The organism is Kutzneria sp. 744 (assembly GCF_000568255.1).
GTDB lineage: Bacteria > Actinomycetota > Actinomycetes > Mycobacteriales > Pseudonocardiaceae > Kutzneria.
Genome location: NZ_KK037166.1, coordinates 4248374 through 4362110, shown reverse-complemented (window position 1 = coordinate 4362110; position 113737 = coordinate 4248374). Strand labels below are relative to the sequence as shown.

The window sequence follows — 113737 nt, the reverse complement described above, 5'->3', positions numbered from 1 at the left end:
TTCGGGTGAGAAAACCGTTGTGCCGTGCACCGACCGCGATGGTATACAGCGGTCGTGGAAACCCTGCTTGCCTTCCCTGACCTGCTGCGACTGATCGACGAACGGTCGGCCGCGTTCCGGGCCGCCATCGCCGCCGCGCCCGATCTCGGCGTCACGGTGCCGACCTGTCCCGAGTGGACGCTGCTCGATCTGGTGCACCACATGGGCCAGGGACGGCGTTTCTGGGCCGGGAACGTCGCCGCCGGGCCGTCGGACGTCCGGCCGGCGCGGCCCGAAGTGGAGGTCCCGCACGAGCGTGAGGCCATGCTGGCCTGGTTGGCCGATGCGGCGGAGCAGCTGCTGGCCGCCCTGCGGGAGGCCGGTCCGGACGCCGGGTGTTGGTCGTGGTGGGGCACTTCGCAGTCGCCGCTCACCGCCGGCGCCGTCGCCCGGCACCAGGTCCAGGAGATCTCGGTGCACACCTACGACGCCCAGCTCACCATCGGCGCCGCCCAGCCCTTGCCGGACGAGGTCGCCCTCGACGGCGTGGATGAGTTCCTGGTCACCTGTGTGTCGACCGCCGACGCTTGGCCCCACGACGCCGCCGACATCGACTACCACGTCACCGATGGCCCTTCATGGCGCGTCAAGCTCTCCTCCGCCGGCGCTCGCGTCACCACAGCGGACAAGCCGGCCGACGCCGCCGCAACAGCCACCGCCAGCGACCTGGTCCTGGCCTTCTACGGCCGTCTTTCCATGGACGCCCTGAAGCTCGACGGCGACCCCACCATCTTCGACCAGCTCATCGCCTGGGAGCCGTAACTAGCACGGCGAGTAGTGCTGGGTCTCGCTGGCGGCCAGAAACGGCTTGATGGAGCCGATCCAGCGGGCGAAGGCGGGGCTGCCGCGGAAGCCGTCGACGTGGGCCTCCAGGGATGCCCAGGCGATGGCGACGACGAAGCGGTCGGGCTGTTCGACGCCCCGCAGGACCTGGGCCGACAGGCAACCGGGGTTCTCGCGGACGTGAGTGATGCCGGCGGTGATGGCCTGCGCCAGGTCCTCGGCCCGGTCGGCGGTGGCGGTGAGCACGGCGATCTCGGTGATCACTGGTCGACCTCCACGGGCAGGTCGGTGCGGGCGCTCCACTCGTTCCACGAGCCGTCGTAGTTGGCGACGCGAGGGTAGCCGGCGACGGCCAGTCCGAAGTGGACGGACGCGGCGGCGACGCCCCCGTTGCAGTAGGCCACGATCGGGCGGTCCGGGGCGAGCCCGGCGTCGGCGAAGATGCCGGCCAGCTCAGTGGTCGGGAGCCAGGTGCCGGTGGAGAGGTCGACGAGGTCCTCACGGGGAATGTTGATCGCGCCCGGGATGTGCCCGGCCCGGTTGCCCGGGCGCACGACCGAGCCGCTGTACTGGCCGGGATCGCGGGCGTCCACGATGGTTGCCCGGCCGTCGGCCATGGCCGAGACGACGTCGGGCGCGGTGGCCCGCAGCGACGGCTGTGCCCGGGCGGTGAAGGTTGCCGGCGCGAGGGAGGGGATCTCGCCGCTCACGGGCCGATTCTCGCGTTGCCACTTGGCAAAGCCGCCGTTGAGCACGGCAACGCGGGTGTGGCCGTAGTAGCGCAGCGCCCACCACAGGCGGGTGGCGAAGGTCGACGCGGGATGCGTGTCGTAGGCGATCACCAGGTGCTCGTCGCCGATGCCCGCCCGCTCCATCGTCGCCGTGAACTGCTCGGCGGTCGCGACCTGTACGGCGATCTCGTCGTCCGGGTCGACGATGTCCTTCGTCCAGTCGAGGTAGACGGCGCCGGGGATGTGCGCCGCCGCGTACTCGTCGTACGCGCCCTCGTAGCCGAGCCCGGCCGCCGCCGGCGCGCCCGGCGTCGGCACCGGCGGCACCGAGCCGCGAATGTCGACCACGCGCACTTCACCGTCGTCGAGGTGGTCGTGGAGCCAGTCCGTCTCCACGAGAAAGTCGCCGCGATCGGCCATGGTGGTGCCTCCCTGTCGCTCTAATAGACCGTACGGTACATTCGAACGGGAGGTGCGGCATGGCGGTCACGTCAAAGGGGCAGCGAACCAGGGACGGACTGGTCGCGGCGGCGGCGAAGCTGATGCACGAGCGAGGCATGGCCGCGACCGCGCTGGGCGACGTCCTCAGGGCCAGCGGCGCCGGGAAATCCCAGCTGTACCAGCACTTCGACAGCAAGGACGCCCTGTGCGCCGCCGTGCTGGAACACCAGCTGGCCGTAGTGCTCAGAGCCCAGCCGTCCTTGGCCGACGACTCATGCGCCGACCTCGGCCAGTGGCGGGCCGATCTCCTGACCGCCAACGAACGTGCCGGCTTCGGCGGCTGCCCGCTCGGCTCCTTCGCCGGCCAGGTCAGCGAGATCGAACCCCTGCGCCTGCTGTACGCCGACCTCTTCGCCCGCTGGCAGACCGCCATCGCCGGCCTCGTCGCCCGCGCTCAGCAGGCCGGCCAAGTCCCGGCCGACCGCGACCCCGAGGAGACGGCGTTGATCCTGCTCGGCGCGATGCAGGGCGGCACCGCCCTGTCCCACATCCACCGCGACCCACGCCCGCTGATCAGCGCCCTGGACGCCGCTTTCCGCGCTATCGGGGTCGGCTGACGGCCAAGGCCCCGGCGGTGTCCAACCGCCAGCCGCTGTCGTACGCCGCGGCGAAACCCGCGCCGAGGGCTTCCTGGGCCTGGCGGGTCAGGGCGTTGACCTGGGGATCGGTGGGGTCGTGGGCACCGCGCAGGCGGGCAGCGGCACCGAGGATGCTGGCGACGTCGGCGAACCGCCCGGACGACGCCGCGAGGCCGGCGACGGTGACGGCGACCGTGGCGACGACAGGCATGTCCATGGCGCCGACAGCGGCGGTGTATGCCTTAAGCACGGCCTCAGAAGCGCCGGGGAGGTCGCCGAGCGCGAGGCAGAGCTGGGCCCGGACGGTGCTGACCAACGCCTGCCCGTGGTCGCGGTCGAATGCGTGCTGAGCGGACAGACGGGCCTCGGCCGAGGCGACCAGCTCAGCCGCCCGAGCCAACTCCCCGAGCCGCACCCGGAAACCGGCCTCCCGGGTGTCGAGCAGGATCGCGGTGAAGGCCGAGCCGGCCGCGTGGTCCCGGGTGGCGGCGATCAGCTCAGTCGCCCGTGCCGCATGCCCGAGCCGGAGATGCAGGTCGATCAGGCGGAAGTCGATGAAGATCTCGTCGCTGAGGCTGAGTGACCCGAATTCACGGGCGAGGCGCTTGGCCTCGGTCAGATCGGCCAGCGCCCCGTCGAGATCGCCGTCGTACTGGCGCAGCAAGGCCCGCATCGGCAGGGCACTGGCCAATCCCCAACGGTCGCCGGCCTCAGTGAAGAGGTTCAGGGCGGCGGCCACGTCCTCGCGCACCCGGTCGAGCCGGCCCTCGTTCTCCTCGGCCCGGGCCCGGAACAAGCGGGCCAGCCCGGCGAGCCACCTGTCCGGGCCGTCGATCACGCCCTGGATGACAGTCCGCGACGCCTCGGTGTCCTCCAGAAAAGCCAACCGCAGCACGGTCAGCGCGCCGCCGAAGCCCGGCAGCCCGGGATGGCCCAGCAGCCGGTCGGTGAGGGCCCGCAGGTTCTCGCGCCGGTCGTTGACCAGGTCGTTGGCCAGCGCGCTCGGGGTGGCGGTTGCGTGGAGCAGCATCCCCTCGGCGACGTCGCTCGGACGCTCGGTCGGCACCGCGACCGCCTGCCCCAGCCAGTACGCGGCGTCGCTGTCGCGGCCGAACATCTGCCAGTACCAGGCCAGGTTCACTGCGAGCCCGACCGCGCCGTCGGCGTCGCCGGTGTCGCAGAGGTGACGCAGGGCGGCGAGCACGTTGTCGTACTCGGCGCCCAGCACTCGAAGGGCTTCGAGCTGATCGGGTCCGCGCAGCAGCGGATCGTTGCGGGCGACCAGCTCGGCGAAGTACCGGGCGGCCCGGTCCCGCACCACGGGGCTCAGGTTCTCCTGCCCGTACTCCCGGATCGTCTCCAGCATCCGATACCGGCCCGTGTCGGGGTTGAGCTGGAGCAACGACCGGTCGACCAGGCCCGCGAGCTGCTCGCGGACGTCATCCGCACCGCAGACGGCGGCGGCCGAGGCCGGCGTGATTCCGCCCGGCAGCACCGAAATGTGCTCAGCGACCTTGAGCGCATCCGCGTCCAGCAGATCCCAACTCCACGCGATGACCGCACGCAGCGTGCGATGCCGTGGGAAGGCAGTCCGGCTGCCGGTGGTGAGCAAACGGAATCGGTCCGACAGCCCGGCGGCGAGGTCGGCCAGCGTGAGCGTGCGCAGGCGGGCGGCGGCCAGTTCCAACGCCAGCGGCAGGCCGTCGAGGTCGGCGACGATGCGCAGCACCTCGGCCAGGTTGTGCTCGTCGACGACGAACCCGGGCCGCACACCCGCCGCCCGCTCCGTGAACAGCCGTACCGACGCGGTCCGCCGGGCCTGCTCGACATCGGCGGCCGGCGCGGGCAAGGGGAGCGGCCCGAGCGGAACCAGCGCCTCGCCGTCGATGGACAGCGGTTCCCGGCTGGTGGCCAGCACCCGCAGCCCGGCGCAGCGAGCCAGCAACGCCGAGAGCAGATGGGCCACGGCGTCGATCAGATGCTCGCAATTGTCCACCAGCAGCAGGCTTTCCCGCCCACTCAACTGCTCGACCAGCACGTCCAGCTCGCTACGCGGCGTGCCTTCGAACAACGCCGTGCCGCGCAGCCCGATCGCCGCCAACAGCGCCGCACCGACCTTGGCCGGCTCGGTCACTGAGGAGAGGTCGATCATCCAAGCGCCCTCGCGCCGGCGAGCGGCCTCCACGGCCAGGCGGGTCTTCCCGGCGCCGCCCGGCCCAAGCACGGTGACCAGGCGTCCGGCGGCGAGCAGCGCGTCGATCCGGGCCAGGTCGTCCTCGCGGCCGATGAAGCTGGTCAGGGGCGCGGGCAGGTTGCTCGGAGCGGTCGGCACGATCGGCTCGGCCCGCAGCAGCCGCAGGTGCCGCTCGCGCAGGGCGGCCCCGGGGTCGGTGCCGAGCTCGTCGGCCAGGGCTTCGCGGATTCGCTCGTACGAAGCGAGGGCCTCGGCCTGCCGTCCCTGGGCGGCGAGGGCGTCGATGAGCAACGCGGCTGCGCGCTCGTGCAGGGGGTGGTCGGCCAGCAACGCGGTCAGCCGGGTGGCGGCCGCGTCGGCCCGACCCAGCGCCAACTCGGCGCTGGCGAGGTCGACGACGGCCTCGATCGACACCTGGGCCAGCCGGGTCGCGACTGCCGGCGCGACCGCGGCGACCGTCGCGGGCTCGACGCCGGGGCTGTCGCCCCAGAGCTTTGCGGCCTCGCCCAGCACAGCAGCGGCGTCGTGGGCCCCGGCGCGCAGGCGCTCACGGCCGTCAGCCGCGAGCTGCTCGAACCTCAGCGCGTCCACGTCCTCCACGGCCAGCCGATAACCGCCCGCGACCTGCGTGACGTCATCGGCGGAGCCGAGGGCCCGGCGCAGCCGGGAGACCAGGGCCTGGAGGGCGTGGGGCGGGTCGGCCGGCGGATCCTCGGCCCAGATCGCGTCGATCAGGACACTTGGCTCGACGGCACGCCCGCCGGCCAGCGCCAGCCGCACGACCAGACCCTGCAACCGAGCGCCGGGAACGGGCAGGTCGACGCCGCCGCGCGACGCCCGAAAGGCGCCGAGCAGCGTGACCCGAAGCCCGTTCATGCCCCGATCTTCGCGCACGCCGCACATCGGGGCTCGGCCGGTGTGAGCGCCGTGCCCGCGCCGTGTGAGCGGACACCGCCAGTGTTGCCCCTGCCCGGACGGACCGGGCGCCGAAGGGAGCAAATGCATGAAGGCGGTCGAGTTCAGCCGGTTCGGGGGTCCCGAGGTCCTCCAGATCGTGGACCTGCCCGATCCGCACCCGGGTCCCGGCCAGGTCCGGATCCGCGTGCGGGCGGCCGGCGTCAACGCGAGCGACTGGAAGAAGCGCCAGGGCCTGATGGACCAGGAGCTGCCGCAGACCCTGGGCCACGAGGCGGCCGGCATCGTCGACGAGCTCGGCGAGGGCGTCTCGGCCGTCGCGGTCGGGGACGCCGTGTTCGGGTTCTCGGTTATGAGCGGTGCCCAGGCCGAGCTGACGGTGCTGTCCCACTACGCCCCCATGCCGCCGACCCTCGGCTTCGCCGAAGCCGCCGCCCTGCCGGCCGCCATCGAGACGGCGGCGCGGGCCCTCGACCAGCTGGGCGTCGAGAACGGCGTCACGGTGCTGGTCAACGGCGCCTCCGGCAGCGTCGGCAGCGCCGCCGTGCAGCTCGCCGTCGTTCGAGGCGCACGCGTGATCGGCACCGGCAGCCCGGCCAGCCATGACTTCCTGCGCTCGCTCGGGGCCGAACCCATTGCCTACGGCGACGGCATGGCGGAGCGGGTCCGGGCGCTCGGCGGCGTCGACCTCGCGCTCGATGTGGCCGGCAGCGGCGTGCTGCCGGAGCTCATCGACCTCACCGGCGGCGCGGAGCACGTGATCACCATCGCCGACTTCTCCGGCGCGGAACGGCATGGCGTGCGGTTCAGCCGAGGCGATTGCGGCCGTGCGCTGCACGTGCTCGACCAGATCGGCGAACTGATCGAGTCCGGCCGGTTCACCCTGCCCGTCGGACGGACGTTTCCGCTGACCGAGGTGGCCCAGGCGCATCGCGTCGGCGAGGCCGGCCAGGTGCGCGGAAAGCTGGTGCTGCTGCCATGAACCGCTGGCTCGCCCTCGTGGTCCTCAGCCTCGCCCAGCTGATGGACATCCTCGACTCGACCATCGTGAACATCGCTTTGCCCACGGCGCAACGGGATCTGGGCTTTCCGGCCGACTATCGGCAGTGGGTGCTGACCGGCTACGCGCTCGCGTTCGGCAGCCTGCTGCTGCTCGGCGGCCGGCTGTCGGACTTCTTCGGACGCAAGCGGCTGTTCCTCATCGGCGTCGGCGGATTCGCGGTCGCCTCCGCCTTCGGCGGCGCGGCCGGGGACTTCTCGATGCTGTTGGCCGCCCGCATCGGCCAGGGCGTGTTCGCCGCGATGCTCGCGCCGGCGGCGCTGTCGCTGCTGTCGGTCACTTTCGCCGACGACGCCAAGGAACGCGGCCGGGCTTTCGGGATCTTCGGCGCGATCTCCGGCGCCGGCGGGGCCCTCGGTCTGCTGCTGGGTGGCGTCCTCACCCAAGGGCTGTCGTGGCGGTGGTGCCTCTACGTCAATCTGATCATCGCGGCGGTCGCTTTTGTTGGCGGGATGGTGTTTCTACGTGACGGCGACCGGCCGGAGCGGCGGAGGCCCGACCTTGCCGGCACCATCGCCGTGGTGCTCGGCCTGGTCGGCATCGTCTACGGTCTGGGCACCGCCGAGGCGCATGGCTGGCAGGACGTTCGCACGTTCGGCCCGGTGATCGTGGGTGCGCTGCTCCTCGTCGCCTTCGTGCTGATCGAACGTCGGACCGAGTTTCCCCTGCTGCCGCTGCGAGTTGTCCTGGACCGCGTCCGCGGGGCCGCGTACCTGTCACTCGGGATCTCCGGGACCGGGATGTTCGCGGTGTTCCTGTTTCTCACCTACTACCTGGCCAACACGCTGGGATACACGCCGTTGGAAACAGGTTTCGCCTTCCTCCCGATGATCGGCTCGGTGATGTTCGGGGCGGTCTTCTCCGGCGCGGTTCTGTTGCCCCGCACCGGACCCCGGCCGCTGGTCCCGATCGGCTGCGTGCTCGCGGCCATCGGCATGGCCCTGCTGACCGGCATCGGGACCTACTCCACCTACGCCGGATCCGTCCTGCCGGCCCTGCTCGTCACCGGCATCGGCTTCGGGCTGATCTTCGGCCCGGTGCAGAACGCGGCGACCAGCGGAGTCCGCTCGCACGACGCCGGCGTGGCCTCCGCCCTCGTGACCACCGCCCAGCAGATCGGCGGCTCCATCGGCACCGCCGTCTTCAGTTCCCTTGCCACGACGGCAATCGGCCAGTACCTCTCGGCGCACCCGGGCGCCACCGCCGCGGCCACTCTGGCCGGCTACAACCTCGTGTTCTGGATCGCCGCCGCCGTCTTCCTCGGCAGCGCCTTGGTGGCCGGCCTGCTCTTCCGTGGCGGCCCGCTGCCGATCTCGTCCGAAGTCCTTGTCGCCGCCTGAAAGTCAGGAACACTCCCATGACGATCACCCTTCGCGCCGGCTGCACAGTCATGTTCACCGGCGACTCGGTCACCGACTGCTTTCGACTGGAGACCGAGGAGAGCCTCGGCTACGGCTACCCGCTGCGCATCGCCGGCGAATGGGGATTGCGACACCCGGACCGGCCCGTGACGTGGCTGAACAGCGGCTACCGTGGCGACCGCGTGGCCGACCTCGAAAACCGTTGGGCCGCCGACGTTCTCGCCGCCCGGGCGGATGTGGTGTCCATCCTGGTCGGGGTCAACGACATGGGCTGGCACACCCTGGATCCCGACGGGCACAAGATTCCCGTGGAGGATTTCGAGGCCGGCTACGACCGTCTGCTCGCGCCGCTGGCCGAGGCCGGCACGGAGCTCGTCCTCATCGAGCCCTTCCTGCTGCCGATCGGCGGGGTCATGCGCGCCGGCCGTAATTCCGTGCTCATCGGCGAGGCGGAGCGCAAGGAATGGCGAGCCGACCTCGATCCCAAGATCCAGGCCGTACGCCGATTGGCCCGCCGGTACGACGCCCATCTCCTGGCGGCTGACGGAATGTTCGCCGAACTGGCCGCCGGTACCGGTTCCGAACGCTGGGCGGCCGACGGCATCCATCCCACGCCGGCCGGCCACGCCGCACTGGCCGCCGCCTGGCTGCGCCTGGTCGCGTGATCAAGCCTCACATCTGCTTTCCTTGCGGCGCAGCAAGTTCGGCGTCTGTTCCGGCCACTCGGGAGCCGCCCCGGAATCGGGACAAAAGGGATGCGGTCTTGACAAAGTGGGAGCGGCCCGCCTCTCGCCGCCAGCGGCACCCTACGCCGGCCTGGGGCTGGGCGCGGCCGGTTCCCGGCGCGTCGACCCTGTCGTGCGGGCGGTCGGTGGGGGAGACTGCGCCGATGGAGAGAGTCACCGGCATTGGCGGGGTTTTCCTTCGGGCGCGGGACGGCGAGGCCCTGCGGGCCTGGTATGCCGAGCACCTCGGCGTCGACATGGGCGAGTGGGGTGGCAAGCAGTTCGCGTGGACCCCGGGCGGCTCGACGACGTGGGCGATCTTCGACGCCGACGCCGAGCACCTCGGCGAGCCTGCCCAGTCCTCCATGGTCAACTACCGGGTGACCGACCTGGACGCGATGCTGGCCCAGCTGCGCACGGCCGGCGTGACAGTGTCCGACGAGGTCAGCGACACCGACTACGGCCGCTTCGGCTGGGCCCACGACATCGAGGGCAACAAGTTCGAGCTGTGGCAGCCGCCGGCCGGCGAATGATCCCTTCCGCCCCAGTATTTCGACCGTAGTTCAGCAGAAAACCACTCACAGGATTGTGGACATTCGGCCGGTCCCGGGAACCTGGGACTGCCGATTGCCCTCTACCTGGGAGAGGTTTCGTGAGCGAATCGCGTACACGCCGTGGCTTGGTCCTGTTATTCGGACCGATGCTGGCGGCGGCCGCACTGAGTGCGGCGCCGGCCGACGCCGCGACCGCGGACACCGTCCGCGTCAACGAGGTCGTGACCACCGGCTCCGTCAACGACTCGATCGAGCTGTACAACACCGGCTCGGCTGCGGTGGACATCTCGGGCTGGATCCTCAAGGACGACAAGGACAGCTCCAAGTACAAGATCGCCACGGGAACGACCCTGGCCGCCGGCGCGGCGAAGGCGTTCGACGTGCACAGCGCGTTCGGGTTGGGGGACAGCGACAAGGCCCGCCTGTACCGGGCCGACGGCAGCACGCTGGTGGACAGCGTCAGCTGGAGCACGAAGTCCGATCCGTCCTGGTCACGGTGCCCGGACGGCACGGGCGCACTGAAGTCGGCGGCCGTGACCCTTGGCGCGCCGAACAGTTGCGGCACGACCACCGGCCCGGTGGCCTGGCCCGGCAGCGGTTCCGTGTCGACGGCCGACGCGGCCAACGTCTTCGGCGAGGACCTCAGTGGCCTGTACCAGGAGGGCGGCGTGCTGTGGGCCGCACAGAACTCCGGCAAGCTGTGGCGCCTGGTGCGCAACGGGTCGAACTGGACCCCGGACACCGCCAACGGCTGGTCCAAGGGCAAGTCGGTGCACTACACCAACGGCTCCGGCACGCCTGACGACGAAGGCGTGACCCTCACCGGATCCGGTTCCGCCGGCGGCGTTTTCGTCTCCACCGAGCGCGACGGCGACGCCTCCGGCACCAGCCGCACCTCGGTGCTTCGGTACGACGTCAGCGGAACGGGCACCTCCCTGACCGCCACCCGGGAGTGGAACCTCACCAAGGACCTGCCGCCGGTAGACCCCAACCTCGGCTTCGAGGGCATCACCTGGATCTCCGACGACACCCTCACCGCCGCCGGCTTCGCCGACGCCTCCACGGGTTCCGCCTACACCCCGAGCCACTACGGCAGCCACACCGGCGGCGTGTTCTTCGTCAGCGTCGAGGGCACCGGCATGATCTACGGCTATGTCTTGCAGGACAACGGATCCTTCACCCGGATCGCGTCCGTCAACAGCGGCATGAGCGCGGTCATGGAGCTCCAGTGGGAGCCCCAGGCCTCGCGCCTGTGGGTCGTGTGTGACAACACCTGCAACGGCCAGCACCGCACCATGAAGATCAACGCCGCCGGCGCCTTCGCCCCCGCCGCCGTCTACAACCGGCCCAGCGGCATGTCCAACTACAACAACGAGGGCTTCTCCGTCGCCGGCGTCGACGAGTGCGTCAGCGGCAGCAAGCCCGTCTACTGGTCTGACGACGGCAACGACGGCGGCCACGCCCTGCGCCGCGGCACCATCACCTGCTGAACCCCCGCGAGTCCCGCTCTCCGGCACACCGAAATACGGTTTCCGGCAGAGCGGGACTCGCCTCGGTCGGTCAGTACGGCCAGCCCGGGACGTTCAGGCGAATGCTGTACAGGCCGTAGTTTCCGGTGTCGCCGCCGCTCGACGGGCTGCCGGAGGTGATGTACAGGGTGCGGCCGTCGGGACCGCCGAAGGCGGCGTTGGTGGTGTTCTGGCCGGCGCTGATGGTGCCCAGAGCCTTGCCGGCGGGGGAGAAGACGTGGATCTTCCCGTCGCCGAAGGTGGCCTGGTAGACGTTGCCGGCGCAGTCGACCGTGCCGCCGTCGGTGCCGCCCAGCGCCACGAAGTCGCTGCGGGCGCCGGTGCTGCCGTCGGCGTTGACCGGGTACTTGTAGATCTTGCCGGTGGCGTTGCCGCCGACGTACAGGGTGCGGCCGTCGGGCGAGAGCTCGATGCCGTTGGGCTCGCTGATGGAGTCGTCGATCAGCGACACCACGCCGTTGCGCACGCGGAAGACGTCGGTGTGGCCCGACATCTGGTCCGGACGGTCGGCCCGCTGGAAGTCGGGGTCGGTGAAGTACACGGTGCCGTCGGCCCCGACCGTGACGTCGTTGGGCGAGTTGAACTGGTGGCCCTGGTAGCTGGCGGCGAGGGTGCTGCGCTGCTTGGTCGCCAGGTCGTAGACGGACACGCTGCGCTGGTCGTGGGTGGCGGCGATGACGGATTTTCCGTCCCGGCTCAGGGAAAGGCCGTTGCTGCCGGAGTTGGTGACGAAGGTGGCGAAGGTGTTGCTGGTCGGCGTGAAGCGGAGAATGTCCGACGGCTGCACGTTCTGCGCGCCGGATCCGTCGTGCATGTCGGTCAGCAGCAGGGTTTGGCTGGCGGCGTCCCAGACCGGTCCCTCAAGGAAGTTGTAGCCGTCCTTGATCTTCGTGGCGGTCGGGTTCTGCGTCGGCAGCGGGTTGTCGAAGGGGCCGCTCGGGCAGGGGCCACCGGTCGGCGGGGTGCCGGTGGTGGGCAGGGTCCACTGCTGGTTGGCGCCGGCGCCGCAGGTCCAGATCTGCAACAGGGTGCCGTCGGCGCTGCTGACGCCGGTGGCGTCGAGGCACTTGCCCGAGCCGGCGTTGACCAGCTGGCCACCCGACGCCGTCCACCGCTGTGCGCCGGTGCCGTTGCAGTCGTAGATCTGCACCTTGGCCCCGTTGAGGGTGGACGCGCCGGAGACGTCCAGGCACTTGCCCAGGGCCCGGATCGTGCCGTCGTCGCCGGCGGTCCACTGTTGGGCCGTGCCGCCGTTGCACGACCACAGCTGCACCCGGGTGCCGTTGGCGCTGGCGCCGCCGGCGACGTCGACGCATTTGCCGCCGATGCCCGTGATCGTTCCGGTCGCCGCCTGGGCGGACGGGGCGCCGGTCGCGGCGGCGGCGAGCACCGCCGCGACGGCGAGAAGTCTGGTGACGTGGCGAGTCTTCATTGGCCTTCCACGGTTGGCAGGGGTTCGTGGTCCGCCTCGCCGTGGCGGCTCGCCGAGACAGATTCCTGTCTACACGACGAATCGCCTGTTTCAATGTGTTACGTCTCAGCTGGGCCTGACGATCTGCTGCAACGCCCAGTGATTGCCGTCCGGGTCGTCGAACTGGACGAACCGGCCCCAGGCCAGGTCCTCCACCTCGCTGACCTCCGCGCCGCGCGAGACCAGTTCGGCCCGGACCTTGTCGGCGTCGTCGACCACGGCCTGCAGCCCCTTCACCGTGCCGGGCTCGGCGGTGGTCAGGCCCTTGCCGAAGGCGATCGAGCAGGCCGAGCCGGGCGGGGTCAGCTGCACGAAGCGCACCTCGTCGCTGACCGTGTGGTCGTGGTCGAGGGTGAAGCCGATCTTGTCGACGTAGAAGTCCCGCGCCCGGTCCACATCGGACACCGGCAGGATCACGAGCTCGATTCTGATCTCCATGGACACCACCCTAGGCGTCATTGCGGACAGGTTCTGTCCTCAATGGCATTGCTCGTGCAACGCCTTCGTGACCAGCGGGAACAGGCGGGCATGAGCACACTGTCCGGCCCGCCCTGGTAGGCCTTCTCGTTCACCGGAACTCCGCTCGGCCGGGCCCGGCCCCCGGGCCGGCCCGGCTCCATGTCCGACTCCCGGTGACCCGGACGAGCCGGCGCTACGGCGACCGGGACGCCACCGCCGAGGTTGTCGAGCGGCACGGCCCGACCTTCTGACCCGTCCGGGTAGCTCCTTGACCCTCCTGTAACAGGAGGGCCGATGATGCGTTCATGGCGGTCCTCCTGTCCATCGGCGACTTCTCGCGGATGACCTATCTCAGCGTCAAGGCGCTGCGGCACTATCACGACCTCGGCCTGCTGGTGCCGGCCGAGGTCGACCCCGGCACGGGGTACCGGCTGTACGAGCCGGGCCAGGTCGGAACGGCGCAGGCGATCCGGCGGTTCCGGGACCTGGGCATGCCGTTGGACGAGGTCGGGGCGGTGCTGGCCGCCCCGGACGTCACGGCGCGCAACGAGCTGATCGCCGCCCATCTGCGCCGGGTGGAGCGGCAGCTGGAACGGACGCAGGCGGCGGTGAGCTCGCTGCGGCTGCTGCTGGAGCGGCAGCCGCAGCCCATCGAAGTCGAGTGCCGCTCGGTCCCGGCCGTCCCGGTCCTGGCCATCAGGGACCGGATCTCGATGGACGACAGCGAGCAGTGGTGGGCCGAGGCCTTCGACCGCCTGCACGCGGCCGTGGGCGAGCACCGGGCCGGCCCGGACGGCTGCCTCTACCACGAGGAGTTCTTCGCCGAGGACATCGGCGACGTGCTGGCCTACGTCCCGGTCCGGGGCAATCCCGCCGGCCGCGGCGCCGTCGAGGCCGTCCAGCTCCCCGCCGCCGACCTGGCCGTCACCCTGCACCGGGGGCCGTTCGGCGAGCTGGACCAGACCTACAGCGCCCTGGGCACGTACGTGGCCCAGCGCGAGATCGGCGCCGACGGCCCGATCCGGGAGACCTATCTGATCACCACCGGCGACGAGTCGCGGCACCGCACCGAGGTCTGCTGGCCCGTCGCCTCTCTTACCCACTAGGAGCACCACGATGAGCAGCACCGTCTACGCGATCACCTTCGACTGCGGCGACGCCGCCGAGCTGGCCGAGTTCTGGGCCCGGGTCACCGACCGCAAGGTCGACGCCGGCGGATCGGCCACCTTCGCCTCCGTCGGCGTCCAGGACGAGCAGCCCGGCGCGCCTCGGATGATGTTCTTCACGGTTCCGGAGGGAAAGTCGGCGAAGAACCGGCTGCACCTCGACCTGATGACGTCCGACCTGGACGCCGAGGCCGAGCGCCTGGTGTCGTGCGGCGCGACCAGGGGCGCCGAGTTCGAGGAGTTCGGCGCGCACTGGATCACCCTCACCGATCCCGAGGGGAACGAGTTCGACCTCGTCTCGGGCTGACCGGGCGGGCGCCGCCACCATGACGCGCATCACGCAACGCTGTCGTGGCGGCCGGGAACACACCGGGCATGACGACCAACAAGCTGACCATGACCCCTCGCCATGACGGCCGCGCTCGGCGTGTTCGCCGTGGGCGGCGCGATGGCCTTCGCCGCCGTGCCAGGCTCGACCCCCGCGCCGGCCGCCGGCTCCCAGGCGCTGCAGAGCCCCCTCACCGGTGACGCGAAGATCGCTCAGGACTGCCTCGGCACCGCCGGCGACGTGGCCAACAAGGCCTCGTGGCGCCCCGGCGCCCGGATCAACCTCGACGCCAACCACGGCTTCCTCGTGATCCGCGACGACAAGAACGCCGCCGTGTGCGTGATCGAGGACGGCAAGGGCACCGGCCTGATGGGCGGCGTGATCGACAACCACGGCTACGGCAAGCTCACCGCCCAGCGCCCGTTCGACTACCTGACGTCCATGAACTACGCGCACCAGTCCGTCCACTTCGGAATCGCCGCCACCGACGTCACCGGCGTCACCCTGGTGGGCCCGAACAAGTCCGAGGCGGCCGCCGTGGTCAAGGACGGCACCTTCGCCGTGCTGGCCAAGGACGCTGAGAACAGCAATGCGTCCACCACGAACCACATTCGAGTGACCCTCGCCAACGGCGGCGTCGTTTCCGGCCCGTTCCGCGGCTAGGATGAGACCCCGGCCGTCTTCGGGGGCGGCCGGGGGTCTCGTCCCGCGCAGCGATGCGGTTGAGAACTGACGCAACGCTGGCGGGCCGGCCGGGAACATACCCGGTGTGACGACGGCTGGAGAGTACGTGCGACTGGTGGAGACGCCTGACTGGGGCGATCCGCCGCCGTGTGATGACCAGACGCTGTGGGAGCGCGCGGCACGCGGTGACCGTGCGGCGTTCGGCGAGCTGTACCAGCGGCACGCCGAGGCCGTGTGGAACTACGCCTACCGGCTGACCGGCTCCTGGTCGACCGCCGAGGACCTCACGTCGTCGACCTTTCTCGCCGCGTGGCGCAAGCTGGGCGACATGACCCTGGTCAACTCCAGCGCGCGGCCGTGGCTGTACACCGTGGCCAGCAACCTGGCCCGCCACGAGTTCCGCCGCGCCGGCCGGTTCTCGCGGGTGCTGACCCGGGTCCCGCTCAACGACACCGCCCGCGACCACGCCGACGAGGTCGCCGCCCAGATCGACGCCGACCGCCGGCTCCGGGTCGTGCTCGACGCCGTCGACAAGCTGCCCAAGGGCGAGCGCCAGGCCGTCGAGCTCTGCCTGCTCGGCGAGCTGTCCACCGCCGAGACCGCCGAGGTGCTCGGCATCGCCGAAGTCAGTGTGCGGGCTCGGGTCTCCCGGGCCCGCAGCCGCCTGCGTGGCCTGCTGGGCGGCATGGGTCTTGAGGAGGAGGGCCGATGAACGAGACTCCCGAGCTTCCGGAGCGGCGTCAGATGCCCGACGCCTTGCGTGACCGCCTCTGGTCCGAGCAGATCGAGCCCCAGCTCGCCACCCGGAGCCGCTCCCTGCGCGCCCCCTTCGCCGTCGCCGCCTCCGTCGTCGTGCTCGCCGCCGCCGTCGCCGTCGCCTTCACCCAGCTCCGCGGCCACGACGCCGAGGTCGCCTCCGGCCAGTCCCCCCTCGTCCGCGAATGCGTCCGCAGCGGCAAGAACCTGCCCGACCCCACCGCCTGGCGCGCCGGCGCCCGCTTCGACCTCTCCCCCCAGCTCGGCTTCCTCGTCATCCGCAGCAACCGCACCGCCGCCGCCTGCACCATCGAGAACGGCCACGGCACCGGCCTCATCGGCGGCGCCCCCGAGGACACCGACCTCTACTCCCAGCTCACCCCCGACCGCCCCTTCGACTACCTCACCTCCATGAACTACGCCAAGGACCACATCCACTTCGGCATCGCCACCCACGACGTCGCCACCATCGACCTCGTCGGCCCCGACAACTCCGTCTCCCCCGGCGTGGTCGGCGACGGCACCTTCATCGTCCGCGACAACATCGCCGAAGACAGCAACCAGCCCTCCACCAACTACGTTCGGGCCACCCTCAACAACGGCCGCACCATCCAGGCCCCGCTGAGGAACTAACGGCGGTCGGGTTGGGTGGGGTGTCGGTTCTTGAGTTGTGGTGGTGCGTCGGATGTCCGCACCGCGCGGTTGCCGTCTCCGCCTGCACAACAATCATTCTCTCTACGGCATGCGGTGTTGGGGTGGAGGGGCGCTAGGTGGGTGAGCGGGGTGCGTTGCGCGACATCGGTTTGGTGGGTGCGTGCGTTTTGCAGAAGGCTTGGGACGGGTCGGAGGGTGGGGGACAGGTCTCCGTGATGAAAGCGTTGCGCGGGTTTTGGAAAGCGATTTCCAGCGACGGGTCTGAAGGGTGCCACGATCGTATATAGGTTGGTGTGTAACGGAAGTGGATCACAAAGGCGGGTAGTATTGGAGTATGTCGGCGAATCCTGAATTCCCTGCCGACACCGAAGGGTGGAGGCAGGACGAGCGGGCGCTGTGGGAAGCGGGCGAGGAAGCCGAGAGCCCGTGCCGGGCGGTGACGATGGTGGACCGGCGGCCGGTGTTCTCGGACGGGCTGGGAGAAACGGGGCAGAGAGGCAGGGCACTGGCCTGCCCCGATGCTGGCTGGTGTCCGGCCGGCGCGGGCACTGCCAACCTCCACGCAGTGACGCAGAGACGCGGAAGCGGAGAGGCGAGCGGGCTACTCGGCGAGGAGCGAAGCGCCGATGGTGTCCTTGCAGACCTCCACGGAGTAGGCCATGAGGCCGCCGGCCTGGGCGTCGCGAAAGAGGCGCTCGATGGGGGACGAGCGCAGGTAGCCGGCGGAGGCGCCGCCGACGCGGACGGCGAGCTGGGCGGCGTCGACGGCGATCTGGTTGGCGAGCTGCTTGGCGCGCATGGTGGCGGGGATGAACTCGGGGGAGTTCTGGTCGGCCAGCCAACACATGTGGTGGGAGTACATGCCAGCGGCCTCAAGGCGGGAGTGGACGTCGGCGGCGTCGAAGCGGAGCCACTGCATGTCGGCCAGCGGACGGCCGGTGGTGGGGATGACGCGGCGGCGGGCGTGGGAAACCAAGGCGGCGAGGGCGGCGTCGGCGATGCCGAGGGACAGGAAAGCCAAGCCGGCGCCGATGTGGTTGGGGTGAGGACCGGAAGACGGGGGACAACGGCGGTCCGAACGCAACAGGGTGCCGGTGAACTCGATGAGCTGGCTGCGGCTGGCCCGCAAGCCCATGGTGTCCCAGATGGGGATGTACCGCATGGACGACGGATCGGCGGCCAGGCCGAAAAAAGTGGCCCGATCGTCGACCAGGGCGTTGATCAGGAAGTGGTCGGCGATCTCGCAGCCGGAGGCGAAGCGCTTGGCGCCGGTCAGCGCGAAGCCGCCGGGCACGGGCTGGGCGTGCTGCAAAGGCATCAAGAACAGGTTGCCGCCGGTGGGCTCGGACAAGGCGTTGCAGAAGCGGCGGCCGGCGATCAGCTCGGCGGCGTAGAAGCGGGCGACGTCGGGAGCGGAGCGGGTGACGAGGCCGGCGGCGGCGCCGATGTGCATGACCCAGATGCACGCGGTGGACGGGCATGCGGCGCCCAACAACCGGACGATCTGCCCAAAACTGCGGTAGCTCAGGGACGACCCGCCGTACTCGACGGGCAGCAGGGCGGTGTCGAGCCCGCTGCGGTGCAGGGCCTGGAGATTGGCCAGCGGCAGCTCACCGCTCTCGTCATAGGCGCCGGCGGTCTCGGTGAACGAGGCGGCCAGCTCGACGGCGGTGTCGATCCACGCCTGCTCGTGCGCGGGCGGCGCGAAGGGATGCCCGGCGGTGATCACGGCGTCCACTTTCCCGGCAGTCTGTCCACCTTCGTATGCATACCAGCTGAATCCGCAGAAGACGCGGCGAACGGCAACCAAGACGCTGCGACAACAGGGTGACTGCGAGGCAGACGAGCGGCGAAAACTGACAACAGGCACGGTCACACGTGTTGAGCAGCGACCTGACCATGGCCTAGAACGGCCGCCCGTTATCCCTCGCCCTGGTGACCTGCGCGACCGCCGGGCACCTACGACACCCGCGAAACCGTGCTCAAGCGGACGGCACGGGCGTGACCACCAACAGTGCCTGCGCGGCCATGGCGGGCAAGTGGTTCAGCCCCTACGACGACGCGGCCAAGACGGCGCTGACCACCATGCTCAACGGCTGCTGAGAGCCGAAGTCGAGGCCGGCTCCGACACAAACTGTTGACGCCTAGGAGCTTCGCTGCCAGACTGTGGCCATCATGGTTTACTGACTTCGCACCCAGCCCGCGTCCGCGGCCCGCGACCTGAGAGTCGCCGACGGCCCGGCGGGCTTTCCGCATCCCGTTCCTTCCGCGGTAGGTGTCGCATGTCAAATATTCCCTTTCTGCACGCCCATGACCTGGTCAAAACCTATGGCGACCGGCGCGTTCTCGACGGCGTCGGACTGACGGCGTCCCCGGGCCAGCGGCTCGGCCTGGTCGGCGACAACGGCGTGGGCAAGTCCACCCTGCTGCGCCTGCTCGCGGGCGACGAAGAGCCCGACGCCGGCACGGTCAGCCGGCCGCAGGACTGCGGATTCCTGTTGCAGGAACTGCCTTTCGGCCCGGACGACACGGTCCGGCACGTCATCGACGACGCGCTGGCCGACATCAGGGCGGCCCGGCGGCGGCTGGACGAGCTGGGTGCGCGGATGACCCGCGACCCCGAGGACGACGAAGTCCTGGCCGAGTACGGCGATGTGCTGGAGTGGGCGCAGGACCACGACCTGTGGGACGCGGACCGCCGCGCGGAGCTGGTGCTGGCCGGGCTCGGACTGTCCGAAGTGGACCCGAGCCGGCGGCTGGCGCGGTTCTCCGGCGGGCAGCGGTCCCGGCTGGGCCTGGCCGCGCTGCTGATCCGGCAGCCCCGGGCGATGCTGCTGGACGAGCCGACCAACCACCTCGACGACGAGGCGGTGACGTTCCTGGAGCAGCAGCTGACCAAGCTGCCGGGCACGGTGGTGGTGGCCTCGCACGATCGTGTCTTCCTGGACGCGGTGTGCACGGACATCCTCGACCTGGACCCGGCCCGCGGCGGGGCGACCCGCTTCGGCGGCGCCTACACCGACTACCTGGCGGCCAAGCGGGCCGAGCGGGCCCGCTGGGAGCAGCAGTACGACGAGGAGCAGACGGAGCTGGCCGAGCTCAAGGAATCGGTGAACGTCACCGCGCGCCAGGTGAACCACCACCGGGCGATGAAGGACAACAACAAGGCCGCCTACGACCGGCACGGCGGGCGGGTGCAGAAGCAGATCTCCCGCCGGGTCCGCAACGCCCAGCAGCGGCTGGACGAGCTGACCAGGGCGCAGGTCCGCCGGCCGCCACAACCGTTGCGGTTCAAGGCCGACCTGACCGGCAAGACACTGCCGGACCAGCTGGCCGTGTCGCTACGACACGTGCAGCTGCCGGGTCGGCTGCAGCTGGACGAGTTGGACGTCACGACCTCGGCCCGGCTGATGGTGCGGGGCGGCAACGGGGCCGGCAAGTCCACGCTGCTGAAGGTGTTGGCGGGCAAGCTGACTCCGGCCAACGGCGTGGTGCACCGGGCCCGTGGCGTGAGGATCGGCCTGCTGGAGCAGGACGTTGCCTTCGCTGACCAGACGAAGACGCCGCGCCAGATCTACGCGGCGGCCGGCGAGCAAGCGGTCGCGTTGTCCCAGCTGGGTTTGCTGGCCGGGAGGGATCTGGACCGGCCGGTGGGGCAGCTGTCGATCGGGCAGCGGCGGCGGCTGGCGCTGGCGGTGCTGATCGCCCGGCCGCCGGAGGTGCTGCTGCTGGACGAGCCGACCAACCACCTGTCCCTCGGCCTGGCCGAGGAACTGGAGCAGGCGCTGCGGTCGGCGCCAGGAGCGGTGGTCATCGCGTCGCACGACCGGTGGCTGCGCAAGACATGGCAGGGCGCCGAACTGGTGCTCGCCGACGGCAAGGTCGCATAACACCTGAGAGAAGGAGGGCCGTGCGGTGATCACGCGTCGCAGGCCACGTCCGACCGTCCACATCGAACTCAGGAGGCCCCCTTGTCAGCTCAGCTCACCATTCGGAACGTCAGCAAGTCCTTTGCCCACCGGCGAGTGCTCGACACCGTCTCCGCGACGGTCCGCCCGGGCGAACGCGTGGGTGTCGTCGGCGACAACGGATCCGGCAAGTCCACGCTGCTCCGGCTGATCGCCGGCCAGGAGCGGCCGGACGACGGGGAGGTCATCGTCGAGGCGCCGGGCGGGATCGGACACCTCGGGCAGGTGCTCGACCTGTCGCCGACGGCCACCGTCGGCGACGCGATCGACGCCGCCCTGGTCGAGATCCGAGAACTGCAAAGGAAAATCCACGAGGCCGAGCAGACCCTGGATGAGGGTGGCCTCGCGGCGTACGGGGATCTGCTCACGGCGCTGGAGATCCGCGACGGCTACCGGGCCGACGCCAAGGTGGCGGCGGCGATGTCCGCGCTGGGCATCGGCCATCTCGACCGCGACCGTCCACTGGGGACGATATCGGGTGGCCAGCAGGCCCGGCTGGCGCTGGCCGGCGTGCTGTCGTCCGAGCCGGAGCTGCTGCTGCTCGACGAGCCCACCAACCATCTCGACGCGCAGGCGCTGAGCTGGCTGGAGGACCGGCTGCGGGCCCACCGGGGCACGCTGGTCGTGGTCACTCATGACCGGCTGCTGCTGGAACGGGTGGCCACCGCGATCATCGAGGTGGACGGCGACCGCCGTGCGATCACCCGCTACGGCAACGGATACGCCGGCTACCTCGACGAGAAGCGGGCCGCCCGGCAGCGCTGGGAGCAGCAGTACGCCGAGTGGGCCGGGGAGATCGAGCACTGGACGCAGTGGGGCGCGACCACGGCGTATCGCGTCGCACCCGGCCGTGCGATGAAGGACCACAACAAGTGCAAGTACAACGGGGACGGCCAGCGGGTGCAGGCCAGCATCTACACGCGGGTGCGCAGCGCGGCCGAACGCCTCGACCGACTGCGGGCCGAGCCGGTGCCGAAGCCACCGGATCCGTTGCGGCTCAACGCACCGCTGTCCGGCGGCGCGGCCGAGGGCACGGTGATCGAGCTGTCCGACGTCAGCGTCGCCGGCCGGCTGGCGGTCGACCACCTCACGGTGTCGGCCGGTGAGCGGCTGTTCGTCTCCGGGCCGAACGGGGCGGGCAAGTCCACGCTGCTGGCCGTGCTGTCCGGCGAGCTGCGACCGGACGCCGGCACGGTGACCCGCAACGGCCGGATCGGCTACCTGCCACAGGAGAACACGGTCCGGCACCCGGAACGCGGCGTGCTGGCCACGTTCGCCCAGGGCCGGGTCGGCACCGCCGACGAGCACGCGGAGCGGCTGATGTCGCTGGGCCTGTTCGCCGAGTCCGACCTGCGCACGCCGGTGGGCTCGCTGTCCATCGGGCAGCAGCGCCGGCTGGCGCTCGCGCGGTTGTTGGTGCAGGAGGTGGATGTGCTGCTGCTGGACGAGCCGACCAACCACCTGTCGCTGACGCTGGTGGAGGAGATGGAGGCCGCGCTGGCCGACTACTCCGGCGCGGTTGTCGTCGTCTCGCACGACCGGCTGCTGCGCAACCGTTGGCGGGGCGGGGAACTGCCGCTGCGCGAGGGCCGGCCGCTGTGCGTGGCGGCCTGAAAGGCGGCCTGGGGGCGTGTCGAGCGCCCCTGGGCCGCTAGCCGCCAACTCGGGACCGGGGCGCGCTAGCCGCCGGCGTCCGGGCGGTGTGGTTCGAGGTCGTCGTGCTGCTGTGGTGGGCGGTCCTCATCGCCCACGGCCGGGCCAGTACGTCAGCTCGTCCCGGCCGCCTTCGTCACGGTGATCACGCCTTGACCGCGTCGCCGATGGCTTGGTCGAGGATGGACAGACCCAGCGCGATGTCCTCGTCGGAGGCGGTCAGGGCGGGGGCGATGCGGAAGACGCCGCCCATGCCCGGCAGCTGCACGATGTTCATGTGCAGCCCCAGTTCCAGGCAGCGGCGGGTGACACGCTGACCCAGGTCGTCGGAGATCAACTCCAGGCCGGCCAGCAGGCCGCGGCCGCGAACGTCGGTGACGACCTCGTGCGAAGCGGCGATCTCCTTCAGGCCTTGACGGAGGACGGCGCCGAGCTGTCGGGCCCGTTCGTCGAGGCGGTCGCGGACGAGGACGTCCAGGACGGTGTTGCCCACGGCGGCGGGCAGTGGGTCGGAGACGTGGGTGGTGAAGAACAGGTAGCCGCGATCATGGGCCTCCTGCTCGATCTCCGCGGTGGTCACGACCGCGGCCAGGGGCAGGCCGGCGCCGAGCGTCTTGGACAGGGTGAGGATGTCCGGCACGATGCCGTCCCGCTCGAACGCGTACCAGGAACCGGTGCGGCACAAGCCGGTCTGGGCTTCGTCGAGGATGAGCAGCATGCCCCGCTCGCGACACTTCTGGTGCAGGGCGGCGAAATAGCCGAGCGGCGGCTCGATCACGCCGCCGGAGCTGAGGATCGGCTCCACGATGCAGGCCGCGAGGTTGCCGGTCGACTGGGCGTCGATCATCTCGAAGCCGAGGTCCAGCTGCTGATGCCAGTCCGCGCCCGGCACCGGAAGGGCGAAGTTGCCGGGCGCGGCCGGGCCGTAGCCCTTGCGGCCGGCGCTGTAGGTGGCGCCGGCGGCGGCCTGGGTCATGCCGTGCCAGGAGCGGACGAAGGACACGATCTCGTGGCCGCCGGTGACCAGCTTGGCCATCCGGATCGCGGCCTCGTTCGACTCGGCCCCGGTGGTCAGCAGCAGGACCTTCTCCAGCGGGGCCGGCAGGGTCTCGGCGAGGCGGCGGGCCAGGTCCACGACCGGGCGGCTGAGCATGCCGCTGAACAGGTGGTCGAGCGTCGCTGCCTGGCGGTGCACGGTGGCCACGATCTCCGGGTGAGAGTGGCCGAGGATGGCGCTCATCTGCCCGGACGTGAAGTCCAGGATCTTGCGGCCGTCCTCGGTGAACACGTAGCTGCCCTCGGCGCGGGCGATGATCTCGCGGGTGAAGTCGGCCCGACCCGCGTAGCGGACGAGGTGCTTGTCGGCGTCTGTCCAGAAGTCGGCCATGCCCTCGACGGTAGGAGGCGTGCGAGCGACACGTCCAGCTCACAATTCTGGCTTGGTTGTACGGCTGAGCCGCACAATGGGCGGCATGCTGAACCCGTGGCGGCTGCGGCTGCTGAGCCGGCTCGACACCCTGGGCACCATCCGCGCGGTCGCCCTGGACGCCAACCTGTCGGCCTCCAGCGTGTCCCAGCAGCTCGCCGTGCTGGAGACGGAAACCCGCACCCAGCTGCTGGAACGCACCGGCCGGCGGGTTCGCCTCACGCCCGCCGGCCAGCTGCTGGCCCGGCGGGCGCGGGCGATCCTCGACCACATGGACACCGTCGAGGCCGAGCTGCGCGGCCTGCACGACGAGCCGGCCGGCCTGGTCCGGCTCGGGGCCTTCCAGAGCGCCATCCACACCCTCGCCGTGCCCGCCGTGCAGCGATATCCGCAGCTCGACGTCGAGCTGCTGGAGTTGGAGCCGCACGAGTCCATTCCCGCCCTGCGCGGCGGCGACGCCGACGTGATCATCACGACCACCGACTTCGTCGAGCTGCCGCTGGGCCCCGACCTCGACATAGTGCCCTTGGCTGCCGATCCCGTCGTGCTCGTCGCCTCGCCCGACCGCAACGTCCCGCGCGGCCCCGCCGTCCTCTCCGACTACGCCGCCGAGCCGTGGGCGCTCGACATTCCCCAGTCGTACATGGCGAATCTGACCCTCCGGCTGTGCCGCGAGTCGGGCTTCGAGCCTCGGGTGGTGTGCCGGTTCAGCAACTACCTCATGACGCTGCAACACGTCGAGGCCGGGCTGTCCATCGCACTGCTGCCCGGCCTCGCCGTCGATCGCCGCTACCGCGTCGTCACCCGTGAGCTCGCCGTTCCCGTCACCCGCACCATCGCGGCGGTCGTGCGGCGGGGCTCGCCCCGCCGGGCGGCCGTCAACCTCGTGCTCAATGCCTTGCAGGAACAGCCTTTGCCGACGGACTAGGCCGGTGGCGTTGACCGGCTGCCGGTCAGCACTGGATGGCGCGGATCCACGCGTTCTCGGCGTTGGCGCCGGGTTCCGCGTTGTAGTTCCACGAGTGGGCGTACCACTCGGACCCGTTGTGCTGGACCAATGCCCCGCTGTCGTAGGCCGTGTCGCGCTGCCATTCGCCGGCTTGGCAGAGGGCGTTGTGCGTGGTCGCCGGGGGTGGGGGAGCGGCCGGCGGCTTCGCCGTGGTCTTCGGCGGGGCGGCCGGCGCCTTGGTGGTGGTCGTTGTCGTGGTCGTCGTCGGAGGCGCCGACGTCGTGGTCGCAGTGGTGGAGCTCGGTGTCGTCGAGGTCGCGCTGGCCGCCGAGGTGGTGGGGTACGGCACCGGCTCCGCGACCGGATCGGGCGAGCGGGTGACGGCCCAGAGCACCATGCCGAGGCAGAACAGCCCCAGAATCGCGGCAGTGATGATCACGGTGCGTTTCTGGCGGTTGGTCATGGCCGGTACACCTCCGTGAGCCCGGTCGGGGGAACCGAGTGGCGCAAGTGGGTGATCTCCACGGCGGCTCACCTTAGACCATTTCGCACAGTAATCGTGAAAGGGGTTCACTTCCCGTGTGGGCGTCACTGGCGGAGAGTGGGCCTTGACCGGACGGTGCTGGCCGGATTTCCGCAGGCCACCGCCCCCCGGTCCACTGTGGATAGCATGCCGCCTGTGCTTCAGTCGGAGTCCTTGACCCAGGACCGTCAGGACGTGCCCGCCCGTCGCTGGCTGCACGTGGCCATCGGCAGCGGTGTCGTCGCCGTCCTCGTCTACGTGCTCGCCGTGCTCACGCCCGTCGGCCAGGAGCTGGAGAACGCCGCTCTGCGCGGCGCCGACCAGGTCGGCGCCAGCGAGGCCGGCAACGCCAGCCAGGGCTTGGACCAGATCACCGTCTACTCCCTGGCCGCCGCCGTGGTCCTCATCGCCGCCATCGGCCTGCTGCGCCGCCGTTGGGAGCTCGCGCTGGCCGCCGTCGGCGTCATCGTCGCCGGCCAGATCATCACCCAGGGCCTCAAGCGCTACGTCCTGCCCCGGCCGCCCCTGGTCTCCCTCACCGGCCACTACGCCGACAACAGCCTGCCCAGCGGCCACACCACCATCGCCATGACCGTGCTGTTCGCCGCCTTGATCGTCGTGCCCTACCGATGGCGTGGGGTCGCGCTGTTCTTCGTCCTGTCCTGGGCCGTCGGCATCGGCGCCTACACCGTCACCGCCAAGTGGCACCGCCTCTCCGACACCCTCGCCGCCGACGCCATCGCCCTCGCTCTCGGCTGCCTCGCCTCCTGGTGGCTCGCCGGGCGGGGTTTGGTCTCCCGTCACGACGGCAAGCGCCGCATCCCCCGGGTCCTCATCGTCACGTTCACCGCGCTTGTCGGCGTGTTCTTCCTGGCCTTCGGCGTGTTCTTCACCGTCGTGCTGTTGGCCCGTGACGGCCTGGACAGTGCCCTGCGGGACGACACGTGGATCATCTACCTGTCCGCGCAGTCGTTGGCCTCGGCCGGGTCGATCGTCGCCGCGCTGGTGTTTCTGTGGAGCTGGCGGCGGTTGGAGATCGGCTAGGGCCGGTTGGCCGAGAAGTAGCCGGCGATGTCGACGACCACGTCGACCGAGCCGGCCAGGTTGGACACCGAGAACGACCGCTGCCACAGGCTCACGATCGCCATGTTCGGCACCGTCTCGCCGGCGCCCAGGTTCAGCGTCGACGCGTCGGGCCGGGTGGAATCACCCGGCCACGCCGTGAGAAACGTCGAGGTGGTGGCGTCGGTGGCGGTGATGTTCACGGCGACGGCGTCGGCGCTGAGCACGGTCTGCGGGCTGACGTCGACGGCCAGCACGCCGCCCGGGCCGACGGGGTGGCTGTCCCGGGTGTCGACGACCCGCTGCGGCACGCCGGGAAAGAACCAGTCGCCGGCGTCGCTGACGTAGAAGCCGGACACGTCGGCGATGAGGTCGACGGAGCCGAGATGGTTGTACAGGTCGATCTTGCGGCTGGGCGGCACGGCGACGGTGACCAGGTTGGCCCGTGTCCAGCCGGGGGCCAGGTTCAAGGAGCTCGCGGCCGGCTGGGCGACGCCGTCGGGCCACGCGGTGACGAAGGTCGGGGCGGTGGTGTTGGTGGCGGTCAGGTTGAACACGACGGCGGTCGCGGTCGGCGGCAGCACGGAAGACAGGTCCAGCACGGTGGACTCGTGCGGGCCGAGGGGGCCGCGGCCGGTGCGGGTGTCCATCACCCGCTGGGGCGAATGCCCGACATAGCCCGAGCCGTTGCCGGCGTAGTAGCCCTGGAGATCGGCGACCACGCCGAGATCGCCGCGCACGGCGATGTCGAGCTTTCGGTTGTCCGGCAACGAGACCGTGGTCAGGTTGGCCGCGGTCTGCCGCTGCGACACGTTCAGGTTCGAGGTGCTCGGCCGCTGCTGCCCGTCGGGCCACACCGTCACGAAGCTGTCCACGTTCGCCTCGACGCCGGTCAGGTTCAAGACCACGGCGGCCGTCCCGGCCGGCACCGAGCCGGACAGGTCCAACACCAGGTGATCGCCTTCGACGCCGACCCCGGTGCCGTCCCGGGTGTCCAACACCCGCTGCGGTGTCACGGCGGTGAACCTGGTGGCCGGAGTCGCGGCGCCGGCCGGCGCGGCCACCGTCACGATCGCGGTCACGGCCGTCAGAACCGCAAGCAGCACAGCACGTTTCGACATCTGACCCCACCTGATCCGGGGTGACGCCACCACGGCGTCCGCTGCCCCCGAATCCCCTGAAGGTCACCCTAGCGTCCGCGCGGACGCCTCGGCTTCGCCCATCCGAACGTAAGTTCGACGGCCCGCTTCCAGTTGGCGTACTCGGCGTCCCGGTCGTCGGCATTCCACTGTGGAGTCCAGCGCGCCGCGAGATGCCAGTTCCGGCGCAAGCCCTCCAGATCAGGCCAGTAGCCGACGGCCAGACCGGCTGCGTAGGCGGCGCCGAGCGACACGGTCTCGGCCACCATGGGCCGCAGCACGGGAACATCCAGCACGTCGGCGATGGTCTGCATCAACAGGTGATCGGCGGTCATGCCGCCGTCCACCTTCAGCGCCTTGGACGACACGCCCAACTCGGCGGCCATCGCGTCGACGACCTCACGCGTCTGCCACGCCGTGGCTTCCAGCACCGCGCGGGCCAGATGTCCCTTGGAGATGTACGAAGTGAGGCCGACGATGATGCCCCGTGCCTCGCTGTGCCAATGCGGCGCAAAGAGGCCCGAGAACGCCGGCACGATGTAGCAGCCGCCGTTGTCGGTCACGGTCCGGGCCAGCGTCTCGATCTCCGGGGCGCTCTGGATCAACCCGAGCTTGTCCCGGAACCACTGCACGAGCGAACCCGTGACGGCGATCGACCCCTCCAGGGCATAGGTCGCGGGCTCGCCGCCGAGCTGATAGCCGATGGTGGTCAGCAACCCGTGCTCGGACTTCACGAGCGTGTCGCCGGTGTTCATCAACAGGAAGCTGCCGGTGCCGTAGGTGCACTTGGTCTCGCCCTTGGCGAAACACGTCTGCCCGAACAGCGCGGCGTGCTGGTCTCCGAGCGCGGCGGCGATCGTGATACCGGGAACCACGCGGGTGGTCTTGCCATGGATCTCCGTGGACGCGCGGATTTCCGGCAGCATGGACGCGGGAATGTCGAAAAAGGACAGCAGCTCGTCGTCCCACGCCTGCGTGGTGATGTTCATCAGCATGGTGCGGCTGGCATTGGTGACGTCGGTGACGTGCAGGCCGCCGCTCACGCCGCCGGTGAGATTCCAGATCAGCCAGGTGTCGATGGTGCCGAACAGGAGCTCGCCGCGCGCGGCCCGCTCCCGCAGCCCCGGAGTGTTGTCCAGCAGCCATTTCAGTTTGGGGGCGGAGAAGTACGTCGCCAGCGGCAGGCCGCAGCGGTCGCGAATGCCGGCGCTGTCCGGGCGGGCGGTCAGCTCGCCGACCAGCTCCTCGGTCCGGATGTCCTCCCACACGATGGCCCGCCCGACGGGCACGCCGGTGTTTCGGTCCCACACCACGGCGGTCTCGCGCTGGTTGGTGATGCCCAGCGCCACCACCTGGTCCGCGCCGACGCCGCCGTCCCGCAGCGTCTGCGGCAGGATCCGGTCCACGTTGCGCCAGATCTCGACGGCGTCCTGCTCCACCCAGCCCGGCCGCGGATGGTACTGGCGGTGTTCCCGCTGCACGACCGAGACCAGCCGGGCGCTCTGGTCGAACAGGATGCACCGGGTGGAGGTGGTGCCCTGGTCGATCGCCATCACATACCGTTGCGCCATGATCCCCGCTCAGTCGGTCAACGCCCGGGACACGGCCTCGGCCGCGCTGGCCACCTGACTCACCAGGCTCGGCTTGGGCCGGCTGGCCGGATCGCAGATCCGGTCCACCGCACCGGAAACGCCGATCGCGCCGACGACCAGGCCGCCGAACGCGCGGATCGGCGCGGCGATGCTGGCCTCGCCCGGCATGCACTCCTCGGCCTCGCTGGCCCAGCCGCTGGCCCGCACCTGGGTCAACACCCGCTCCAACGCCTGCGGGGAGACGATCGTGCGCCGGGTCAGCGAGGTGAGCTCGCGATCGCGGCTCAGCGACGCGTCGTAGGCGAGTAGCACCTTGCCGAAGGCGGTGGCGTGCAACGGAAGCATCGCGCCCACACCCAACGTCTGCATGGTGTCATCGGGTCGGAAGACGTGGTGCACGACGAGCACCGCCCCGTCGTGGTGCACCCCGATGCGCACTTCCTGGCCGCTGCGCGCGGCCAGCGCGTCGGCCCAGTTCAGCGAGCGTGAGCGCAATTCGTTCGCGTCGAGATAGCTGGTCCCCAGGTGCAGCAGCGCGGCGCCGAGGCGGTAGCGGCCGGATTCCTGGTCCTGTTCGACGAATTCGACCCGTTGCAGGGTGCGCAGGATGCCGTGCGCGGTGCCCTTGGGCAGGCCGAGCGAGGCGGCGATCTCGGCCAGCCCGTACTGGCCGGAGCCGCGCGCCAGCAGCCGCAGCATGGCGGCGGCACGCTCGATGGACTGGATGGGGCCGGGCACGGCGTCAGCTAATCAAACGAGCACGTTGTCGGCAATGTCGAACGCCCGGAGGTGCGACGGGACACGGTCGGGGACGCATCCAGCCGCGAGATCGTCGGATAGTAATCGGACGACCACTCTGTGGTGTGAGCCACCGTTCGACATTGTCGACCGCTGCCCGTTGAGGGCCGGATCACCGCTGCTTACGTTCCCCTCACTCACTGGGGGTGGGTGGCCGTTCAACGATGAATGGAGAAGTGGGTGGCTCTAGGAGCGGTGTTCCTCAGCGAGGTGCTCGGCACCGGTTTGCTGATCTTGCTCGGCGCCGGTGTGGTGGCCAACGTGCTGCTGGTGAAGTCCAAGGGCTTCGACGGCGGCTGGCTGCTGATCAACTTCGGGTGGGGCCTGGCCGTGATGGCCGGCGTGTACGTCGCGTTCAAGTCGGGCGCGCATCTCAACCCGGCCGTCACCATCGGCATCCTGACCAGTGGGGCGAGCACGTACGCCCCCGGTGTCGCGGTGTCGCTGGGCTCGACGCTGGTCTATCTGGCCGGGGAACTGGTCGGGGCCTTCATCGGTGCCTGCCTGTGCTTCCTGGCGTACAAGAAGCACTTCGACGAGGAGCCCGACGAGGGCAAGAAGCTGGCCGTGTTCTCCACCGGCCCGGCGATCCGCAGCTTCGGCTGGAACCTGGTCACCGAGATCCTCGGCACGTTCGTGCTGGTCTTCGTGGTGCTGTCGTTCGGCAAGACGCCCTCGGGCCTCGGCCCGCTGGCCGTGTCCATGCTGGTGGTCGGCATCGGCGCCTCCCTGGGCGGCCCCACCGGCTACGCCATCAACCCCGCCCGTGACCTCGGGCCGCGCATCGCGCATGCCATCCTTCCCTTGCGCTACAAGGGAGAACCCCGGTCCACGGAGCCCAAGAACTCCGACTGGGGTTACGCCTGGGTGCCGGTCGTCGGCCCCCTCGTCGGCGGTGTCATCGCCGGTCTCGTCTCCCACGTCGCGTTCTGATCGGAAGGGCATCCGTTATGGCACAGCACATTCTCGCCATCGACCAGGGCACGACCAGCACGCGCGCGATCGTGTTCGACCACGCCGGCGCCATCGTCTCGGTGGGGCAGAAGGAACACGAGCAGATCCTGCCGCGGGCCGGCTGGGTCGAGCACAACCCGGTCGAGATCACCGCCAACACCCGCTACGTCGTCGGCCAGGCGCTGGCCAAGGCCGACCTGAACATCGGCGACCTGGCCGCCGTCGGCATCACCAACCAACGCGAGACCGCGGTGGTCTGGGACCGGCACACCGGCGAGCCGGTGTACAACGCCATCGTCTGGCAGGACACCCGCACCCAGTCCATTGTGGACTCGCTCGGCGCGTTGGGCGGCGGGGCCGACCGGTACAAGGCCAAGGTCGGCCTGCCGCTGGCCACCTACTTCTCCGGCCCCAAGGTGCGCTGGATCCTCGACAACGTCGAGGGCGCCCGGGCCAAGGCCGAGAACGGCGACCTGCTGTTCGGCAACACCGACACGTGGACGCTGTGGAACCTCACCGGCGGCCCGAACGGCGGCGTGCACGTCACCGACGTGACCAACGCGTCCCGGACCATGCTGATGGACCTGGACACGCTGAACTGGGACGCCGAGATCGCCGCGGAGATGGGCATTCCGCTGTCCATGCTGCCCGAGATCCGTTCCTCCTCCGAGCACTACGGGGTCGGCGTCGGTGTGCTCAACGGCGTGCCGATCACCGGCATCCTGGGCGACCAGCAGGCGGCGACCTTCGGCCAGGCCTGCTTCGACGTCGGCACGGCCAAGAACACCTATGGCACCGGCAACTTCATGCTGCTCAACACCGGCACCGAGAAGGTGGCCAGCCGCAACGGTCTGCTCACCACCGTCTGCTACAAGATCGGCTCGCAGGACGCGGTGTACGCGCTGGAGGGCTCGATCGCCGTCACCGGCTCGCTCGTGCAGTGGCTGCGGGACAATCTCGGCATCATCGGCTCCGCCTCGGAGATCGAGGGCCTGGCCCGCAGCGTCGAGGACAACGGCGGCGCCTATTTTGTGCCGGCCTTCTCGGGCCTTTTCGCCCCGTACTGGCGTTCCGACGCTCGCGGCGCGCTGGTCGGCCTGACCCGCTTCGTCAGCAAGGGACATCTGGCCCGCGCGGTGCTGGAGGCTACTGCTTTCCAGACGCGCGAGGTGCTCGACGCCATGAACGCCGACTCCGGCGTGGCCCTGACCGAGCTGAAGGTCGACGGCGGCATGGTCGTCAACGAACTGCTCATGCAGTTCCAGGCCGACATCCTCGACGTTCCGGTGGTGCGGCCCAAGGTCGCCGAGACGACGGCGCTCGGCGCGGCCTACGCCGCCGGGCTCGCGGTCGGCTACTGGGGCGGCGAGGACGAGCTGCGGGCCAACTGGGCCGAGGACAAGCGGTGGACGCCCGCGCTGGACTCGTCCGAGCGGGAACGCGTTTACCGCAACTGGCGCAAGGCGGTCACGAAGTCGTTCGACTGGGTCGACGACGACGTGCGCTGAATGATCGACTAGAAGGAGTTCCCGATGTCCGCAAGGCTGGACGCCGGCTATCGCGAGGCGGCGCTGCGCACTCTCGCCGAGACCGAGTTCGACGTGCTCGTGATAGGCGGTGGCATCGTCGGTGTCGGCGCCGCCCTGGATGCCGCGTCGCGGGGCCTGTCCGTCGCGCTGGTCGAGGCGCGGGACTGGGCATCGGGAACCTCCAGCCGGTCGAGCAAGCTCGTGCACGGCGGGCTGCGCTACCTGGAGCAGTTCGAGTTCTCGTTGGTGCGCGAGGCTTTGCGGGAGCGGGGTCTGCTGCTCAAGCGCCTCGCCCCGCACCTGGTGAAGCCGGTGCCGTTCCTGTACCCGTTGACGCACAAGGGATGGGAACGGCCCTACGTCGGCGCCGGGCTGATGCTGTACGACACCATCGGCGGCGCGACCTCGGTCCCGATGCACAAACACCTGTCCCGCACCAAGGTCATGGCCATGTCACCGGGCCTGCGGCCGGATGCGCTCACCGGGGCCGTGCGCTACTACGACGCGCAGGTCGACGACGCCCGCTTCACCATGATGGTGGCCCGAACCGCTGCCCAGCACGGCGCGACCGTGCTGAATCGGGCCGAGGTCACGGAGTTGCTGCGCTCCGACGATCGTGTCGTGGGGGCTGTCGTCCGGGACGGCCTGTCCGGCAACGAGATCCGTGTCCGGGCGCGTCGGGTGATCGGCGCGACCGGCGTGTGGACCGAGGCCAACCCCGGCTTCCGGGTCCAGATGTCCAAGGGCGTGCACATCGTCGTGCGCCGGGAGCGGATCGAGCTCGAGACCGGGCTGATCATGCGCACCGAGAAGAGCGTGCTGTTCGTGATCCCGTGGGGCCGGCACTGGATCATCGGCACCACCGACACGCCCTACTCGGACGCGCCCGACCGGCCGACCGTCACGGATGAGGACGTCGAATATCTGTTGCAGCACGTGAACAAGGTGCTGCGCGAGCCGCTGACCGTCGACGACATCGTCGGCACCTACGCCGGGCTTCGCCCGCTGCTGGCCGGAAAGAACAGCGAGACCGCCAAGCTGTCCCGCGAGCACGCCGTCGCCTCGCCCTCGCCCGGGCATTTCGTGGTGGCCGGCGGGAAGTACACGACCTACCGGGTCATGGCGGCCGACGTCGTCAACGCCGCGGTGCACGGCCTCGGCGGCGTTGCGCCTTCGCTCACCGCGCGGCTGCCCATCCACGGCGCGGTCGGATACCGCGAGCTGTGGGCCGACCGGATCGCCTTCGCCTCGCGCAACGGCCTTTCGGTGTCCACTGTGGAGCATCTGCTGAACCGCTACGGCTCGGCCGTCACCGAGGTGGTGGAGCTGATCCGGCAGGATCCCGCCCTCGCGGCCCCGCTGGCCGGCGCCGAGGCGTACATCGCGGCCGAGATCGTGCATGCCGTGACCCACGAGGGCGCGCAGGATCTGGACGACGTCCTCAGCCGGCGGACCCGCATCGCCTTCGAGTACCCGGAACGCGGCCAGGCCTGCCTGGACCAGGTGGCCGACCTCGTCGGCGCGCGGCTCGGCTGGGACACCTCCGCGCGTCGGGAGGCCGTGGCGGACTATCGGGCCGGTGGTGTCATGATCACCGCGTGATCGGTCTTCGCTGCGCGCGCTTATTCGATGGCGACACCATGCACCACGGTCCGCGGACCGTGGTGCTCGACGGTGGCCGCATCGTCGGCTTCGACGATGCGGCCGTTGACGTTGTCGACCTCGGCGACGTGACGCTCATGCCGGGTCTGGTGGACGCCCATACCCATCTCGTCTTCGAGCCCGGCGGCGACACCGTGGGGGACATGACTTCCTTGCCGCGCGAGGACCTGCTGGAGCGGATGCGCCGGCATGCCGTGCAGGCATTGCGGGCCGGCATCACCACCGTGCGTGATCTGGGGGACCGGGACTACCTCGCCGTCGACCTCCGGGAGAGCACTTCCGGGCTGCTGCCCGAGATCCTCGCCGCCGGGCCGCCGATCACCACGCCCGGCGGGCATTGCTGGTTCCTCGGCGGCGAGGTGCCGGCCGACCGCGACGCCCTGATCGACGCCGTCGCCGAGCGGCTGGCCCGTGGCGTCGACGTCGTCAAGGTCATGGCCACCGGCGGCGGCATCACCGCCGGCAGCTCCCCGCACCAGTCCCAGTACGATCTCGACCAGCTCAGCGCCATCGTCGACGCCGCCCACTCCGTCGGTTTGCCCGTGACCGCCCACGCCCACGGCGGCGACGGCATCCGCGACGCCGTTCGCGCCGGTGTGGACGGCATCGAGCACGCCACCTTCCTCACCGCCGACGGCGCCGCCCCCGACTGGGGCACCATCCGCGAGATCATCGCCGCCGGCACCTACGTCGGCGTCACCGCCGGCCGCCTGCTCGGCGACGACACCCCGCCCACCCCGCCCCATGTCATTAAGGCCCGCGCTTTCCTCCCCCAGATGCTCCGCGAGGGCGCCCGTGTCGTCTGCTCCTCCGACGCCGGCATCATCGCGTACAAGCCGCACAACTGCCTTCCCTACGGCCTCCCCGAATTCCAGCGCTTCTCCGCCCTTTCCGCCGAGGCCGTCCTCACCTCCGTCACCCGCCTGGCCGCCGAGTCCTGCGGTCTCGGCGCCCGCAAGGGCCGCATCGCCCCCGGCTACGACGCCGACCTCCTTGTCGTGTTCGGTGATCCCACCTCCGACCTCACGGCCGTCCGCTCCGTCTCCGCCGTCTATCGCGCCGGCACTCCCGTGGACCTGTCTGTCAGGTGAGGAAGACGGTGAGCCGGTCGGCCTCTTCGGCTACGGCGGTGCGTTCGGTGCGGGTGAGGGGGCGGAGCGGGGTGACGGCGACGGCGTCGGCGGAGAGGGTCCAGGTGGCGGAGACGCGGCCGTCGACGAGGACGACGCGGGTGCCGGCGACGGAGACGAGGCGGTGGGCGTCGTCGACGATGCGGGTGCGGTCGTCGTAGCCGAGCAGGGCGTTGTCGAAGGCGGGCAGGAAGCGCACGGGGGCAGGGGTGTCGGGGGAGGGGCGAGGGGCGTCGGGAAGGTCGTGGAGCTCGCGGCCGCGTTCGTCACGGAAGGAGACGAGCTCGGGGCGCAGGGCGGCGACGGCGGCGGGGAGGCCGGCGAGGCCGGACCAGGCGCGGATGTCGGCGGTGGCGGCGGGGCCGAAGGCGGCGAGGTAGCGGCGGACCAAGGCGGGCCCGGCGTCGGCGGGATCGAGAGGGCGGCCGAGCCAGGACGTGACAAGGACGTTGCGTACGCCGCCTGTGCCGCGCCAGAGGCCACGGGGCGGGATCTGCACCACGGGCACGAGGGCGGCGATGAGCAGCTCGCCGAGGACCCGCGGGGGAACGTCGGGCCAACGGTTGGTGGCCTGCACGAGCTCGGCCATGGTTCGGGGTTCACCGTCGGCCATGACGGCGTGGCCGGCGGCGAGGAGCTCGTCGAGGTCGACATCGGCCAGTTCACGGCGGTAGGTGCTGAGAACCCGTTGGCGCAGCATGGAATCGTGCCGGGAACGCCAGGCGAGGACGTCGTCGGCGGTGAGCAGGTGGACCGTGCGGCGCATGAGGTGGGTACGCACAACCCGGCGCTGTACAAGGAGATCCGACAACGTCGAGGGTGAAAAGTCTTGCAGCCGCGACCAGAGCCCGATGAAGGGCTCCTGCGGCTCCTGCGCCTGGAGCCCGCAGAGATGCCCGACCGCGTCGAGAACCGGGAGGTCGACGCGGTCGAGCAGCAGCTGGCGGGCCAGGGTGGCGCGGTTGAGGGCCCGCTGGGACAGGACGGTCATCAGCCGGACTTCTGCCCGTCCAGGCTTTCCCGCAGGATGTCGGCGTGCCCGGCGTGCTGCGCGGTCTCGGCGATGACGTGCATGATCACGCGCCGGACGCTATATGAGCCGCCGGGCTCCAGCCAGGGGACGGGCGGCAGCGCGTGGCTGGTATCCAGGTCGGCGGTGGCCAGGATCTCGGCGGTGCTGGCGGCCACCTTCTCGTAGCGGGTGAGAATGTCGGCCAGGGTTTCGCCGGGCAGCATCAGGAAACCGTTCTGGTGGTCGATCATCCACCGTGGAGGTTGCGCGGCGCCGGTCATGATGTCGGCCCAGGTGACGCCGTCGGGCAGCTCGTGCGGCATGGCCGACGCGCCCTCGACGGTGAAGCGCAGCCACTGGTCCTCCATGGCCAGCACGTGCTTGATCACGCCGCCGACGCACAGCGAGCTGACGGTCGGGCGGGCGGCGGCCTGCTCGTCGGTGAGCCCGTCGGCCGTCCTGACCAGGGCGGATCGGGCGGCGGCGAGGACCGCGAGCAGGTCGGTGGTCTCAGTCATGGGACCACTCTGACAGGGGTAGTGGACAGGTTGTGACCGCTACTCTGGACGGCATGCCGAAAACTTCGGGACGGCTGCTGTCGCTGCTCTCCCTGCTCCAGCTGCGCCGCGACTGGCCCGGGCAGCTGCTGGCCGACCGCCTCGAAGTCAGCCCCCGCACGGTGCGGCGGGACGTGGATCGCCTGCGTGAGCTGGGCTATCCCATCCAGACGATCAAGGGACCGGACGGCGGGTACCGCCTCGGCGCCGGCGCCGAGCTGCCGCCGCTGCTGTTCGACGACGAGCAGGCGGTGGCGCTGGCCGTGGCGTTGCAGACCGCCATCGCCACCAGCGGTGTCGGCGAGGCCGCCGCTCGGGCGCTGAGCACCATCCGGCAGGTCATGCCGTCGCGGCTACGGCACCGCATCGACGCGTTGCAGGTCACGGCTCTGTCCGTGGGCCACCCGCCGGTCGACGTCGCCGTGATCATGGCGGTCAGCGCCGCTGTGCACGCTCGTGCGGTGCTGCGCTTCGACTACAAGGCCGAGTTGCGACGGGTCGAGCCGCACAACCTTGTGACCTGGAGCGGCCGCTGGTATCTCGTGGCCTGGGACCTCGAACGCGACGACTGGCGCACCTTCCGCGTCGACCGGATCGCGCCCCGCACGCCCACCGGCCCGCGTTTCACGCCGCGTGACCTGCCCGGCGGCGACGTGGCGACCTTCGTCGCGGGCCGCTTCAAGGGATCCGAGGGCATCGACGCGTGGCCGTGCCGTGGCGAGGTCATCCTCGCCTGTCCGGCCGGGGCGGTCGGGGACTTCGTCGGCAACGGCGTCGTCGAGGCGCTCGGCCCCGATCGCTGTCGTGTCGTGCTCGGCGCCTGGTCCTGGCCCGGATTGGCCGCCGCCTTCGGCCGATTCGGCGCGGACATCGAGGTCGTCGGCCCGCCCGAGCTCAGGGACGCCTTCGCCGTGTTGGCCCGTCGCTACGCCGCGGCTTCGTCTGCGGCCGAAGCGACATCGGGTTAGCGTGGACGGTGACTTCTTCCACCGGACGCTGGCCGCTGGTGTCGCTTTGCCTGGGGTTCTTCATGATTCCCCTGGACGCGACCGTGGTCGCCACCGCCCTGCCCGCCATCGGGCGTGACCTCGACGCCTCCGCGAGCGGCCTGCAGTGGGTGCTCGACGGGTACACGCTGGTGTTCGCCTGCCTGCTGTTGTCCGCCGGCTCGCTGGGAGATCGCCTCGGCGCGCGTCGGGTTTACCTGTGCGGGCTGGGTTTGTTCGTGCTTGCTTCGGCGATTTGCGGCCTGGCACCGAGCCTGTGGGTGCTCAACGCCGCGCGTCTCGTCCAGGGTCTGGCCGCGGCGCTCGTGCTGCCGACCTCGCTGGCCTTGATCAACGCCTCCTACCAGGACCGCGCCGCTCGGGCCCGAGCCATCGGCGTGTGGGGCGGCATGGGTGGCATCGCCGCCGGGCTCGGGCCGGTGCTCGGCGGCGTGCTGACCGGCTGGATCGGTTGGCCTGTCATCTTCTTCCTCAACGTTCCCGTCGGCGTCGCCGCGATTGTGTTGACGCTGCGCCATGTTGTCGCGCCCCGTCCGCAGGAGCGGGTCGGGCTGGACTTTTCCGGGCAGGTGCTGAGCATTCTCGCCGTCGGCGGCCTGGCCTTCGGGCTCATCGAGGGCGCCCTCTGGGCCTATGCCGTCGCCGTGGTCGGCGGCATCGGTTTTGTCGTCATGGAATCCCGCCGCCTTCATCCCATGCTGCCGCTGTCCTTGTTCCGTAGCAGGGAGTTCACCGGCTCCGTGCTCGTCGGCGCGGCCATCAACACCGGCTTCTACGGCGAGCTCTTCCTGCTTTCCCTGTACTTCCAGCACATTCGGGCCTTCACCCCGCTGCTGGCCGGGCTGGCCCTGCTGCCCCAGCCCGGCATCGCGTCGTTGGCCTCCTCCCTGGCCGGCCGGCACACCGCCCGGTTCGGGCCCCGACCCGTCATGCTCATCGGGCTGCTCACCGGCGCGCTGGGGCTGTTCGCCATGGTCTTCGCCGGCACCGCCACTCCGTACTGGCTGCTGATCCTTCCCTTGCTGGCCATCGGTTTCGGCACCGCCTACACCATGCCGGCGGCCACCGCCGCCACCATTGAGGCCGCCCCGGCCGGCATGGCCGGCACCGCTTCCGGCGCCCTCAACTCCAGCCGCCAGGTCGGCAGCACCCTCGGTGTCGCCATCTTCGGCGCCCTCGTCACCGGCACCGGCGACTTCATGACCGGCTACCACCTCAGTGTCCTGCTCGGTGGCGTGGTCTTCGCCGCCGGCGCCCTCGTCGCGTGGCGAACCGTCCCCCGCGGCTGATCCCGATGGCGTCGGGCATGATCGGGGGCGTGGACGAGCGGGCGGAGATCTCGACGGCGAAGGACGCGGCGAGCGACGAGCTGATCGTGTCCTTCGGCCGGTTGCTGGGCGTGGCGGGACGGCTGGGGCACATCCTCGGGCGGGCCATCGAGGAGGAGTTCGGGATCAGCCACCTCATGTACGAGGTGCTGCTGATCCTGGGCCGCGCCGGCGAGCCGGGGCTGTCGATGGGGGCGATCGGCCGGGAGCAGGTGCTCACGACCGGCGGCGTCACCCGGCTCGTCGACCGGATGGCCGCGGCCGGGCTGGTGGAGCGGGCCGACGATCCGGGCGACCGGCGGGGGCGGCTGGTCCGGCTGACGCCGCTCGGCGAGGACATCGTGGTCCGGGCGTCCCGGGTGCACCTGGCCAACATCGAGCGTTACTTCCTGGCCCCACTGCCGGTCGAGCACCGGGCCCAATTCCTCGCTGACCTGCGCATTCTTAGTCACGCCGCCCGGGACGCCCTGCCCCAGCTGCGGTGACCCAAGTCACTTCCTCAGGGAAATACCTGACGCGTCAGAATCTGTTGAGTCAGGTACTAGGCCACGAGGAGGACACCATGAGCACACTCGACTACAAGATCCTGGATGTCGACTTCCCGGTCGGCAGCCGGAACAAGACCGCCACCCTGGTCACCGGCGAGCACGACGCGCTGCTGGTCGACGCCGGCTTCACGAGGGCCGACGGGCACCGCCTGGTGGCCGAGATCCTCGACTCGGGCAAGCGGCTGACCACGGTGTTCGTCAGCCACGGCGACCCCGACTTCTACTTCGGGGCCGAGGTCGTCGCCGATGCCTTCCCAGAGGCCGAATTCGTGGCGACGCAGCCGGTGACCGAGCACATCAGGCACAGCTACGAGGGCAAGCTCGTGGCCTGGGCCCATGTCGGCGCGAACCTGCCGACCCGGCTGATCGACATCAAGCCGCTGACCGGGGACCTGGAGCTGGAGGGTAAGCGCTTTCAGCTGCGCGGCGGCCCGGCCGAACTGGCCGACCGGCACTACCTGTGGCAGCCGGAGGATGGCGTGATCCTCGGCGGAGTCCTTTTGTTCCAACGGGAACACGTGTGGGTGGCCGACACCCCGAAGCCGTCGCAGCGCGCCGCCTGGATCCAGCTGCTGGACGAGATGGCGTCGCTGGACGCCCAGTTGGTCGTGCCCGGGCACCGTCTGCCGGACGCGCCCGCCGACGTCACGGCGATCTCCGCGACCCGCGAGTACCTCGTCACGTTCGAACGGGAGCTGGCAGCGGCCGCCGACGGCGCTGCCCTGACCGAGGTTCTGACCAGCCGTTACCCCGACCACGGCATGCTGATCGCGGCGCAGCTCGGCCCGAAGGTGGCCAAGGGCGAAATGAGCTGGGGATGAGCGCCGCGGAGGTGGTGCGGCGCCAGTACCTGGCCTCGGCCGCCGGCGACCTGGCGGCGCTGCGGGACACCCTCGCCCCGGACGTGGAGTGGACCGAGATGGCCGGTTTCCCTTTGGCTGGAACGTATCGCACGCCCGAGGGCGTGACCGCCAACGTGATGGAGAAGCTCGCCGTCGACTGGGACGACTGGACCGCGCACGACGACACCTACGTCGTCGACGGCGAGAACGTCGTGGTGCTGGCCCGCTACACGGCCACCAACAAGGCCACCGGCAAGGCGATCCACGTCCGCGTCGCCCACCACTTCGTGGTGCGTGGCGGCAAGATCGTGCGCTTCGAGCAGTTCGTCGACACCGCCAAGGTCCTCGCGGCGATGTCGTGACCAGGCGGCGGGCTTCCGGCCCGCCGCCTTCGCTCGTCACATCGCCGACGCCTGCTGGTACGCCTGCTTCGCCGGGTCGCCCAGCGCCGGGCCCTCCAGGCTCGTGGTGTGCAGGTCTTCGTCCAGGCCGCCCCGGCTCACCACCGAGAAGATCGTGCCCGTCCGGCCGTCGAAGTCCGCCAGCCAGGGGCCGCCGCTGGAGCCGCCGGCCATGTCGCACGGCGAGTTCCAGCCGTCGCCCGCGGTGTTGTTGAACAGCGTCGCCTTCACCGTGCAGCGCATGAGAAACTCCCCTTGCGCCAGCTTCGATCCCGCGTAGCCGAACATGGTCGCCTGGCCCGTCGGCCTCGTCCCGAAGGCGATCTTCTGCGTCCCGGCCACGTCCCCCACGTGTTTGCCGTTCCGGGTTGCCAGCACCACCATCGCCACGTCCCACGGCATCAGGTTGTAGTTCGGCGGCGCCACGAACGCCCTCGCCGCGAACACCCCCTCCGGCTCCTCGCCCCGGTCATAACCCGGCACGAACACGATGTTCTTGGCCTTGATCTCCGTGTCGTCCCTGGTGAACCCCGGATGCACGCAGTGCGCCGCCGTCACCACCGTGTCCCGGTTCCCGCTCGGCACCGCCGTCGCCGTGCACCAGCTGTCGCCGCCCGGCTCCTCCGTGAAGAAGAACCGCCCCACCCCCTTCGGCGCCGGCTTCCCCCACGGCTTCGCCAGCCTCTCCGCCGGCTCCGTCGGCTCGCTCCCCACCGCCCGCATCCGCTCCGGCGTCCAGTAGGCCAGCGCCGCCGCCTGCTCCGCCGCCCCCACCGTGTCCACCCGCGGCCCCGGCCCCGTGTCCGCCACCGCCGCCGGCGTCCCCACCGTCGCCACCGCCACAAAAACGAGCACCGCTCGCGCCATCCTGCCCATGGCTCGTAGGACGCGCCACCCGTCCACAGGTTGCACTCCCGCTTTTCAGCGACAATGCCCACTTTTTGTCAACTTCCCGCCCACTAGCCCCGCAAATGACCACTTTTATGCCTGTTTTCAACGCTCGATCCATGCCTATCATGGTCCGCGTGTCCGGCTACGAGTACGACATATTCATCAGCTACGCACGTGAGGGCAGCGCGCAGAAATGGCTGCTGAACCACTTCCTGTCGAAACTGAAGGAGTGTCTCGCCGACGAGATCGCGCCCAAACCGCGGGTGTATGTCGACCGCGAGATGGAGCGTGGCGTCCACTGGCCGTCCAGCCTGCAACGGGCCCTGCTCCACAGCAAGATCATGCTCCAGGTGCTTGCCCCGCCCTACTTCGAGTCGGACTGGTGCCGCGCCGAGTGGGAGAGCATGCGCGCGCGGCAGGAACGGCTGGGGCTGGCCAGCGTCGACACGCCGCAGGGGCTGATCTACTCCGTGCTGTACGGCGACTCGGACAGCTTTCCGGATGCGGCCCGCGAAGTAGCGTGGGTGGACTTCAAGGAATTCGCCAACCCGGACATGGCGTTTCAGAAGACCAAAAAATTCGGGGCCTTTCACTGGAAGGTTCGTGATTTGGCCCGCGACCTGGTCGTACTGCTTCCGCAGGTGCCGGAATGGCAACCCGACTGGCCGATCGTCAAGATGCCGGAGCCGGTTCTCCGGCGGACGACGCCGATACCGAGGTTCGGGTGATGACCGGCACGGTCGTCACCTTCTACTCCTACAAAGGCGGCGTCGGCCGCAGTTCGACGTTGGCCAACGTCGCGGTGCTGCTGGCCCGTTGGGGCTACCGCGTGCTGGCCGTCGACTGGGACCTTGAGGCTCCCGGCCTGCACTACTACTTCAAGCACGCCATGGCCGAGCCGCCGGCCGGCGGCGTCATCGACCTGGCCCACGACTTCCTCAACAACACACCGCCCCGTCGCTACGAGCTCCAACTCGATGTCGAGGAAGGCACGCTCGCCCTGCTGGCCGCCGGCCGCTTCGACCAGGACTACGCGCAGCGTGTGCAGTCCATCGACTGGGAGGAGCTCTACCGGCTGGGTTTCGCTGCTTACCTGGAAGAGCGCCGCGCGGAGTGGACCGACGCCTACGACTTCGTGCTGATCGACAGCCGCACCGGCATCTCCGACACCGCCGGCATCTGCACCGCCCATCTGCCCGACCGGCTGGTCGTCGTGTTCACGGCCAACGACCAGAACCTCCAGGACGTCGTCGACATCGCGAAACGGGCCGACCGGGCCCGCGACGGCATGCCCTTCGACCGGCCCAAGAACATGGTGCTGCCGGTGTTGTCCCGCCTCGACAGCCGGGTCGAGTACGAGCGTGCCGAGGACTGGCAGCGGCGCTGCGCCGCCGCCGTCGAGCCGCTGTTCAGCGACTGGCTGGCCCAGACGGTGTCGGAAGAGGTGATGATGCGGCACCTGACGCTGCCGTACGTCTCCTACTGGAGTTTCGGTGAGCAGTTGCCGGTGCTGGAGGAGCCGAACCCGTCGGCTGACCAGCTCTCCTATGCGCTGGAGACTGTTGCGGCCGTCATCGCGCAGCATTTCGACCGCACCGACCTGTTGGCCGACAACCGGGACGCCTACGTGGCCGAGGCCCGGGCCAACCACGACGAGTTCGACCTGGATCTCCTGGTCTCCAGCCCCCGCTCCGCCGCCAACGATGCCGCCGAGCTGGTGGACAAGCTGATCCGGCTGGGCCTGCGGGCCGATCAGTCGCTGTCCGGGCTGCCGGAGTTCCTCGACCGGTCGCCGCTGTTCGCCAAGCACCTGTGCCTGGTGGTGGACGGTGAGGTGACTCGGTGGCAGGTCAACGAGGCCGAGCACTTCCTGCGCCAGACCCTTGCCCCGGGGGACGGGCAGCGCCAGCTGTTCCTCGTGCTGACCCGCGGCGGCGACCGTGAAAGCCTGCCGGGCTTCCTGCGCAATCTGCGGCCGCTGAAGTTGGGGCCGGGCGTGGCCCGGGAGCTGTACGAGCTGATCACCGCCTCGCAGGACATCGCCAACCCCGATCGGGAAACCCTGCGGGAGGCCGCCGCGGCGCTGCGGAACCTGCCTACGCAGCTTCCCTACTCCGGACGGCTGGCACTGGTCGGTGAGACCGTCGCCGGCATGACCGGCGCCCTCAACGCCGGCGACCTGGCCCTGCTGCACGACCTTTCCGTGGACCTCGAACTGCTCAGCAAGACCCGTGGGCGGGCCTATTCCGTCGAGCTGCCCGCGGAGCTCTCGGCCGAGGTTCGCGCGCTGCTCGACCGGATCGACCGCCGACTCACCGTCTGAAAGGTGCTGTGATGCCCGAGAAGTACGGAAATCCCGAGCAGGCGACTCTGTTCGCGCTGATGCTGGCCCGTGGCACGGTGCGGAACCCGGATCTGAAGAAGAACTACGGGATCGAGTTGCGCGCGGACGGCCGGGACCGGTTGAACAAGGACGGCCTCATCCGGTCCTGGCAGCTGGGCCGGCCGTACGTGCACCAGATCACCGACGACGGCATTGCCTGGTGCGCCAAGGCATTGGGCAAGGTCGAGGCCCCGGATCGGACAGGTCCGCTGCCCCGCCTGGTGTTCGAGGTCATGCGCAGCCTGCCGCGGTACCTGGCCTGGCGGGACATCGACTTCGCCGACGTGCTCGACCGGGGCAGCCTGGAGGCCCTGATCCGCGGCGTCTACGAGCAACTGTCGGTCAAGCCCGAGGAGTGGATCCGGCTGGCCCGGATCCGGCCGGAGACCGACGGCATCGACCGGCAGACGGTCGACACCGTGCTACTCAGGATGATCAAGGCGGGCGGGGCCAACCTGGCCCCGGACTCCAACCGCAAGGTGCTGACCGACGAGGACCGGGACGCGGCGATCCGGATCGGCACCGAGGACAAGCATCTGCTGCTGATCGAGGGATCATGACCGAGGAGCTACGCAAGGCCTTGGCGGCGCTGCGGTTCAACTCCGCCGAGACGCCGGACGAAGTCTGGAACACTTCACCGTCGCATGTGGACGGACTGCATGTGGTGGCCGAATACCGCATCAGGAACGGCATCGCGGACGCGGCGGCCAGTACCGGCCCCAGCCCGATCGGCCTGGTGCTGCAGGGGCAGAAGGGGATCGGCAAGACGCACCTCCTAGGCTGGGCGCGTCGGGCCGTGCAGCGTGAGGGCGGCTACTTCTTCCTCGTCGAGCTGACCAAGGGCGACGAGTTCTGGGCCGACGTCGCCAGCGCCATGCGCAGCGAGCTGCGACAGGTCAACGAGGACGGCGAGCTGCAGATCATCGCGCTGCTCCGGCGGCTGTGTGTGCGGGCGAACGTGCCGGAGGCGGTGCGGCGGTCGCTGCTCAACCGAACCGCGCTGACCGCCGAGAGCCTGCGCGAACTCGTCCGCTACCTGCTGAAGGTGGATGAGCGGGTCGTCGCCGAAGGTGCGGACACCATTCGCGCGCTGGCGCTGTATGCCTCCGAGCACTTCGAGGTCGGGCGGTCGTTCCTGGAGGGCACGGCCGAGGCGACCCACGCCCGCCGCTGGGGAATCCCGGCCAAACAGCAGGATCCGCGCATCCTCGTGCGGGACATCTCGCGTGTGCTGGCGCTCACCGGTCCCTGCGTGGTCGCCATCGATCAGTTGGACACGCTGGTCAGCAAGGGACAGCATGCGATCGAGGCCGGCGAGCCGAGCCCGGCGTTGAAGCTGGAGGTCGCGTCCATCGCGGACGGCCTGATGCAGCTGCGCCAGACGACCAGGCGGACCCTGTCGATCGTGGCCTGCCTGCCCAACTCCTGGTCGCTGCTGGAGGACAACGCGAGCGACTCGGTCGAGGACCGCTTCACCAGGACGCCGGTGCTGAAGCTGATCGGCGATCCGGAGTTCGGCCGGGCGCTGGTGGCGAAGTGGCTGTCGACGGTCTACGAGCGGGAGGGGTTCACGCCGCCGCACCCGACCTGGCCGGTGTCGCCGGCCGCGTTCGGCGACTCGTGGACCTCCTACACGCCGCGTGAGCTGCTCAAGGTCATCCATGCCCACGCCGAGGCCTGTGTGTTCGGCGAGGTCCGCGAGCTGCGCTCCTTCGACGAGAAGCCGTCCGAGCTGCCCGTCCGGGTCGCCGGGCCGCCTCCCGACTACCTGAGGGAGTACGACGAGAAGTTCGCCAAGCTGCGGGCGGAGGCCACCATCTCGGCCGGCGACCTGAAGCTGACCACCGAGGACGACGTGATGCCGGGCCTGCTCCTGGCCGCGGTGCAGGCGTGGATCACCGAGGTCGGCAACGACGCCATGGAGTGGAAGCCCGATCCCGCGCACGGCGGCGACTCGCTGCACGTGAGCCTGCGCCGCACTGTCGACGAGGAACAGGACATCCAGGAGCTGTGGGGTTTCCGGTTCATCGCGAGCGCACACGGGACCACCGTGCTGCGTCGAATGCGCAACGCCCGCGACGCGGCGCAGATGCGGCCCGGCGTGAACAACCGGCACCTGGTCCTGCTGCAGAACGGGAACCGGGGCTGGGCCGGTGCGAAGACCAGGCACGAGGCCGCCGAGTTGGAGGGGGCAGGCGGCCGGCGGGTCAAGATCACCGATGACGACCTGCGGACCTTCAGCGCCTTGAAGGAGATGCTGGCCGACCAGACGCACCAGCTGATGGCGTGGATGGTGTCGCGCAAGCCGGTGAGCACGACGACGTTTCTGCGGGAGATATTGCCGGAGCAGGGGTCGGGGGCGGCGACGCGGCGGGAGACGCGGCCGCCGCCGGTCGAGACCGCGCTGAAGACGGTGGTGGAGACGGCTGGACCGGAAGCGGAGCCGGCTTGGCCGACCGCGGAGCCGGAACCGGTGGTGGCCGTTGAGCGGACGGAACAGATCCAGAGCGCCGAGGAGATTGTGCTGGACTCGGTGCGGATCGAGCTGGAGTCGTTGCGGAAGCATGTGATGATCTTCGCGGGGTCGGGGAGCGGGAAGACGGTGCTGCTGCGCAGGATCGTGGAGGAGTGTGCGCTGCGGGGCGTGTCGGCGATCGTGCTGGACCCGAACAACGACCTGGCGAGGATGGGGGATGCCTGGCCGGAAAGGCCGGTGGGGTGGGGGGAAGGGGATGGAGAGAGGGCGAAGGAGTACCTGGCGAACACCGAGGTGGTGGTGTGGACGCCGGGAAGGGCGGGTGGAAGGCCGCTGAGTTTTCAGCCGCTGCCGGACTTCGACAGCGTCCGGGAGGACGTGGACGAGTTCCAGGCGGCGGTGGAGGCGGCGGTGGCGAGGCTGGTGCCGCACGCGGGGCTGACGGGAGCGTCGAAGGCGGCGCAGCGGGGCAAAGCGGTGCTGAGGGAGGCGCTGACGTACTACGCGAGGAGGGGGAACCGGGACCTGGAAGGGTTCGTGGAGACGCTGGCGGAGCTGCCGGAAGGGGTGAGCCAGCTCAACACGGGGACGGCGACGGCGGCGGATCTGGCGGAGACGCTGAGGGCGGCGATGGTCAACGACCCGCTGTTGGGCGGGAGCGGCACGCCGACGGATCCGGAGCTGCTGCTGACGCCGTCGGAAGGCAAGCGGGCGCGGGTGTCGGTGATCAGCTTCGTGGGACTGCCGGCGGAGGAGCAGCGACAGGGGTTCGTCAGCCAGTTGCAGCTGGAGGTGTTCGCCTGGGTCAAGCGGAACCCGGCGACGGACCGGCCGCTGGGCGGGCTGATCGTGATGGACGAGGCGCAGACCATTGCGCCGTCCGGGAATCTGACGGCCAGCACGCAGAGCACGATCCTGCTGGCCTCGCAGGCCCGCAAGTACGGGCTGGGGCTGATTCTGGCCACGCAGGCGCCGAAAGGGGTGCACAACCAGGTCGTCGGCAACGCCACGACGCAGTTCTTCGGGCGGCTCAACAGCCCGGCGCAGATCGCGGCGGCGACGGAAATGGCGCGGGCCAAGGGAAGCGGGGTGGCGGACATCTCCCGGCTTGAGCGGGGGCAGTTCTACGCCACGGGGGAGAAGTTCGGGTTCCGCAAGATCAGGACGCCGCTGTGCCTGAGCCACCACCCACCGAGTCCGCTGCGGCTGGAGGAAGTTCTCGACCGGGCGCGCGACTAGCAACGGGCTCCCCACCGGAGGTGGGGAGCCCGTTGGCGTTGCTATCCGAGGGAAGCGGCGAGGACGGTGTTGATGCGCTGCCACAGGGCGGCGAACAGCTCCTCGCGACGGTAACCGCGGCTCGGCGCCCCGGCCCAACACCGAAAGGTCATGCAGCTCAAGGACAGCGGCGCCGGCGGAGAGGTCGTAGACGGGCCGGGCCCAGCCGTTGCTGCACGCGCTGCCGGCGTCGTGGCGGCCGACGACGAAGTTGACGGTCTCGTCGCCGCCGATGCCGCCGCGCTGAATGTCCAAGGCGTACAAGGTGTCCCCGGCCCGCTCGATGCGAACGGAGATCCGGGCGTCGCCGACGTGCGCGGTGCCGGCGAAGCCGCGCCGCGAGAGACCGGGCAGGGCGGCGGCGAACTGCTCGCCCAGGTACCGCATGGCGGCGTCCTGCTCGGCGTAACGGCTGAAGGTCGCCGGAACGGCAGCGGGGGCAACGAATTCCCGGGCCCCGGTGACGATGTCCGCGACGGGGGCGGACAAGGACGAAGCCTCGATGCGGGCGGCCAGCGCCTCGGTGAGGCCCTCGGAGTCGCGCAGGTAAGCGATATGCGGGTGTGACAACTCGGCGGGAACCTCAAGAGAGCCGGCCAACACCGGCAGCACGTGCTCGTCCCCGGCCTTGACGGCGCGAAGCATCGCCGCCGCGAAGTCGTCCACGGACGACACGAACGGCACGAAGAACCGCACCCGGGCGTCCGGCAGGTCACCGCTTTCCTTGTGTGACCACCATTCGTGCGTCTGATCCGGACCGTGCAGCACGGTCAGCCCCCGCTGTCGCCACGCCTCGACTGCCTCCCCGACCGCGTCCCGCTGCTCCTCGGCGAACGACACGGCAACGTCGTAGTCCACTCCAACCTCCTGGTGCTCCGGTTCCGCTGTGTGTGGGCAGGATCCGGACACGATGTCGACGGGAAGTGGACGAGCGGTGGATCCGACCGTTTCCCGTTTCCCATCCCGGTGGGAAACGGTCACCTCATTGTTGTCGCGATCATTCTGACGAATCCTTGACGTGGGCGCCGGAATTCCCGGAAACAACGCCCCGGCAATCACTTTCTCTCGCCAGGAGGATTTGTCATGTCCACTTCTGTGTCCCGTTTGCTCGCCGGCGTCGGTGCGGCCGTGATCGCGTTGTGCATCGTCTTCGGCGCGGCGGCCGGCAGCGCGGCCCACCGCGCCGACGGCAACGACCCGACCCCGCCGCCGCCCACCACGACCAGCGTCAACACCGACGGCGGCAACCCCTGGCACGGCTGATCGCGGACGCCGGCCGCGAAGCGGTCGCGGCCGGCGACACCATTGTGGTGTAATCGGAACACGTCGTCAGGGAAGGTGCCCGTGGACGAGTCGTTCGGTGAACTGCTGCGTGAATGCCGGGACGCCGCCGGTCTTTCGATGGGCGAGCTGTCCCGGCGGGTCAACTACAGCAAGGGCTATCTGAGCAAGATCGAGAACGACCTCAAGCCGCCGAATCCGACCATGGCCAGACTGTGCGACGCGGTGCTGGAGGCGGGCGGCCGGCTCATCGAGGCGGCCCGCTCGCCGCGGACGCTGGACCGCCGGCAGGTGCTGGCGGCCGGCACGATGGTCGGCATGGCGCTGGCCGCCGGGCCGAGACCGGCCTTCCGGCCGATGCTGGACGACGGCGTGCTGGACGGCATGCGGGCGTCGTTCGAGAACCTCCGCGCCCTGGGCATGCGGACCAGCCCGGTGGTGGTGCTGGAATCGCTCAAGGCCCAGGTCAGCACGGCGACGGCGCTGGCCGCCAACAGCCAGGAGCCGACCAGGTCGAGGCTTCTGCTGCTGGCGGCCAGGATCGCCGAGTACACCGGCTGGATGAGCCAGGAGGCCGGCGACGACCCGGGCGCCCTCGCCTGGACCCGGCGGGCCTCGGAGCTGGCCAAAGCCGGTGGGGACAGCGAGATCGAGAGCTACGCGTTCGTGCGGGAGGCCGGGCTCGCCCTCTATCGGCACGACCCGATGAGCACGATCGACCTGGCCCAGCAAGCACAACGAGTCGGCCACCCCGGCGCCAGAATCCGCGGCCTGGCCCTTCGTCGTGAGGCGCAGGGGCATGCGCTCGCCGGCGACCGCTATGCCTGCGACAGCGCCATGGACCGGGCGGTCGAGCTGCTAAGTCAGTCCACATCGGACAATCGTTACCCGGTTCTCGGCTCAACCGCGCCGGATCCGATCGGCCTGGCCCGTGGCTGGACCCTGTGTGACCTCGGTCGCACCGTCGAGGCAGCCGAGGTCCTGGAGGTGGAGCTGGCCCGACTGCCCGAGGAGTCCCGCCGCAACCGGGCCCGGTTCGGGGCGCGCCGCTCGTTGGCCTACGCCCTGGCCGGCGAGATCGACCAGAGCTGCTTGACGCTGGCCGAGACCCTGGACGACGCCGCCCGCGTCGACTCGGCGACCATCCGCATGGACCTCAAGGACCTGGCCCGGACGCTCGGCCGCTGGCGCGGACATCGCACCGTGCGGGAGATCCGCCCGTCGCTGAGCCGCGTGCTGCACCGACACTAGCGGCAGACGCAGGACAACGAATCCCGTTCCACCCGAACGAGTTCGGCCTCCGGCAGCTCCAGCTCGGTGAACAACGCCGAGGCGGCCCGCCAGTACGCCACGGCGTCGGCGTGGCTGCCCAACGCGTGCAGGGTCTGCGCCACGCCACGGTTGGCCTGCGCCTGGTAGGAGCGATTTCCCATGCCGGTAGCCAGATCCAGCGCGGCCAGGAACGCCCGACGCGCCTCGGCCAGTCGGCCGGCGGCCAGGGCGGTCGCGCCACGGTCGTGGTACAGCTGCGTGCGCAGGTCGGCATCGGCGAGGTCGGCAGCCACCACCTTGGCCTGCTCCTGGTAGCGCGTCGCCTCGGCCAACCGGCCCTGCCGGCGGTGGACGTTCCCGATGTTGTTCAAGGCATAGGCGGTGGCTACCTCGTCCTCCACCTCACGCGCGTGCTCGTACGCCTCGGTGTGACTGGCCATGGCCTCGGCCAGCAACCCCAGTTCCTGTTGCACCGCGCCGAGATTGTTCAGGGAATGGGCCAGGCCGTACGCATGGCCGATCTCCCGCAGCATCGTGCAAGCGGCCTGCTGGTGCTCCAGGGCGATCTCCTGCCGGCCGCGGAGATGGTTGAGGTAGCCCAACATGCTCAAGGCGTGGGCCTGGCCGCGAACGTCCTCGCACTGCCGGTACTTCTCCAGCGCCGACTCGAAATACGTGATCGCGAGTTCGTGATCGCCCAGCTCCGTGATGGGAATGGCGATGGCGCACAGGCTGGCCGCCTCACCGCGGACATCCCCGAGCCGCTGCCAGTGCGGCAACGACTGCTCGGCCAGCGCCCGCGCCTCGACAAGCCTGCCGACCCGGTCGTGCGCGGTGGCCAGCCGCAGCAGCACGTTCGCCTGCCCGTAGTCGCCGACTGCGACCTCCCGGGCCAGCTCCATGGTGTCCAGCCAGTCCTCGAACTGGTTGGTGGTGTTGAAGTAGCGCCAGATCAGCACGGCCAGCCGCCACGCGTGCTCGGGTAGTCCATTTGTCGCGGCATAGCGGATCGCAGCGACGAGGTTCCCGCGCTCGGCGGCGATCCACGCCACGGCCTCGTCGGCGTCGGCGAACCTGGGCGCTACGGCCGACAACCTGTCCACGGTCGGCTGCTGGTCGAAGGGGTAGCCGGACTTCATCGCCCTGAGCAACGACACGAGGTAGTAGTCGAGCAGCCGCAGCCAGGCGTCCTTTGTGGATTCTGAGGGTCGGCCGGCCGCGAACTCCTTCACCGGATCCAGCATCTGATACCGGTCCGGCGCGATCTCCTCCAGCAGACACACCTCGTGCAACGCGTCGAGCAGGAGTTGGGCCAGGGCGACGTCGCTGTTCACCAGCGCCGCCGCGCCCGTCACGTGAAGATCCCCGGGCGCGTGGCCGAGCAGGCGGAACGTGTTCTGCTGCTGGGAGTTCAACTGCTGATACGACGCCTCGACTGCGGCGGCGCCGCTGGTGGGCAACTGTCGCAACAGGTTTTCCAGCGGCCAACTGTCGTGCCGGCGGAACAGAGCGGCCGCCACCTTGATCTGCATCGGCAGGTACCCGCACCGCTTGACTACCTCGGCGACCTCGGCCGTCTTTCCGCGAAGGCGGTGCGCCCCGGCCAAGGCGCGGAACATCGTGACGGCGTCCTCCGGCGGCAGCGGTGAAAGCCGGACCGGCTCGCCGGTGTCCGGATCGCCCATGCGCCGGCTGGTGACGATCGCGAAGCAGCCCGGCGCGTCCGGCAGCAGCGACCGCACCTGGTCGGCCGAGAAGGCGTTGTCCAGCACGATCAACGTCGCGGTGCCGTAGAGCTGCGACCGGTACAGCGTGACCTTGCCGCCCTCGGTGGACGGGATCTGCTCGGGCGGAATCCCGAGGTCGGTCAGCAGCCGGGTCAACGCCTCCGAGCTGGTCATCGACGGCACGTTGGTGTGAAACCGTTGAGCTGCAGAAACAACTGTCGATCCGGGTACCGTGTCCGCAGGCTGTACGCCGCCTCGATCGCCAGGCCGGTCTTGCCGGATTCGGGCGCCCCACTGATCCACACGGCCGGGCCCCGCGCCCCGGTGATCGCCGCGAGCTCGGCGGTCCGCCCGGTGAACATCGCCGGTCGCGACGGCAGCGAACCGGCGGGCTCGCCGCGTTCGGCCCGGGCGGCCAGATTCCGCAGTTTGGGGCCGGGTTCCATCCCGGAATCGGCCAATGCCGCTGTGGTGTCCCGAAAAATGCGGATTGCCGCCACCCCGTCGCCGCCGGCCAGCAGCGCCCGCATGAGCAGCTCGGCGTGCTTCTGCCGGGCCGGATCGAGCTTCACCACGGGGCGCAGCCGATCCCGCGCCGAGCGGTGATCGCCGGCCGCCAGCTCCAGTTCGGCCAGGTCGCCGACGGCGTCGAAGTACGCGGCGTCCGGCGACACCACCTCGGCGCCGCCGACCCGGTCGATGTCGATGTCCTCCAGGAACGCACCGTGCCGGAGATCCACCGCCGCCCGCAGCAACTCGATCTGCTCACGAGGATCGTTCGTGCGCAACGACTCCTCGCGCAACCGGTCGAACCGCAGGACGTCGAGCTGGTCCTCGTCGATCCTCAGCACGTATCCCGTCGGCGTGGTGTCGATCGTCACGTCCCCGGCGTCCTGAAAGGCTATCCGCAGCCTCTTGATGTATCCCCGAACAAGGGAGCGACGTTCCGCGATGCCCGGCCACACCGTCTCGGTCAGCCGCTCCGGCGACACCGGTTTGTTGGCGTGCAACAGCAACACCACCAACACGAACCGCTGCTGCTGGTCGCCGAGCGGCACCTGCGCACCGTCGTGCCAGGCCTGCAGTGGGCCCAGCATCCGAAACTCCACGCGGCCTCCCGGCGTCCGAGCCTGATGTGGGGGCACCGGCGGCGCAAGCGCCCGTCCGGGTGCCGGCCCCGTCCCCGTTCCGTCCACGATCTCTCGACGTCCGCTCGGCACGCTGCCGCCGTGGAAGCCGATGTGTTGCCCTGCTATGTGGTGTGCGACTGCTCCTCGTCCATGACCGACTACATCGGAGAGCTGCGCGCCGGGTTACGGGAATTCCGTGGCGCCGTGCACGCCGATCCGGTTGCGGCGGCTCGGATTCACGTCTGTGTGATCGGCATGGCGCAGAGGCCGACCGTGCTGCAACCCTTGCGCCCGGCGGCCGAACTGATCGACATCGCCGAGCAGAGTCCCTGCGCCACAACGTTCTTCGGGCCTGTGTTCGAGTTGCTGGCCGAACGGATCGAGACGGACGTGAACGCTCTCAGGCGGGAACGGCGGGCTGCCCTTCGTCCGATCGTGTTCTTCGTGTCGGACGGCCGACCGGCCGACGACACCTGGCCCGCCGCGTTCGCGAAGTTGACGCGGCCCGAGGTGATCGCTTTCGCGGTGGGGGCGGCGGATCCGGACACGCTCGCCCGGATCGGGACGTCCGGGGTGTTCCTCGGCGGGGTGCGCCTGGGGGCCGCGCTGGCCGCGACGGTGCTGCATCCACGCCGTGTCCACTTCTGGTCCACTCGCCCGCCGGACGCTGTCGCCGAGTTCACGGGGAGGCAGGGCGATGAACGGACATCTGGATCTGGTGCGTGAGTTGAAGTCGTTGCGCAAGGGGCGCGGTGTGCACGCGGGGCGGATCGAACGGCGGGTGGGGCCGGCCGTGCGGGCGGCGTGCGAGATCGACGTCGGGGACGGCCCGGTGGCGGTGCGGCGCAAGCTGACCGCCCGGCTGACCGAGCTGATCCAGCAGCTGCCGGAGGACCTGCGGCCGGCCGCGCTGGTGGCGTTCAACCTCGACACCGAGGCCCGGCAGCCGCTCTACCAGCAGCGGGTGGCGTCGGTGGCGGCGCGAATGGACCGTGACGAACGGACGGTCCGGCGTCGCGTCGACGACGCCGTCAACCAGCTGGCCGAGCTGGCCGCCGTCACCGGCGCCCGCGCCGGCGGCTGGCGGACGGCCGAGCTGACCGTGTCCGTCGCGCTGGACCAGGACCGGCCGGAGGTGCTGGAGCAGCGGCGGATCATCGCCGAGCAGGACGGCCTGCGCGAGCTGGAGCTTGTCGCGCCGATCCCGCTCACCGAGTCCGACGTGCAGGTGCTCTACGGCGGCACGCTCGTGCCGACCGAGGGCGGGTTCACTCTCACCCTGCCGGCGCCGGTGTCCAAGGAGGAGCGACACGACGTGGCGGTGCGGTTCCGGCCGTCGACCCGGCAGGCCATGCGGCACCTGCTGTGCGTGCCGAGGCGGCCGTGCGAGCGGTTCGACCTGCGGGTGCGGTTCCGGCAGGACCGCGAGCCGCCGACGGTGTTCGCCCTGCGCGGGGCGCCGCGGGAGAACCCGCTGCACGACGGGCACGAGCAGCCGGTGGACCTCGCCGGGGAGATCCACGTGCGCTTCCACCAGCTGACTCCCGGACTGGCCTATGGCGCTCGCTGGGAGTGGCCGATGTGACGTTCCGGCGATTGTCGGGGGCGGTGGCTACGGTGGTCGGTGTGCGAGTTGCGACGTGGAACGTGAACTCGGTGAAGCAGCGGCTGCCGAGGTTGCTGCCGTGGCTGGACGAGCGGCGGCCGGACGTGGTGTGTCTCCAGGAGACGAAGCTGACCACGGAGGCGTTCACCGAGCTGCTCGGCGAGGAGCTGGCGCGGCGCGGGTACGAGGCCGCCGTGGCCGGTGAGTCGCGGTGGAACGGGGTCGCGGTGCTGTCCCGGGTCGGCCTCGACGACGTGGTGGTCGGGGTGGCGGGGGCACCCGGGTTCCCGCATCCGGAGGCGCGGGCGGTTGCCGCCACCTGCGGCGGGGTGCGCGTGCATTCGCTGTACGTGCCGAACGGACGTGAACCGGATTCGGACCATTACCGTTACAAGTTGGAGTGGTTGGCGGCGCTTCGGGACGTGGTGGCCGGCGGCCCGGCGGACGCGGTGGTGTGCGGGGACATCAACATCGCGCCGACGGACGCCGACGTCTTCGACCCCGACGCGTTCGTGGGCCAGACGCACGTGACGCCGCCGGAGCGGGCCGCGTTGCAGCAGCTCTTGGACCTGGGGCTGCACGACGTGGTGCGCGAGAAGTGGCCGACCGAACGCGTGTTCAGCTACTGGGACTACCGGGCCGGTATGTTCCACCAGGACCTGGGCATGCGGATCGACCTGGTGCTGGCCTCGGCGCCGGTGGCTGGGCGGGTGCGGGCGGCCTGGGTGGACCGCCACGCCCGCAAGGGCAGCGGGCCCAGCGACCACGCGCCGGTGATCGTGGACCTGGACGAGGCGCCGGACGGCGACATCGGGCCGGTGGTGCCGCCGCCGTCGGCCCGCGGGACGGGCAGGAAAGCGAGGCTGCCACAGGCAAAGAAGTGATCCACATGTCACAACCGGACATCACTGGCCCATCCGGCACCGTATCGTTGACCCGGCTGCCAACTGGGAGAGGTGAACCGGATGAGGCAGCGCCCATACGTGGCGTACCGGCCGTCGAATCAGCCGCTGCCGACCAGGTTCCAGGTCGGCGGCCTGCTGGGGCGCGGCGTCGGCACGGAGGTGTACGAGGCCTACGACGACGACCTGGACCGTGAGGTCGCGGTCAAGCTGTTCCCGGCCGACCTGGACGAGACCGCCTGCCGGCGCATCGCCGACGAGGCCCGGGCGCTGGACCGGCTCAACCACCGCCGGCTGGTCTCGGTGTTCGACGGCGGCATTCACCAGGGCCGGCCGTACCTGGTGATGCAGCTGATCCGTGGCCTCAGCCTCAGCAAGCGTTTGCGCGATGGCGCGATGCTCACCGCCGAGGCCGTGGTGCTGGTCGCGCTGCTGGCCGACGCGCTGGCCCACGTGCATGCCCAGGGCGTGGTCCACCGCGACGTGAAGCCGTCCAACATCCTGCTGGACGAGGAGGGCCTGCCGCACCTGAGCGACTTCGGCATCGCCCTGCTGGCCGGGCAGTCCCGGGTGACCGCCGTCGACGAGGTCATCGGCACGCCCGCCTACCTCGCGCCGGAGCAGATCCTCAGCGGCGCCCTCGGGCCGGCCGTCGACATCTACGCGCTGGGCCTCGTGCTGCTGGAGTGCATCACCGGCCACCGCGAGTACGACGGTCCCAACAAGCTGGAGGCCGCGCTGGCCCGGCTCAGCCGCGACCCGCAGATCCCGGAGGAGCTGCCGGGGCCGCTGGCCGGGCTGCTGCGGGCCATGACCGCCCGCGAGCCGGGTCGTCGCCCGACCGCGCAGCACTGCGTCAACACGCTGTCGGCGCTGGTCGTCGAGGCGGCCGAGCCGGAGACCGAGACGCTGTCTATACCTTGGCGATCAGCTTGATCTCCAGCAGCTGCGGGGGCAGCGCGAGCCGGGTCACGCCGATGATCGTGCTCGCCACCCGCGGCTTGTCCGTGCCGTAGGCCGCCTTGCGCACCGGCCCGGCGGCCGCCATGCCGGCGTCCACGTCCAGCACGTAGATCACCTCTTCGACCACGTCGTCCAGCGACGCCCCGAAGCGGGCCAGCAGGGTCTTGGCGTTGGCGTAGGTCTGGGCCATCTGCTCGGCCATCGGGCGGTAGTCGGTGACGCGGCCCTGCTCGTCCAGCGGCGCCGGGGCCACGAAGTCCGCGCCCTCGTGGGACAGCTGCCCGGAGACGTAGATCGTGTCGCCGCGCCTGATCGCCTGCACGTAGCCGTAGGACTCCTCCCACGGCACCCCGAAGCTCTCCACCTGCGTTGTCGTCATGGGAGGAAACCTAGAATTCGCTCATGGCCCCCGACCAGGCCAGACTGTGCCGTAGATGCCAAGGATCGTGCCAGGAGGTGCGTGGATGGTTCGCCGGATCGCGCTCCTTGTGCCGCCTCGGGTGAGCGCCCTGGACTACAGCATCGGCGTCAACATCCTCGGCGATCAGCCCGGGTACTCGGTGCTGTCGGTCGGCGAGCCCGGCGTCGCCTCGGACGACGGCGTGGTGATCGTGCCGTCCCATCCGCTGTCCGCCGCCGACGACGCCGACATGATCGTCGTTCCCGGCTTCGGCGACCCGCACCTCCCGCCGCCCGATTCCTACCTGGACGTCATCGCCCGTGGCCACGCCCGCGGCGCCACCGTCGTCGGCCTCTGCACCGGGACGTTCGGCCTGGCCTTCGCCGGCATCACCACCGACCGCCGGGTCACCACCCACTGGCGGTGGTCCGACCAGCTGCGGGAGCTGTTCCCCGACACCAAGGTCGTCGACAACGTGCTGTTCGTCCAGGACGGCAACCTGTTGACCTCCGCCGGCGCCGGCGCGGCCATCGACCTGTGCCTGCACCTCATCCGCGAGGACTTCGGCGTCGACGCCTCCCACGCCGCCGGCCGGGAGGCCATCGCTTCCCCCGCCCGCCTCGGCCCCCAGCCCCAGTACGTCGACGTCCTCTCCCCACCCGGCGCCGACCTCGCCCCCACCCGTGAGTGGGCCCTCTCCCACCTGTCCCAGCCCCTCACCGTCGACGCCCTCGCCCGTCACGCCGCCATGTCCCGCCGCACCTTCATCCGCCGCTTCAGCGAGGAATCCGGCCTGCCCCCGATGCGCTGGCTCACCCTCCAGCGCATCCTCGTCGCCCGCCGCCTGCTGGAGACCTCCGACTGGTCCGTCGACCGCATCGCCGGCGCGGCCGGCATGGGCACCGCCGCCAACTTCCGGGCGATCTTCCGGCGGGAGACCGGTTCCCTGCCCAGCGACTACCGCCGCATCCACCGCGGCCTTGATGGCTGATTTCCGCCAGCCATCACCTCGCGCGAAGGCCATGCTGGTGTCATGAAGACCATTGTGGACAGCCCCGTGGGGCAGCTGACGCTGGTGGGTGAGGACGGCAAGCTCACCGGCCTGTACATGGAGAGCCAGCGGCACCGGCCGGCGGAGGAGACCTTCGGCGAGGTGGTCGAGGGGGCCTTCGGCGACGTGGTGGAGCAGCTGGAGGCGTACTTCAAGGGTGAGCTGGACGTGTTCGACCTGGAGCTTTCGCTGCGGGGGACGGAGTTCCAGCGGACGGTGTGGGCGGCGCTGAGGGAGATCCCCTACGGCGAAACGGTGTCCTACGGGGAGCTGGCGGAGCAGATCGGCAAGCCGAGCGCGTCGAGGGCGGTGGGGCTGGCCAACGGGAAGAACCCGATCGGCATCATCGTGCCCTGCCACCGGGTGGTCGGCGCGGGCGGCGGCCTGACGGGCTACGGCGGTGGCCTGGACCGCAAGCAGTACCTGCTGGCGTTCGAGGCTCAGGGGGCGACGATGCCGCTGCTGTAGGCGTAGCGGATGGCCTCGGGGCGCGTGCGGACACCGATCTTGGCGAAGAGGTTGTTGATGTGGGTCTTGACGGTGGTCTCGCCGATGAACAGGGCGGCGGCGATGTCGGCGTTGGCGAGGCCGCGGGCGACAAGGGTGAGGACCTCGGCCTCCCGGGCGGTGAGGCCGGCGGGCGGCGGGGCGGGCGTGGCGAGGGCGGCGACGAGGCGGCGGGAGACGGCGGCGTCGAAAGTGGACTGACCGGCGGCGACGGCTCGCAGGGCGGCGGTGATCTCGGCGCGGCCGGCGTCCTTGGTGAGGTAGCCGCGGGCGCCGGCCTGCAACGCGGTGGTGATGGACTCGTCGTCGGAGTAGGTGGTGAGCACGACAACGGCCACGTCCGGGTGAGCGGAAGCGATGCGGCGGGTGGCCTCGACGCCGTCCATGACGGGCATGCGAAGGTCCATGAGCACGACATCGACGGCCACGGAAGCCAACAGCTCCAAGGCTTCCGAGCCGGTGCCGGCGGAGCCGACGACCTCGATGTCGTCGGCGAGGTCGAGCAGGGCGACAAGGCCCTCGCGCATCACCAACTGGTCGTCGACGACGGCAACCCTGATCATTCCGGCACCTCGGCGGTCACGAGCCAGCCCTCTCCCGATCGTCCAGCGGTCAGCGTGCCACCGACGAGGGCGATCCGCTCCCGCATCCCGGTGAGCCCATGCCCGGGAACACCGGTATCGCCGACGAAAGCGTTGTACACCCTCAAACGGACGCCTGAACCGTAGTCGAGCGACACGGAGACGGCCGAGCCGGGGGCGTGCTTGGCGGCGTTGGTCAGCGCTTCCCGAGCGATCCTCAGCAACGCCACGGTGGCGCCGGCCGGCACTGGCCGAACCGTGCCGGTGACGACGAAGTCCACCTCCAGGCCACGATCCCGCCGACCGTCCTCGATGAGGCGGGACAATGCCTCGTCCAACGCCACGACGTCGGCCCGGAGGGCGGCAACGGCTCGGCGGGCCTCGTCCAGGCCCTCATGAGCCAACAAACGAGCCCGCTGCACCCGGAGCAATCCGCCGGGCAGGTCGCCGCGCTCGGACAGCAACGCCTCGGCGACTTCCAGCTGCACACCCAGGGCGCCAAGGGAATGGGCCAACACGTCGTGCATCTCCCGGGCGATCCGGGCCCGCTCGTCCAACGCGGCGTAGGAAGCGAGCAGGCGGGCCTGCATCTGGTGCTGCCGGGAACTCAACCCGATCAACGCCATGATCAGCAGCACGGCCAGGTCGCCGAACAAGGAAGTAGCGCCCTGGGCCCAGGTCAAGGTCCCGCCGCCGGCGATCACGAACGTCAGACCGAGGACAGCGGCCAGCACCCGGGACGACAGCCGGGGCAGCGAGCACGTGACCGCCAGCCCGACGCAGGTGAGCAGCACGGGAGTGCCGTCGGGCGCGGGCCCGATCGCCGTCACCGACACCAGCAGGCAGGCCAGCAGCAGGGCGGTCGCCGTCTGGGGCGAACGGCGGTCGAGCAGCACAAAACCGAGCCAGCAGGCCAGGCCGACGCCGTAGAGCAGCCACAGCCAGACCGGCGTCGGCCGCTGCACGGTGGCCAGCGTGATCACGAACACGGCGGTCCCGACCAGGCCGACCACCAGCCACGGGGGACCGATCCGATCGAGCAGTCGCACGAGCATCAGGCTGCCACGTCAGCGGCCCGTCCGCCGCCAGATCAGCGCCAGCACGAAAACCAGCACGACCAACGCGACCACCCCGGCCCCGATCATCAGGAACCGGACCATGAGGAACTCCAGCACGGCGCCCATCAGCGGCGCTCCTTGACCACACGCTCGACGACCATGTTCGCGAGCCCGCCTCGGCGACGGGCCGACTCGCGGATCATCGGCTCGACCATGTCCCGCGCGCGGTCGAGCTTGCCCAGCCGGCGCAGGATCATGGCCACGGCGAACAGCGCGAGCACGGCCAACGCGATGACGCCGCCGATAACGGCGAAGCGAATCGCCAGGTACTCCAGGTAGATCTCCATGGCCCGGACGCTACGGAGAGACCCGGGTGGACCAGCACCTCCCGGCGGTGGAGATCGGGGTGGACCGCGCCTCCACTCCTCAGGGCTTCAGCAACACCCGGATCGGGTGGCCGTCGTGCTCGCGCAGCCGGCGGATGCCCTCCTCGAAGTCCTCCAGCGGCAGCACGGCGCTGACCGACGCGGACAGGTCGAGGCGGCCCCGGGAGACCAGTTCCACCAGGTCGGACAGGTGCTTCATCTTGTAGCCGAGGTGCCCGATGACGGCGTGCCGGCGGCCGAGGAACGAGCCTTCGCGGCCGAGTTCGATGTTCTCGGCGCTGATGCCGACCAGCACGACCTTGCCCCGCTGGCCGAGCACTCCGTTGGCCTGCGCCACCGTGGACGTGCGGCCGACGCAGTCGAACGCCACCCGCAGCCCGCGGCCGCCGGTGATCTCCTTGAGCCGGTCCGGGGTGTCCGCGGCCAGCGGGTCCAGCACGAAGTCCGCGCCGAGCGCGAGCGCCCGGTCACGCACGCCGGCCACCGGGTCGAGGCCGATGATCGGCGACGCGCCGGCGAGCCGGGCCAGCTGCACCAGGTGCGAGCCGATGCCGCCCAGCCCCCACACGCCCACCGACTGCGCCATGCGAAGATCGGCCGTCTCCAGCGCCCCGTACGGCGTGGCGACGGCGTCGGCCAGCACGGCCGCCTGCTCCATGGGCACGTTGTCCGGCACGGAGATCAGCGACACGCCCGGCGTGACCACGTACTCCGCCCACGCGCCGTCGTACGCGAAGGCCATGACCTCCAGCGCCTCGCAGTCGTCGATCGTGCCGCCGAACACGCACGACCGGCAGCGCCCGCAGGCCCGGCCGGCGGCGATCGCCACGCGGTCCCCGACCTGCCAGTGCCGCACGTCGCTGCCTACCGCCGCGACCGTGCCCGACGCCTCATGGCCCGGCGTGATCGCCGGCAGCTGGGCCGGGATGTGGCCGTCGATCTGGCTCAGGTCGGAGTGGCAGATGCCGCACGCCGCGACCCGCACCACCACCTCGCGCGGCCCCGGGCGCGGCACCGGCACTGTCTCCAGGCTCAGCTTCCCCGACTCGGCGTGGAATCGGACGGCGCGCATCGTCTCGGGCAGGCTCAACGGCGGAATCCCTTCCAGTGCAACGTTTGTGCGTCCGACGCTACGACAGGCATGCCCCTATGCCAACGCCTTCACGGCTTGATGACCTCGTTCCAGTGAATTTCGTGCTCGTACAGCCAGGCCCGCACCTCCGGCCGGGCGTTGTCCCTGGCCTCCTCGGGGGTGCGGACCTGCCGCGCCGTGAGTTCGGCCAGCCGCTGGGCCCTTGGCGCGCGAATGCGCTGGTACGTGGCGAAAGCCTGCTCCAGATCGGGGATGTCCCGCACGCACATCGCGAGGATCACGCTGTCCTCCAACGCGATCGACGCGCCCTGGGCGGCGGAGGTGGCGCTCAGGTGGGCGGCGTCGCCGACCAGCGCCATCCGCGCGTTGTGCCAGTGCGGCAGCTGTTCGGGCAGGTGGTGAATGGCGGTGGCCAGCACCTCCTCGTGCTCGGCGCCGACGATCCGGCGCGGCACCTCGCCCGGGGCATCGGCGAACTGCGCGGCCAGCGCCTTGAGCCACGGCCCGTCGCCCTCGCCGGGCACGCCGGAGGCCCAGAAGGTCTCGTTGTCCGGCGACGTCGTGTAGACCACGCCGCCGGCCACCAGCCGGCAGGTGTCCGGCACGGTGGGGATCGAGGTGTCACGGCTGTAGCCGTACACCAGCGTGAGCCCGGTGAACTGCGGCTGCGGCGCCTCCGGGTCGATCAGGTTGCGAGTCGTCGACCAGACGCCGTCCGCGCCGACCAGGAAGTCGCCCTCGGCGGTGCTGCCGTCGGCAAACGTTGCCACCACACGGTCAGAGCCCACGGCGCTCACCAAGCGCTTGCCGTGCTGGATCTTCCCGCCCCGCCGGAGCAATTCCCCTTGCAGGGCAAGGTAGAGATCGGCCCGCCGGATCGTGCGCGGGCCGTCGGGATCGGGATGGCCGGCGCCGAGGGGCCCGCTGGCGAAGATCGTGTCGGCCGGGTCGAGGTATTCGACGTTGGTGGTGCGGAACGACCGCTCGATCACCGGCCGGTCCGCGTCGATCGCCCGCAGCGCGTCCATTCCGTTGTGCATCACCATGAGCCACGCGCCGACATCGTCGCCGCCGCTCGGATAGGCCTCGTACACGGTCGAGGTCACGCCGGCCTTGCCCAGCGCCAGTGCGGTCGCGGCGCCGGCGATGCCGCCGCCGATGATCAGTGCGTGGGTCATGGATTTCCGTCCGTGGTGGCCAGCGGCGGCGGGATGAAGGTGAGGTCGAAGCTGGACTCCGGCGGGGAGGGCGGGAGGAAGATGCTGCTGGGCAGCCGGAAGTAGGTGGTCGGCCGGGTGTAGGCGGGCCGGATGGTGGTGCTGCGGCTGGGCCGGTCGTCGTTGGACACGTCGGCGATCACGAACACCGCGACGACGGCGACGAGGGCGGCGCCGTAGAGGGCGAAGATGCCCATGCGGCGGGAGTTGGCGCGGCGAGTGGGCGCCGTGTCGACGGTGACGGTGGTGGATTGCACGACTTCGGTGGCGAAGCGCCGCTTCGGATCGACGCGCAAGGACGCGAGGTGCAGGCGGAGGCGGTCGACGCCGGAGGGGTGGTCGACGGCCTCGAAAACCAAACCGTTCAGTTCAGCGAAGGGCAGCACGTGCACGCCGTCGGCCCGCAGCTCGCTGACGACGAGCTTGCTGGGGCCGGTCCACGACAGCCGCCAATGGGCGCTGCCGGCCTCGACCAGGTAGTGCCCGACCAGCGCGTGCAGGGCCTCGCACAGCCGGGCGGTGGCACGGTGCGGGTCGCCGGTGTCGAAACGGGCGGCCAGCAGCGCGGCCTCGCCATCGGAAAGCACGTCGAACACGGTGGCAAGGGTGGCATTGGGACCGTCGAGCAGCATCCAGGCGGAGGCGAGAGGCGCGGCCTGCCGGGCGGCCTTGGCCATCCACTGCGCCGAGGGCAGGGCCTCCACGTCGTGATCGGGCAGCAGGTGCCGCAGGAGCTCCCGCTTGGGATAACGCCAGGTCGTGGGCTCGCACAGCCGGGAAGGGACCTCGGCGTCCATCGCCGCCAGCCGGGCCAGCCGGTCGGCGGTGCTGGGATGGCTGGCGAACGGGCTGCGCTGCTCCGGTTCGGGGTCCGTGACCTCGAACGGGCGATCCACGAGCATGGCCGAGAACATGGCCAGCGGATCCTCGGGCGCGTAACCGGCGGCCGCGGTCCGGTTCAGGTACTGGCTTAGGAACAGCTGCCAGCGTGCGTCGATCGAGGCCAGCGACCGCAGCGCCTGCGCGATGGCCTCGGGCCCGGCGATGCAGGCGGCGACGGCGTCGGCCTCGAACTCCTGCCGACGCCGCACCGCGAAGGAGATCCGCGCGTAGACGTGGGTGTAGCCGGTGAAGATCCGGGCGAACAGCCCGGCCGGCCCGAAGCGGAGCTGGCTGGCCTCGATGAGGTTGTCCTGGAGCCGGTCCAGCGCCGCGTAGCCGCGGTGCACGACCACGCCGACCCGAGTGCGCCCGCCGATGTAGTGCCCGAACTCGTGGCCGAGCAGCGCCCGGAGCTCGTTGGCCGGCAACGCGGCCAGCAGCGGCAGCCCCAGGGTGAGGCGACGGCGGCCGGGCAGCAGGCCCAGCAGCCGCGCGTCCTCCGTGACCGAGGCGTTGACCTCGCCGTTGAGCCGTAGCTCGTCCGGCGGGCGGATGCCGACCTCGGCCGCCACCTGCCTGACGAACGCCCACAGCTCCGGCGCGTCCTCCTCGTCCACCAGCACGGAATCGGCGTCCGAGCCGGCCCTGCCGGCCGAGACGAGGCCGCTGGCCACGGCCACCAGCGCGGCCAGCGAGGCGAAGGGCAGCACCACGATCTGCGGGGTGACGTTGTCGACCTCGCCCTGCACGAAGTCCTGCGTCGACCAGACGGCCAGGACCACCAGCGCGACGGCGACCGCGATGCTGAGCAGGGCCAACACGTACACGCCGAACAGCAGAGCGATCGCCAGGGCCGCGCGCACCGTGGTCATCCGCCCTCCCCACGAGCGATCACCAGCCAGCCCCCGTCGTCCCGGCGCCCACCATCATCCCCCAGCGTGCCACCCCGCACACCAGTCGCGCACCGGCCAAAAGAGCCGGGCGCGAGATGTTTGCCGACGGATTCAACTGTACTCAGTGGTACAGTCGCGGGATGAGCGAGGCGGGACGGGCAGCGCCCTCGGGCGCGCGGGCGGACGGCAAGCGCAAGGCCATCGTGGAGGCGGCCCTGCTGGCCTTCTTGGCTGACGGCTTCGACGTGAGCATGGACCGGATCGCGGCGGCGGCCGGCGTCTCCAAGGTCACCGTGTACAACCACTTCGACAGCAAGGAGAACCTGTTCCGGGCGGTGGTGTCCGGGCAGCTGCACAACGCGCTGTCGGTGGTGGAGCAGCTGGTGGAGTCCCGCCTCGGCGACTCCGAGGACGTGCGCACCGAGCTGGTCAAGGCCTGTCGGGCCTGGGTGACGGCGCTGACCCTGCCGGACATGATGGCGCTGCGCAACCTGGTCGTCGGCGAGTCCAAGCGGTTCCCGGAGCTGGGGGAGACCTGGCTGGAGCACGGCCCGAACCGCCTGCACGAGGTGTTCGTGACCGCGCTGACCAGGCTCAACCAGCGCGGCGTGCTGGACATCCCCGACGTCGAGCTGGCGGTCCTCCAGCTCTCGGGCCTCGTGCTTTCCCCGAACCTGGTGTACGGCGCCTACGGCCGCACGCCGGGCAAGAAGCTGGCGGACCGCCTGATCGTCGCCGGCGTGGACATGTTCCTCGGCTACTACGGGACCGACTGAAGCCGGCCCGGGCGGTGATCGGCGTTGACGGGCTTGTGTCCTAGAAACCGAAGATCGCCTGGGCGTTGGTGTCCAGGATCGCCGTCGCCTGCTCGGCCGTCACGGTCTTGGTGACGTAGTCGATGGCCTCCTGGTACTCCTCCTTGGCCTGGTAAGGAAAGTCCGTGCCGAGCACGAGGCGGTCGGCGCCGAAGGTGTCGACGGCGGCCCGCAGCGCCGGGGCGTGGTCGTGCCCGACGGTGTCGAACCACATCCGGCCGGCGGCCACGCTCGGCAGCTCCGGCGTGCCGGGGGCCTCCCAGGGCACCTGGTGGTCGGTGCGGTTGAGCAGCATCGGCAGCGCGCCGCCCAGGTGCGAGACGATGATCTTCAGGTCGGGGTGGCGGCTGGGGATGCCGGCCAGGATCAGGTGCATGATCGCGACGGTGTCCTCGATGGGCGCCCCGATCGACCAGGTCAGGTTGTGGCCGGCGATGAGCTCGGCCCCGGCGCCCTCGCCGGCCGGGTGCACGTACAGCACGCTGCCGCGGCGGTCGAGCTCCTCGTACAGCGGGTCGAACAGGGGATCGCCGAGGCCGCGGCCGAGCACGGACGTAGTGACGGCGGCGCCGACCATGCCGAGGTCGTCCAGGGCGCGGGTGAGCTCCTTGAGCGAGGCGTCGACGTGCGGCAGGGGCAGGGCGGCAAAGGCGCGGAACCGCTCGGGGTGCTTGGCCACGATGCCGGCGTACTCGTCGTTGACCAGCCGTGCGGCGCGGACGGCGGCGGCCTCGTCGGCCAGGTGCGGCGAGACGGGCGTGACCGACAGCACCTGCCGGTCGACGCCGGCCGCGTCGAGCTGGGCGAACCGGTCGGCCAGTTCCTGGTCCGCCGATCCGGCGCCGAGGCCCCGCTGTGCCTGCGTGGGCACGCCCAGTTCGGTCATCAGGTCCAGGTAGCTCTCGCTCCACAGGTGGGCGTGCACGTCGATACGCATCTCGGGGCCTCCACTCAAATGAACTGATACGTACAGTTCACTTACCTTCGTCACGGTACGCTCCCCGATGGTGCTGTCAAGTGGGGGGAGCAGACGTGACCAACGCTCGCGTGCAGACGGTCGTGGACACGGTGTTCGGGCACGAGCTGTCCGATCCGTACCGGTGGATGGAAGAGGGTCCTGAGCTCCGGGAATGGCTCCTGGCCCAAGGCGCGAAGACCAAGGAGCACCTCACCGGGCTGCCGCTGCGGGCGGAACTGCTGGCGCGGCTGGACGAAGTCACCCGGGACACCGTCGAGGTCACCGCCTTCGCCATGGCCGGCGACCGCGTGTTCTTCCTGCGCCAGACCGGCGCGGTGCCGGTGCTGGTGGTCCGCGAGGGCGGCGAGGAGCGGGTGCTGCTCGATCCGGCCACGATCGCGGGCGACGAGCACAGCACCCTCGAATTCTTCGACCCGAGTCCGGACGGCCGCCTGGTCGCCTGCGGCCTGGCCCAGGGCGGCTCCGAGCAGTGCCAGGTGCACGTGCTGGACGTGGCCACCGGCGACCTCACCCCGACCGAGATCACGCATTCGCTCCAGGGCCACCCGACCTGGCTGCCCGACGGCTCGGGTTTCTTCTGCCACCGCCGCCCGGCGCCCGATCCGGCCGTGCCGGCCGACCGGCGGCGCGACAACAGCGCGACCTGGTTCCAGTCGATCGGCGGCGGCGAACCGACGATCACGTTGCGGCGCGGTCACAATCCGACGCTACCGTTGTCGCCGATCGACCGCGCCTTCGTGCTGGCGCCCTCGGACACCGAGCTGGCGTTCGCGCTGATCTCGCACGCCGCCTCCGGTGGCTCGCTGTCCGAGGAACTGTCCGAGTTCTCCTTGTACGCCACCGATCGCGCCGGCCTGGCCGACCCGACCGCCTGCGTGTGGCGCAAGATCATCGATCCGGCCGACGAGGTCACTGGCTACGCGATCCACGGCGACACGATCTACGTCGTCACGCACAAGAACGCCCCGCGGTCCGAGGTGCAGGCGTGGTCGCTGACCGACGGCACGCGCCGGACCGTGGTGCCCGGCGGCGACCGGGCTGTGATGGGCGTCAAGGTCGTCGGCGATCACCTGCTGATCCGCGACATCGACGCCGGAACCGCCCGCATGCGGCGAATTCCGTTGGCCGGCGGGGACATCGAGGAGATCCCGCTGCCGACCGGCGGCACCATCGCGCAGTGGACGGCCCACCCCGACGGCAAGTCGGCGCTGATCGTGTTCAGCTCGTGGACGCAGCCGCCGACCGCCTACCGGTACGACGGCGAGTTGCGCGACACCGGCTGGATCCCGCGCTCTCCGGTGGATTTCTCCGACATCGAGGTCACCCAGCTGCGCGCCCCGGCCCGTGACGGCGTGCTGGTGCCGCTGACTGTGTTGCACCGCAAGGGACTTGCGCTCGACGGCACCAATCCGACTATGATGACCGGCTACGGCTCGTACGGGTTCGTGCTGCGCCGGGCGTTCAACCCGCGGCTGCTGCCATGGCTGGAGCGCGGCGGCGTGTACGCGTTGGCCGGCCTGCGCGGCGGTGGCGACCACGGCCACGAGTGGCACGCGGCGGGACGCCTGCTGAACAAGGAAAACACCATCACCGACTTCATCGACTGCGCCGAATACCTGGTCGACACCGGCTACACCAGCCCGCAGCGGCTGGCCGGCGAGGGCGCCAGCGCCGGCGGCATCCCCACCGGCGGCGCGCTCGTACGCCGGCCGGACCTGTTCGCGGCCATGGTGTCGCAGGTCCCGGTGTTCAACATGACCCGGATGGAGTTCAGCGAGAACGGCCCGATCAACGCGCCGGAGTTCGGCACCCAGACCACCGAGGAGGGCCTGCGGGCGCTGCTCATCGTGGACAGCTACCTGCGTGTCGTCGACGGCGTCGAGTACCCGGCCGTGCTGATCACCGCCGGCCTGAACGACCCGCGCGTAGCGGCGTGGCAGCCGGCCAAGATGGCCGCCCGCCTCCAGGCCGCGACCGCGTCCGACCGGCCGGTGCTGATCCGCGTGGAGCAGCACGGCGGCCACGGCCTCGGGTCGACCCGCGACCAGCGCAACGCCGTGATGGCCGACATCTTCGCCTTCCTGGCGGCCGAACTCGAGCCGTGACCGCTCAGTGCGCCGCGAGCCAGGCGTTCTGGGCGGCGAGCTCGCGGGTGGCCACGGTGATGGGGAACGCCGTGAAGCCGTGCACGGCCTCGGCGACAACCTCCACCTCGCAGGGGTTTCCGGCGGCCTGCCAGCGTGCGGACATGAACAGGGTGTCGTCGAGCAGCGGATCGTTGCCGCCCACGACAAAACGAGCCGCGGGCAGGTCGTGGAGGTCGGCGTACAGCGGGGAGATGTCCGGCGCGTGCAGCTCGGCCTCGGACAGCCCCGGGAACGACTGCGCCCGGAACCAGCGCTCGGAAAGCGTTCCGGTGACCAGGTTCTGCTCGCCGTAGGCCCGGGCACTCGGCGTCAAAGCCATGTCGTAGACGCCGTACGACAGGTGGGCGGCGCTGAATGCCCGGTGCTGGCCGGATTCCCTCAGCCCCAGCAACACCTGCACCGCCAACTCGGCGCCGGCGGACTCGCCGCCGAGCAGCAGCCTGGAGGTGCCGAACTCGGTGGCAGAGGTGGAAACCAGCCATCGCGCGGCGTCGACGCAGTCGTGCACGGCGGCGGGGTGAGGGTGTTCGGGGGCCAGGCGGTAGTCGACGGACACGACCGCCAGCCCGGTCTCCTCGGCCAGGGCCCACAGCCGGACGTCCTGGTTGCGCGCGGAGCCGAGGACCCGGCCGCCCGGGTGCATGTGCAGGTAGACGCCGCGGACCTCGGCCGGCGTGAACACCCGCACGGCCACGTCGCCGTCGCGGCCGGGCACCACCCGGTCCACGCCTTCGTCCAGGACCTTCGGCGGCGGGAAGACGCCGAAACCGGCCCGGACCTGGGCGATGTCGTCCACTTCGTACACCGGCGGCACCGTGGCCAGGGTCGCGGCCAGCCGCCGGTTGAAGGCGACGGTCTCCTCGGCCACATCCTGGCCCGTGGTCACGATCGACATCCGCCCAGTATCGCGCGGGTCCCGCTCAGCATCACACCGAACCGTCGACTCAACTCGTGGGCGCGATCGGCGGTTTCTGCCTACCGTGTGGACAGCAGCACGAACCGACAGGAGAACCATGTCCGCCACCTCGCCGCGGGTCGACTTCTACTTCGATCCCGCCTGCCCGTTCGCGTGGATCACGTCCCGCTGGATCCTGGAGGTCGAGCAGCACCGCGACATCGACCTGCACTTCCGGGTGATGAGCCTGTCGGTGCTCAACGAGCACCGCGAGATCGAGCCGTGGTACCGCGAGTTCTGCGACCGGGCCTGGGGTCCCGTGCGGGTCTGCATCGCCGCCGCCCAGCAGCATGGCGACGACGTGCTGCGTGACCTGTACACCTCGCTCGGCACGCGGATCCACAATGGCGGCAACAAGGACTACGACGCCGTCATCGCCGAGGCCCTGGCCGAGGTCGGCCTGCCCGCCGAGCTCGCCGCCGCCGCGCACAGCACCGACTTCGACGAGGAGCTGCGCAAGAGCCACCACCGCGGCATGGACCCCGTCGGCGACGAGGTCGGCACCCCGACCATCCACATCGACGAGGTCGCCTACTTCGGCCCCGTCCTGGCCTCCATCCCCCGCGGCGAGCGCGCCGCCGAGCTCTTCGACGCGGCTCGCGTCCTGGCCGGCTTCCCGCACTTCTTCGAGCTCAAGCGCAGCCGCAACGCCGACCTCGACTTCAGCTGACCCGTGCAGGCCCGAACGGCCGCCCGCGGTGGGCGGCCGTTCTTGCTTCCCGGTAATGATCCCTTTGTCCGTTTCCCCAGCTAGTGGCCACAAATTCGATCGCCGGCCCGAGTAACGCGGCCGCCCGCGTCCTCGATACGGGCGACAAGGTGGGCTACCAGCTCAAGGGGAGAAAACGACATATGCGCACGCGCGCTGTCGCAGCGATGGTGGCTGCGGTTCTGGGCACGTCAACACTGGTCGCGACGGGCGTCGCGGCCGCGGACACCGGGCCCGATCTGTGGGTGATACCGCTGCAGAACTGCTCGGACCAGGGGCCGGGCACGGTCGCGGCGCCGTTCTGCACGGTGCAGCGGGCGGCCGAGGTGGCAGAGGCCGGCGACACGGTGCACGTGACGGCGGGCGACTGGGGCGAACTGGATGTCACGCACTCGGGTCGGCCGGGCGCGCCGATCACGTTCCTGGCCGACCAGAACAACGGCTTCCTCGGGCCCTTCCAGCTGGGAGTCGACCGGAACAACGGCGTGCAGCAGCACGCCGTCGCCATGCACGGCGTGCACGACATCGTGGTGCGCGGCAACTTCCAGGCCACGGGCCTGTCGTCGGCGGTGCTGATCGACAACTCCACCGACGTCACCGTGGACGGTATGACGGTCTACGGCAACGGCAGCCCGCCGCCGGCCAGCGACGGCATCGACATCACCGGCGCGAGCGCCCGGATCACCCTGAGCCGCAACGACATCGAGCACCGTGGCGCGGCCGGCATCGCCGTCGGGGCCGGTGTCACCGGCGCCGTCGTCACCACCAACGTGCTCGCCAACAACGCCGGCCCCGGCATCCAGGTCACCGACTCGGCGGCCGCGGTCATCACCTCGAACACCGTGCTGACCAACTGCCCGGTCGGCATCTCGCTGACCGGCGCCTCGGCCGGCGCGTCCATCCAGAACAACGTGCTGAGCGGCAACGGCGTGAACCGGTCGGCCTGCAAGACGGGCAGCTTCGCCGAGCTCTCGGTGGCCGCGACGGCCACGGCCGGCACGACCGCCGCGTACAACCTGTTCGGACCGGCCGCGAAGACCCCGTACCGCTGGGCCGACACGACCTACGCCGACCCGGCCGCCTTCGCCGCCGGCACCGGGCAGGGCGCGCACGACCTGGTCGGCGACCCGATGACCACACACCCCAAGGCCTGGACCGTGCAGAACGGCTCGCCGGTGATCGACTCGGCCAACGACACCGCCCCCGGCGAGCTGGCCAGCGACCTCACGCACTCGCCGCGGGTGGACGACCCGCTGGTCGCCGGCATCGGCACGCACGACCGAGGGGCCGTCGAGCTGCCGGACCCGTTCGCCATCACCCAGTTGACGGTGACCCCGGACCAGGGCCCGCACCCGCTGCCGGTGACCGCGTCGGTCCAGGTCAGCAACCCCTGGTCCACGCCGCTGTCCTACACCTACGACTTCCAGGACGGCAGCCCGGTCGTCACCACCGACACATCCGTCACCCACGTCTACCAGCAGCGCAGCGGCGCCTACCCGTACCTCGTCTCCGTGACGGCGACCGCGCCCTCCGGCGTCGCCGTCCACGACACGGGTCAGGCCCTGGTGACCGACCCGGCGCCGGAGGTCGCCCGGCTGAGCGCCTTCCAGGACGAACCGCTGAGGGTCATCACCGACGCGTCGGCCTCGACGGACGCGTGAAAGATCACCGACTACATCGTCGACTACGGCGACGGCACCGCGCCGGTCGATTCCAGCAGCGCCAACAGCAGCCACTCCTACCTGAACCCCGGCGTCTACACGGTCGCGCTGACCATCAAGGACTCGACCGGCGCCACCGCACACACCACCCAGCGGGTGACCATCGGCGGCCTGTACAACCCGGTCGCCCCGACCCGGCTGCTCGACACCCGCGACGGTGGCACGCTCGTCAACGGCGGCCAGCTGAACCTGAAGATCGCCGGCACGCACGGTGTCGCGGCCACCGGCGTCACGGCGGCCGTGCTCAACGTGACCGCCACCAACCCGACCGCCGACAGCTTCCTCACCGTCTTCCCGCACGGACAGCCGGAGCCCAGCACCTCCAATCTCAACTTCGACGCCGGCCGGACGGTGCCGAACCTGGTGACCGTGCCGGTCGGCGCCGACGGCTCCATCGACATCGCCAACCGCTTCGGCTCCGTCGACGTGATCGTGGACCTCGAGGGCTACTACAGCGATCGGTTCCCGGGCGGTAACCAGTACGCCTACATCCCCGGCACGCCGACCCGGGCACTCGACACCCGCACCGACGGCGGCTCTATCGGCCCTGACGGCACGCGCGTGCTCAGCCTGTTCGGCAAGCTACCGGCCTCTGCGAGCACCATCGGAGCGGTGGTGCTCAACGTGACGGTGACCAACCCGACCGCCGGCAGCGTGCTCACCGCGTACCCGGACGGCACGCCGCTGCCCGGCGCCTCCAACCTCAACTTCACCGCCGGGCAGACCACCTCCAACCTGGTGGTGGTCGGCGTGAGCGCGGACGGCAAGGTCGACCTGCACAACCTCGCCGGCAACGCCGACGTCGTCGTCGACTACGTCGGCGCGTACGCCCTGACCAACCCGCCGACCGTGATCGGGATGCCGTTCGTGCCGCTGGCCCCGGCCCGGCTGCTCGACACCCGCGACGTCGGCGGCCCGGTCGGCCCCGGCCAGACCCGGTCGCTGCACGTCGCCGGGGTCGGCGGCGTGCCGGCCGACGCGACCGCCGTGGTCCTGAACGTCACCGTGGCCGACGGCACCTCGGACAGCTTCCTCACGGTGTTCCCCGGCGGCACGGCCCAGCCCGGAGTGTCCAACCTGAACTTCGGCGCCGGCAAGATCATCCAGAACCAGGTGGTCGTGCCGGTCGGGGCGAACGGCGACATCGACTTCTCCAACCTGGCCGGCAACGTCGACGTGATCGCCGACGTCTTCGGCTACTTCTCGCACTGACCTCCACTCCCGCCGGTGACGCCGTCGTCCGACGCCGCCTCTGGACAGCCCCCGATCGAGCCGTCGTTCCCACCCACTGGACCAGGCTCGGTTCGGGGGCTGCTCAGGCAGCCTGACCTGCCGGAATGCGTGCGCGGCCGGGCACGAAGCCCCGCCCACTCGGTAAACTCCACTGCCGTGAGCGAGCCCACCCGGCAGCGGACGCTGTGGCAGCGCGGCATCGCCGCCCCCATCCGCGCGTTCCTGCGCACGGAGTCGGCCAGCGCGGGCGTGCTGGTGGCCGCGATCGTCGTGGCGCTGCTGTGGTCCAACGTGGACACCAGCTCGTACGAGTCGTTCTGGCACATCACGTTGTCGGTGCGGCTGGGCGGTATGGAGGTCGTCGAGGACCTGCGGGAGTGGGTGAACAGCGGCCTGATGACGCTGTTCTTCCTCGTCGTCGGCCTCGAAGCCCGCCGCGAGTTCGACCTGGGCGACTTCCGTGACCGGCGCCGGTTCCTGCTGCCGTTCAGCGCGGGCCTGGTCGGCCTGGCGCTGCCGGCGCTGATCTACACAGTGGTCAACCTCGGCGGGCCGGGCGCGCACGGCTGGGGCGTCGCGATGTCCACCGACACCGCCCTAGCCCTCGGCCTGCTCACCCTGCTCGGCCGCGGCGTGCCGGACCGCGTGCGGGTCTTCCTCCTCACCGTTTTTGTCGTGGACGACCTCGTCTCGTTGCTGGTGATCGCCATCGCCTACAGCGAGCAGATCAGCGTCCTGCCGCTGATCATCGCCGTGCTGGTGTTCGTCGTCCTGGTCGTCCTCCGCGTGATCGGTGTGCGCAGCGGCGTCGTGCACGCCCTGCTCGGTGTCATCTCCTGGCTCGCGCTGCTGGAAAGCGGCGTCGACCCCGTGGTTGTCGGCCTCGGCGTCGGCCTCGCGACGTCGGCCTACACGCCGGCCCGCGACGACCTCGAACGGGCCACCGGCCTGTTCCGGCTGTTCCGCGAGCAGCCCACTGCCGAGCTGGCGCGGGAGGCCACCACCGGCCTGAACCGGAGCCTGTCGCCCAACTCCCGGCTGCAGAACATGTTCCACCCGTGGACGAGCTACGTCATCGTGCCGCTGTTCGGCCTGGCCAACGCCGGTGTCGCCATCGACGGCGGCTTCCTGGCCCGCGCCTACACCTCGCCGGTGACGCTCGGCATCATCCTCGGCTACGTCGTCGGCAAGCCCGTGGCCGTCGTCGGCACCACCTGGCTGATCACCCGCTCCAGCCGCGGCCGCATCCGGCCGCCGGTCGGCTGGCTGGCGGTCGCCGGCAGCGGTACCATCGCCGGCATCGGCTTCACCGTCTCCCTGCTCATCGCCACGCTGGCCCTGCGGGGCCAGGAGCTCGACCAGGCCAAGGTCGGCGTGCTCTCCGCGGTCCTCCTCTCATCCGGTGTCACCTGGGCCGTCTACCACACGACCCGCTACCTCTCGCCCAAGAAGAAGGCGCTGGCCCTGCTCGGCACCTCCGAGCAGCTCATCGACCTCGTCGACGAGGTCGACCCGACCCGCGACCACATCCGTGGGCCCGCGGACGCCTCGGTCACCGTCGTCGAGTACGGCGACTTCGAGTGCCCCTACTGCGGTCTGGCCGAACCCGTCGTGCGCGACCTCCTCACCGACACCGATCTTCGTTACGTGTGGCGGCATCTGCCGCTCACCGACGTCCACCCCCGCGCCGAACTCGCCGCCGAGGCTTCGGAGGCCGCCGCCGCCCAGGGCGCCTTCTGGCCCATGCACGACCTGCTCATGCAGCGTCAGGACAACCTCCGTGTCACGGATCTCCTTTCCTACGCCGAGGAACTCGGCCTCGACCGCGAGCGCTTCCACGACGACCTCAAGCGCCACCAGCACGAGGCCCGCATCGCCCAGGACGTCCAGTCCGCCGACCTCAGCGGCGTCTCCGGCACCCCCACCTTCTTCATCAACGGCCAGCGCCACTACGGCGCGTTCGACCTCGAAACCCTCTCCGCCGCGGTCAAGACCGCCCGAGCGAGGGCCGTGATCGAGCGCCACCAGGCGCGTAGCGCGTAGCCGTCACGCGTCGATCAGCTCAGCCGGCCGAACACCAAACTGACCCACAGCCATGCGTCGTACACGAACATAAGCGCGAAGATCCCGATGGCCAGGGGGATCCGCCGCCGGGCGAAACCCGCGATCATCAGGCCGAGCCCGATCGGGATGAACGGAATCGTCAGCACCAGGACCGTGCACACCAGGACTTCCAGCGCTCCCAACACCACGCAGGCGATGACGAACAGCCGCCGTTGCCGGAGGAACATCGGCAACACCAGCACGACCGCGATGCCGGCGGGGACGAAGTACGTGTCCACCGGATCGGCCGTGTACGGCGCGAACCCCATGGCCTGGGCTCGGACGTATGCGAGCACATCTCCGGCGGCCAGCGAGAGCACCGCCGGCGCGATGTTGATCAGTGGCAGCAGGCTTTGCCGCCAGGACACCCTGTCGTCCGTCGAAACCCCGTAGTCCGTCGAAACCCTGTCGTCCGCAGAAACGCTGTCGTCCATCGAACCCCCCGGTTTGAGCGACTGCTCAAACCGTAGCGTGAATTGAGCGATCGCTCAAGCCCGTGGAAATCAGATTGCCTCCGTTGTCTAGCCTCGATGAATGGGGCGGACCGTGGTGACGACGTCGATCCCGTACGTGAACGGGACACCGCACATCGGGCACGCGCTGGAGCTGGTGCAGGCGGATGTGCTTGCCCGGCACCGGAGACAGCGCGGCGACGAGGTGTGGGCACAGACCGGGACGGACGACAACGCGCTGAAGAACGTGCGCAGCGCGGAAGCCGAGGGCATCCCGGTCGCGGACTACGTGGCCCGCATGGCGGATCGTTTTGTCGCACTGGGGGAGGGGTTGGACCTCTCCTTCGACGACTTCGTGCGCACCAGCACCGATTCACGCCACCGGCCTGTCGTCGAGCGGCTGTGGCGAGCCTGCGAGCGCAGCGGCGACCTGTACCGCAAGTCGTACACGGGCCTGTACTGCGTCGGCTGCGAGGCGTTCGTCGAGGGCGACTGCCCGGAGCACGAGGAGAAACCGGAGCTGGTGTCCGAGGACAACTGGTTCTTCCGGCTCAGCCGCTACCAGGACCGGCTGGTCGAGCTGATCGGGACCGATGTCATCGAGATCGTGCCCGCGACACGGAAGCGAGAGGTGCTCGCCTTCATCGCCGGCGGACTCGGCGACTTCAGTGTCAGCAGGAGTGTTTCTCGGGCTCGTGGCTGGGGAATCCCCGTGCCCGGCGATCCGGGCCAGGTGGTCTACGTCTGGTTCGACGCCCTCGTCAACTATCTCACCGGAGCCGGTGATCGTTGGCGCGACAGCGAACGCGTCCATGTGATCGGCAAGGGCATCATTCGCTTCCACGCCGTCTACTGGCCAGCCATGCTCCTCTCCGCCGGTCTGGAACTGCCGTCCCGGGTGCTGGTGCACGAGTACCTTACCGCGAATGGACGCAAGATCGGGAAGTCGCTGGGCAATGCGGCCGATCCTCTAGGCGTGGCAACACAATTCGGCTCCGACGCGCTGCGTTGGTGGCTGCTGTCGGACGTCGCCCGAACCGGCGACACCGACTACTCGGACGGCCGGTTGGAGACCCGGCTGAACGAGGACCTGGCCAACAATCTCGGCAACCTGGTCAACCGTACGGTGGCCATGGTGAGGAGGTGTCGAGATGGTGTCGTTCCTGTTGTGCAACAAGGGAATCCGACAGCGGAGAACCTGCGGGCGGCGCGGCGGGAGGCGGCCGGGGCGATCGACACCGCGCTGCGGGCCTTCGACTTCCGGCGGGCGGTCGAGGCCGTGCTGCGCATCGGCGACGAGGCCAATCGTTTCGTTCAGGTCACAAAACCCTGGCAGCTCAACCGAAATTCGGCGGAGCTGGACGCGGTGCTGGCCGAGCTGGTCGCGGCGTGCCGGGACATCGCGGAGCACCTGACACCGTTCCTGCCGGCTGCTGCCCGCCGCATCGCCGAGCAGTGCGGCGGCGCGGTTGTGCCCACGCCCAGCCCGGTGTTCCCGAGAAGTGTCAGACCCCGGCCCTAGCATCCTCGGCATGGACATCGACTACGCCACACCGGGTGTGTTCACCACCGTGGCCCCGAAGCAGGTCCCGCTGACCAAGGGCCTGCCCGAGGATCCGATCGGCATCTGCGCCGCGGTGCAGCAGCTGTTCATCCAGCCGACGGACGCGCCGGCCGCGGGCGTGCCCGAGGGACGGTTGGCCGAGCGGAACATCCGCCCGGCCAACGCCCTCATCGACGCGCTGACGGCGATCGACCCGGCGCCGCTGGACGTGCCGAGGTCGCCGGACAAACGCGTGGTCGGCACCTGTCGGCACTGGTCGACCCTGGCCACGGCGCTGTTACGGCAACGGGGGATCGCCGCGCGGGCCCGCTGCGGCTTCGGCACGTACTTCGAGGAGGGCAAGAACCTCGACCACTGGGTCATCGAGTACCGCCGGGACGGCCGGTGGGCGCGGGTGGACGTCGAGCACCTGCACCGGCCGTACGTGCCGAGGTCCGAGGACATGCCGGCCGGCGCCTTCCTGACCGGCGGCGAGGCCTGGCAGTGGTACCGCACCGGCGAGGTCGACGGCAAGCTGTTCGGTGTCGCGGGCGTCGATTTCGCCTGGGGCGTCGGGGAGATCCGCGGCAACCTGATCCGCGACCTGGCCGCCATGGTGAAGATCGAGACCCTGCCCTGGGACGAGTGGGGGCGCATGGAAGCCTCCTACCAGGGCCGCACCGGCGAGGAGTTCGACCAGCTCATGGATCGGATCGCCGACGCGTGCGGGGCCGACGACCCCGCCGCCATCGGGGCGGTCTACGCCGCCGAGGACCTGGCCGTTCCCGAGGAGGTGACGCGATAACTCTTGGTGGACAAGTAAATCCGCGGGAGGCCCGGCGGGACCGGCCACCCCCGGCCGGCCCCGCCCGCTGTCGTCAGCGGCGCACCCGGTAGGTGAGGTGGGTGACGCCCTTGCCCTCGACCACGGTCGGGCCGTCCAGCTGCACCGGGCTTTTCGCCAGCTCGCCGAAGAACGGGATGCCCTTGCCCAGCAGCACGGGCACGAGGTCGACCTGTACGGCGTCGAGCAGCCCGGCGTCCAGGCACTGCCGCACGACGGTGGGGCTGGCGACGGCCACGTTCTTGTCGCCGGCGGCGGCCTTGGCCTTGGCGACGGCGCTCTCGATGCCGTCGGTGACGAAGGTGAACGGGGCCTCGGGGTGGGCCCAGTCGGTGGGCTCGCGGTGGGTCACGACGAACACCGGCACGCCCATCGGGTGCAGGCCGTTCCAGCCGTTGGTGAGGTCGAACAGCCGGCGGCCGCCGATCAGCGCGCCGATGGTGGCCAGGCCGTGCCGCAGCACGCCGGCACTGGCCTCGGAGGTGCGGAAGGTGGCCCACTCGACGGCGGTCGGCACGGTCACGTCGCCGCTGCCGTACCAGCCGAAGACCTGCTCGATGCCGTCGTTGGTGTCGGCGATGAAACCGTCGAGCGACATGGACATGTTGGCGATGACCTCGGACATCTCGTGCTCCCTGAGTCGGTGTGTCGTTGCTGGTCAAAGCCTCGCCGGTGGAGGTGGCCGAGAGATCTGCCAGGTGGCCGACATGGCCGTTCGGGGTGGCCGATATCGCCGCGCCTGGCAGGATGACCAGCCATGTCCGCGACCCACCTGGCCGCCGGTCTCGACCCGCTGGGCGTGGCCGGGCCGAACGACTCGGCGCAGGCGTCACGAGGACGCCTGGAGCTGCTGCTGGGTGCCACCAAGTCCGCTTTCGTGTCACCCGAGGACGCGGTGGAAGCCGCCGAAGCGCTGCGCCGGGCGTTCGCCGACGACCCGCAGGCCGGTCGGCTACGCATAGCCCTGCACACCGGCGACGACAGCTCGGCCACGGCCCGCCGCGCCCGGCACCTGTGCGAGATCGCCAACGGCGGCCAGACCCTGCTGTCCGCGGCCACCGCGGCCGGGCTACCAAGGCGCACTTACGACCTCGGGCTGCACCGACTGCGGGATCTCATGTCACCGATTCGCCTGTACGCGATCGGCGACGACCGGCCGCCGCGGTCGCTGGACCAGGTGCCGAACAACCTGCCGGTGCAGTTCACGACCTTCGTCGGCCGGCAGGCGGAGCTGTCCGCGCTGCGCACCCTGCTGCTCGGCGAACGCCTGGTCACGCTGGCCGGGCCGGGCGGCAGCGGCAAGACCCGGCTGGCCGCGCAGCTGGCGGCCAACCACTCCGAGTTCTGGCCGCAGGGCGCCTGGTGGGTGGACCTGTCCGAGATCACCGACCCGACGCTGGTGGCCGATACGGTGGCGGACGCGGTCGGCGCGCTGGTCGGCTCCGGCCGGCTGGCGCCGCAGCTGCGCACCAGCCGTCTGCTGCTCGCCCTGGACAACTGCGAGCAGGTGCTGGACGGCGTCGCCGACCTGGCGGCCGAGCTGCTGCGCACCTGCCCCGAGGTGACGGTGCTGGCGACCAGCCGTGAGCCGCTCGGCATCCCCGGCGAGGTCGTCTGGCGGGTGCCGCCGATCTCCACCGACGAGGCCCAGGACCTGTTCGTCGAGCGAGCGCGGCTGCTGGTGCCGGGGTTCGAGCTGGACGAGTCTAGCCGCGCCGCCGTCACGTCGATGTGCGAGCGCCTCGACGGCATGCCGCTGGCCCTGGAGCTGGCCGCGGCCTGGCTGCGCACGCTCACCCCGCAGCAGGTCCTTGCCGGCCTCGACGACCGGTTTTCCCTGCTCACACGGGGTCCTCGCGGCGTCGCGAACCGTCAGCAAACGCTTGCGGCGTCCGTGCGATGGAGCCATGACCTGCTCGATGACACCGAACGCGCGGTGTTCCGGAGGCTCGCCGTCTTCCACGGCGGCTTCACCCTCGACGCCGCCCGCGCCGTCTGCGACCGGGACGCGCTCGTGACGTTGGCTGGACTTGTCGACAAGTCGCTCGTCGTCGCCGAGGACGGCCGCTACCGCCTGCTGGAGACGATCCGTGAGTACGCCGCGGCCCGGCTGCGCGAGGCCGGCGAGGAAGAGGCGGTCAGAGATCGCCACCTCGACCACTTTCTCGCTTACGTGGAAGGGGATTCCTCGCCGGACAAGGATTCCTGGCGGGTCCGGATGCAGGCCGAGCACGGCAACCTCCGCGCCGCCCTTGAGCACGGGCTGACCGCCGAGGACCCGGCGAAGGGCCGCCGGCTCGCGGCCGGGCTGCCCTGGCTGTGGCACCTGCACGGTCCCGGCCACGAGGGCATCGACTTCCTGCGCCGGGCCGTCGATCGGGCCCCACAGGACACCTCGCCGCTCCAGTCCCGGCTGCTGACCGGCATCGCGCTGGTCGCCGACGTCACCGGGCCGGTTGATCTGGGCTTCGACGTGCTGGATCGGGCCTTGAAGCTCGCCGCCGACGAGCGGGACCGGGGCCTTCCCCTTGTGTTGCAAGGAGTCGGCCGGGTCTTCGCCGATCTGGACGGCGCGTGGCGGCAGAGCCTGGCCGCGGTGGCCTCGGCGGAGATCTCCGGCGACGAGTTCGTTCGCGACTCCGCCCTTGCCCTGCAAGGCATTGTGCTGCACCTTCGTGACGACCACGAGCGGGCTGTGCCGTTGCTGGCGACCTCCGTCGCCGAGCTGTTGCGACGCGGCGATCGCGGAGTCGCCGCCACCGCGCTCTGCTTCCGCGCCTCCAGCGCCCTGGTGACCGGCGACCTCGACCTGGCCCGGGATCTCGCCGAGGAGGCCGTCGCCATCGCCGCCCCGCTGGGCGACTACAACCGCGTCGGAACCACGCGCAGCATGCTCGCCACCGTGCACAGCTTCACCGGCGACACCGATGCCGGCCTGGAGTTGATGGAGCCGGTCCTCACCCTCGTCCGCAACGCCGAGGTGCCCGTTGTCGTGCCCGGCATGGCATCCGCCCTCGGCCAGCTCCACCTGGCCCGCGCCGAGTTCGCCGAGGCCGAGCGCTGGCTTCGCGAAGCCTCCCAACCCACCGAGCACATCACCTGCATAGCCGTGCAGTCCCTGCCCCCGCTCGCTTCCGCCCTGATCGGCCTCGACCGCCGCGACGAGGCCCTGGCCGTGCTCGACCGGGCCGTCACGATGGCCGGGGAGCTGCGCATGCAACGCGTACTTGGTGACGCCTATGAGCAGCAAGGCCGCCTTCGTAGCGACCTGGAGCTGCATCACCAGGCCCTCGCCATCCGGATCGAGCACGGCCTCCGCCTCGGCTGCGTCGACAGTCTCGACGCCATCGCCGCCCTCATCGGCTCCGAGCACCTGCTCGCCTCGGCCACCGCCGTCCGTGAGCACATGGGCTATCCCAGACGCGCCTTGGTGCCGCCACACGCAACCAATGACGCCCTCATGTCACTCGACGAGGCCATCGAGTACGTTCGCCGCACCCGTGGACCGCGCACCCGTCCCTCGTCCGGCTGGCCCAGCCTCACCCCGACCGAGGTCACCGTGGCCAAACTGGTCGCCGACGGCCTCAACAACCCCGAGATCGCCGCCAAGCTCTTCATGAGCCGGGGCACGGTCAAGACCCACCTGTCCCACATCTTCACCAAGCTGGGCATCGGCAATCGGACCGAACTGGCCACCATCGCCGTCGCCGAGTCGGGGGCATGATCGGCGTGACGAGCACGCGGGGGCAGATGTTCGGGGCGGGCGGGGTACCCGACTGGGCCGTCCGGGTGACCGTTGGCGAATACTTGTTCCGATTTGGCCGTGACTAGCCGAGGGGACCGATGACCGAGAAGTCGCCCGAACGCCTGGTGTTCTTCACCGACGCGGTGGTCGCCATCGCGCTGACGCTGCTGGTGCTGCCGCTGACCGAGATCGTGCCGGAGCTGGTGGCCGAGCACGCGGAGCCGATCGAGGCGATCACGCGCAACCAGTCCACCATCTGGAGCTTCCTGCTGAGCTTCGTGGTGATCGGCCGGCAGTGGGTCAGCCACCACCGTCTGTTCGAGCACGTGCGGGCCTACAACACCCCGCTGATGATGACCAACATGGTGTGGCTGCTCGCGGTGATCGTGATGCCGTTCGCCACGGAGCTGGTGGGCGGCTTCAACACCAGCGAGTTCACCTGCCTGTTCTACATCGGCACCATCATGGTGAACAGCGCCTGCCTCTCGTTGATGACGATGATGGTGCGGTCGGACCCGGCGCTGCAGAGGGAGGGCGAGCAGATCACGGGCGGCTGGCTGTTCAACACGCTGGGCACGACGATCGCGGTGCTGGCGGCCTTCGTCCTCGAACTGATCGCGCCGGTGGTCAACTACTACGGCCTGCTGCTGCTCCTGGTGCCGCCGCTGGTGGCCCGGGTGGTGCACCCGGACGCGCCCAAGCCGACCCAACTGTCCGAATAGGACCCGCTCACGAGCGGGCGCGGCCGGTGGTGGCTCGGGCTTGCAGGGTGGCCTCCAGCGTGACCGGGGCGGGGTCGGCGCCGGGTTCGTCCTGCTGCGCCAGCAGAAGCTCGGCGACGGCGGCCGAACCGAGGTCGGCCAGCGGGGCGGCGATGGTGGTCAGCGCGGGCGTGGAATAGGCGCCGACCTTGGTGCCGCCCCAGCCGGTCACGCTGGTCTGCTCCGGAATCCGCACGCCCAGCTGCAAAAGCCGGGCGACGACGCCCAGGGCCATCTGGTCGTTGAAGCACAACACAGTCGTGGGTAACGGCCGGCGCACGAGCTCGTCGGCCACGGCGCTGCCGCTCTCGAACGAGGCCGGCCCCATCGGCTCGACCTCCAGGTCGATGCCCGCGCCGGCCGCGGCCTTGCGCAAGGCGGCCAACCGGTCGTGCGCGACCCACGAGTTGTCCGGGCCCGGGTAGTAGGTGGCCGAAGTGTGGCCGAGGTTGGCCAGATACTGCGTGAGCAGGGACATCGCGTGCGGGGCATGCACGAGAACGCTGCGGTGTCCGGGCACGTGCCGGTTGACGAACACCAGCGGCCGCAGCGAGTCCACCGAGGCGATCTGCTCGTCGGACAGCAGCGAGGAGAACAGGATCAGGCCGTCCACGTCCTTGGCCAGGGCGTGCACCAGCTTCTCCTCGTCGGCGGCGCTGTCGTCGCTGTCCGCGAGCAGCGCGGCCAGGCCGTGCTCGCGGGCGCCGTGCTGGGCCGCCTTGATCATCTCCGGGAACAGCGGATCGGCCAGGTTGGGCACCACCAGCCCGATGTTCGCGGTGCGCCCCGTGGTCAGCGAGGCCGCGTTCCGATTGGGGGAGTAGTTCAACCGCTCGGCCGCGGTGTGCACCTTCAGCCGTGTCTCGTCGCGGAACAGCTCCGGTCGGGTGAACACCCTCGACACCGTGGAGACCGACACGCCCGCCGCGCGTGCGACATCGCGAATCGTAGCTCGCGGCACCTTTGTCCTCTCGCCCTGCGTCCACCCCCTCGACATCCAGTCTAGGACAGCGCGCGGCGCGGTGCCCGGATCCTTGACAAGGCCGCGACGGCGGCACATTCTGAACCGTCCGTTCGGTCGGTAAACAGTGGAGTCGACGATGACGGCAAGATGGGGCGCGGCGCCGACCGCACACGAGCTGACGGCCGTCGAGCGACTCTCCGCCGACGAGCTGCGGGCCCTCCAGCTCACCCGTCTACAGTGGACGCTCAGGCACGCTTACGAGAACGTCCCCTTCTACCGCAAGAAGTTCGACGAGGCCGGCGTGCGGCCGCAGGACTGTCGGGAACTGACCGACCTGGCCGGTTTTCCCGTCACGACCAAGCACGACCTGCGCGACAACTACCCGTTCGGCATGTTCGCCGTGCCGCAGGAACAGGTTCGTCGCATCCACGCCTCCAGCGGCACCACCGGAAAACCGACCGTCGTCGGCTACACCGCGGAGGACATCGACACCTGGGCCACCGTGATGGCGCGCTCCATCTTCGCCGCCGGTGGCCGGCCCGGGCACAAGGTGCACGTGGCGTACGGCTACGGTCTGTTCACCGGCGGCCTCGGTGCGCACTACGGCGCCGAGAAACTGGGCTGCACGGTCATTCCCGCCTCCGGCGGCATGACCGCGCGGCAGGTGCAGATCATCACCGACTTCCGGCCCGAGATCATCATGGTTACGCCGACGTACATGCTGACCCTGCTCGACGAGTTCGAGCGGCAGGGCATCCACCCCGAGACCAGCTCGCTGCGGGTCGGCATCTTCGGCGCCGAGCCGTGGACCGAGAAGATGCGGGCCGAGATCGAGACGCGGGCCGGGTTGGACGCCGTCGACATCTACGGGTTGTCCGAGGTGATGGGGCCCGGCGTCGCGCAGGAGTGCGTGGAGACCAAGGACGGGCTGCACATCTGGGAGGACCACTTCCTGCCCGAGGTGATCGATCCCGTGTACGGCACCGTGTTGCCGGATGGCGAGACCGGCGAGCTGCTGTTCACCTCGCTGACCAAGCAGGCCCTGCCGATCATCCGCTACCGCACCCGCGACCTCACCGCCCTGCGCCCCGGCACCGCCCGGCCGGCCTTCCGCCGCATGGACAAGGTGACCGGCCGTAGCGACGACATGATCATCCTGCGCGGTGTGAACGTGTTCCCCACGCAGATCGAGGAGATCGTGCTCGGCACCGCCGGCCTGTCCCCGCACTTCCAGCTCCGCCTCAGCCGCCGTGACCGCATGGACCACCTCACCGTGGTCGTCGAGGCCCGGCCCGACGCCCCGGCGCAGGACCGAATCGCGGCCGCCGGCGAGATCGTCGGCCGCGTCAAGGACGGCGTCGGCGTGACCGTGGCCGTCGAGGTGGTGGATCCGGAGACCCTGGAACGCTCGGTGGGCAAGCTCAAGCGGATCATCGACGAACGACCCAAGGACTAATTGATCTTGCGGTGCTGAGCAGCCCCCAAATCAATTCTAGTCGAAACGGCGAGCCGGGCTCCGTGGCGAAGGCCTGCGGGAACAGTGCATCGGCCCGTTCACAGCAACATGTGCTTGGATTGATTCGGGGGCGACTCTTTCGCGGCCGAAGTCGATGGTTACTCGGCCGGGTGTTCTCAGGGCTGGCCGATGATCCGGTGGGTGATTCGGGCCGGGTGTTCTCGGGGGCTGCCGGTGAAGTGGTAGGCGGCTCGGGCCGGCTGTTCCCGGAGTCGGCCGGTGATGCGGTGGAAGATTCGGGCTGAGTGTTCCGAGGCTGGCCGTGAAGTGGCGTGTGGCTCGGGCTGGATGTTTCTGGAGCCGGCCGGTGAAGTGATGGGTGATTCGGGCCGGGTGTTTCCGAGGCCGGCTGGTGATGCCGTGGGTGGCTCGGGCGAGGTGCTCGATCAGCCACACGAGCGTGGTGCGGGCCGGCGTTCTCCGTCTGGCGGCAGCCGGCGCAGTCGCGAGCGGCGGTCCCGTTCGCCGAGGGCTGATCCCACCTTTTGACGTCACCCATGACGGCATACTGCGGCGGTGGATCGCGACTATGTGTTGGCCGAGTTCGAGCGTCAGATTCGCCGGGCCGACGGCGAGGTGCTGATCGAGGACGACTGGGCGGGGGTGGTGGCCAGCGACCTGGACGAGGCGACGGCGGACGGGGCGATCGCCGGGTATGTGGCCCGGTTCGCGGAGCTCGGCCGCGAGTGGGAGTGGAAGCACTACTCCTACGACAAGCCGGCGGATCTCGCGGATCGGTTGCTGGCGGCGGGATTCGCGCCGGAGCCGACGGAAGCGCTGCTGGTGGCGGTGATCGACGAGCTGCCGACGGAAGCGGCGTTGCCGGCGGGCACGACGCTCCTTCCCGTGACCGACGAAGAGACGGTCGAGATGTTCGTCAAGGTGCACAACGAGGTGTTCGGCGGCGACTACTCGGCGGTCGGTCGGAAGCTGCTGGAGGACAAGGAGAGTCAGCGGGGCTTCGTGGCGGTGGCCGAAGGCGGCCCGGTGTCCTGCGCCCGCGTGGAGTTCACGCCAGGAACGGACTTCGCCGGCCTGTGGGGCTGCGGAACGCTGGCGCAGTGGAGGGGACGCGGCCTGTTCAGGGCGCTGGTGGCCCACGGAACACGAGCGGCCAAGGATGCGGGATTCCGCTACTTCCAGGCCGACGCCTCCGACGACAGCAGCCCGATCCTGCAACGGCTCGGCTTCGTGCAACTGGCCACGACCACGCCGTTCATCCATCCCTGAGTTGCGCGGCGACATCCCGCCACAGCTGACGGACGGTCGCCTCACGCCAGCCGCCGCCGCAACCGCTGATGTGTCCGACGACGGCGCCGGCCGGGGTGTCCCGGGTGCGCAGGTCGAGGCCGAACGGGGTGTCCGTCGGTGGCCCGGCGGCGGTCACGACCCGGCCGGTCACCGGCCCGAAGGCGATGCCATCAGGCCGGTCGGGCGGCATGAACTCGAGGAAGTGGTTGAGTGCGGGGGTGAAGTCCGGGATGAGGGCGTGCAGCTCCAGCAGGTCGAACCGGTTGTATCGCTGGCACCGCACGAGGATGTCACGCACGGCGCGGGAGTAGTCGGCGGTGAGCCGGTCCGGTGGGGCGGGGACCGGGAAAAGGGTGACTGCAAAGCACGGACCCAGCATCCGCTGCCACTGTGGACGGTCGCGCTTGCGGAAGATGGTGGAGAACAACAGATCGCCGCCGCTGACGTGCGGACCCATGGCGCAGGCGAGGGCGGCGGCCAGCGTGGTCAGCACGGTGCCACGGTGCGCACGGCCGAACTTCGCCAGCGCCGTGAACTCCTCGGCGGACAGCAGATCGTCCCGGTACTCGAACGACAGTGCGGTGGAGTCGGCGGGAACGCGGGCGAAAGCCTTGCCGCCCAGGCAACTTTCCCACCAAGCGCGGGCGGCGACCTCGTCAGCCCGCTGCTGTTGGCCTTCGAACGTGACGTACTCGCCGAACTGCGCGCTAGGCGGCGGCACGGCCGGACCGCCGAGTTCGGCATGGTACAAGGCACCCAGTTCGGCCAGCGCCGACCACAGCGTGACCGGGTCGCAAGCAAGGTGTTGCAGGTGAAAGGAGAGCCTGTGCTCGTCGGTGCCGTGGCGGGACACGGTAACCGCGAGCGGCGTCGGGCTGTCGGCGTAGACCGGGAAGTACACGTCGACCTCGTCGAGGAGCACGACCTCGGACGAAGCTCGTGGAGACACGACCTGGGCGTCCTCGACGAACCGGGTGCGCAGGATCTCGTGCCGCCGGATCAGCTCGTCGACGGCGCGTTGCAGCACGACGAGATCCAGCGGCCCGCGCAGCTCGACGACGGCGCTGATGGTGTAGAGCGGGTCGGTGAACGAGCCGGGGTGCGCGCGTTCGAGGCCCATGCACTGCCGCTGCCAGACGGACAGCGGCCAGGTCGTCTCCACGCTGGTCATCGGCGCGCCAACTCCTCGGCGTAGTCGGGAACATCGGCCTTCAGCAGCGCCTCGTGCAAGGGCCGCAACAACTCCGGGTCGAAGCCGGACGCACGCCAGGTGCCGAAGGGAATGCCGTACCCCAGCGAGCACCACAGGTCGGCGTTGCGCTGCTCGTGCGCGCCGAACGGCTCCAGCAGCACGGCCGGCGTCGCCGACCACAGGGAGTCCAACAGGGTGCCGCCGCCGGGCTTGCTCACCGTGGCCAGGGCTTTCCGGGTCAGATCGAACGACCCGTGGTGGCCGACGCCGCGTGTGAAGCCGGCGCCGACCTCGCCGAACGGCGGATATCCGTTGTCCAGCCAGGGATGCCACTCCGGATCGACCATGAAGTACCGCACGCCCTCGGCCGTCACGTCCCGGCCCTCGTAGGCGATGACGTCCAGCTGCAACCCGTGTTCCAGCAGTTCGCCGATGCGGTCCCGGTAGGTGCCCATGCCCCAGCCGCCGCCGTGCAGGAACACACGCGGCGAGCGATCCGTCCAGGGCACAGGAGGTTCATGGCTGACGCGGATGCTGCACGGGATGGCGCCGGCCTCGGCGTCGGCCAGCCACACCGGGCGAACGTCAAGATCCGTGACTGTCTTGGTGAATGACGGTGAAGCGACCGAATCAACGTGGCAGACGTCGATCGCACAGTCGTAGCCGGCCAGGATGGGCAGCCAGAAGCCGGAGAACACCACCACGCGGTCCACGCCCCGCGCCCGCCAGTCGGCGAACAGCGCCTCGACGGCCGCCGGATCCACCGAGTCCGCCGGCGAGCCGGCCATCTTCTGCCCGGCCAGGGCGACCCGGAAGTCCCGGTGGAAGGCGAACTTCATGGTGGCGGTGGTGGCCAGCTTCTGCGCCGGCAGCAACCGCTCCAACACGCTGACGCCGACGGGAACTCCCTTCTCGCGCAACCGGTCGGCCAGCAGCAGCCCCGGCACGTGCACGCCGAGGGCGACACCCGAGGTGAGGATCTCGATCATGACTGCAACTCCGTCAGTGCCTTCCGCAGGTGCAGGGAGGTGATCTTCACGAGGGCGTCCCGGTCCGGCCCCGAGTAGCCGCGCGGGGCGCCCTCGATGAGCATGATCAGGTACAGATAGGTGCGGTAGAGGGCCAGCCGTCGGCGGGCGGCGTCGGTGAAGTCGAGCGGGCCGTAGCCGTCGAGGAAGGCGGCATCGTCCTTGATGCTGGCGAACAGGGCGAGGGACACCATCTCGGCCAGGGGATCGCCCCAGAACGCGCGCTCGCCGTCGACGATGCCGGTGATCTGGTTGTCGTGCAACAGGATGTTGCCGGGCCAGAGGTCGAAGTGCACGAGGACCGGCGTGGTGACCTCGTCCAGTACGTACGCGTTGGCGCCGATCAGCTGGCGGATCTGGGACAGGGAACGCGGGAGCTGCGTCTCCCAGTGGGCAGCGTCGGCCAGCAGGGCGTCGAGCATGCCGAGGAAGGCGGTGCGCCAGCTGGACGACGTTTCCCCTTGCGGATAGCCGAATTCATCGCCGGTGATTCGATGCAGGTCGGCCACCAGTCGGCCGAGGTCACCACGCAGGCGGTCGCGGTCGGTGTCGGCCAAAGAGGAACGCAGGCCGTACCAGTTGGCGCCGGGGAGCTCGGTCATGACCAGGAAGTCGCTGTCGAGGAGATCGCGGGAGAAGTCGGCGTGCACGACCTCGGGCACGGGTACCACACCGGAAGCGGTGCGGTAGAACAGCGTCTCGGTCCGCATGAGGTCACGCTCGTAGGACAGACCGGGCATGGCCGGGTCGGGCGCGATCTTCAGCACCAGCCCGGAGCCGTCGGTGAGGCGGAGCCGGTAGGCGGTGTTGTAGCTGGCCTCGCTCAGTTCCGACCGCTCGGCCAGCCTGGACGGCGCGATGCCGGCCGCCATCAGCACACCGGCGAGCTGTACGTCGTCGATGTGCCGCTGGTAGCTATTGATGCTGGTCACGATGCCTCCCTGGCCCGCCGATGGAGGGCGGCCATCAGCGTGATGCGGTCCACGGCGGCGGCGAGTTCGCCACCGCCGGAGGCCACGATGTCACGCACGCGGGCCAGCTGGAGGTCGTAGTACGAAACCGGTGGGAACGCTTCCACGGTGGTCGGCCCGCCCACCCGCCGGATCGCCAGGTTGAGCGGCAGGGGGCCGGCGGCGGGCAGCAGGAAGTTGCGGATCTTGACCGTGGCCTCGGCGAAGGTGAACTCGTGGTTGGCGATGTGCTTGTCTCCGACCGAGCAGTGCAGTTCGGCCGTCAAGCCGGGCCAGGTCAGCGCGGCGTCGAAGGAGCGGTCGACGCCGTTGGGCCCGTCGAACGCGGACTGCGCGGAGCCGACCGCGCCGTCAAGGCCGACCGTCGCCTGCACGGCCTGAAGCCAGTAGCTGGCGCTGTCCAGGAAGATGCCGCCGCCGAGTTCAGGACGCTCCCGATAACTTCCCGGCGCGGGCACGCCGAAGCGGATCTCGGTGCGGATCCGGGTGAGCGGGCCGAAACGGTTGCCCAGAATCATCTCCCGGACCGCGGCCTGCCACGGATGTCCGATCGTCGGCACTGCCTCGATCACCTGCACGCCCACCGCCGCCGCGGCGATCTCGGCCGCTTCCAAGGCCGACAGACACAGCGGCTTCTCGACGATCACGTGCTTGCCGGCCTCGGCCGCGGCGACCACCCACTCCCGGTGGGCGGAGTTGTGCAGCGACACATAGACGGTGTTGACCGCCGGATCCGCCACCAGTTCGGCATACGTGTCGTGCACACGGTCGATGCCGTGCCGCGTGGCGAACTCTTTGGCCCGCACCGGATCGGAAGCCGCCACTGCCCGCACGGAGACGTCGTCGAAGGCCGAAGCCGGCCGCAGGATGGCCTTCTCCGCGATCCCGGTCGCGCCGATCAGGCCGATGTCAAGCGGCATCGGCGACTCCCCTCGGCACCAGGCCGGCGGCCGTCAGCGCGGCCACCACCGCGTCCTGAAGCCGCCGGACATCGTCGGTCACCAGCCCCAGATACACCCGACCGCCCGGGGCGGCCAGCCCGCTGCCGCTGAGCACGATCACCTCGGGCCACGGCAGCGCGGCCACCACGTCCTCGACGCCGAGCCCTTCGGGGACCCGAAGTTCCAGCTGCCACAACCGGAAGCCCGGCATGCGCCGGGCCAACAGCAGGGACAGCAGGCCCAGCGACCGTCGGGCGTTGATCTCCAGCACCGGCACGACGGTCCCGTCGGCCAGCACCATCGAGTCCACGCCGACCGGACCCCAGTAGCCGGCCGCCGACACCGCCTTGGCCACCGAGCCGAGCACCTCCACGTACCCGCTGCGCTCCACCAGGTCCAGCAGCTCGACGGACGGCGGGGCGGAGCCGATGTGCCGGAAGCCCCGGTTGTTCATGGCCTGCACGCCGAGGAACTCCCAGCCGCCGTCCCGGAACACCTCCAGATGACCGGAGAAGTCCAGCCGCTTCTCGAACTTCGGCTGCACCAGCAGCTCGATCCGGCGATCCTGCCGGGCCAGGGTCCTGGTCACCGCCCGCAACACCCCGGGCGTGGCGACCTCCAACATCGCCCGCCCGGACACCCCGTACGGGTCCTTGACCACCACGGTCCCGTCCACGGCCGCGGTCAGCTCCTCCACGGAACGAACCACGGTGCCGGTGCCGGGCAGCCCCAGCTCCAAGGCGAGATCGTTGGACCAGGACTTGGAGTTCACCTCGGCCACCACCGGCGAGGGCGGCAGGCCGTCCGTCCAATCGAGACGGACGGTGTCCGGTAGCACTGCGTAGGGGCGGAACTCGGCATGCGACCGCAGCAGGGCCGATCCGAGGAGAGCGCTTTCCATCGTGCCGGCAGCGGGAACTGGACACGCATGCTGACGGAAGGTGATCCCGCGAGCGGCCAGCCCCGACACCACCGCCGGCGCGACCGGCCGCCGGGTGACCAGCAGATCGCCCGGGGCACAGAACCCCGCCAGCAGCTCGTCCATCGACTCCGCGGCCCCGTCGGCGGCAGCGGCCGCCGGCAGCGTGGCCAGGTCGGCCGGCCGCCACCACCGTTCCGCGTCGAAGGTCCCCAGGACGACGGCTGTCACGCGGCCGGTGCCAGCTGCCGCACGTACGAGGCGAACTGCGACACCGACCGGAGATGGTCCAGCTCCAGGTTCTCGTAGTCCAGCTCCAGGTCGAAGGAGTCCTCGATGCCGAGCAGGAACGAGATCATCTGCAGCGAGTCCAGGCCGTACTCGTCGACCAGGTCGGCGTCCAGCGCCACCTCGTCCACCGCGAGCCCGTTCGACAACACGCCGACCAGCACCGCGCGCACCTTGTTCTCGACGTCGTCCATGACTCACACCCCGTTCAGGTAGAGGAGAATGCACTTCGAGCAGACCGGCATCATGCCGTTGGCCGACAGGATCGACCGCACCTCGCGGAACGCCGTGCTCTGCCACAGCTCGGTGACCTCGGTGTCATAGAGGTTGCCCACCACGAACTCGGGGAAGAACTTGCAGGAGCTGACGTTGCCGTCGGCGTGCACCTCCATCCGGTTGGACACGGCCAGGCACTTGGACCGGCGCTGCGCGGGACGGGAGGTGCCGAGGATGAAGTCCTCGACCTCGTCGGCCTCCAGCTGCGGCTGGTACCGCACGCGGACCCGCCACGACCGGGAAGCCAGGCGCGCCATGGACTCCCGCAGCACGGGCAGCTGCTCGGACGGCAGCTGGTAGGTGTAGGAGTGCCAGGTCGGCTGCTTGGTGCCGGTGTCGGGCTTGAGCCAGGAGAACGACTTCTCGTACACCTCGTCCATCTGCGCCGCGACCTCGGGGCTGATGTACCAGGGGAACTGGAAGTACACGGTGTTGACGCCGAGCTCCTCGGCCCACTCCATGAACTCGTACATCTTGCCCACGGTCACGTGCGAGACCATGCAGGACAACGAGATCTCGCCGTCGAACTGCCCGGACCGCTTGAGGTCCAGCATCATCCGGATGTTCTCCATGGTGCGCTTGAACGTGCCCTTGCCGCGCAGCGCCTCATGGTCCTCGCCCAGCCCGTCCAGGCTGATCAGCAGGTTCAGGTTCTCCCCGATGCGCAGCAGGTCGTCCAGCTTGCGCTTGAACAGCAGGCCGTTGGTGCACATGTTGACCGTGCGGGGATAGCGCTCCAGCAGCTCGGCGACCTGGCCGAACTTGGTGTGCATCAACGGTTCCCCGCCCCACAGGAACAGCTTTGAGCGGGTGGGCGCGGTGGTGCGCAGCACGCTGGAGATGATCTCCACGTCCAGCTCGGTCTTCTGCCGTTCGGGGCTGAAGTCCCGGAAGAAGCCCTGCTCGTTCCACTGGTAGCAGTGGCTGCACCGCAGGTTGCAGCGGTAGGTCAGCTGGAGGCTGACCTCCTGCGGCAGCGGCGCGGCGTAGCCGGGGTCGGCCAGCAGGCTGCGCCGGGCCCGCGACCGCATCGCCACGGTGTGTTTGATGTCGGCGAATTCCTTGGCGTTGATCCTTCGTGTGGTGAGCGGGTGCATGTCTTCCCCAATCAGGCAGCGACAAGTTCGGGTGGGGCGAGGTTTCGGTCGGGGTGGCGGACGAACAGCACGCCGGCGGCGGCGAGCAGGCCGCCGGCGGCCAGCACGAGCGCGAGCCCGTCGGTGACGCCGAGCCAGCCCGTGGCGGCGCCGGCCACCAGCCCGCCGGCCAGTGATCCGGCCGGGACGGCGGAGGAGACGATGGTGCTGACGGTGGCGTGTACGGCGCTCTCGTGCCCGGCTGGGGCCAGCGACTGCCGGACGCCCGTGGTGAGGACCGCCCACACGGGTAGCCAGAACGACGACAACACGCGGATGGCCGCCACCACGGCGACGGGTGTTACCCACAGGCCCAGCGGTTTTTGCCAGCCAGGTGGCGCCTTCGAGCCCGGTATTTTTATGGTCGACCGCCGCACGCCGAATCGCGCCGCCAGCCGGGGCGTCAGGAACGCGCCGGCCAGTGTGGCCAGCGATCCGGCGGCCATTTTTATTTCACCGCCCACACTGGACAGTCCGAGCGCACGGTAGGCGAACAGCAGCAACACCGTGTCGACGATGCCGATGCCGAAGGCACGCAGGGCCGAGCCCTGCACGATCCGCCACAGCGTGGGGATGCGGCGAACCTGGTCGAGGCCGTCACGAATCCTGGTCAGCACCGGGTCACGCCGCTCAGGCCGGGGCAGGGGCTCCACGGTGGCCACCCGGGACTGGCCGAAGGCCGAGAGCGCGAAGGGCAGGGCGTTGACGGCCAGCGCGGCCAGCGGCCCGACCACGTCGATGAGCAGGCCGGCCAGCGCCGGCCCGACCAGCTTGGACAGGCTGTTGGAGCTCTGGAGGCGGGCGTTGGCGGCGAACAGCGAGCGGGGCTCGACAAGCGTCGGCAGGTAGGTCTGGCCGGCGACGTCGCCGAACACCGTGGCCACACCGGCGACCGCGACCGCCACGACCAGCCCGGCGACGCTGATGTGACCCATCGTCGCGAATGCGCCGACGGCGACGAAGGCGAGCAGCCGGGTGAGTTCGCCGGCCACCAGCACCGGCCGCTTGCGCACGTGGGCCAGGAAGCCGCCGGCGAGCATGCCGAACACGGGGTAGGCCAGCCAGCCGGTCGCGGACAGCAGGCCGACCTCGGCGCTGGAGGCGTGCAGCACCAGGATGGCGATGCTCGGCGCGGTGAAGCCGGTGAGACGGTCCCCGACGAAGCTCGCGGTCTGACTGAACCAGTACCAGCGGAAACAGGCCGGAGCCCTGCTCATGCGGTGCCCGATCGCATGCGTCCCCAATCCGTCGCGACACGGGCGAATATGCCGCGACAACGTTGTCAGGATGCGCGCCTACGAATGGAAAGTAAGCGACGGCCGCGATTGTTCAGTGCGGTGTTGTCCTATCGGGCAGTGATGCTTTCATCTTTGGACCCCCGGTTTTCGGGCCTGCTCATGCCCTGTTCGGAAGCTAGCCCGCCCCCCGGGTGGACTCAAGAGCGTTTCAGTGATGCACACGAACGGAGCAGTAATGCTACCGACGGTGACCATATCGGTTCGTGTGGTCCGTCGCTTCTGCGGGCTGAAACATTCGAAACACGAATGCTTCTCGGTGTCCAGATGATCATGGACGTGAATTTCCGCGGAGCTGTCCACTCGCGGAATAGCGTCGCTATTCACTCGATGAGTAGTGCGTTAATTGCTGTTACTCACCGTGTCTGCGTGGTCACTTCACCGGAAGCTTGCCAATCCAGACTGATAAACCTAGTGTTGGTACCCGTGGCTGAGCTGAAGGAGCTGTCGCCGGACCTGGTCCGGGCCGGGGCCGACCTGCGGGTCGCCGTCGGCCGGATCGCCCGCCGGCTGCGGCAGGCCCACGAGGTGGGCGACGTGACCCTGTCCGAGGTGTCGGTGCTGGCCCGGCTGGACCGTGACGGTCCGAACACGCCGGCCGCGCTGGCCGAGCTGGAGCGGATCCGACCACAGGCCATGGGCACCACACTGTCCGAAATGGAGGGTCGTGGCCTGGTGCGGCGCGAACCCGACGCGGTCGACGGCCGAAAGGTGCTGGTCTCCGTCACCACGGCGGGCCGGAAGATGTTGTCGGAGCGGCGATCCGCCAGCGCCGAGCGAATCACCCACGCCCTCGCCGAGGAGTTCACGACCGTGGAACGACGCAAGCTGCTGGCCGTGCTGCCGCTGCTCGACCGGCTGGCGGAGCGGCTGTGACGGCGATCAGGGACGAGCCCACGATCGGCCGCCGCTACAAGTGGATCGCCCTGTCCAACACCACGCTCGGCGTGTTCATCGCCACCGTCGACGGCTCGATCGTGATCATCTCGCTGCCGGCCATCTTCCGCGGCATCGGGCTGGATCCGTTGGCCCCGGGCAACATCAGTTATCTGCTGTGGATGATCCTGGGCTACCTGCTGGTGTCCGCGGTGCTGGTGGTGGCGCTGGGCCGCCTCGGCGACATGTTCGGCCGGGTCAAGATGTACAACGCCGGCTTCGCCATCTTCGCCGCCGCTTCCCTTGCCCTGTCACTGGATCCGCTCATGGGAGCCCCCGGCGCGCTGTGGCTGATCGGCTGGCGCGTCGTGCAGGCGTTCGGCGGCGCGATGCTGACCGGCAACTCGGCGGCGATCATCACCGACGCCTTCCCGGCCAACCAGCGCGGAACCGCCCTGGGCATCAACCAGATCACCGCGTTGGCCGGGCAGTTCATCGGCCTGTTGGCCGGTGGCTTCCTGGCCGTGATCGACTGGCACGCGGTGTTCTGGGTGAGCGTGCCCATCGGTGTGATCGGCACGCTCTGGTCCTACCGCAGCCTGCGCGAGATCGGCGCGCCGCAGCCGGCGCGCATCGACTGGGTCGGCACGCTCACCTTCACCGCCGGCACCGGCGCCCTGCTGGCCGCGATCACGTACGGAATCCAGCCCTACGGCGGACATCCGACCGGCTGGACCAGTCCGGCCGTCCTGGGTGGACTCGCGCTGGGCATCGCCCTGCTGGTGGTGTTCTGCATCGCCGAGACCCGCATCCCCCATCCCATGTTCCGTCTGGGCCTGTTCAAGGTCCGCGCCTTCGCCGCCGGCAACATCGCCGCGCTGCTCACGGCCGTGGCCCGCGGCGGCATGCAGTTCATGCTGATCATCTGGTTGCAGGGAATCTGGCTTCCCTTGCACGGCTACGACTTCGAGGACACGCCACTGTGGGCCGGCATCTACATGCTGCCGCTCACCTTCGGCTTCCTGGTGGCGGGCCCGGTGGCCGGCTTCCTGTCCGACCGGTTCGGCGCGCGCCTGTTCGCCACCGGCGGCCTGGTCCTGGTGGTGCTGGCGTTCCTCGGCCTACTGGCGTTGCCGGTGAACTTCTCGTACACGCTGTTCGCCCTGTTGCTGTTCCTCAGCGGCATCGGGCAGGGCATGTTCTCCGCGCCGAACACGTCCGCGATCATGGGCGCGGTCCCGGCCGCCGACCGCGGCGTCGCCTCCGGCATGCGGTCCACGTTCCAGAACTCCGGGACCTCGCTGTCGATCGGCGTCTTCTTCTCGCTGATGATCGTCGGCCTCGCGTCCTCGCTGCCGACGACGCTCACCGCCGGCCTGCAGGCGCAGGGCGTGCCGCTGAGCACCGCCCAGTCCATCGCCTCGCTGCCACCCGTCAGCACGCTGTTCGCCGCCTTCCTCGGCGACAACCCGATCGCCCACCTGCTGGGCCCCAGCGGCGTGCTCAAGACCCTGCCGCCCGACCACGTGGCCACGTTGACCGGCAAGGAGTTCTTCCCGCAGTTGATCTCCGGCCCGTTCCACCAGGGCCTGGTCACCGTGTTCGGCGCGGCCGCCGTCATGGCGGCGGTCGCTGCGCTGGCCTCGCTGCTGAGGGGCCGCACGGTCCGCTGACCGGACGAATCCGGTCTGCCGGGTGGCGTAATCCGACGTTCACACTCTTGACTGGTATAGACCAATCGGATTGAGTGGTCCAGCCCACAGAGGGCAGGTTCGGTGCCAGCCGCCACTCCCGCCGATCCTGTGCAGTTCCTCGGGCCTACGCACCCCTGCGCGTCGAGGAGTGATCGGCTTGTCGTTACGACGAATCCTGGCCGGACTGGCCACCGCCGCGGTGGCCGCGACCCTCGCGGTCGTGGCCCCCGCGACCGCCAACGCGGCCACCTGCGCCGCCGCCTACAGCACCACCCAGGTCTACACCGGCGGCATGTCCGCCTCGTACAACTCGCACAACTGGCAGGCCAAGTGGTGGACCCAGGGTGAGGCGCCGAGCACCGGCGGCACCGGGGTCTGGGCCGACCAGGGCGCCTGTTCCGGCGGCTCGGGCGGTGGCGGCGGTGGCGGAACCACCTGCAGCTACCCGGACTGGGCCGCGGGCGTCAACTACGTGACCGGCAACATCGTGCGCTACCCGGCCAACGGCCAGTACTACCAGGCCACGCACGACAATCCCGGCTACGACCCGACCATCAGCACCTGGTTCTGGTCGCCGTTCTCCTGCACCGGCGGGGGCGGCGGTGGAGGTGGCGGCACGGGCGCCTTCCCGGTGAGCGAGGCCCAGTTCAACTCGATGTTCCCCAGCCGCAACAGCTTCTACACTTACGCCGGCCTGACCGCGGCGATCGCCAAGTTCCCCGGCTTCGCCAGCACCGGCAGCGACACCGTGCAGAAGCAGGAAGCGGCGGCGTTCCTGGCCAACGTCAGCCACGAGACCGGCCACCTGGTCTACGTGACCGAGATCGACAAGTCGGGCAACTACTGCGACACCAGCCAGTCCTACGGCTGCCCGGCCGGCACCTACGCCTACTACGGCCGCGGCCCGCTCCAGCTCAGCTGGAACTTCAACTACAAGGCGGCCGGCGACTACCTCGGCCTGAACCTGCTGGGCAACCCGTACCTGGTCGAGCAGGATTCGTCCGTGGCCTGGCAGACCGGCCTCTGGTACTGGTTCACCGGCACCGGAGCGGGCGGCGTCACGTCGCACAACGCCATGGTCAACGGCAACGGCTTCGGCGCGACGATCCGGGCCATCAACGGCGGCCTGGAGTGCAACGGCAACAACACCGGCGAGATGCAGGACCGGGTCAACCTGTACCAGCAGTACGCCTCGATGCTGGGTGTCTCGCCCGGCGGCAACCTGACCTGCTGAGGCGTTTCCAACGCTGTGAAGGGGGCTTTCCCGCACTCCGGGTGCGGGAAAGCCCCCTTCACAGCGTTCAGGGTCAGGCGGCGGCGGGTTCGGGCTCGGAGGGCTCGGGTTCCGGGGCGGCCGGGCGCTTGCGGGTGAGGATCAGGCGGATCAGGCCGATGACGACGGTGGCGATGGTCACACCGGCCTGCAGGACGAAGTTGTTCACCAGCGGCATGCCGAAGGTCAGGGCCTGGTTGACGAACTGGGAGCCGAGCTGGGAGCCGAAGCTGCCGTTGCCGCCGTTGAGCAGCAGGGCCACGGGCGAGGCGGCGAACAGCAGGATCAGCGGCGGCTGGACCATCGGGCCGAACAGGTTGCGCCGCCGCACCAGCAGCACGGAAAGCAGGCAGCCGCCCGCATATGCGGCCTGGAACGGCAGGCCGAGGCCGTGGTTGACCGTGAGGTCCACGTACGCGCCGGCCGCGGTGGTCGCCAGCGGCAGCAGGATCGCCGCCCACCAGGGCAGACCCCATGGTCGAGCGGTCGTCGTCTCGGTTTCCATGCTCCCTCTTCACCTCGTCCCGTTCAGGGTAGTGACGCCGTGGGTACGCCCGGGGTTGCGTCCCAGGACACATGCAACCGGATCGTGCGGTCGGGCGTCTGCCCTGTGGGGAGTTCGTTTTCGGGGAGGAACAGTGCGCACTGCAAGCCCTGCCGTGGTCACGGGAAGAGCCGTGGTCGCGCTGGCCTCGGTGGCGGTCATCGGGCTGTCCGGCTACGGCTGGAGCCTGCTGAGCCAGGCCCAGGCGCACATGACCACCGAACTTTGCCTCTCACACGTGTGTTCGTGAGGTCCACGTACGCGCCGGCCGCGGTGGTCGCCAGCGGCAGCAGGATCGCCGCCCACCAGGGCAGACCCCATGGTCGAGCGGTCGTCGTCTCGGTTTCCATGCTCCCTCTTCACCTCGTCCCGTTCAGGGTAGTGACGCCGTGGGTACGCCCGGGGTTGCGTCCCAGGACACATGCAACCGGATCGTGCGGTCGGGCGTCTGCCCTGTGGGGAGTTCGTTTTCGGGGAGGAACAGTGCGCACTGCAAGCCCTGCCGTGGTCACGGGAAGAGCCGTGGTCGCGCTGGCCTCGGTGGCGGTCATCGGGCTGTCCGGCTACGGCTGGAGCCTGCTGAGCCAGGCCCAGGCGCACATGACCACCGACAACGTGATCGAGCACCACACGCCGCCGGCCCAGCCGGCGACCATCCAGCACCAGGACGGCCAGGACGTCAACTTCCTGCTGGTGGGCATCGACAGCCGCACCGACGTGCACGGCAATCCGCTGCCGCCGGACGTGCTGGCCTCGCTGCACGCCGGCCCGGACGACCACTTCCTGAACACCGACACGCTCATGGTCGTGCACGTGCCGGGCGACGGCGGCAAGGCGTCGGCCATCTCCATTCCCCGCGACTCGTACGTGGACATCGCCAGCGGCGACGGCTCGGGCGGCTACGGCAAGCACAAGATCAACTCGGCGTACTCGATCGGCATGAACAACCACGGCGGCTCGCAGACCGAGGGCCGCAAGACGCTGATCAAGACGGTGGAGAAGTTCACCGGCGTCACCATCGACCACTACGCCGAGATCAACCTGTACGGCTTCGACCTGATCAGCCAGGCCCTCGGCGGCGTGCCGGTGTGCCTCAACCACGCCGTCAACGACAGCGAGTACTCCGGCGCGGTGTTCCCGGCCGGGCCGCAGAGCCTGTCCGGCGTGCAGGCGTTGCAGTTCGTGCGCCAGCGGCACGGTCTGGACAACGGCGACATCGACCGCGAACGCCGCCAACAGGCGTTCCTGGCCTCGGCCGTGCACCAGCTGCTGTCGGTCGGCACGCTGACCAGCCCCAGCAAGCTCAACGACATCATCACCGCCGTGCAGAACTCCATCGTGCTGGACCAGGACTGGAACCTGGTGCAGTTCGCCCAGCAGGTGCAGGGCATCTCCGGCGGCAACATCACCTTCGACACCGTGCCGATCGTGAACATCACCTACTGGACGCCCGCCGACGGCGACGCCGTGCAGGTGGATCCCGAGCAGGTGCAGGCGTTCGTGGCGGCCAAGTTCGCCGGCGACGCGGCCGCGCCGCCGACGTCGACGACCACCGGCCCGCCGCCGACCGGCAAGGCGGCCGCCGACGGCAGCCGCAAGTCGCCGATCGTGTCGGACGACACCGCCAAGACCGACCAGTCGATCACCGCCAGCGGCGTGACCTGCGTGAACTGAGCTCGGCGAACACGTCGAGCAGGCCGGCGTCGTCGACCGACTGCGGGTCGACGACGTCCTGGATCTCGGCCCCCTGGAGCAGCCGTTTCACCGGCACCTCCAGCTTCTTGCCGGTCCTGGTGTGCGGAATGCCGGTAACGGCAATGATCTCGTCGGGCACGTGCCGCGGCGAGGCGTCGGTGCGAATGGCGGCGCGGATCCGTTCTCTGAGCTCGTCGGTGAGTTCCATGCCGTCCCTGAGCACGACGAAAAGCGGCATCCAATAGCCGCCGTTCTCTTGCTCCGCCCCGATGACCAGCGACTCGGTGATCTCCGGGAGCTTCTCGACCACGGCGTAGATGTCGGCGCTGCCCATCCGGATCCCGTTGCGGTTCAAGGTGGAATCGGATCGCCCGTGCACGAGCACGGTGCCGCGGCTCGTGATCGTGATCCAGTCGCCGTGTCGCCAGACGCCGGGGTAGGCGGTGAAGTAGGCGTCACGGTAGCGGGCGTCGCCGGGATCGTCCCAGAAGGACAGTGGCATCGACGGCATCGGTTGGGTGACAACGAGTTCGCCGACTTCGTCGATGACACTGCGGCCTTCGGCATCCCAGGCCTCCAGTGCGACGCCGAGGCAGGGGGCCGACATCTCGCCGGCCCAGATCGGGACCGTCGGCACCGGGCCGGCGAAGGCGCTCACCACGTCCGTGCCGCCGCTGGTGGCGGCGAGGGCGATGTGCGAGCCCAGTTCCGTTGCCACCCAACGGTATGCGGCTTCCGGCACCACGGATCCGGTGGCGCCCAAGGTTCTGAGCCTGGGCAGCGACGGGTGCACTGAGGCCTTCTCCGACGCCTGGAGGTACGCGGGGCTGGTGCCGAGGACCGTGACATCCAGGCGGGCGGCCAGATCCCACAGCGCGCCGGGCGTCGGGAAGCCGGGATTGCCGTCGTGGCAGACGATCGCCGCCCCGACGAGCAGCCCCGCCACCTGGAAGTTTCACATCATCCAGCTCGGCGACGTGTACCAGAAGAAGGTGTCCTGCGGCCCCAGATCCAGGTGCAGGGACAGCTGTTTGACGTGTTCCAGCACCACGCCGCCGTGGCCGTGCACGATTCCCTTGGGCTTGCCGGTGGTGCCGGAGGAGAACAGCACCCACAGCGGGTGGTCGAACGGCACGGCGACTGTGGTCAGCTCGTGGTCGCCGTCCGCCGACCACGGCGTGGCGCCGGGCTGGAGTTCGAGGCCGAGGCGGGGGACGACGATGATGGCTTCGAGCGAGGGGATCTCTTTGCGTATCAAGGAGATCGCCTCGCGGCGGTCCTGTGGTTTGCCGTTGTACCGGTAGCCGTCGGCGGTGATCAGCACCTTGGGGGAGAGCTGGCCGAGGCGAGCCACCGCCGCCGGGGCCGAGTAGTCCTGCCCGCACGAGGACCAGATCGCCCCGAGACCGGCCGTGGCGAGGAACGCCACCACTGCCTCGGCGATGTTCGGCAGGTAGCCGACCACGCGGTCGCCCTGGCCGACGCCAAGGGCCCGCAACGTGTTCGCCACGGCCGCGACCTGGCGGCGCAGTTCGACCCAGCTGAGGGTCCTGGTCGGACCTTCCTCCGGCGCGTCGATCACCGCGATGCCCTCACGGGCGTGTCGGAAGACCTGGTCCACGTAGTTGAGGGTCGCCCCGGTGAACCACCGCGCCCCGGGCATCTCCGCCGAGGCCAGCACCTCGTCGTGCGAGGTGGCGATGATCGCGAAGTACTCCCACAGGGAGCCCCAGAACCGCGCCGGCTCCGCCACCGACCACGCGTGCAACGCCGTGTAGTCGGGGAGGTCCGGACAGGCGTGCGCGGGCAGCCACCGCCGGTAGCGTTCGACGTTGCAGCCGTCGACGACAGCTTGGCTCGGAATCCAGACGGGCCCTGTCATAGTGGTGATCAGCGTACTTCCGACAGGGGTCTGTTGATGAGCAACCAGTGCACCAATCCCTCCCTTGAAGCCTCCGACCCGATCGTCGACAAGACGCGGCTGCTGGAGGCGCGGGCCGTGCCGCTCGGCGGCCTGCGGGCGATGAAGGTGGACCGGCTGCTGCCGCACCGCACCCTGCCCACCGTCGGCGCCTGGTGCTTCCTCGACCGGTTCGGGCCGCAGTACGACGACATGACCGTGCTGCCCCATCCGCACACCGGGCTGCAGACCGTCACCTGGCCGCTGGCCGGCGAGATCCGGCACCGCGACAGCCTCGGCAGCGACGTCCTGATCAAGCCCGGGCAGCTCAACCTGATGACCGCCGGTCGGGGGATCTCGCACTCCGAGTTCTCGCTCGGTGACCGTCCCCGGCTCGACGGGCTCCAGCTGTGGGTCGCCCTGCCCGGATCGGCCGACAGCGTCGCCCCGAGCTTCGAGCAGCACGCCGACCTGCCGGTCTTCACCGACCACAGCCTTCGGGCGCGGGTGTTCATCGGCTCCATCGGCGACGTGACCTCCCCCGCGACTACCTACAGCCCCCTGGTCGGGGCCGATTTCTCCCTCGCCCCCGGCGACACCGCGACGGTGCCGCTGCGGCGGGACTTCGAGCACGCGCTGGTGGTCGTGGAGGGGGCGTTGTCGGCGCTGGGGCATGACCTGCCGTCGGGGCCGATGCTGTACCTGGGGGCCGATCGGGACCACGTCACCGTGACGAGTGACAGCGGCGCCCGGGCCGTCCTGCTCGGCGGGGCGCCGTACGAGGACGACCTGGTCATGTGGTGGAACTTCGTCGGCCGCAGCCACGACGACATCGCTCAGGCCCGGGCCGAGTGGGAGGACGGCGACCGCTTCGGCCTGGTCAAAGGCCACGACGGCGCCCGCATCCCCGCCCCACCCCTCCCCAGCGTCCGCCTAACACCACGCCGCCGCCACTGAACCCCCGCGAGTCACGCTCTCAGACACACCGAAATACAGTTTCAGACAGAACTGCGACTCAGGTCTCAGAAATGCCCGAAACCGTATTTCGCACTGCCGGAGAGCGTGACTCGCGGAGGTTTTTGGTGCGGGGTGTCCTTGGGCGGGGGAGGCCGTTCGTCCTTAGGGTGTCGGTCGGCGAACGGAGCCGGCCCGCAGCCTTGGGAGCAGCCATGACCACCTACATCGCCCTCATCTACACCCCCGACATGGACTTCAACCAGTCCGGCGCGGCCGAGATGGGCGCCGAGTACGCCGAGTTCGGCCAGGCCGCGGCGGCGGTGCTGCGCGGCGGCAACGCCCTGCACTCGACCGCGACGGCGACCACCGTCCGGGTCAGCGGCGGCAAGGGCGGCGACGTGCTGACCACCGACGGCCCGTACGCCGAGACCAAAGAGGTCCTCTCCGGCTACTACGTGCTGGAGTGCGCCGACCTGGAGGAAGCCGTCAAGACGGCGGCCCGGATCCCGGCCGCGTGGAACGGCGGCGCCGTCGAGATCCGCCCCGTGGTCACGTTCGCATGAGCTCCGCCGGTGACGCGGTCGCGCGGCTGGTACGCGAGGAATACGGCCGCGTGCTGGCCACGCTGATCCGCGTCACCGGCAGCGTCGTCCTGGCCGAGGACGCGGCCCAGGACGCCATGGTCCGCGCGCTGGAGACCTGGCCGCGCGACGGCCTGTCGGACAATCCGCGCGCGTGGCTGCTGGTCGCGGCCAAGCGGCAGGCCATCGACCACATCCGGCGCGAGGGCCGTCGGGCCGACAAGGAGGCCGCGGCGATGGAGCACCCCGTCGACGACGAGCCGGCCGAGGTCGTCCGGGACGACCTGCTGCGGCTGGTGTTCACCTGCTGCCACCCGTTCCTGTCGCTGGACGCGCAGGTGGCGCTGGCCCTGCGCACGCTGGGCGGCCTGTCCACGGCCGAGGTGGCGCGCGGGCTGCTGGTGCCCGAGGCGACCATGGCCAAGCGGCTGACCAGGGCCAAGCAGAAGATCGCCGCCGCCGGCATCCCGTACCGGGTGCCGGCGGCCGAGGAGCTGCCGGACCGGCTCGACGGCGTGGCCACCACCGTCTACCTGATCTTCAACGAGGGGTACGCCGACATCGGCCGGGCTGGGGTGGCCGCGGAGGCGCTGTTTGCTGGGCCGGGTGCTGGCCGAGCTGATGCCCGACGAGCCGACTGTGCTGGGCCTGCTGTCCCTGAAAAAAAAAAAAAGAGTCCCGCCGCGCTTTTTTTTTTGGTCGACGGCCAGCCGGTGTTGCTGGCCGACCAGGACCGGACGCGATGGGACGGGCGGGCGATCAAGGAAGGCGTCGAGCTGGTCGGGGTGGCCCTGAGACGTGGTCCCGACAACCGGTACGCGGTACAGGCCGCGATCGCCGCCTGTCACGCCCTGGCGCCGTCGTACGCGGAGACGAACTGGGAGGCCGTCGTCTCCTGGTACGACGTGCTGCTGACCGTGCACGACACGCCGGTGGTCCGGCTGAACCGGGCCGCCGCCGTCGCGGAGCGGGACGGCCCCGCCGCCGGGTTGGCGCTGGTGGACGGCATCGCCGACCTGGAGTCGTACCCGTGGTGGCACGCCAGCCGGGCCGAGCTGCTGAACCGGCTGGGGGACAAGGACGCCGCCCGAGCCGCCTTCGAGAAGGCGGTGGCCGCCGGCATCAACGCGCCGACCGCCGAGCACCTCCGCCGTCGAATATCCGGTTGACGGGCCGCTGGCCGCCCTGTCACCCTCGCCGGACCATGTTGAGCTGACACCTGGCACTCTTCCGGCCCGCGTCCGAGGCGTAGATCGCCCGGCGGGCATGTCCGCATGCTCATTTCGCGGTAGGTGTCCCATGTCAACTCTGTCCCTTTCGCCCGTTCGCCTCGCGGTCCGTCCCGGCGAGCGGATCGGCGTCGTCGGCGAGAACCGCTCCGCCGTGCTCCGGCAGCTGGTCGACGAGCCGGACCTGCTGGTGCTCGACGAGCCCGCCGAGGTGCCGGGAGACCACCCCGGCCGGCTGGTGATGGCGACCCACGACCGGCTGCTGCTGGATCGCTTCGCCACCACCATCGTCGAGGCCACCGCCGAGAAGATCACCCGTTACCGCAACGGATACGCCGGCTACCTCAAGGAGAAGTGGACCGCGCGCAAGCGGTGGGAGCGGGAGTACCTCGGCTGGGTCACCGCCATCGAGCGCGGGGCCAAGCACCTGTGGGCGACGCCCGTGCCTAGGCCGCCCGACCCGCTTCGGTTCGAGACCTTCGGCTCCGGCGGCCTCACCACCACCCGCCTCACCGTGCGCGGGCGGCTGACCGTCGGCCCGCTGACCATCAAGCCGGGATCCCGGCTGCTGGTCGACGGTCCCGGCCGGTCACTGTTGCTGTCGTTGCTCGCCGGCCAGCGCCAGCCCGACCTGGGATCGATCGTCCGCGGTGGACGGATCGGCTACCTGGCGGCGGAAAGTGTTGTCCGGACGCCGGATCGCAGCGTGCTGGCCATGTTCGCCCGTGGACGCGCCGGCACGTTCGACCACCACGCCGACCGGTTACTGGCCCTGGGTTTGTTCGCCGAGGACGACCTGTCGACGCCGGTGGGCGAGCTGTCCGTTGCCCAGCAGCGTAAACTCGACCTGGCTCGGCTTCTGGCGTCCGAAGTGGACGTTCTGTTGCTCGACGAGCCGACGAATCATCTGCCGCCGGCGCTGGCCGAGGAGCTGGAGATCGCCCTGGAGACCTTCGCCGGCGCGGTGGTCGTGGTGTCCCGTGACCGTCAGTTCCGCCGCCGGTGGACCGGGGCGGAGCTGACGGTGTAAGGGAATCAGGCCGCCGGGATGTACGCCAAGCCGTGCGCGCCGGCCATGCCGGCCCGCGGGATGGCGAGGGTGTCCAGCACCGCCGGCCGGGGTGGCACGGTCAGGTCGATCACGGTGACCGTGGAGTCGAAAATGCCGGCCAGGTAAGCACGATCGCCCTCGGGCGAGGACGTCAGGGTGAGCGGGCCGGCGCCGACCGGAGCCGAGCCGACCGGCTCGACGGCGGTCGGCGACGGCCCGGCCCACACCGCCAGCCGGCCGTCGGGCCGGGGGTTCGGGTCGAACTTGACGCCGTTCGGCCCGAGCTCGCCGGCCAGCAGCAGACCGGTCGAGGTCCAGTGCACCGGGATCACGAACCGCTCGGTCGGCAGGGTCCGCACGATCACGCCGGTCCCGGTGTCGATCAGCCGCACGCCCGGCTCCGCGCCGGGCGTGCCGGCCTTCGGCGCGGCCACGGCGAGGGTCGAGCCGTCCGGGCTGAGGGAAACGCCCTCGCTGCCCGGTACCGGGATCTTGTCCACCAGCGTGCCGGTGGCCAGCTCGACGACGGTGACGTACGGCGCCTCTTTGTTCGTGGCATAGCCGAATTCGCCGCCCGGGTCGAGGGCGAACCAATGCGGGCCGGGGGCCAGCGTGTCGATCCGCCGCAACACTCGGCGGGTGACCGTGTCCAACACGACCACCCCGCCCGGACCGGCCGGCCCGGCTTCGACGCTGACGTAAAGCAGGCGGCGGGCCGCGTCGAGGGCGAGCCCGTGCGGGCCGTGCTCGGGGGAGAGGTCCAGCACCTCCACGATCCGCCCGGCGTCCGGGTCGATCACGGTGAGCTGGTGGTTGCGGCCGGCGTTGGCGTCGTAGTAGCCGTCGTGATAGGTGCTGGTGCAGTACAGCAGGCGGTGCTCGGCGTCGAACAGCAGCTCGTGCGGCTGGGCGGGCACGGTCAGCACCGTCCGCACGCCGTGATCGACGGCGTCCAGCAGTGCGACGGTGCAGGCGCCCTGGCTGACCACCGCGAGTTGGTCACCGGTGCTCGGCATGATGCGTCTCCTTCGTTGTCGTGCCCACAACGCTAGGAGCGCTCTGATAGGTCGCGCCACGCAAATGTGGCAACAGACAGTTGCGTACAATGCAACTATGGAGCTCGACCTGAACCTGCTGCGCGTGTTCGACGCGCTGCTCCAGGACGGCAGTGTGACGGGTGCGGCCGAGCGCCTGCACCTGTCCATCCCGGCCACCAGCCGGGCGCTGGGCCGGCTGCGGCGGGCCATGGACGACCCGATCCTGGTGCGGGCCGGCCGGGGCATGGCCCCCACGCCGTTCGCGCTGCGCACCGCGCCCCGGGTGCGGTCCCTGCTCGACGAGGCGTCCGCCCTGATCAGTGCCGACCGCGAGGTCTCGGTCGCCGACCTCAAGCGGACATTCACCTTGCGTATCAACGACGGCGTCGCCGCCACGCTCGTCACGGCCGTGATGGACGCCGTGGCGGCGGTCGCGCCCGGTGTGGTGCTGCGCTTCGTCGCCGAAGGCAGCGAGAGCGCCGAAGCCCTGCGCGACGGCTCCATCGACATCGACATCGGCGTGGTCGAGGAGCCGGCCACCGACATCCGCACCGCGGTGCTGTACAAGGAAAGCGTGGTCGGCATCGTTCGTGCGGACAGCGCCCTGAGCCGGCGGCCCACGGTGGCCCAGCTGTGCCGGCATCCGCACGTCTCGGCCTCGCGCCGGGGCCGGGCCCGCGGTCCCCTTGATGACGCGCTGGAAGCCGTTGGGCGGCAGCGGCATGTCGCCGCCGTCGTGCCGACCTTCGTGGTGGCCCTGCATCTGGTGGCGTCGAGCCACCTCATCGGCCTGGTGCCACGCCGACTGGCCGACATGTACGGCGCAACCGTTGGTGTGCGGTCGTTTCCCATCCCCGTCGCGCTGCCGGAGGTGGAGGTCACCATGCTGTGGCACGCCCGCCTGGACGCCGACCCCGCACAGCGCTGGCTCCGCGACATCATCCGCGGCGCCGTGTCCTGAACCGCCGCCTGGACAACGACGGCGGTTCAGGACAACGGGATCAGACCGTCTTCAGCAGCGCGGCGCTGCCGGCCGGCACGGTGATCGTCGCCGTGTGGCCGTGCACGCGCACCAGCTTCGGCGCCGGGTGGAACGAGCCCTTCACGTCCACGCCCGAGCCGGCGATGGTGATCGCGGTGGAGTCCAGCGTCGGGGCGGTCAGCACGTACTCGGTGCCCATGAACGCCGCCGAGCGCAGGTTCACCGTGAACGTCTGCGCCGACGTGCCCTTGTTGTTGACGATGACGTTGTTGCCGATACCCCACGCCGTCACGTCGGTCGCGCCGGTGACGGTGGCCGGGTGCACGGCGCCCGTGCCGGCCAGCGACCACAGCAGCTCGCCGTAGAACACACCCTGCACGCCCACCGGCGCCAGGTTGTCGAACTTGATCGGCGAGTAGTTCAGCGGCCACTGCGTCGAGGTGCCGCCGTGGAAGTTCACGCCGTCACCGTTGTGCGCGGCGATGCCGTACATGAAGTCCAGCGACCAAAGGGAAGCCGCCTGCACGTTGCTCACCCCGGCGGTGCCGCCGTGGTAGTACGAGTTGGCTTCGCTCATCCGCCACTTCGGGATGTTGTTGGCCGCCTTGGCGGTTTGCAGCGCCGTCTCGTCCTTGTCCTCGTAGCCCTTGCCGTTGGCGGCCAGCATGCCGGCGATGGTGCCGGTGGTCTGGTCTCCGATGTAGCTGTGCATGGTCAGCATGCTCAGGCCGTTGGACTTCTCCTTGGCCGTGAACGGCGGCAGCCACGCGTTCTGGCCGTTCGTCACGCCCGGGCCGTCGAACACCGCGCCCGGCACCTTGGCCCGGATCGCCGTCACGTAGGACTCGTACGACGCCTCGTAGGCCGCCTCGGTGCGGTAGAAGTTCGGCTCGTTGCCGACCTCGAACGCCGCCAGGCTGTGGCCCAGCGCCTTGGCGGCGAACGCCGCCTCGTCGGCCGCGCTCTCCGGCGTGCCGGTCTTGAGGTTGAGGCCGTAGATCACGCTCCAGCCGGTCGCCTTGGCGAACTTGGCCAGCTTGAGCACGTCGGACGGGGCGACCTCGGTCGGCGAGCCGCCGGCCCCGTTCGGGTTCCACGGCGTCATGTCGACCAGGTTGGCCCCGACGCGCAGCGAGCTCGGGCCGAGCAGCCGGAACAGTCGCACCAGATTGGTGTCGGCGGCGTCGAACATGCCCGCGCCGATGCGGTCCTTCTCGTAGCTGAAGCCGGCGAAGTCCTGGCCGACGTGGCCGCTGGCGGCCGCGCCGACCGTGACCGCCGGCCCGGCCGTGACGGCCTGGGCCGCGGGCGCGGCGAGGCAGGTCACGGCCAGCGCCACCGAGCCCAGCAGTGCTGGGAACCGGATCATGGGTACACCTCCGGGAGCGTCACTCTGGCGGAGGCAGTCACGATCCTCGCAACCTGAACCGATTCGGTCAACACCCACCTGGTAGCGCTCCCACACCCCCCGCGAGTCACGGTCCCAGACCCACCGAACCACAGCTTCGAGCACACCCCCGCGAGTCGCGCCCAGCATCACACCGAACTGCGGTTTCCCGCGGATCCGGTCAACCGACGCAGCACCCGGTAGCCCGGATAGTCGTGATAGTCCCGGTAGCCGCGGTAGCTGCGCCGGTAGTACTCGTTCCAGTAGCTGATGACCCGGGCCATGGTGAGTCCGACGAAGGCCGGATTGCGGGCGGCGAAGTCCGGGTACGGCCCCGGGGCGGCATCCTCGATGGTCCTCACGATCTCCAGCACGTACTCGCCGACGAGCTTCAGCACGAACGGGGCCACGAACGGCTCGGTGGAGTCGAGCAGCGTGGCCAGCCGCCGCTGTCGGACCCAGCCGTCGTTGTTGCGCGTGTAGAGGCAGTCCAGGATCAGCCGCTGCGTGGCTGTGAGCCCGGACTCCGCGGCGGGCGTGGGTTCGACGTGGTAGAGCCGATCCGGGATCGCCACGGTCTCGCCGTCCACCTCGACCTCGAACGGCGTGGCGTTCCACAGCCGGGGCGGCGGCATGACCTCGACGGCCACCCGCGCGTCAGCCGCGAAGCGCGCCGGAAACGCCGCAATCAGGTCGATTTCGCCCACATCGGCAGCCTAGGCAGCGGGCGCGGCGATCGCGGCCGAATTTCGCCGCGGTGCGGTGCCCAGGGCCACCACCAGGCCGATCAGCAGCGAGCCGCCGTGCAGGTTGGTCAGGGCCGACAACGCGATGCCGACGGCGAGCACGCTGACGGCGGCCGGCCGCATGGCCCAGGCCCGCCGCTGCATGACGGCCGCCGCGACGATGCCGACGAAGATCAGGGGGAGCCACGCCGTGGCGAGCAACGCCCCGCACCACAGCATGGCGGCCGGCGGGGCCCACCCCGGCAGCCGGGCGTCGCGCCGCCACAGTGCCACGGCCACGGAACCGTCTCCCCGCAGAGGGCGATGGAGTTGCCGCCGCCGGTATCCTCCACAGGCACCCGAGGAACTCGCTGGCGATGCCGACGCCGAAGTACTGCACCAGCCACCGCGGCTTGTCGAGAACCTGCTCGGCGAGGGTGCCCAGCAGCACCAGGAACAGCAGGTTGGACACGGTGCCGGCGATGCCGCCGTCCTGCACGAACAGCGAGGTCACGGCCCGCCACCACTCGCCGTGCAGCAGGGCGGGCGTCCGTTCCAGCCGCTCCAACGTGCCGGGAACGGCGAACTGCACGATGTCCACGACGGCGGTCACGGCCGTCACGCCGGCGGTCAGTACGGGGAAGCGCATGCCCCGATTCTGGGCCGTTGCCCGGCGAGTCGCCTGGGCCGGTGATCACGGTTCAGCCGTGACAAACGGCCTACAGCAGCCGGGTCTGGCGGGAGATGCCGCTGGCCGCGGTCCGCACGGCGAAGGCCAGCCGGTCGATGTCCACCGACGAGTGAGCCACGATCGACACCGCGGCGATGACCTCGCCGGATTCGCCGGTCACGGGCGAGGCCACCGAGCACGCGCCGAGGGTCATCTCCTCGCGGGAGAAGGCGACCTGCTCGTCCCGCACGGCCTCCAGGTTGCGGGCCAGCCGCCCGGGCTCGATGATCGTGTACCGGGTGAAGCGGCGGAATCCCTTCTCCGCCAGCGCCTTCAGCAACTCGGTGCCGGCCGCGGCCAGCAGCACCTTGCCGGTTCCGGTGGCATGCAACGGCAATCGGCCGCCGATGCGGCTCATCGTCGACACCGATCGCACGCCGTTGATGTTCTCCACGCACAGCGCGGTCCGCCCGTCGAGCACGGCCAGTTGGACGCTTTCCCGGGTGGCGTGCTGGAGATCCTGCATGTACGGCAGGGCGAGCTCGCGCAGGTTGCGGTAGCTGGGGGCGAGCGTGCCGAGCTTCCACAGCCGCAGCCCCACCCGGTATCGCCCGTCCGGCAACCGTTCCAGCCAACCGCCGGTGGTCAGCTCGGCCAGGAACCGGTGCGCGGTGGGCAAGGGCAGCTCGGTGCGGGCGGCTATCTCGGTCAGCGACTGGGTGGGCGTCATGGTGTCGAAGGTGGCCAGGACGCTGAGCAGCCTGCGCACCACGCTGCGCCGAGGCTCCGCTGCCATCGTCGACCAGTCCTTTCACCGGGTGGAAGTCCGGTGTCGACCGTACTCGTGGGTCACTCCTAGCGTCGAGAGATGGACGAACTGGAGATCTCCGCGGTGGTGCAGCGTTGGGTCCTCTATCGCGACGCCGGCGATTGGGACCGCTTTCGCGACGTCTGGCACCCCAACGGCTGGATGAGCGCCACCTGGTTCGAGGGCCCGTACGAGGAGTTCATCCGGGCCAGCCGCAAGGGTTTCGCCGAGGGCGTGCGGATTCTGCATTTCCTGGGCGGCACCGCGGTCGACGTCGTGGGCGGCCACGCCATCGCCCAGACCAAGATGACCATCACCCAGCGCGGAGTCGTGCACGGCGTCGAGGTCGACGTGGTGTGCACCGGCCGGTTCTACGACTTCTTCGCGCGCCATGAGGGCGAATGGCGTATGGCACACCGTCAACCGATCTACGAGTCCGACCGCATGCACGCCCTCGACCCGGCGGCCGTCCTGGGCTTGGACGCCGACCGCCTGGCCCGGTTCCCGGTCGGCTACCGGCACCTGGCCTACCTCCAGGAGGTGGCCTGCGGCGCGCAGGTTCGGCCGGGACTGCCGGGCCTGCACGACGAGGCCACCCGCCGGCTCTACCGCGAGGGGCAGGTCTGGCTACTGGAGGCGGTATAGCGCCGCGCCGCCGGCCGGCAGCATCACCGTGACGGTGGAAGGGTCACGCACCGGCCGGTAGGTCTGGGAGCCCGGATCGAACAGCGTCACCGACGACACCGCGGGCCCGAACCACAGCGAGGTCGTGCTGGCGGCGCTGAACGAGCGGTTGACCACGAGCAGCCAGCGGCCCGGCGCGCCCGAGGTGAACTGCCCGAGGATCACCGGATCCCCGGCCACGGTGCTGACGAAGGCGTCCGGGCTGAACTCGGTGATCCGCGCCGGGTCGGCCGGCTCCTCGAAGTGCATGACCCGCTCGGACACCAGCGGCTTGAGCTCCCGGCCGACCTGTCGCAGCCAGGTCGTGTTGATCGTCCTGGCGCCCTGGTAGCGGGCGGTCTGGTTGCCGTTGAGGTCCATCAGCGCCGGCTGGAAGTCCTCGCCGCGGGCCGGATCCGGCTGCCAGTAGGTGAAGTACTGGATCCCCTTGCAGCCGTAGGCCAGGCTGACGTTGATCAGGAAGAGCATCTCGGCGGTGGTCGGCACCCGGTACCAGTTGGTTCCGACCGCCTGGATGTAGGTCCACGTCGGCAGGTTGTGCCGCAGGCCGACCTCGCGGAAGTCCACCCAGTTGGTGAAGTAGTCGACGTCGAACGAGCCGGACGCCGAGGTCATCGGGTAGCGGTCGAACGAGAGCAGGGAGGGCTGCACCACCTGGCAGAACCGTTCCAGGTAGTTCGGGTAGTCGCCGGGCGCGCGGCCGAGATCCGGTAAGAGGTTGCAGTACGGCAGGCGGGCCGGGGCGTTCTGCCGCACGAGCTGGAAGGCTCGGCCGACGGTGTCGAACTTGTTGTAGTCCGGCTCGTCGAACAGGTTGTAGCCGGCCAGCGAGGGATGCGGGCCGTAGGCCGCCTCGACCCGGCGGATCAGCTCGGCGCCGTCGGACATGGAGATCGACATCGGCGCGGAGCGGTCGTCGCCGAGGGTGAACCAGCGGGTGAGGTTGAGCAGCTGCGTGTCCTCGAACACCAGCACCTTCAGGCCGACCGCGTCGGCCTGCTGCAGCGCCGAGCCGATGATGGTGCCGTCGCCCAGGTAGTTGCCGGTGATCAGGAAGGTGAAGCCGGCGGCGGCGATCTCCTGGTAGCGCGCGAGTGTGGTGAATTCCGGCGGCGGCGGCCAGTAGAGGCCGATCGGGAACTCGGGGCCGGAGATCAACGGCAGATCGGGCATGTGGCGCTCCCCCCTCGCGCGGGTGACCCAGCGTGATCACAGGGTAACCCACACCATGATCTCTTTGCGGGACGAGGTACTTTGTGTTACAAAGTTGCTCGAGGGTTCGCGAGGGAGTGGGCAGATGGACGGCGAGGGCGAG

Annotated in this window: 105 protein-coding genes and 3 pseudogenes (1 of these 108 only partly in view); 63 read left to right on the top strand and 45 right to left on the bottom strand. The window is 70.2% G+C overall.

Going from position 1 to position 113737, the window contains the following annotated elements; genetic code table 11:
• Together KUTG_RS19640 and KUTG_RS19635 are read left to right on the top strand one after the other, a co-directional pair.
• Positions 1–9, top strand: the final stretch of a protein-coding gene (locus KUTG_RS19640) for a hypothetical protein (protein WP_043718704.1). Its footprint begins 621 nt before the window's first position; only the last 9 of its 630 coding nucleotides appear in the window; the start codon falls outside the window, past its left edge; it ends in the stop codon at positions 7–9.
• 45 nt (positions 10–54) lie between these two features.
• Positions 55–801, top strand: coding sequence for a maleylpyruvate isomerase N-terminal domain-containing protein (locus KUTG_RS19635; RefSeq protein ID WP_043718702.1), 747 nt, complete (start codon positions 55–57; stop codon positions 799–801).
• Here KUTG_RS19635 and KUTG_RS19630 read toward each other — a convergent pair whose 3' ends face one another.
• Together KUTG_RS19630 and KUTG_RS19625 are read right to left on the bottom strand one after the other, a co-directional pair.
• Complete coding sequence (locus tag KUTG_RS19630) at positions 802–1086, bottom strand: putative quinol monooxygenase (protein WP_052394986.1); 285 nt, start codon at positions 1084–1086, stop codon at positions 802–804.
• Positions 1083–1973, bottom strand: a complete 891-nt coding sequence (locus tag KUTG_RS19625; RefSeq protein ID WP_043718700.1) for a sulfurtransferase — start codon at positions 1971–1973, stop codon at positions 1083–1085. Before KUTG_RS19625 ends, KUTG_RS19630 begins: the two co-directional genes overlap by 4 nt.
• Positions 1974–2032: 59 nt before the next feature.
• Here KUTG_RS19625 and KUTG_RS19620 point away from each other — a divergent pair, with 59 nt between their 5' ends.
• Positions 2033–2611, top strand: coding sequence for a TetR/AcrR family transcriptional regulator (locus KUTG_RS19620; RefSeq protein ID WP_043718699.1), 579 nt, complete (start codon positions 2033–2035; stop codon positions 2609–2611).
• Here KUTG_RS19620 and KUTG_RS19615 read toward each other — a convergent pair.
• On the bottom strand, positions 2595–5702 hold the full coding sequence (locus tag KUTG_RS19615) for an AfsR/SARP family transcriptional regulator (RefSeq protein WP_043718697.1): 3108 nt from the start codon (positions 5700–5702) through the stop codon (positions 2595–2597). The two genes, KUTG_RS19620 and KUTG_RS19615, sit on opposite strands and share 17 nt — an antisense overlap.
• Positions 5703–5829: 127 nt before the next feature.
• On the opposite strand from KUTG_RS19615, the gene KUTG_RS19610 reads away from it, so the two are divergent.
• From KUTG_RS19610 to KUTG_RS19590, 5 genes are all read left to right on the top strand, one after another.
• Positions 5830–6723 (top strand): NADP-dependent oxidoreductase, encoded by an 894-nt coding sequence (locus KUTG_RS19610; protein ID WP_043718695.1) that lies wholly within the window; start codon positions 5830–5832, stop codon positions 6721–6723.
• Positions 6720–8141 carry a DHA2 family efflux MFS transporter permease subunit gene (locus KUTG_RS19605; RefSeq protein WP_043718693.1) on the top strand — a complete coding sequence of 474 codons (1422 nt, stop codon included), beginning with the start codon at positions 6720–6722 and terminating at the stop codon, positions 8139–8141. The genes KUTG_RS19610 and KUTG_RS19605 overlap by 4 nt, the downstream gene beginning before the upstream one ends.
• Before the next feature lie 17 nt (positions 8142–8158).
• A complete protein-coding gene (locus KUTG_RS19600) occupies positions 8159–8827 on the top strand; it encodes a GDSL-type esterase/lipase family protein (protein ID WP_043718692.1) in 669 nt (222 codons plus the stop codon).
• A gap of 224 nt (positions 8828–9051) precedes the next feature.
• Complete coding sequence (locus KUTG_RS19595; RefSeq protein ID WP_043718691.1) at positions 9052–9420, top strand: VOC family protein; 369 nt, start codon at positions 9052–9054, stop codon at positions 9418–9420.
• Between the two features lie 146 nt (positions 9421–9566).
• Positions 9567–10931 carry a lamin tail domain-containing protein gene (locus KUTG_RS19590; RefSeq protein ID WP_232240863.1) on the top strand — a complete coding sequence of 455 codons (1365 nt, stop codon included), beginning with the start codon at positions 9567–9569 and terminating at the stop codon, positions 10929–10931.
• Positions 10932–11001: 70 nt separating this feature from the next.
• Here the strand turns inward: KUTG_RS19590 and KUTG_RS19585 are convergent, their stop codons facing one another.
• Together KUTG_RS19585 and KUTG_RS19580 are read right to left on the bottom strand one after the other, a co-directional pair.
• Positions 11002–12402, bottom strand: coding sequence for an SMP-30/gluconolactonase/LRE family protein (locus KUTG_RS19585; RefSeq protein WP_052394982.1), 1401 nt, complete (start codon positions 12400–12402; stop codon positions 11002–11004).
• A 105-nt stretch (positions 12403–12507) separates the two neighbouring features.
• On the bottom strand, positions 12508–12879 hold the full coding sequence (locus tag KUTG_RS19580; RefSeq protein WP_043729937.1) for a glyoxalase superfamily protein: 372 nt from the start codon (positions 12877–12879) through the stop codon (positions 12508–12510).
• Positions 12880–13205: 326 nt separating this feature from the next.
• Between KUTG_RS19580 and KUTG_RS19575 the strand changes: the two genes are divergently transcribed.
• The 5 genes from KUTG_RS19575 (at position 13206) to KUTG_RS19555 (ending at position 16467) form a co-directional block, all read left to right on the top strand.
• Positions 13206–14006 (top strand): MerR family transcriptional regulator, encoded by an 801-nt coding sequence (locus KUTG_RS19575; RefSeq protein ID WP_043718689.1) that lies wholly within the window; start codon positions 13206–13208, stop codon positions 14004–14006.
• Positions 14007–14016: 10 nt separating this feature from the next.
• Entirely contained in the window at positions 14017–14373 is a 357-nt protein-coding gene (locus KUTG_RS19570; RefSeq protein WP_043718687.1) for a VOC family protein, read from the top strand.
• 102 nt (positions 14374–14475) lie between these two features.
• A complete protein-coding gene (locus tag KUTG_RS19565; protein ID WP_052394980.1) occupies positions 14476–15057 on the top strand; it encodes a hypothetical protein in 582 nt (193 codons plus the stop codon).
• 127 nt (positions 15058–15184) lie between these two features.
• Positions 15185–15790, top strand: a complete 606-nt coding sequence (locus KUTG_RS19560; protein ID WP_043718685.1) for an RNA polymerase sigma factor — start codon at positions 15185–15187, stop codon at positions 15788–15790.
• Positions 15787–16467, top strand: coding sequence for a hypothetical protein (locus KUTG_RS19555; RefSeq protein ID WP_157494642.1), 681 nt, complete (start codon positions 15787–15789; stop codon positions 16465–16467). The genes KUTG_RS19560 and KUTG_RS19555 overlap by 4 nt, the downstream gene beginning before the upstream one ends.
• Positions 16468–17089: 622 nt before the next feature.
• Here KUTG_RS19555 and KUTG_RS19550 read toward each other — a convergent pair.
• The gene (locus KUTG_RS19550) at positions 17090–18226 is read right to left on the bottom strand and encodes an acyl-CoA dehydrogenase family protein (protein ID WP_232240862.1); all 1137 of its coding nucleotides are present in this window, start codon (positions 18224–18226) and stop codon (positions 17090–17092) included.
• A 544-nt stretch (positions 18227–18770) separates the two neighbouring features.
• Between KUTG_RS19550 and KUTG_RS19545 the strand changes: the two genes are divergently transcribed.
• Both KUTG_RS19545 and abc-f read left to right on the top strand, forming a co-directional pair.
• Positions 18771–20378 carry an ABC-F family ATP-binding cassette domain-containing protein gene (locus KUTG_RS19545; RefSeq protein WP_043718681.1) on the top strand — a complete coding sequence of 536 codons (1608 nt, stop codon included), beginning with the start codon at positions 18771–18773 and terminating at the stop codon, positions 20376–20378.
• 81 nt (positions 20379–20459) lie between these two features.
• Positions 20460–22070, top strand: a complete 1611-nt coding sequence (gene abc-f / locus KUTG_RS19540) for a ribosomal protection-like ABC-F family protein (RefSeq protein WP_043718679.1) — start codon at positions 20460–20462, stop codon at positions 22068–22070.
• A gap of 184 nt (positions 22071–22254) precedes the next feature.
• Here the strand turns inward: abc-f and KUTG_RS19535 are convergent, their stop codons facing one another.
• Positions 22255–23496, bottom strand: coding sequence for an aspartate aminotransferase family protein (locus KUTG_RS19535; protein ID WP_043718677.1), 1242 nt, complete (start codon positions 23494–23496; stop codon positions 22255–22257).
• A gap of 85 nt (positions 23497–23581) precedes the next feature.
• Between KUTG_RS19535 and KUTG_RS19530 the strand changes: the two genes are divergently transcribed.
• Positions 23582–24463, top strand: a complete 882-nt coding sequence (locus KUTG_RS19530; protein WP_043729930.1) for a LysR family transcriptional regulator — start codon at positions 23582–23584, stop codon at positions 24461–24463.
• A 25-nt stretch (positions 24464–24488) separates the two neighbouring features.
• On the opposite strand, the gene KUTG_RS19525 is transcribed toward KUTG_RS19530, so the two are convergent.
• Positions 24489–24947, bottom strand: coding sequence for a hypothetical protein (locus KUTG_RS19525; protein WP_043718675.1), 459 nt, complete (start codon positions 24945–24947; stop codon positions 24489–24491).
• 216 nt (positions 24948–25163) lie between these two features.
• Here KUTG_RS19525 and KUTG_RS19520 point away from each other — a divergent pair, with 216 nt between their 5' ends.
• Entirely contained in the window at positions 25164–26051 is an 888-nt protein-coding gene (locus KUTG_RS19520) for a phosphatase PAP2 family protein (RefSeq protein ID WP_232240861.1), read from the top strand.
• Here KUTG_RS19520 and KUTG_RS19515 read toward each other — a convergent pair.
• The 3 genes from KUTG_RS19515 to KUTG_RS19505 form a co-directional block, all read right to left on the bottom strand.
• On the bottom strand, positions 26048–27190 hold the full coding sequence (locus KUTG_RS19515) for a hypothetical protein (protein ID WP_157494641.1): 1143 nt from the start codon (positions 27188–27190) through the stop codon (positions 26048–26050). The genes KUTG_RS19520 and KUTG_RS19515 overlap by 4 nt on opposite strands.
• A gap of 68 nt (positions 27191–27258) precedes the next feature.
• A complete protein-coding gene (gene glpK, locus KUTG_RS19510; RefSeq protein WP_043718673.1) occupies positions 27259–28779 on the bottom strand; it encodes a glycerol kinase GlpK in 1521 nt (506 codons plus the stop codon).
• A 9-nt stretch (positions 28780–28788) separates the two neighbouring features.
• Complete coding sequence (locus tag KUTG_RS19505) at positions 28789–29538, bottom strand: IclR family transcriptional regulator (RefSeq protein ID WP_043718668.1); 750 nt, start codon at positions 29536–29538, stop codon at positions 28789–28791.
• Positions 29539–29778: 240 nt separating this feature from the next.
• On the opposite strand from KUTG_RS19505, the gene KUTG_RS19500 reads away from it, so the two are divergent.
• The 4 genes from KUTG_RS19500 to KUTG_RS19485 are packed head-to-tail and all read left to right on the top strand — an operon-like array spanning position 29779 to position 34834.
• Positions 29779–30531 (top strand): MIP/aquaporin family protein, encoded by a 753-nt coding sequence (locus KUTG_RS19500; protein WP_043729925.1) that lies wholly within the window; start codon positions 29779–29781, stop codon positions 30529–30531.
• A gap of 17 nt (positions 30532–30548) precedes the next feature.
• Entirely contained in the window at positions 30549–32060 is a 1512-nt protein-coding gene (glpK, locus tag KUTG_RS19495; protein WP_043718666.1) for a glycerol kinase GlpK, read from the top strand.
• Positions 32061–32084: 24 nt separating this feature from the next.
• Positions 32085–33683 (top strand): glycerol-3-phosphate dehydrogenase/oxidase, encoded by a 1599-nt coding sequence (locus tag KUTG_RS19490; protein ID WP_052394978.1) that lies wholly within the window; start codon positions 32085–32087, stop codon positions 33681–33683.
• Between the two features lie 38 nt (positions 33684–33721).
• Entirely contained in the window at positions 33722–34834 is a 1113-nt protein-coding gene (locus KUTG_RS19485; protein ID WP_084581210.1) for a metal-dependent hydrolase family protein, read from the top strand.
• Here the strand turns inward: KUTG_RS19485 and KUTG_RS19480 are convergent.
• The gene (locus KUTG_RS19480) at positions 34827–35864 is read right to left on the bottom strand and encodes a winged helix DNA-binding domain-containing protein (protein ID WP_043718663.1); all 1038 of its coding nucleotides are present in this window, start codon (positions 35862–35864) and stop codon (positions 34827–34829) included. The two genes, KUTG_RS19485 and KUTG_RS19480, sit on opposite strands and share 8 nt — an antisense overlap.
• The gene (locus KUTG_RS19475) at positions 35864–36403 is read right to left on the bottom strand and encodes a DinB family protein (protein WP_043718662.1); all 540 of its coding nucleotides are present in this window, start codon (positions 36401–36403) and stop codon (positions 35864–35866) included. Before KUTG_RS19475 ends, KUTG_RS19480 begins: the two co-directional genes overlap by 1 nt.
• 53 nt (positions 36404–36456) lie before the next feature.
• On the opposite strand from KUTG_RS19475, the gene KUTG_RS19470 reads away from it, so the two are divergent.
• The 5 genes from KUTG_RS19470 (at position 36457) to KUTG_RS19450 (ending at position 40529) form a co-directional block, all read left to right on the top strand.
• Positions 36457–37410, top strand: coding sequence for a helix-turn-helix transcriptional regulator (locus tag KUTG_RS19470; RefSeq protein ID WP_198047225.1), 954 nt, complete (start codon positions 36457–36459; stop codon positions 37408–37410).
• Between the two features lie 8 nt (positions 37411–37418).
• Positions 37419–38738, top strand: a complete 1320-nt coding sequence (locus KUTG_RS19465) for an MFS transporter (protein WP_043718661.1) — start codon at positions 37419–37421, stop codon at positions 38736–38738.
• Positions 38714–39262 carry a MarR family winged helix-turn-helix transcriptional regulator gene (locus KUTG_RS19460; protein ID WP_232240860.1) on the top strand — a complete coding sequence of 183 codons (549 nt, stop codon included), beginning with the start codon at positions 38714–38716 and terminating at the stop codon, positions 39260–39262. Before KUTG_RS19465 ends, KUTG_RS19460 begins: the two co-directional genes overlap by 25 nt.
• Before the next feature lie 77 nt (positions 39263–39339).
• On the top strand, positions 39340–40146 hold the full coding sequence (locus KUTG_RS19455) for an MBL fold metallo-hydrolase (protein ID WP_043718660.1): 807 nt from the start codon (positions 39340–39342) through the stop codon (positions 40144–40146).
• Positions 40143–40529, top strand: a complete 387-nt coding sequence (locus KUTG_RS19450) for a nuclear transport factor 2 family protein (protein WP_043718659.1) — start codon at positions 40143–40145, stop codon at positions 40527–40529. Before KUTG_RS19455 ends, KUTG_RS19450 begins: the two co-directional genes overlap by 4 nt.
• Positions 40530–40565: 36 nt before the next feature.
• Here the strand turns inward: KUTG_RS19450 and KUTG_RS19445 are convergent, their stop codons facing one another.
• Positions 40566–41444 (bottom strand): trypsin-like serine peptidase, encoded by an 879-nt coding sequence (locus KUTG_RS19445; protein WP_232240859.1) that lies wholly within the window; start codon positions 41442–41444, stop codon positions 40566–40568.
• 149 nt (positions 41445–41593) lie between these two features.
• On the opposite strand from KUTG_RS19445, the gene KUTG_RS19440 reads away from it, so the two are divergent.
• The 7 genes from KUTG_RS19440 (at position 41594) to KUTG_RS19415 (ending at position 50128) form a co-directional block, all read left to right on the top strand.
• Positions 41594–42187: a TIR domain-containing protein gene (locus KUTG_RS19440; protein WP_043729913.1), complete on the top strand. Its 594-nt coding sequence runs from the start codon at positions 41594–41596 to the stop codon at positions 42185–42187.
• Entirely contained in the window at positions 42187–43782 is a 1596-nt protein-coding gene (locus tag KUTG_RS19435) for a KGGVGR-motif variant AAA ATPase (protein WP_043718658.1), read from the top strand. The genes KUTG_RS19440 and KUTG_RS19435 overlap by 1 nt, the downstream gene beginning before the upstream one ends.
• 11 nt (positions 43783–43793) lie before the next feature.
• Positions 43794–44402: a hypothetical protein gene (locus KUTG_RS19430; protein ID WP_043729911.1), complete on the top strand. Its 609-nt coding sequence runs from the start codon at positions 43794–43796 to the stop codon at positions 44400–44402.
• Positions 44399–47557: an ATP-binding protein gene (locus KUTG_RS19425; protein WP_043718657.1), complete on the top strand. Its 3159-nt coding sequence runs from the start codon at positions 44399–44401 to the stop codon at positions 47555–47557. Before KUTG_RS19430 ends, KUTG_RS19425 begins: the two co-directional genes overlap by 4 nt.
• 150 nt (positions 47558–47707) lie before the next feature.
• The gene (locus KUTG_RS63710; RefSeq protein WP_232240858.1) at positions 47708–48163 is read left to right on the top strand and encodes a hypothetical protein; all 456 of its coding nucleotides are present in this window, start codon (positions 47708–47710) and stop codon (positions 48161–48163) included.
• 516 nt (positions 48164–48679) lie between these two features.
• Positions 48680–48859: a hypothetical protein gene (locus tag KUTG_RS58660; protein ID WP_157494640.1), complete on the top strand. Its 180-nt coding sequence runs from the start codon at positions 48680–48682 to the stop codon at positions 48857–48859.
• Between the two features lie 81 nt (positions 48860–48940).
• On the top strand, positions 48941–50128 hold the full coding sequence (locus tag KUTG_RS19415) for a helix-turn-helix domain-containing protein (RefSeq protein ID WP_043718653.1): 1188 nt from the start codon (positions 48941–48943) through the stop codon (positions 50126–50128).
• Here KUTG_RS19415 and KUTG_RS19410 read toward each other — a convergent pair.
• Both KUTG_RS19410 and KUTG_RS63705 read right to left on the bottom strand, forming a co-directional pair.
• Positions 50125–52050 (bottom strand): tetratricopeptide repeat protein, encoded by a 1926-nt coding sequence (locus KUTG_RS19410; protein ID WP_232240857.1) that lies wholly within the window; start codon positions 52048–52050, stop codon positions 50125–50127. The genes KUTG_RS19415 and KUTG_RS19410 overlap by 4 nt on opposite strands.
• Positions 52047–52973 (bottom strand): AfsR/SARP family transcriptional regulator, encoded by a 927-nt coding sequence (locus KUTG_RS63705; RefSeq protein WP_232240856.1) that lies wholly within the window; start codon positions 52971–52973, stop codon positions 52047–52049. The genes KUTG_RS19410 and KUTG_RS63705 overlap by 4 nt, the downstream gene beginning before the upstream one ends.
• 132 nt (positions 52974–53105) lie before the next feature.
• Between KUTG_RS63705 and KUTG_RS19405 the strand changes: the two genes are divergently transcribed.
• The 4 genes from KUTG_RS19405 (at position 53106) to KUTG_RS19390 (ending at position 56450) form a co-directional block, all read left to right on the top strand.
• Positions 53106–53732 (top strand): vWA domain-containing protein, encoded by a 627-nt coding sequence (locus KUTG_RS19405; protein ID WP_063753541.1) that lies wholly within the window; start codon positions 53106–53108, stop codon positions 53730–53732.
• The gene (locus KUTG_RS19400) at positions 53704–54591 is read left to right on the top strand and encodes a hypothetical protein (RefSeq protein ID WP_157494639.1); all 888 of its coding nucleotides are present in this window, start codon (positions 53704–53706) and stop codon (positions 54589–54591) included. The genes KUTG_RS19405 and KUTG_RS19400 overlap by 29 nt, the downstream gene beginning before the upstream one ends.
• A 32-nt stretch (positions 54592–54623) precedes the next feature.
• On the top strand, positions 54624–55496 hold the full coding sequence (locus KUTG_RS19395) for an exodeoxyribonuclease III (RefSeq protein WP_157494638.1): 873 nt from the start codon (positions 54624–54626) through the stop codon (positions 55494–55496).
• An 81-nt stretch (positions 55497–55577) separates the two neighbouring features.
• Entirely contained in the window at positions 55578–56450 is an 873-nt protein-coding gene (locus KUTG_RS19390; RefSeq protein ID WP_157494637.1) for a serine/threonine-protein kinase, read from the top strand.
• Here KUTG_RS19390 and KUTG_RS19385 read toward each other — a convergent pair.
• Positions 56428–56856, bottom strand: coding sequence for a RidA family protein (locus KUTG_RS19385; RefSeq protein ID WP_043718650.1), 429 nt, complete (start codon positions 56854–56856; stop codon positions 56428–56430). The genes KUTG_RS19390 and KUTG_RS19385 overlap by 23 nt on opposite strands.
• Positions 56857–56941: 85 nt before the next feature.
• Between KUTG_RS19385 and KUTG_RS19380 the strand changes: the two genes are divergently transcribed.
• Positions 56942–57868, top strand: a complete 927-nt coding sequence (locus KUTG_RS19380) for a GlxA family transcriptional regulator (RefSeq protein WP_043718648.1) — start codon at positions 56942–56944, stop codon at positions 57866–57868.
• Between the two features lie 42 nt (positions 57869–57910).
• Complete coding sequence (locus KUTG_RS19375) at positions 57911–58396, top strand: methylated-DNA--[protein]-cysteine S-methyltransferase (RefSeq protein WP_043718646.1); 486 nt, start codon at positions 57911–57913, stop codon at positions 58394–58396.
• Here the strand turns inward: KUTG_RS19375 and KUTG_RS19370 are convergent.
• From KUTG_RS19370 to KUTG_RS19345, 6 genes are all read right to left on the bottom strand, one after another.
• Positions 58369–58998 (bottom strand): response regulator transcription factor, encoded by a 630-nt coding sequence (locus KUTG_RS19370; RefSeq protein WP_043718644.1) that lies wholly within the window; start codon positions 58996–58998, stop codon positions 58369–58371. The two genes, KUTG_RS19375 and KUTG_RS19370, sit on opposite strands and share 28 nt — an antisense overlap.
• Positions 58995–60065: a sensor histidine kinase gene (locus KUTG_RS19365; RefSeq protein ID WP_232240855.1), complete on the bottom strand. Its 1071-nt coding sequence runs from the start codon at positions 60063–60065 to the stop codon at positions 58995–58997. Before KUTG_RS19365 ends, KUTG_RS19370 begins: the two co-directional genes overlap by 4 nt.
• A gap of 134 nt (positions 60066–60199) precedes the next feature.
• Positions 60200–60421 (bottom strand): hypothetical protein, encoded by a 222-nt coding sequence (locus tag KUTG_RS19360; RefSeq protein ID WP_043718640.1) that lies wholly within the window; start codon positions 60419–60421, stop codon positions 60200–60202.
• Positions 60422–60500: 79 nt separating this feature from the next.
• On the bottom strand, positions 60501–61550 hold the full coding sequence (locus tag KUTG_RS19355) for an alcohol dehydrogenase catalytic domain-containing protein (RefSeq protein ID WP_232240854.1): 1050 nt from the start codon (positions 61548–61550) through the stop codon (positions 60501–60503).
• Positions 61551–61621: 71 nt separating this feature from the next.
• Positions 61622–62731, bottom strand: coding sequence for an FAD-dependent oxidoreductase (locus tag KUTG_RS19350; RefSeq protein WP_052394967.1), 1110 nt, complete (start codon positions 62729–62731; stop codon positions 61622–61624).
• Positions 62728–64524, bottom strand: a complete 1797-nt coding sequence (locus KUTG_RS19345) for a M48 family metallopeptidase (RefSeq protein ID WP_043718638.1) — start codon at positions 64522–64524, stop codon at positions 62728–62730. The genes KUTG_RS19350 and KUTG_RS19345 overlap by 4 nt, the downstream gene beginning before the upstream one ends.
• 161 nt (positions 64525–64685) lie before the next feature.
• On the opposite strand from KUTG_RS19345, the gene KUTG_RS19340 reads away from it, so the two are divergent.
• Positions 64686–65321, top strand: coding sequence for a TetR/AcrR family transcriptional regulator (locus tag KUTG_RS19340; protein WP_043718636.1), 636 nt, complete (start codon positions 64686–64688; stop codon positions 65319–65321).
• A gap of 40 nt (positions 65322–65361) precedes the next feature.
• Here the strand turns inward: KUTG_RS19340 and KUTG_RS19335 are convergent, their stop codons facing one another.
• The gene (locus KUTG_RS19335; RefSeq protein ID WP_043718633.1) at positions 65362–66297 is read right to left on the bottom strand and encodes an amidohydrolase family protein; all 936 of its coding nucleotides are present in this window, start codon (positions 66295–66297) and stop codon (positions 65362–65364) included.
• 95 nt (positions 66298–66392) lie between these two features.
• Here KUTG_RS19335 and KUTG_RS19330 point away from each other — a divergent pair, with 95 nt between their 5' ends.
• A complete protein-coding gene (locus KUTG_RS19330; protein WP_157494636.1) occupies positions 66393–68444 on the top strand; it encodes a prolyl oligopeptidase family serine peptidase in 2052 nt (683 codons plus the stop codon).
• Positions 68445–68448: 4 nt separating this feature from the next.
• On the opposite strand, the gene KUTG_RS19325 is transcribed toward KUTG_RS19330, so the two are convergent.
• The gene (locus KUTG_RS19325; RefSeq protein WP_043718629.1) at positions 68449–69381 is read right to left on the bottom strand and encodes an alpha/beta hydrolase; all 933 of its coding nucleotides are present in this window, start codon (positions 69379–69381) and stop codon (positions 68449–68451) included.
• Between the two features lie 118 nt (positions 69382–69499).
• Here KUTG_RS19325 and KUTG_RS19320 point away from each other — a divergent pair, with 118 nt between their 5' ends.
• The 5 genes and pseudogenes from KUTG_RS19320 to nhaA all read left to right on the top strand — a co-directional run bounded on the left by KUTG_RS19320 (position 69500) and on the right by nhaA (position 75147).
• Positions 69500–70111 (top strand): mycothiol-dependent nitroreductase Rv2466c family protein, encoded by a 612-nt coding sequence (locus KUTG_RS19320; protein ID WP_043718627.1) that lies wholly within the window; start codon positions 69500–69502, stop codon positions 70109–70111.
• A 206-nt stretch (positions 70112–70317) separates the two neighbouring features.
• Positions 70318–71811 carry a right-handed parallel beta-helix repeat-containing protein gene (locus KUTG_RS19315; protein WP_043718626.1) on the top strand — a complete coding sequence of 498 codons (1494 nt, stop codon included), beginning with the start codon at positions 70318–70320 and terminating at the stop codon, positions 71809–71811.
• Between the two features lie 3 nt (positions 71812–71814).
• Positions 71815–71961: pseudogene (locus KUTG_RS66285) on the top strand (PKD domain-containing protein); the annotation flags it as partial.
• Positions 71962–71967: 6 nt separating this feature from the next.
• Entirely contained in the window at positions 71968–73083 is a 1116-nt protein-coding gene (locus KUTG_RS19310; RefSeq protein ID WP_043718624.1) for a hypothetical protein, read from the top strand.
• A gap of 177 nt (positions 73084–73260) precedes the next feature.
• Positions 73261–75147 carry a Na+/H+ antiporter NhaA gene (gene nhaA / locus KUTG_RS19305; RefSeq protein ID WP_043718622.1) on the top strand — a complete coding sequence of 629 codons (1887 nt, stop codon included), beginning with the start codon at positions 73261–73263 and terminating at the stop codon, positions 75145–75147.
• 14 nt (positions 75148–75161) lie between these two features.
• Here nhaA and KUTG_RS19300 read toward each other — a convergent pair whose 3' ends face one another.
• Positions 75162–75575: a hypothetical protein gene (locus KUTG_RS19300; protein ID WP_157494635.1), complete on the bottom strand. Its 414-nt coding sequence runs from the start codon at positions 75573–75575 to the stop codon at positions 75162–75164.
• Between the two features lie 166 nt (positions 75576–75741).
• Between KUTG_RS19300 and metG the strand changes: the two genes are divergently transcribed.
• Both metG and KUTG_RS19290 read left to right on the top strand, forming a co-directional pair.
• Positions 75742–77181, top strand: a complete 1440-nt coding sequence (gene metG / locus KUTG_RS19295; protein WP_043718618.1) for a methionine--tRNA ligase — start codon at positions 75742–75744, stop codon at positions 77179–77181.
• A gap of 10 nt (positions 77182–77191) precedes the next feature.
• Positions 77192–78007, top strand: coding sequence for a transglutaminase domain-containing protein (locus KUTG_RS19290; protein ID WP_043718616.1), 816 nt, complete (start codon positions 77192–77194; stop codon positions 78005–78007).
• 73 nt (positions 78008–78080) lie between these two features.
• Here the strand turns inward: KUTG_RS19290 and KUTG_RS19285 are convergent, their stop codons facing one another.
• Positions 78081–78671 (bottom strand): dihydrofolate reductase family protein, encoded by a 591-nt coding sequence (locus tag KUTG_RS19285; protein ID WP_043718614.1) that lies wholly within the window; start codon positions 78669–78671, stop codon positions 78081–78083.
• A gap of 132 nt (positions 78672–78803) precedes the next feature.
• Here KUTG_RS19285 and KUTG_RS19280 point away from each other — a divergent pair, with 132 nt between their 5' ends.
• Both KUTG_RS19280 and KUTG_RS19275 read left to right on the top strand, forming a co-directional pair.
• Entirely contained in the window at positions 78804–81770 is a 2967-nt protein-coding gene (locus KUTG_RS19280) for a helix-turn-helix transcriptional regulator (RefSeq protein ID WP_084579490.1), read from the top strand.
• A gap of 119 nt (positions 81771–81889) precedes the next feature.
• Positions 81890–82513, top strand: a complete 624-nt coding sequence (locus KUTG_RS19275) for a TMEM175 family protein (protein ID WP_052394964.1) — start codon at positions 81890–81892, stop codon at positions 82511–82513.
• A 7-nt stretch (positions 82514–82520) separates the two neighbouring features.
• On the opposite strand, the gene KUTG_RS19270 is transcribed toward KUTG_RS19275, so the two are convergent.
• Positions 82521–83549, bottom strand: a complete 1029-nt coding sequence (locus KUTG_RS19270; RefSeq protein ID WP_052394962.1) for a LacI family DNA-binding transcriptional regulator — start codon at positions 83547–83549, stop codon at positions 82521–82523.
• A 103-nt stretch (positions 83550–83652) separates the two neighbouring features.
• On the opposite strand from KUTG_RS19270, the gene paaK reads away from it, so the two are divergent.
• Both paaK and KUTG_RS19260 read left to right on the top strand, forming a co-directional pair.
• Positions 83653–84972, top strand: coding sequence for a phenylacetate--CoA ligase PaaK (gene paaK / locus KUTG_RS19265; protein ID WP_052396617.1), 1320 nt, complete (start codon positions 83653–83655; stop codon positions 84970–84972).
• Between the two features lie 576 nt (positions 84973–85548).
• On the top strand, positions 85549–86262 hold the full coding sequence (locus KUTG_RS19260) for a GNAT family N-acetyltransferase (protein ID WP_043718611.1): 714 nt from the start codon (positions 85549–85551) through the stop codon (positions 86260–86262).
• Here the strand turns inward: KUTG_RS19260 and KUTG_RS19255 are convergent.
• The 8 genes from KUTG_RS19255 to KUTG_RS19220 are packed head-to-tail and all read right to left on the bottom strand — an operon-like array spanning position 86249 to position 94251.
• Positions 86249–87454, bottom strand: coding sequence for a condensation domain-containing protein (locus KUTG_RS19255; protein WP_043718610.1), 1206 nt, complete (start codon positions 87452–87454; stop codon positions 86249–86251). The genes KUTG_RS19260 and KUTG_RS19255 overlap by 14 nt on opposite strands.
• The gene (locus KUTG_RS19250; protein WP_043718608.1) at positions 87451–88464 is read right to left on the bottom strand and encodes a glycosyltransferase family protein; all 1014 of its coding nucleotides are present in this window, start codon (positions 88462–88464) and stop codon (positions 87451–87453) included. The genes KUTG_RS19255 and KUTG_RS19250 overlap by 4 nt, the downstream gene beginning before the upstream one ends.
• Positions 88461–89435 (bottom strand): phosphotransferase family protein, encoded by a 975-nt coding sequence (locus KUTG_RS19245; protein WP_232240852.1) that lies wholly within the window; start codon positions 89433–89435, stop codon positions 88461–88463. The genes KUTG_RS19250 and KUTG_RS19245 overlap by 4 nt, the downstream gene beginning before the upstream one ends.
• Complete coding sequence (locus tag KUTG_RS19240) at positions 89432–90394, bottom strand: Gfo/Idh/MocA family protein (RefSeq protein WP_043718606.1); 963 nt, start codon at positions 90392–90394, stop codon at positions 89432–89434. The genes KUTG_RS19245 and KUTG_RS19240 overlap by 4 nt, the downstream gene beginning before the upstream one ends.
• Positions 90384–91565: a hypothetical protein gene (locus KUTG_RS19235; protein WP_043718604.1), complete on the bottom strand. Its 1182-nt coding sequence runs from the start codon at positions 91563–91565 to the stop codon at positions 90384–90386. Before KUTG_RS19235 ends, KUTG_RS19240 begins: the two co-directional genes overlap by 11 nt.
• Entirely contained in the window at positions 91562–91816 is a 255-nt protein-coding gene (locus tag KUTG_RS19230; protein WP_043718601.1) for an acyl carrier protein, read from the bottom strand. Before KUTG_RS19230 ends, KUTG_RS19235 begins: the two co-directional genes overlap by 4 nt.
• Positions 91817–91819: 3 nt before the next feature.
• Positions 91820–92995: a radical SAM protein gene (locus tag KUTG_RS19225; protein ID WP_043718600.1), complete on the bottom strand. Its 1176-nt coding sequence runs from the start codon at positions 92993–92995 to the stop codon at positions 91820–91822.
• An 11-nt stretch (positions 92996–93006) separates the two neighbouring features.
• On the bottom strand, positions 93007–94251 hold the full coding sequence (locus KUTG_RS19220; protein WP_043718598.1) for an MFS transporter: 1245 nt from the start codon (positions 94249–94251) through the stop codon (positions 93007–93009).
• Between the two features lie 504 nt (positions 94252–94755).
• Here KUTG_RS19220 and KUTG_RS19215 point away from each other — a divergent pair.
• From KUTG_RS19215 to KUTG_RS19205, 3 genes are all read left to right on the top strand, one after another.
• A complete protein-coding gene (locus tag KUTG_RS19215) occupies positions 94756–95205 on the top strand; it encodes a MarR family winged helix-turn-helix transcriptional regulator (protein ID WP_232240851.1) in 450 nt (149 codons plus the stop codon).
• The gene (locus tag KUTG_RS19210; protein WP_084579484.1) at positions 95202–96878 is read left to right on the top strand and encodes an MFS transporter; all 1677 of its coding nucleotides are present in this window, start codon (positions 95202–95204) and stop codon (positions 96876–96878) included. Before KUTG_RS19215 ends, KUTG_RS19210 begins: the two co-directional genes overlap by 4 nt.
• A 178-nt stretch (positions 96879–97056) precedes the next feature.
• Positions 97057–98133 (top strand): glycoside hydrolase family 19 protein, encoded by a 1077-nt coding sequence (locus tag KUTG_RS19205; RefSeq protein WP_043718596.1) that lies wholly within the window; start codon positions 97057–97059, stop codon positions 98131–98133.
• A 73-nt stretch (positions 98134–98206) separates the two neighbouring features.
• Here KUTG_RS19205 and KUTG_RS19200 read toward each other — a convergent pair whose 3' ends face one another.
• The gene (locus KUTG_RS19200) at positions 98207–98677 is read right to left on the bottom strand and encodes a DUF6542 domain-containing protein (RefSeq protein WP_052394961.1); all 471 of its coding nucleotides are present in this window, start codon (positions 98675–98677) and stop codon (positions 98207–98209) included.
• A 133-nt stretch (positions 98678–98810) separates the two neighbouring features.
• Here KUTG_RS19200 and KUTG_RS58650 point away from each other — a divergent pair, with 133 nt between their 5' ends.
• Together KUTG_RS58650 and KUTG_RS19195 are read left to right on the top strand one after the other, a co-directional pair.
• The gene (locus tag KUTG_RS58650) at positions 98811–98966 is read left to right on the top strand and encodes a hypothetical protein (protein ID WP_157494634.1); all 156 of its coding nucleotides are present in this window, start codon (positions 98811–98813) and stop codon (positions 98964–98966) included.
• Between the two features lie 233 nt (positions 98967–99199).
• The gene (locus KUTG_RS19195) at positions 99200–100390 is read left to right on the top strand and encodes an LCP family protein (protein ID WP_052394959.1); all 1191 of its coding nucleotides are present in this window, start codon (positions 99200–99202) and stop codon (positions 100388–100390) included.
• Here the strand turns inward: KUTG_RS19195 and KUTG_RS19190 are convergent.
• Positions 100359–102293 (bottom strand): annotated as a pseudogene (locus tag KUTG_RS19190) (acetoacetate--CoA ligase). The gene KUTG_RS19195 and the pseudogene KUTG_RS19190 sit on opposite strands and share 32 nt — an antisense overlap.
• A 36-nt stretch (positions 102294–102329) precedes the next feature.
• Here KUTG_RS19190 and KUTG_RS19185 point away from each other — a divergent pair.
• The 4 genes from KUTG_RS19185 to KUTG_RS19170 all read left to right on the top strand — a co-directional run bounded on the left by KUTG_RS19185 (position 102330) and on the right by KUTG_RS19170 (position 106108).
• Positions 102330–103268 carry a pirin family protein gene (locus KUTG_RS19185; RefSeq protein ID WP_043718592.1) on the top strand — a complete coding sequence of 313 codons (939 nt, stop codon included), beginning with the start codon at positions 102330–102332 and terminating at the stop codon, positions 103266–103268.
• 212 nt (positions 103269–103480) lie between these two features.
• Positions 103481–103831 carry a YciI family protein gene (locus KUTG_RS19180; RefSeq protein WP_043718590.1) on the top strand — a complete coding sequence of 117 codons (351 nt, stop codon included), beginning with the start codon at positions 103481–103483 and terminating at the stop codon, positions 103829–103831.
• Positions 103828–105018 (top strand): RNA polymerase sigma factor, encoded by a 1191-nt coding sequence (locus KUTG_RS19175; RefSeq protein WP_232240850.1) that lies wholly within the window; start codon positions 103828–103830, stop codon positions 105016–105018. Before KUTG_RS19180 ends, KUTG_RS19175 begins: the two co-directional genes overlap by 4 nt.
• A gap of 130 nt (positions 105019–105148) precedes the next feature.
• Positions 105149–106108 (top strand): ATP-binding cassette domain-containing protein, encoded by a 960-nt coding sequence (locus KUTG_RS19170; RefSeq protein ID WP_052394957.1) that lies wholly within the window; start codon positions 105149–105151, stop codon positions 106106–106108.
• A gap of 5 nt (positions 106109–106113) precedes the next feature.
• On the opposite strand, the gene KUTG_RS19165 is transcribed toward KUTG_RS19170, so the two are convergent.
• Complete coding sequence (locus tag KUTG_RS19165) at positions 106114–107145, bottom strand: hypothetical protein (protein WP_043718589.1); 1032 nt, start codon at positions 107143–107145, stop codon at positions 106114–106116.
• Between the two features lie 97 nt (positions 107146–107242).
• On the opposite strand from KUTG_RS19165, the gene KUTG_RS19160 reads away from it, so the two are divergent.
• Positions 107243–108127, top strand: coding sequence for a LysR family transcriptional regulator (locus tag KUTG_RS19160; RefSeq protein ID WP_043718588.1), 885 nt, complete (start codon positions 107243–107245; stop codon positions 108125–108127).
• A 40-nt stretch (positions 108128–108167) separates the two neighbouring features.
• Here KUTG_RS19160 and KUTG_RS19155 read toward each other — a convergent pair whose 3' ends face one another.
• The 5 genes and pseudogenes from KUTG_RS19155 to KUTG_RS19140 form a co-directional block, all read right to left on the bottom strand.
• Positions 108168–109517, bottom strand: a complete 1350-nt coding sequence (locus tag KUTG_RS19155; protein WP_043718587.1) for a hypothetical protein — start codon at positions 109515–109517, stop codon at positions 108168–108170.
• A 167-nt stretch (positions 109518–109684) separates the two neighbouring features.
• The gene (locus KUTG_RS19150) at positions 109685–110242 is read right to left on the bottom strand and encodes a hypothetical protein (RefSeq protein ID WP_052394956.1); all 558 of its coding nucleotides are present in this window, start codon (positions 110240–110242) and stop codon (positions 109685–109687) included.
• Positions 110243–110251: 9 nt separating this feature from the next.
• Positions 110252–110560 carry a hypothetical protein gene (locus KUTG_RS63695; protein ID WP_043718586.1) on the bottom strand — a complete coding sequence of 103 codons (309 nt, stop codon included), beginning with the start codon at positions 110558–110560 and terminating at the stop codon, positions 110252–110254.
• 58 nt (positions 110561–110618) lie between these two features.
• Positions 110619–110909 (bottom strand): annotated as a pseudogene (locus KUTG_RS66280) (rhomboid family intramembrane serine protease); the annotation flags it as partial.
• Between the two features lie 70 nt (positions 110910–110979).
• Positions 110980–111726 (bottom strand): IclR family transcriptional regulator, encoded by a 747-nt coding sequence (locus KUTG_RS19140; protein WP_043718584.1) that lies wholly within the window; start codon positions 111724–111726, stop codon positions 110980–110982.
• A 72-nt stretch (positions 111727–111798) separates the two neighbouring features.
• Here KUTG_RS19140 and KUTG_RS19135 point away from each other — a divergent pair, with 72 nt between their 5' ends.
• Complete coding sequence (locus KUTG_RS19135) at positions 111799–112383, top strand: nuclear transport factor 2 family protein (RefSeq protein WP_043718583.1); 585 nt, start codon at positions 111799–111801, stop codon at positions 112381–112383.
• Here the strand turns inward: KUTG_RS19135 and KUTG_RS19130 are convergent.
• Positions 112366–113595 (bottom strand): hypothetical protein, encoded by a 1230-nt coding sequence (locus KUTG_RS19130; protein ID WP_052394954.1) that lies wholly within the window; start codon positions 113593–113595, stop codon positions 112366–112368. The genes KUTG_RS19135 and KUTG_RS19130 overlap by 18 nt on opposite strands.
• Between the last annotated feature and the right edge of the window lie 142 nt (positions 113596–113737).

Excerpts from the sequence above, each read along its gene's own strand:
- KUTG_RS19625 (WP_043718700.1), bottom strand. The coding sequence starts at position 1,973 with ATGGCCGATCGCGGCGACTTTCTCGTGGAGACGGACTGGCTCCACGAC.
- KUTG_RS19620 (WP_043718699.1), top strand. The coding sequence starts at position 2,033 with ATGGCGGTCACGTCAAAGGGGCAGCGAACCAGGGACGGACTGGTCGCG.
- KUTG_RS19615 (WP_043718697.1), bottom strand. The coding sequence starts at position 5,702 with ATGAACGGGCTTCGGGTCACGCTGCTCGGCGCCTTTCGGGCGTCGCGC.
- KUTG_RS19610 (WP_043718695.1), top strand. The coding sequence starts at position 5,830 with ATGAAGGCGGTCGAGTTCAGCCGGTTCGGGGGTCCCGAGGTCCTCCAG.
- KUTG_RS19605 (WP_043718693.1), top strand. The coding sequence starts at position 6,720 with ATGAACCGCTGGCTCGCCCTCGTGGTCCTCAGCCTCGCCCAGCTGATG.
- KUTG_RS19600 (WP_043718692.1), top strand. The coding sequence starts at position 8,159 with ATGACGATCACCCTTCGCGCCGGCTGCACAGTCATGTTCACCGGCGAC.
- KUTG_RS19595 (WP_043718691.1), top strand. The coding sequence starts at position 9,052 with ATGGAGAGAGTCACCGGCATTGGCGGGGTTTTCCTTCGGGCGCGGGAC.
- KUTG_RS19585 (WP_052394982.1), bottom strand. The coding sequence starts at position 12,402 with ATGAAGACTCGCCACGTCACCAGACTTCTCGCCGTCGCGGCGGTGCTC.
- KUTG_RS19580 (WP_043729937.1), bottom strand. The coding sequence starts at position 12,879 with ATGGAGATCAGAATCGAGCTCGTGATCCTGCCGGTGTCCGATGTGGAC.
- KUTG_RS19575 (WP_043718689.1), top strand. The coding sequence starts at position 13,206 with ATGGCGGTCCTCCTGTCCATCGGCGACTTCTCGCGGATGACCTATCTC.
- KUTG_RS19570 (WP_043718687.1), top strand. The coding sequence starts at position 14,017 with ATGAGCAGCACCGTCTACGCGATCACCTTCGACTGCGGCGACGCCGCC.
- KUTG_RS19565 (WP_052394980.1), top strand. The coding sequence starts at position 14,476 with ATGACGGCCGCGCTCGGCGTGTTCGCCGTGGGCGGCGCGATGGCCTTC.
- KUTG_RS19555 (WP_157494642.1), top strand. The coding sequence starts at position 15,787 with ATGAACGAGACTCCCGAGCTTCCGGAGCGGCGTCAGATGCCCGACGCC.
- KUTG_RS19545 (WP_043718681.1), top strand. The coding sequence starts at position 18,771 with ATGTCAAATATTCCCTTTCTGCACGCCCATGACCTGGTCAAAACCTAT.
- KUTG_RS19535 (WP_043718677.1), bottom strand. The coding sequence starts at position 23,496 with ATGGCCGACTTCTGGACAGACGCCGACAAGCACCTCGTCCGCTACGCG.
- KUTG_RS19530 (WP_043729930.1), top strand. The coding sequence starts at position 23,582 with ATGCTGAACCCGTGGCGGCTGCGGCTGCTGAGCCGGCTCGACACCCTG.
- KUTG_RS19525 (WP_043718675.1), bottom strand. The coding sequence starts at position 24,947 with ATGACCAACCGCCAGAAACGCACCGTGATCATCACTGCCGCGATTCTG.
- KUTG_RS19515 (WP_157494641.1), bottom strand. The coding sequence starts at position 27,190 with ATGTCGAAACGTGCTGTGCTGCTTGCGGTTCTGACGGCCGTGACCGCG.
- glpK (WP_043718673.1), bottom strand. The coding sequence starts at position 28,779 with ATGGCGCAACGGTATGTGATGGCGATCGACCAGGGCACCACCTCCACC.
- glpK (WP_043718666.1), top strand. The coding sequence starts at position 30,549 with ATGGCACAGCACATTCTCGCCATCGACCAGGGCACGACCAGCACGCGC.
- KUTG_RS19490 (WP_052394978.1), top strand. The coding sequence starts at position 32,085 with ATGTCCGCAAGGCTGGACGCCGGCTATCGCGAGGCGGCGCTGCGCACT.
- KUTG_RS19485 (WP_084581210.1), top strand. The coding sequence starts at position 33,722 with ATGCACCACGGTCCGCGGACCGTGGTGCTCGACGGTGGCCGCATCGTC.
- KUTG_RS19480 (WP_043718663.1), bottom strand. The coding sequence starts at position 35,864 with ATGACCGTCCTGTCCCAGCGGGCCCTCAACCGCGCCACCCTGGCCCGC.
- KUTG_RS19475 (WP_043718662.1), bottom strand. The coding sequence starts at position 36,403 with ATGACTGAGACCACCGACCTGCTCGCGGTCCTCGCCGCCGCCCGATCC.
- KUTG_RS19470 (WP_198047225.1), top strand. The coding sequence starts at position 36,457 with ATGCCGAAAACTTCGGGACGGCTGCTGTCGCTGCTCTCCCTGCTCCAG.
- KUTG_RS19455 (WP_043718660.1), top strand. The coding sequence starts at position 39,340 with ATGAGCACACTCGACTACAAGATCCTGGATGTCGACTTCCCGGTCGGC.
- KUTG_RS19450 (WP_043718659.1), top strand. The coding sequence starts at position 40,143 with ATGAGCGCCGCGGAGGTGGTGCGGCGCCAGTACCTGGCCTCGGCCGCC.
- KUTG_RS19445 (WP_232240859.1), bottom strand. The coding sequence starts at position 41,444 with ATGGGCAGGATGGCGCGAGCGGTGCTCGTTTTTGTGGCGGTGGCGACG.
- KUTG_RS19435 (WP_043718658.1), top strand. The coding sequence starts at position 42,187 with ATGACCGGCACGGTCGTCACCTTCTACTCCTACAAAGGCGGCGTCGGC.
- KUTG_RS19430 (WP_043729911.1), top strand. The coding sequence starts at position 43,794 with ATGCCCGAGAAGTACGGAAATCCCGAGCAGGCGACTCTGTTCGCGCTG.
- KUTG_RS19425 (WP_043718657.1), top strand. The coding sequence starts at position 44,399 with ATGACCGAGGAGCTACGCAAGGCCTTGGCGGCGCTGCGGTTCAACTCC.
- KUTG_RS63710 (WP_232240858.1), top strand. The coding sequence starts at position 47,708 with ATGCAGCTCAAGGACAGCGGCGCCGGCGGAGAGGTCGTAGACGGGCCG.
- KUTG_RS58660 (WP_157494640.1), top strand. The coding sequence starts at position 48,680 with ATGTCCACTTCTGTGTCCCGTTTGCTCGCCGGCGTCGGTGCGGCCGTG.
- KUTG_RS19410 (WP_232240857.1), bottom strand. The coding sequence starts at position 52,050 with ATGACCAGCTCGGAGGCGTTGACCCGGCTGCTGACCGACCTCGGGATT.
- KUTG_RS63705 (WP_232240856.1), bottom strand. The coding sequence starts at position 52,973 with ATGCTGGGCCCACTGCAGGCCTGGCACGACGGTGCGCAGGTGCCGCTC.
- KUTG_RS19400 (WP_157494639.1), top strand. The coding sequence starts at position 53,704 with ATGAACGGACATCTGGATCTGGTGCGTGAGTTGAAGTCGTTGCGCAAG.
- KUTG_RS19390 (WP_157494637.1), top strand. The coding sequence starts at position 55,578 with ATGAGGCAGCGCCCATACGTGGCGTACCGGCCGTCGAATCAGCCGCTG.
- KUTG_RS19385 (WP_043718650.1), bottom strand. The coding sequence starts at position 56,856 with ATGACGACAACGCAGGTGGAGAGCTTCGGGGTGCCGTGGGAGGAGTCC.
- KUTG_RS19380 (WP_043718648.1), top strand. The coding sequence starts at position 56,942 with ATGGTTCGCCGGATCGCGCTCCTTGTGCCGCCTCGGGTGAGCGCCCTG.
- KUTG_RS19375 (WP_043718646.1), top strand. The coding sequence starts at position 57,911 with ATGAAGACCATTGTGGACAGCCCCGTGGGGCAGCTGACGCTGGTGGGT.
- KUTG_RS19370 (WP_043718644.1), bottom strand. The coding sequence starts at position 58,998 with ATGATCAGGGTTGCCGTCGTCGACGACCAGTTGGTGATGCGCGAGGGC.
- KUTG_RS19360 (WP_043718640.1), bottom strand. The coding sequence starts at position 60,421 with ATGGAGATCTACCTGGAGTACCTGGCGATTCGCTTCGCCGTTATCGGC.
- KUTG_RS19350 (WP_052394967.1), bottom strand. The coding sequence starts at position 62,731 with ATGACCCACGCACTGATCATCGGCGGCGGCATCGCCGGCGCCGCGACC.
- KUTG_RS19345 (WP_043718638.1), bottom strand. The coding sequence starts at position 64,524 with ATGACCACGGTGCGCGCGGCCCTGGCGATCGCTCTGCTGTTCGGCGTG.
- KUTG_RS19340 (WP_043718636.1), top strand. The coding sequence starts at position 64,686 with ATGAGCGAGGCGGGACGGGCAGCGCCCTCGGGCGCGCGGGCGGACGGC.
- KUTG_RS19335 (WP_043718633.1), bottom strand. The coding sequence starts at position 66,297 with ATGCGTATCGACGTGCACGCCCACCTGTGGAGCGAGAGCTACCTGGAC.
- KUTG_RS19325 (WP_043718629.1), bottom strand. The coding sequence starts at position 69,381 with ATGTCGATCGTGACCACGGGCCAGGATGTGGCCGAGGAGACCGTCGCC.
- KUTG_RS19320 (WP_043718627.1), top strand. The coding sequence starts at position 69,500 with ATGTCCGCCACCTCGCCGCGGGTCGACTTCTACTTCGATCCCGCCTGC.
- KUTG_RS19315 (WP_043718626.1), top strand. The coding sequence starts at position 70,318 with ATGGTGGCTGCGGTTCTGGGCACGTCAACACTGGTCGCGACGGGCGTC.
- metG (WP_043718618.1), top strand. The coding sequence starts at position 75,742 with ATGGGGCGGACCGTGGTGACGACGTCGATCCCGTACGTGAACGGGACA.
- KUTG_RS19290 (WP_043718616.1), top strand. The coding sequence starts at position 77,192 with ATGGACATCGACTACGCCACACCGGGTGTGTTCACCACCGTGGCCCCG.
- KUTG_RS19285 (WP_043718614.1), bottom strand. The coding sequence starts at position 78,671 with ATGTCCGAGGTCATCGCCAACATGTCCATGTCGCTCGACGGTTTCATC.
- KUTG_RS19280 (WP_084579490.1), top strand. The coding sequence starts at position 78,804 with ATGTCCGCGACCCACCTGGCCGCCGGTCTCGACCCGCTGGGCGTGGCC.
- KUTG_RS19275 (WP_052394964.1), top strand. The coding sequence starts at position 81,890 with ATGACCGAGAAGTCGCCCGAACGCCTGGTGTTCTTCACCGACGCGGTG.
- KUTG_RS19270 (WP_052394962.1), bottom strand. The coding sequence starts at position 83,549 with ATGTCGAGGGGGTGGACGCAGGGCGAGAGGACAAAGGTGCCGCGAGCT.
- paaK (WP_052396617.1), top strand. The coding sequence starts at position 83,653 with ATGACGGCAAGATGGGGCGCGGCGCCGACCGCACACGAGCTGACGGCC.
- KUTG_RS19255 (WP_043718610.1), bottom strand. The coding sequence starts at position 87,454 with ATGACCAGCGTGGAGACGACCTGGCCGCTGTCCGTCTGGCAGCGGCAG.
- KUTG_RS19250 (WP_043718608.1), bottom strand. The coding sequence starts at position 88,464 with ATGATCGAGATCCTCACCTCGGGTGTCGCCCTCGGCGTGCACGTGCCG.
- KUTG_RS19240 (WP_043718606.1), bottom strand. The coding sequence starts at position 90,394 with ATGCCGCTTGACATCGGCCTGATCGGCGCGACCGGGATCGCGGAGAAG.
- KUTG_RS19230 (WP_043718601.1), bottom strand. The coding sequence starts at position 91,816 with ATGGACGACGTCGAGAACAAGGTGCGCGCGGTGCTGGTCGGCGTGTTG.
- KUTG_RS19225 (WP_043718600.1), bottom strand. The coding sequence starts at position 92,995 with ATGCACCCGCTCACCACACGAAGGATCAACGCCAAGGAATTCGCCGAC.
- KUTG_RS19220 (WP_043718598.1), bottom strand. The coding sequence starts at position 94,251 with ATGAGCAGGGCTCCGGCCTGTTTCCGCTGGTACTGGTTCAGTCAGACC.
- KUTG_RS19200 (WP_052394961.1), bottom strand. The coding sequence starts at position 98,677 with ATGGAAACCGAGACGACGACCGCTCGACCATGGGGTCTGCCCTGGTGG.
- KUTG_RS19185 (WP_043718592.1), top strand. The coding sequence starts at position 102,330 with ATGAGCAACCAGTGCACCAATCCCTCCCTTGAAGCCTCCGACCCGATC.
- KUTG_RS19180 (WP_043718590.1), top strand. The coding sequence starts at position 103,481 with ATGACCACCTACATCGCCCTCATCTACACCCCCGACATGGACTTCAAC.
- KUTG_RS19175 (WP_232240850.1), top strand. The coding sequence starts at position 103,828 with ATGAGCTCCGCCGGTGACGCGGTCGCGCGGCTGGTACGCGAGGAATAC.
- KUTG_RS19170 (WP_052394957.1), top strand. The coding sequence starts at position 105,149 with ATGTCAACTCTGTCCCTTTCGCCCGTTCGCCTCGCGGTCCGTCCCGGC.
- KUTG_RS19165 (WP_043718589.1), bottom strand. The coding sequence starts at position 107,145 with ATGCCGAGCACCGGTGACCAACTCGCGGTGGTCAGCCAGGGCGCCTGC.
- KUTG_RS19160 (WP_043718588.1), top strand. The coding sequence starts at position 107,243 with ATGGAGCTCGACCTGAACCTGCTGCGCGTGTTCGACGCGCTGCTCCAG.
- KUTG_RS19155 (WP_043718587.1), bottom strand. The coding sequence starts at position 109,517 with ATGATCCGGTTCCCAGCACTGCTGGGCTCGGTGGCGCTGGCCGTGACC.
- KUTG_RS19140 (WP_043718584.1), bottom strand. The coding sequence starts at position 111,726 with ATGGCAGCGGAGCCTCGGCGCAGCGTGGTGCGCAGGCTGCTCAGCGTC.
- KUTG_RS19135 (WP_043718583.1), top strand. The coding sequence starts at position 111,799 with ATGGACGAACTGGAGATCTCCGCGGTGGTGCAGCGTTGGGTCCTCTAT.
- KUTG_RS19130 (WP_052394954.1), bottom strand. The coding sequence starts at position 113,595 with ATGCCCGATCTGCCGTTGATCTCCGGCCCCGAGTTCCCGATCGGCCTC.